Annotated in this window: 79 protein-coding genes and 1 tRNA gene (1 of these 80 running past the window's edge); 29 read left to right on the plus strand and 51 right to left on the minus strand. The window is 72.4% G+C overall.

The window, feature by feature from the left end:
• Positions 1–127 precede the first annotated feature (127 nt).
• On the minus strand, positions 128–538 hold the full coding sequence (locus ABT048_RS23465; RefSeq protein WP_350523418.1) for a Rieske 2Fe-2S domain-containing protein: 411 nt from the start codon (positions 536–538) through the stop codon (positions 128–130).
• Positions 535–1395, minus strand: coding sequence for an iron-containing redox enzyme family protein (locus ABT048_RS23470; RefSeq protein ID WP_350523419.1), 861 nt, complete (start codon positions 1393–1395; stop codon positions 535–537). The genes ABT048_RS23465 and ABT048_RS23470 overlap by 4 nt, the downstream gene beginning before the upstream one ends.
• A 140-nt stretch (positions 1396–1535) precedes the next feature.
• On the opposite strand from ABT048_RS23470, the gene ABT048_RS23475 reads away from it, so the two are divergent.
• Positions 1536–2321: a thioesterase II family protein gene (locus ABT048_RS23475; RefSeq protein ID WP_350523420.1), complete on the plus strand. Its 786-nt coding sequence runs from the start codon at positions 1536–1538 to the stop codon at positions 2319–2321.
• Between the two features lie 17 nt (positions 2322–2338).
• On the opposite strand, the gene ABT048_RS23480 is transcribed toward ABT048_RS23475, so the two are convergent.
• The 26 genes from ABT048_RS23480 to ABT048_RS23605 form a co-directional block, all read right to left on the minus strand.
• Entirely contained in the window at positions 2339–5503 is a 3165-nt protein-coding gene (locus tag ABT048_RS23480; RefSeq protein ID WP_350523421.1) for a non-ribosomal peptide synthetase, read from the minus strand.
• Positions 5500–6543, minus strand: a complete 1044-nt coding sequence (locus tag ABT048_RS23485; protein ID WP_350523422.1) for an alcohol dehydrogenase family protein — start codon at positions 6541–6543, stop codon at positions 5500–5502. Before ABT048_RS23485 ends, ABT048_RS23480 begins: the two co-directional genes overlap by 4 nt.
• Complete coding sequence (locus ABT048_RS23490) at positions 6540–7418, minus strand: amidohydrolase family protein (RefSeq protein WP_350523423.1); 879 nt, start codon at positions 7416–7418, stop codon at positions 6540–6542. Before ABT048_RS23490 ends, ABT048_RS23485 begins: the two co-directional genes overlap by 4 nt.
• Positions 7415–9301 (minus strand): beta-galactosidase trimerization domain-containing protein, encoded by a 1887-nt coding sequence (locus ABT048_RS23495; RefSeq protein ID WP_350523424.1) that lies wholly within the window; start codon positions 9299–9301, stop codon positions 7415–7417. Before ABT048_RS23495 ends, ABT048_RS23490 begins: the two co-directional genes overlap by 4 nt.
• The gene (locus ABT048_RS23500) at positions 9298–10461 is read right to left on the minus strand and encodes a DegT/DnrJ/EryC1/StrS family aminotransferase (RefSeq protein WP_350523425.1); all 1164 of its coding nucleotides are present in this window, start codon (positions 10459–10461) and stop codon (positions 9298–9300) included. Before ABT048_RS23500 ends, ABT048_RS23495 begins: the two co-directional genes overlap by 4 nt.
• Before the next feature lie 167 nt (positions 10462–10628).
• Positions 10629–11708, minus strand: a complete 1080-nt coding sequence (locus ABT048_RS23505; protein ID WP_350523426.1) for a glycosyltransferase family 4 protein — start codon at positions 11706–11708, stop codon at positions 10629–10631.
• The gene (locus ABT048_RS23510; protein WP_350523427.1) at positions 11705–12685 is read right to left on the minus strand and encodes an NAD-dependent epimerase/dehydratase family protein; all 981 of its coding nucleotides are present in this window, start codon (positions 12683–12685) and stop codon (positions 11705–11707) included. Before ABT048_RS23510 ends, ABT048_RS23505 begins: the two co-directional genes overlap by 4 nt.
• Positions 12678–13967 carry a nucleotide sugar dehydrogenase gene (locus ABT048_RS23515; protein WP_350523428.1) on the minus strand — a complete coding sequence of 430 codons (1290 nt, stop codon included), beginning with the start codon at positions 13965–13967 and terminating at the stop codon, positions 12678–12680. Before ABT048_RS23515 ends, ABT048_RS23510 begins: the two co-directional genes overlap by 8 nt.
• Positions 13968–14009: 42 nt before the next feature.
• Positions 14010–15170, minus strand: a complete 1161-nt coding sequence (locus tag ABT048_RS23520) for a hypothetical protein (RefSeq protein WP_350523429.1) — start codon at positions 15168–15170, stop codon at positions 14010–14012.
• A 140-nt stretch (positions 15171–15310) separates the two neighbouring features.
• Positions 15311–16852 (minus strand): amino acid adenylation domain-containing protein, encoded by a 1542-nt coding sequence (locus ABT048_RS23525; protein WP_350523430.1) that lies wholly within the window; start codon positions 16850–16852, stop codon positions 15311–15313.
• Entirely contained in the window at positions 16833–19631 is a 2799-nt protein-coding gene (gene uvrA, locus ABT048_RS23530; protein ID WP_350523431.1) for an excinuclease ABC subunit UvrA, read from the minus strand. The genes ABT048_RS23525 and uvrA overlap by 20 nt, the downstream gene beginning before the upstream one ends.
• Positions 19632–19659: 28 nt before the next feature.
• A complete protein-coding gene (locus ABT048_RS23535; protein WP_350523432.1) occupies positions 19660–22239 on the minus strand; it encodes a condensation domain-containing protein in 2580 nt (859 codons plus the stop codon).
• Positions 22240–22243: 4 nt separating this feature from the next.
• Positions 22244–25711, minus strand: coding sequence for a non-ribosomal peptide synthetase (locus ABT048_RS23540; RefSeq protein WP_350523433.1), 3468 nt, complete (start codon positions 25709–25711; stop codon positions 22244–22246).
• 15 nt (positions 25712–25726) lie between these two features.
• Complete coding sequence (locus ABT048_RS23545) at positions 25727–28228, minus strand: lantibiotic dehydratase (protein WP_350523434.1); 2502 nt, start codon at positions 28226–28228, stop codon at positions 25727–25729.
• Positions 28225–31977 carry a condensation domain-containing protein gene (locus ABT048_RS23550; protein WP_350523435.1) on the minus strand — a complete coding sequence of 1251 codons (3753 nt, stop codon included), beginning with the start codon at positions 31975–31977 and terminating at the stop codon, positions 28225–28227. The genes ABT048_RS23545 and ABT048_RS23550 overlap by 4 nt, the downstream gene beginning before the upstream one ends.
• Positions 31974–33524, minus strand: coding sequence for a class I adenylate-forming enzyme family protein (locus ABT048_RS23555; RefSeq protein ID WP_350523436.1), 1551 nt, complete (start codon positions 33522–33524; stop codon positions 31974–31976). The genes ABT048_RS23550 and ABT048_RS23555 overlap by 4 nt, the downstream gene beginning before the upstream one ends.
• Positions 33508–35331 carry an ABC transporter ATP-binding protein gene (locus ABT048_RS23560; protein ID WP_350523437.1) on the minus strand — a complete coding sequence of 608 codons (1824 nt, stop codon included), beginning with the start codon at positions 35329–35331 and terminating at the stop codon, positions 33508–33510. Before ABT048_RS23560 ends, ABT048_RS23555 begins: the two co-directional genes overlap by 17 nt.
• Positions 35331–37133 (minus strand): ABC transporter ATP-binding protein, encoded by a 1803-nt coding sequence (locus tag ABT048_RS23565; RefSeq protein ID WP_350523438.1) that lies wholly within the window; start codon positions 37131–37133, stop codon positions 35331–35333. The genes ABT048_RS23560 and ABT048_RS23565 overlap by 1 nt, the downstream gene beginning before the upstream one ends.
• Complete coding sequence (locus ABT048_RS23570; protein WP_350523439.1) at positions 37130–41659, minus strand: non-ribosomal peptide synthetase; 4530 nt, start codon at positions 41657–41659, stop codon at positions 37130–37132. The genes ABT048_RS23565 and ABT048_RS23570 overlap by 4 nt, the downstream gene beginning before the upstream one ends.
• Positions 41656–44178, minus strand: coding sequence for a condensation domain-containing protein (locus tag ABT048_RS23575; RefSeq protein ID WP_350523440.1), 2523 nt, complete (start codon positions 44176–44178; stop codon positions 41656–41658). The genes ABT048_RS23570 and ABT048_RS23575 overlap by 4 nt, the downstream gene beginning before the upstream one ends.
• A gap of 1 nt (position 44179) precedes the next feature.
• The gene (locus tag ABT048_RS23580) at positions 44180–46069 is read right to left on the minus strand and encodes a non-ribosomal peptide synthetase (protein ID WP_350523441.1); all 1890 of its coding nucleotides are present in this window, start codon (positions 46067–46069) and stop codon (positions 44180–44182) included.
• A gap of 43 nt (positions 46070–46112) precedes the next feature.
• Positions 46113–47972 carry an asparagine synthase (glutamine-hydrolyzing) gene (gene asnB / locus ABT048_RS23585; protein WP_350523442.1) on the minus strand — a complete coding sequence of 620 codons (1860 nt, stop codon included), beginning with the start codon at positions 47970–47972 and terminating at the stop codon, positions 46113–46115.
• A 1-nt stretch (position 47973) separates the two neighbouring features.
• A complete protein-coding gene (locus ABT048_RS23590; protein WP_350523443.1) occupies positions 47974–49446 on the minus strand; it encodes a condensation domain-containing protein in 1473 nt (490 codons plus the stop codon).
• The gene (locus ABT048_RS23595) at positions 49436–50860 is read right to left on the minus strand and encodes a condensation domain-containing protein (RefSeq protein WP_350523444.1); all 1425 of its coding nucleotides are present in this window, start codon (positions 50858–50860) and stop codon (positions 49436–49438) included. Before ABT048_RS23595 ends, ABT048_RS23590 begins: the two co-directional genes overlap by 11 nt.
• The gene (locus ABT048_RS23600; protein WP_350523445.1) at positions 50857–51810 is read right to left on the minus strand and encodes a fatty acid desaturase family protein; all 954 of its coding nucleotides are present in this window, start codon (positions 51808–51810) and stop codon (positions 50857–50859) included. The genes ABT048_RS23595 and ABT048_RS23600 overlap by 4 nt, the downstream gene beginning before the upstream one ends.
• Before the next feature lie 279 nt (positions 51811–52089).
• A complete protein-coding gene (locus tag ABT048_RS23605; protein WP_350523446.1) occupies positions 52090–52410 on the minus strand; it encodes a phosphopantetheine-binding protein in 321 nt (106 codons plus the stop codon).
• Between the two features lie 488 nt (positions 52411–52898).
• On the opposite strand from ABT048_RS23605, the gene ABT048_RS23610 reads away from it, so the two are divergent.
• A complete protein-coding gene (locus ABT048_RS23610) occupies positions 52899–53669 on the plus strand; it encodes an aspartate/glutamate racemase family protein (protein ID WP_350523447.1) in 771 nt (256 codons plus the stop codon).
• Between the two features lie 23 nt (positions 53670–53692).
• On the opposite strand, the gene ABT048_RS23615 is transcribed toward ABT048_RS23610, so the two are convergent.
• On the minus strand, positions 53693–54580 hold the full coding sequence (locus ABT048_RS23615) for a polysaccharide deacetylase family protein (protein WP_350523448.1): 888 nt from the start codon (positions 54578–54580) through the stop codon (positions 53693–53695).
• A gap of 95 nt (positions 54581–54675) precedes the next feature.
• On the opposite strand from ABT048_RS23615, the gene ABT048_RS23620 reads away from it, so the two are divergent.
• The 8 genes from ABT048_RS23620 (at position 54676) to ABT048_RS23655 (ending at position 65282) form a co-directional block, all read left to right on the plus strand.
• Positions 54676–54921, plus strand: coding sequence for an MbtH family protein (locus ABT048_RS23620; RefSeq protein ID WP_350523449.1), 246 nt, complete (start codon positions 54676–54678; stop codon positions 54919–54921).
• Positions 54918–56321 (plus strand): aldehyde dehydrogenase family protein, encoded by a 1404-nt coding sequence (locus ABT048_RS23625; RefSeq protein ID WP_350523450.1) that lies wholly within the window; start codon positions 54918–54920, stop codon positions 56319–56321. The genes ABT048_RS23620 and ABT048_RS23625 overlap by 4 nt, the downstream gene beginning before the upstream one ends.
• Before the next feature lie 28 nt (positions 56322–56349).
• Positions 56350–59046: a penicillin acylase family protein gene (locus tag ABT048_RS23630; protein WP_350523451.1), complete on the plus strand. Its 2697-nt coding sequence runs from the start codon at positions 56350–56352 to the stop codon at positions 59044–59046.
• Positions 59047–59051: 5 nt separating this feature from the next.
• Entirely contained in the window at positions 59052–59633 is a 582-nt protein-coding gene (locus ABT048_RS23635; protein WP_350523452.1) for a hypothetical protein, read from the plus strand.
• Positions 59634–59762: 129 nt separating this feature from the next.
• Complete coding sequence (locus ABT048_RS23640; protein ID WP_350523453.1) at positions 59763–61013, plus strand: valine--pyruvate transaminase; 1251 nt, start codon at positions 59763–59765, stop codon at positions 61011–61013.
• A 366-nt stretch (positions 61014–61379) separates the two neighbouring features.
• Entirely contained in the window at positions 61380–62546 is a 1167-nt protein-coding gene (locus tag ABT048_RS23645; RefSeq protein ID WP_502894068.1) for a serine hydrolase domain-containing protein, read from the plus strand.
• Between the two features lie 114 nt (positions 62547–62660).
• On the plus strand, positions 62661–63836 hold the full coding sequence (locus tag ABT048_RS23650; RefSeq protein WP_502894069.1) for a serine hydrolase domain-containing protein: 1176 nt from the start codon (positions 62661–62663) through the stop codon (positions 63834–63836).
• A gap of 750 nt (positions 63837–64586) precedes the next feature.
• Positions 64587–65282, plus strand: coding sequence for a ricin-type beta-trefoil lectin domain protein (locus ABT048_RS23655; protein WP_350523454.1), 696 nt, complete (start codon positions 64587–64589; stop codon positions 65280–65282).
• A 204-nt stretch (positions 65283–65486) separates the two neighbouring features.
• Here ABT048_RS23655 and ABT048_RS23660 read toward each other — a convergent pair whose 3' ends face one another.
• From ABT048_RS23660 to ABT048_RS23675, 4 genes are all read right to left on the minus strand, one after another.
• A complete protein-coding gene (locus tag ABT048_RS23660; protein WP_350523455.1) occupies positions 65487–67061 on the minus strand; it encodes a PIN-like domain-containing protein in 1575 nt (524 codons plus the stop codon).
• A 190-nt stretch (positions 67062–67251) separates the two neighbouring features.
• Entirely contained in the window at positions 67252–67878 is a 627-nt protein-coding gene (locus ABT048_RS23665) for a hypothetical protein (protein WP_350523456.1), read from the minus strand.
• 4 nt (positions 67879–67882) lie between these two features.
• Complete coding sequence (locus ABT048_RS23670) at positions 67883–69544, minus strand: DEAD/DEAH box helicase (protein ID WP_350523457.1); 1662 nt, start codon at positions 69542–69544, stop codon at positions 67883–67885.
• A 12-nt stretch (positions 69545–69556) separates the two neighbouring features.
• Positions 69557–71875: an ATP-binding protein gene (locus ABT048_RS23675; protein WP_350523458.1), complete on the minus strand. Its 2319-nt coding sequence runs from the start codon at positions 71873–71875 to the stop codon at positions 69557–69559.
• A 433-nt stretch (positions 71876–72308) separates the two neighbouring features.
• Between ABT048_RS23675 and ABT048_RS23680 the strand changes: the two genes are divergently transcribed.
• The 4 genes from ABT048_RS23680 to ABT048_RS23695 all read left to right on the plus strand — a co-directional run bounded on the left by ABT048_RS23680 (position 72309) and on the right by ABT048_RS23695 (position 76855).
• Positions 72309–73610: a DNA cytosine methyltransferase gene (locus ABT048_RS23680; RefSeq protein ID WP_350523459.1), complete on the plus strand. Its 1302-nt coding sequence runs from the start codon at positions 72309–72311 to the stop codon at positions 73608–73610.
• Entirely contained in the window at positions 73607–74389 is a 783-nt protein-coding gene (locus ABT048_RS23685; RefSeq protein WP_350523460.1) for a very short patch repair endonuclease, read from the plus strand. Before ABT048_RS23680 ends, ABT048_RS23685 begins: the two co-directional genes overlap by 4 nt.
• 385 nt (positions 74390–74774) lie before the next feature.
• Positions 74775–75380 (plus strand): hypothetical protein, encoded by a 606-nt coding sequence (locus ABT048_RS23690; RefSeq protein WP_350523461.1) that lies wholly within the window; start codon positions 74775–74777, stop codon positions 75378–75380.
• 224 nt (positions 75381–75604) lie between these two features.
• Positions 75605–76855, plus strand: a complete 1251-nt coding sequence (locus ABT048_RS23695) for a site-specific integrase (protein WP_350523462.1) — start codon at positions 75605–75607, stop codon at positions 76853–76855.
• Positions 76856–77301: 446 nt separating this feature from the next.
• On the opposite strand, the gene ABT048_RS23700 is transcribed toward ABT048_RS23695, so the two are convergent.
• On the minus strand, positions 77302–77565 hold the full coding sequence (locus tag ABT048_RS23700) for a hypothetical protein (protein WP_350523463.1): 264 nt from the start codon (positions 77563–77565) through the stop codon (positions 77302–77304).
• 133 nt (positions 77566–77698) lie between these two features.
• Between ABT048_RS23700 and ABT048_RS23705 the strand changes: the two genes are divergently transcribed.
• The gene (locus ABT048_RS23705) at positions 77699–80173 is read left to right on the plus strand and encodes a helix-turn-helix domain-containing protein (protein ID WP_350523464.1); all 2475 of its coding nucleotides are present in this window, start codon (positions 77699–77701) and stop codon (positions 80171–80173) included.
• 48 nt (positions 80174–80221) lie between these two features.
• Here the strand turns inward: ABT048_RS23705 and ABT048_RS23710 are convergent, their stop codons facing one another.
• Positions 80222–80842: a DUF4240 domain-containing protein gene (locus tag ABT048_RS23710; protein WP_350523465.1), complete on the minus strand. Its 621-nt coding sequence runs from the start codon at positions 80840–80842 to the stop codon at positions 80222–80224.
• A gap of 145 nt (positions 80843–80987) precedes the next feature.
• On the opposite strand from ABT048_RS23710, the gene ABT048_RS23715 reads away from it, so the two are divergent.
• The gene (locus tag ABT048_RS23715) at positions 80988–81497 is read left to right on the plus strand and encodes an HD domain-containing protein (RefSeq protein ID WP_350523466.1); all 510 of its coding nucleotides are present in this window, start codon (positions 80988–80990) and stop codon (positions 81495–81497) included.
• Between the two features lie 80 nt (positions 81498–81577).
• Here ABT048_RS23715 and ABT048_RS23720 read toward each other — a convergent pair whose 3' ends face one another.
• Both ABT048_RS23720 and ABT048_RS23725 read right to left on the minus strand, forming a co-directional pair.
• Positions 81578–82741, minus strand: a complete 1164-nt coding sequence (locus ABT048_RS23720; protein ID WP_350523467.1) for a HEAT repeat domain-containing protein — start codon at positions 82739–82741, stop codon at positions 81578–81580.
• 117 nt (positions 82742–82858) lie between these two features.
• On the minus strand, positions 82859–83290 hold the full coding sequence (locus ABT048_RS23725) for a hypothetical protein (RefSeq protein ID WP_350523468.1): 432 nt from the start codon (positions 83288–83290) through the stop codon (positions 82859–82861).
• Between the two features lie 304 nt (positions 83291–83594).
• On the opposite strand from ABT048_RS23725, the gene ABT048_RS23730 reads away from it, so the two are divergent.
• The 7 genes from ABT048_RS23730 (at position 83595) to ABT048_RS23760 (ending at position 91662) form a co-directional block, all read left to right on the plus strand.
• Positions 83595–84260 (plus strand): DUF1963 domain-containing protein, encoded by a 666-nt coding sequence (locus tag ABT048_RS23730; protein ID WP_350523469.1) that lies wholly within the window; start codon positions 83595–83597, stop codon positions 84258–84260.
• A complete protein-coding gene (locus ABT048_RS23735; RefSeq protein ID WP_350523470.1) occupies positions 84254–84826 on the plus strand; it encodes an SMI1/KNR4 family protein in 573 nt (190 codons plus the stop codon). The genes ABT048_RS23730 and ABT048_RS23735 overlap by 7 nt, the downstream gene beginning before the upstream one ends.
• 464 nt (positions 84827–85290) lie before the next feature.
• Complete coding sequence (locus ABT048_RS23740) at positions 85291–86184, plus strand: hypothetical protein (protein ID WP_350523471.1); 894 nt, start codon at positions 85291–85293, stop codon at positions 86182–86184.
• Positions 86169–89711, plus strand: coding sequence for a DEAD/DEAH box helicase (locus tag ABT048_RS23745; protein WP_350523472.1), 3543 nt, complete (start codon positions 86169–86171; stop codon positions 89709–89711). Before ABT048_RS23740 ends, ABT048_RS23745 begins: the two co-directional genes overlap by 16 nt.
• Before the next feature lie 558 nt (positions 89712–90269).
• Complete coding sequence (locus ABT048_RS23750; protein WP_350523473.1) at positions 90270–90548, plus strand: hypothetical protein; 279 nt, start codon at positions 90270–90272, stop codon at positions 90546–90548.
• Positions 90549–90632: 84 nt separating this feature from the next.
• On the plus strand, positions 90633–91268 hold the full coding sequence (locus tag ABT048_RS23755) for a hypothetical protein (RefSeq protein WP_350523474.1): 636 nt from the start codon (positions 90633–90635) through the stop codon (positions 91266–91268).
• 37 nt (positions 91269–91305) lie between these two features.
• Positions 91306–91662 carry a hypothetical protein gene (locus ABT048_RS23760; protein ID WP_350523475.1) on the plus strand — a complete coding sequence of 119 codons (357 nt, stop codon included), beginning with the start codon at positions 91306–91308 and terminating at the stop codon, positions 91660–91662.
• 182 nt (positions 91663–91844) lie between these two features.
• Here the strand turns inward: ABT048_RS23760 and ABT048_RS23765 are convergent, their stop codons facing one another.
• From ABT048_RS23765 to ABT048_RS23775, 3 genes are all read right to left on the minus strand, one after another.
• Positions 91845–92735 carry a hypothetical protein gene (locus ABT048_RS23765; RefSeq protein WP_350523476.1) on the minus strand — a complete coding sequence of 297 codons (891 nt, stop codon included), beginning with the start codon at positions 92733–92735 and terminating at the stop codon, positions 91845–91847.
• A gap of 82 nt (positions 92736–92817) precedes the next feature.
• Entirely contained in the window at positions 92818–93849 is a 1032-nt protein-coding gene (locus tag ABT048_RS23770; RefSeq protein ID WP_350523477.1) for a hypothetical protein, read from the minus strand.
• Positions 93850–93958: 109 nt separating this feature from the next.
• The gene (locus ABT048_RS23775) at positions 93959–95302 is read right to left on the minus strand and encodes a protein kinase domain-containing protein (RefSeq protein WP_350523478.1); all 1344 of its coding nucleotides are present in this window, start codon (positions 95300–95302) and stop codon (positions 93959–93961) included.
• A 268-nt stretch (positions 95303–95570) separates the two neighbouring features.
• On the opposite strand from ABT048_RS23775, the gene ABT048_RS23780 reads away from it, so the two are divergent.
• A complete protein-coding gene (locus tag ABT048_RS23780) occupies positions 95571–96860 on the plus strand; it encodes a tyrosine-type recombinase/integrase (RefSeq protein ID WP_350523479.1) in 1290 nt (429 codons plus the stop codon).
• A gap of 131 nt (positions 96861–96991) precedes the next feature.
• Here ABT048_RS23780 and ABT048_RS23785 read toward each other — a convergent pair.
• The 7 genes from ABT048_RS23785 to ABT048_RS23815 all read right to left on the minus strand — a co-directional run bounded on the left by ABT048_RS23785 (position 96992) and on the right by ABT048_RS23815 (position 103029).
• Positions 96992–97065 (minus strand) — tRNA-Pro (locus ABT048_RS23785).
• 136 nt (positions 97066–97201) lie between these two features.
• The gene (locus ABT048_RS23790; protein ID WP_350523480.1) at positions 97202–98659 is read right to left on the minus strand and encodes an MFS transporter; all 1458 of its coding nucleotides are present in this window, start codon (positions 98657–98659) and stop codon (positions 97202–97204) included.
• 71 nt (positions 98660–98730) lie between these two features.
• Positions 98731–99519: a DUF1684 domain-containing protein gene (locus tag ABT048_RS23795; protein WP_350523481.1), complete on the minus strand. Its 789-nt coding sequence runs from the start codon at positions 99517–99519 to the stop codon at positions 98731–98733.
• A gap of 148 nt (positions 99520–99667) precedes the next feature.
• Entirely contained in the window at positions 99668–100528 is an 861-nt protein-coding gene (locus tag ABT048_RS23800) for an acyl-CoA thioesterase (RefSeq protein WP_350523482.1), read from the minus strand.
• Positions 100529–100726: 198 nt separating this feature from the next.
• Positions 100727–101341: an alpha-ketoglutarate-dependent dioxygenase AlkB gene (locus ABT048_RS23805; protein WP_350523483.1), complete on the minus strand. Its 615-nt coding sequence runs from the start codon at positions 101339–101341 to the stop codon at positions 100727–100729.
• A gap of 269 nt (positions 101342–101610) precedes the next feature.
• Positions 101611–101940, minus strand: a complete 330-nt coding sequence (locus ABT048_RS23810; protein ID WP_350523484.1) for a transglycosylase family protein — start codon at positions 101938–101940, stop codon at positions 101611–101613.
• Positions 101941–102249: 309 nt separating this feature from the next.
• The gene (locus ABT048_RS23815) at positions 102250–103029 is read right to left on the minus strand and encodes a transglycosylase family protein (RefSeq protein ID WP_350523485.1); all 780 of its coding nucleotides are present in this window, start codon (positions 103027–103029) and stop codon (positions 102250–102252) included.
• Between the two features lie 591 nt (positions 103030–103620).
• On the opposite strand from ABT048_RS23815, the gene ABT048_RS23820 reads away from it, so the two are divergent.
• Together ABT048_RS23820 and ABT048_RS23825 are read left to right on the plus strand one after the other, a co-directional pair.
• Complete coding sequence (locus ABT048_RS23820) at positions 103621–104487, plus strand: DUF8842 C-terminal domain-containing protein (RefSeq protein WP_350523486.1); 867 nt, start codon at positions 103621–103623, stop codon at positions 104485–104487.
• Between the two features lie 422 nt (positions 104488–104909).
• Entirely contained in the window at positions 104910–105776 is an 867-nt protein-coding gene (locus tag ABT048_RS23825) for a hypothetical protein (RefSeq protein ID WP_350523487.1), read from the plus strand.
• Between the two features lie 220 nt (positions 105777–105996).
• Here the strand turns inward: ABT048_RS23825 and der are convergent, their stop codons facing one another.
• The 3 genes from der to ABT048_RS23840 all read right to left on the minus strand — a co-directional run bounded on the left by der (position 105997) and on the right by ABT048_RS23840 (position 109767).
• A complete protein-coding gene (gene der, locus ABT048_RS23830) occupies positions 105997–107451 on the minus strand; it encodes a ribosome biogenesis GTPase Der (protein ID WP_350523488.1) in 1455 nt (484 codons plus the stop codon).
• Between the two features lie 241 nt (positions 107452–107692).
• Positions 107693–108406: a (d)CMP kinase gene (gene cmk / locus ABT048_RS23835; protein ID WP_350523489.1), complete on the minus strand. Its 714-nt coding sequence runs from the start codon at positions 108404–108406 to the stop codon at positions 107693–107695.
• A 275-nt stretch (positions 108407–108681) separates the two neighbouring features.
• The gene (locus ABT048_RS23840; RefSeq protein ID WP_350523490.1) at positions 108682–109767 is read right to left on the minus strand and encodes a prephenate dehydrogenase; all 1086 of its coding nucleotides are present in this window, start codon (positions 109765–109767) and stop codon (positions 108682–108684) included.
• A gap of 395 nt (positions 109768–110162) precedes the next feature.
• Here ABT048_RS23840 and ABT048_RS23845 point away from each other — a divergent pair, with 395 nt between their 5' ends.
• The 3 genes from ABT048_RS23845 (at position 110163) to ABT048_RS23855 (ending at position 114435) form a co-directional block, all read left to right on the plus strand.
• The gene (locus ABT048_RS23845; RefSeq protein ID WP_350523491.1) at positions 110163–112424 is read left to right on the plus strand and encodes a DUF4139 domain-containing protein; all 2262 of its coding nucleotides are present in this window, start codon (positions 110163–110165) and stop codon (positions 112422–112424) included.
• 2 nt (positions 112425–112426) lie between these two features.
• Positions 112427–113986 carry a DUF4139 domain-containing protein gene (locus tag ABT048_RS23850; RefSeq protein ID WP_350523492.1) on the plus strand — a complete coding sequence of 520 codons (1560 nt, stop codon included), beginning with the start codon at positions 112427–112429 and terminating at the stop codon, positions 113984–113986.
• Between the two features lie 86 nt (positions 113987–114072).
• Positions 114073–114435: a DUF952 domain-containing protein gene (locus ABT048_RS23855; RefSeq protein WP_350523493.1), complete on the plus strand. Its 363-nt coding sequence runs from the start codon at positions 114073–114075 to the stop codon at positions 114433–114435.
• 117 nt (positions 114436–114552) lie between these two features.
• Here ABT048_RS23855 and ABT048_RS23860 read toward each other — a convergent pair whose 3' ends face one another.
• A protein-coding gene (locus tag ABT048_RS23860) for a helix-turn-helix domain-containing protein (protein ID WP_350523494.1) crosses the window boundary here: on the minus strand, positions 114553–115343 show its 3' portion. It continues 217 nt past the right edge of the window; 791 of the gene's 1008 nt are visible here — the last part of the coding sequence; its start codon lies beyond the right edge, outside the window; its stop codon occupies positions 114553–114555.

Raw genomic sequence — 115343 nt, forward strand, 5'->3', positions numbered from 1 at the left:
GGGCGGGGCCGCGGGCGGCCTCGGCCTCCCACGCCGGGCCGCCCCCCGCCGGGGTGGGCGGGGGGCGGGGGGGGCCCCCCCCCGGGGCGCCCCCCCCCCCCCCCCCCCCGCCGCCGCGCGGCCGGGGTCAGTCCGCCGCATCGAGCCGGCCCTCCAGGCGGCGCAGCTCGGACTCCGGGGGCACCGGTGCGCCCTCGGGCAGCTCCGCGAGGATCCGCAGCGCGGCGCAGGCCGGGCCGGCGACCCGGCGCCCGCCGTCCCGGAGGTCGAAGGCGGAGTGGTGGAGCGGGCAGCGGATCAGCATCCGGTCGGCGTCCAGGTGGCCGTAGCGCATCAGGCCCTTGCGGTGCGGGCAGGCGGCGTCGGTGATCAGCCGCCGGCCGCCCGCCTCGACGAGGATCAGCCGCTCGCTGACCTGCTGGACCCGGGGGTCCTGCGCGGCCTCCTGCTCCGGCCGGTCCGCCACCGCGTCCGCGGTGATCGGGGTTCCCGGGGTGTCCGGGGTGTCCGGGGTGTCGTCGGTGACGGTCACGGTCATGCGCGTCCCGCCTCCCGGGCCAGGGCGATCGCCGTCTCGGTCGCGTCGCCGACGACGGCGCTGGTCAGCTCGACGCCGGCCCACACCTTGGCGAGGTCCAGGCCCTGCGCCGTCTGCGTCTCCCGGATCGCCACCCGCATCTGCTTGCTGTGGTAGGTGTCGATGTAGAGGTGCTCGGTGTAGTACTTCCCCGACTTCAGGCCGAGCCGCCGGGCGGCCTGCGCGAAGCTGCGGAAGCCGTAGAGCACGCTGGCCTCGAAGTAGGCGTAGCCGCCGAGGAAGTACTCCGGGGTGTCCGCCCGCGAGGCCAGCCAGTGGAACATGTTGACGTAGGCATGGCTCTGCGGGCTGGAGCCGGCCCGGTACGCCTCCACCTCGGTGGGCAGGTCCAGTTCGCGCAGCAGCTCGCGGTACAGCTCCGAGTGCGCCTGGTCGTCGTTGCCGCAGCCGAGTTCGTCCACCATCACGCGGAAGACGGCCATGCCGGCCTTGTAGGGCAGCCGCGGGACCACCGGCAGCAGGTTGAGCGACTCGGTGAGCCCGTCCATCGCGAACTCCGATACCACCACCCGGAACTGGTCGATCGTCGCCTCCTCGGCGAGGAAACGGTGGCTGTCGGAGGCCACCGCGCCCTCCCGGGCCAGGAAGCCGGACAGCTCCCGCAGGAGTTCGGTGTGCGAGGCGAACCCGGGGGCGGTACGGCGGTGGCCCTCGGCGATCGCCCCGATCCAGCGCTCCTCCATCCCGACCATCTCCTGGTACTCGGCCGCCGTCGGGACGCTCGTGTAGAGGTCGTACAGGCGCTTCTGGTCGATCACCGTGCAGGGTGTCGGGTTGTCGGTCGGGGCCGTGGTCATGCGGTGCTCCAGGTCGGCTCGGGGCGAAGGTCACCGGTCGGCGGGACGTCGCCGGTTGGTAGGGTGACGCCGTTGATCAAGTGGCCGGCTGTCCTCCCGCCCACCGGGGGCTGCGGGGCGCGGGCCGGAACGGGGCGGTCATGGTCGAGGCACGGCGTCCGAAGGTGGACAACTCCGATCCCTGGCTGCGGCGCTATCCGGTCGACGGCGCCCGGGTGCGGCTGGTGTGCTTCCCGCACGCGGGCGGCTCCGCGACCAGCTACCTGGACTGGCCGCGGCAACTGCCGGACGGCGTCGAGGTGCTGGCCGTGCAGTACCCGGGACGGCAGAACCGGATAGCCGAGCCCTGCTTCGAGTCGCTGCCGGAGCTGGCCGACGCCGCGACGCGGGCCCTCAAGGCCCACACCGGCCTGCCGCTGGTGCTGTTCGGGCACAGCATGGGCTCGGCGGTCGCCTACGAGGTCGCCCGCAACCTGCAGCGGGACGGCGGCCAGCGGGTGGCGCGGCTGCTGGTGTCGGGCCGCGGCGCACCGCACGTGGGCTACGGCGGCCGGCGCCGGCCCGGCCTGGACGACGCCTCGCTGATCGCCGTGGTCCGGGCGCTGTCCGGCAGCGACGCCGACGTCTACGAGCACCCGGACATGCGGGACCTGCTGATGCCGTCGCTGCGCGCCGACTACACGATGCTGGACCGCTACCAGCCGGCCGCGCCCACCGAGCTGCTGGACGTGCCGGTCACCGTGTTCGGCGGGCAGCAGGACCCGGCCTGCCCGGTGGCCGAGCTGGACAGCTGGGCCGAGGTCACGAACGCCGGGCACGAGGTGCTGACGTACCCCGGCGGCCACTTCTACCTGCGCGAGCACGAGCGGGCGCTGCTGGCCGAGGTGGCCCGCCGGCTGCCCGGCGCGGACGGCGCGCAGGCCTGACGGCGGCGCGGTGCGGGTCATCCGGCACCCACCCGGTGGCCGGGGTCGGCCACGACCCGCTCCAGCAGGGCGAGGTAGCCGTCCGCGAAGTCCCGGGCGGCGTCCGGGCCGAGCCGGTGGAGGTCGTGCTCCAGCCGGCCGGTGAGGCCGCCCGCGCCGTCCTCGTCCAGCGCGAGGCTGAGGTCGAACTTCGCGGTGCCGGTGTCGCAGGGCACCACCGTGGTGACCGTCCCCGGCAGTTCGGGCCCCCGGGCGGGGGTGCTGCCGAAGGTGAACATCAGCTGGAAGAACAGGCTGTGCCCGCGGCCGCGGGCGGGCCGCAGCTCCTCCACGACCCGCTCGAAGGGCACGTCCTGGTGGGCCAGCGCCTCGCCCACGGTCCGGCGCACCCGGGCGAGCAGATCGCGGAAGGAGCGCTGCGGCTCCAGCTCGGTCCGCAGGCACAGGGTGTTGACGAACATCCCGACGACGCCGTCCAGTTCGGGCCGGTCCCGGCCCGAGGTGAGGGTGCCGACGACCAGGTCGCGGGCGCCCGAGGCACGGTGGACCTGCTCCTGGAAGGCGCTCAGCAGGACCATGAACAGGGTGGCCCGCTCGGCGCCGGCGAGCTCCCGCAGCCGGGCGGTGAGCGGTGCGGGCACCGCGAAGGTGTGCACGGCGCCGCGGCCGGGGGCGGGCGCCGAAGCGTCCGCGGCCACCGGCAGCCGGGTGGTCTCCGGGGCGCCGGCGAGCTGCTTGCGCCAGTACGCCAGCTGCGCGTCCCAGCCCTGCTCGGCGGCCTGCCGGCGCTGCTCGCGGGCCCAGTCCCGGTACTCCGGGGCGGGGGCCGGCAGGTCGGCGTCGGTGCCGGCCACCGCGGCCGCGTGCAGCGGGCCGAGCTCGTCGAACAGGACCTCCATCGAGCGGCCGTCGAAGACGATGTGGTGCAGGACCAGGACCAGCAGGTGGTCCTCGGCCGCGCGGCGGACCAGCGTGGCCCGCAGCAGCGGGCCCCGGGTCAGGTCGAACGGCTCGCGGACCAGCCCGGCCACCGCCCCGGCCACCGCCTCCTCGCCGCGGCCGGTCAGGTCCAGCAGCGGGAGGTCCGGCCGGTACGGCTCCCGCAGGACCTGCACGGGCAGGCCGTCCTCGGTGGCGAACACGGTGCGCAGGGCGCCGTGCCGGGCGACCAGGCCGCCGAGCGCCGTGTGCAGCGCCGCCCGGTCCAGCGGTCCGGCGATCCGCAGCACCACCGGCTCGTTGAACCGGGGTGAGCCGGGGGCGAGCTTGTGCAGCAGCCACATCTGCTGCTGGGCGTAGGAGGTCGGGGCGGGCCCGGCCGGTTCCGCGCCGGCCGCACCGGGTGCGGCGGCCGTCCCGGCCGGCGGGACGGCGCGTTCGAGTTCCGCCGCGAGCGCGGCCACCGTGGGCGCCTGGAACAGGGTGCGCTGGCGGACGTCCGCGCCGAGCCGGGCGCGGCAGGCCGCGGCCAGCCGCACGGCGGTCAGCGAGTCGCCGCCGAGTTCGAAGAAGTCGTCGTCCACGGCGATCGGTGCCGTGCCGAGGACCTCCTCCCAGACCTCGGTGAGCTCGGCCTCCAGCGGGGTCCGCGGCGCGGTCGCGCCGGTGTCCGACCGGCCGGAGGCGAGGTCGAGCTGCAGGGTGCGCAGCGCGCGCCGGTCCACCTTGCCGTTGGCGTTCAGCGGCAGTCCGTCCAGGGCGGCGAACCGGGCCGGCACCAGGGCCGGCGGCAGCACCTCGCGCAGCCGGGCGCGCAGGGCCCGGACCTGCGGGGCCCCCGCCCACACCACGCAGGCGACGAGCTGCTCGGCGCCGGTGTCGTCGGGCCGGGCGAGCACGGCGCTCTCCAGGACGCCGGGGAACTGGCCGATGGCGTTCTCGACCTCGCCGGGCTCGATCCGGATGCCGCGGATGTTGAGCTGGTAGTCGATCCGGCCGAGGAACTCCAGGGCGCCGCCGGGCAGTCGGCGGGCCAGGTCGCGGGTGCGGTACATCCGGCCGCCGGGCCGGTCGGTGAAGGGGTCGGGCAGGAACCGGTCGGCGGTCAGGGCGGGCAGGCCGAGGTAGCCCCGGGACACCCCGGGGCCGCCGAGGTACAGCTCCCCCGGGTCGCCGTCGGGCACCGGCCGCATCCGCTCGTCGAGGACGTGGGCGTGGACCCCGGGCAGCGGGGTGCCGATGGGCAGCCGGTCCCAGCCGCGGATCTCCTGCGGGCCGGCCGCGGTCTCGTGCAGCAGCTGGGAGACGGTGGCCTCGGTGGCGCCGTACTCCTGGACCAGGCGGACCCCGGTGGCGCACCAGTCGGCGACCCGGTCGACGGCGACGGGTTCGCTGCCGACGACGAGCAGCCGCAGCGAGGGCGGGGCGACCGGCCCCTGCCCGCGGTCGAGCTCGCGCAGCCACTCGTACCAGTAGGACGGCGTCAGCTGGAGCACCGAGACGCGTTCGCGCTCGATCAGGGCGAGCAGCCGGGCGCTGTCGGCGAGTTCCTCGGCCGGGTCCATGACCAGGCAGGCGCCGGCGGCCCAGGTGGACAGGACCTCCTCGGCCGCCACCGAGAAGCCGATGGAGGCGAACTGCAGGACCCGGTCGGCCGGGGTCAGCTCCAGCCGGTCGGCGATGCCGAGGGCCAGCGCGGCCAGCGCGGCCTGGCCCAGCGGGACGCCCTTGGGGCGGCCGGTGGAGCCGGAGGTGTACGCGATCCAGCCCAGGTGCTCGGGGTGGAGTCCGGGCTCGGCCGGGCCCTCGCCGGCCTCCTCGGCCGGGCCCTCGGCGGGCCCGTCGACCAGCAGGACGCGGGCGGTGTGCCCGGGGAGCCGGTCGGCGAGGCCCGCGGTGGTGAGCAGGACCGGGGCGCCGACGTCGCCGAGGACGAAGGCGAGCCGCTCGGCCGGGTACCCCGGGTCCAGCGGCACGCACGCGCCGCCGGCCTTCAGGACGGCGAGCAGGGCGACGGCGAGCTCCACCGAGCGGTGCAGGTGGATGCCGACCGGGACGTCCGGGCCGACGCCCGCGCCGCGCAGCCGGCGGGCCAGCAGCCCGGCGCGCCGGTCCAGTTCGCGGTAGCTGAGCCGGGCGCCGCCGCAGTCGAGGGCGGGGGCGTCGGGCGTGCGGCGGACCCGTTCCGCCAGCAGGGCGGGGAGGGTGGCCGGCCCGTCCGCGGGGAGGTGGAGGGCGTTCACGGGACGAGGACCACCTTCGTGGCGTGGCCGGCGTCGAACAGCTTGAAGCCCTCCACGGCCTCGGCGAGCGGGAGCCGGTGGGAGATCAGGAACGTCGGGTCGATGCGTCCGGTGCGGATCAGCCGCATCAGCCCGTCGCGGGAGCTGATCGGATCCCCGACGGCGAACCGGAGGGTGAGTTCCTTGCCGAAGGCGAGGCCGGTGGGCATCGGCATGGCCTCCGAGGCGTGCGCGCCCACGGCGCACACGGTGCCCAGCGGCCGGACGATCTCCAGCGCGCTGCGCAGGGAGGCGTCCACGCCGACGGCCTCCAGGGCGACGTCGGCTCCGCGCCCCTCGGTCAGCGCGCGGACCCGCTCGGCGAGGTCGTCGCCGGTGTCCAGCGGCACCGCGCCCTGGGCCGCGGCGGCCGCCCGCCGGCTCTCGGCCGGGTCGATCGCCAGAACCTGTGCCGCGCCCATCAGTTGGGCGGCCTTGAGGGCCATCAGGCCGACCGGGCCGCAGCCGACCACGGCGACCACGTCGCCGGGCCGGATCCCGGCGCGGTCGGCGGCGGCGTAGCCGGTGGCGAGGATGTCCCCGACGAACAGGGCCTGTTCGTCGGAGACCTCGTCGGGGATCGCGGACAGCACGGTGTCGGCGAACGGGACCCGGACGTACTCGGCGTGGCCGCCGGCCACCGCGGTGCTGCCGACCACGGTGTCGTAGCCGAACAGGCCGACCTCGGCGCACTGGTAGTGCCAGCCGCGCAGGCAGTACCAGCAGCCGCCGCAGGCGATCACGTCGGAGGCCACCACGCGGTCGCCCGGGCGGAAGCCGCGCACCGCGGGGCCGGTCTCCTCGACCACGCCGGTGAACTCGTGGCCGGTGACGGTTCCGGGGGTGAAGCCGGGGATCTCACCGCGGTAGGGGTGCAGGTCGGTGCCGCAGACGGCGGACCGGACCACCCGGACGAGGGCGTCGCCCGGGGCGGTCAGGGTGGGGACGGGGGCGTCGACGACCCGTACGTCGTAGGGGGCGTGCCATTGCAGGGTCTTCACAGGAGCCCCCTCTTGGTCTCGGCGAGGAGCCCGGCCGCCGCGCCGCCCATCAGGGAGGCGTGTTCGGCCGGGGTGAGTGCGGTGCCGTCGGGCCACAGCGAGTCGTCGGTGGCGAGTTCGCGCATCCGGGACACCGAGTCGGTCATGGTGCAGAAGGGGTGGTCGGTCCCCCACAGCAGGCGGTCCAGGACGCCGAGGGCGCGGGCCTTGGCCAGGGCGGCGGCGACCGTGGCGGCGGGCCGGTACCAGCTGAAGATGGACAGGTCCGCGTACACCCGGGGGTGGCGGGACATCAGGTCCAGCGCGGTGTCGGTCCAGGGGGTGCCGAGGTGGGCGAGGATCAGCCGCAGGCCCGGGAAGTCGGTGGCGACCCGGTCGAGCAGCCGCGGGGAGAAGTACCGCGGGTCGGCCTTCTTCGCCGGGGTGTAGCCGGTGTGCACGAGGACCGGGACGTCCAGTTCCTGGGCGACCTCGTAGACGTCGTTCCAGAGCGGGTCCGCGGGTGACATCCGCAGGTAGCAGGGGGCCGTCTTGAGCCCGGACAGCCCCAGCTCGGTGACGGCGTGCCGGAGTTCGGCCGCGGCGCCGGGCGTGCCGGCGTCGACCGAGGCGAAGCCGGTGAACCGGTCGGGGTGGCGGGCGCAGATGTCGGCGACGAACTCGTTGGGGACCTTGAACCCCTCGATCCGACGGACGTCGAAGGCGAGGAGGAAGGCCCGGTCCACACCGGCCTCGTCCATGTGGGCGAGCAGCGCGGTCTCGGGCGCGGTCAGGGCCTCCGGCGGCATGCCGGTGGTGGCCATCATCTCCTCGGCGAAGGAGGCGGTGTAGTGCCGGTAGTACTCGCCGGCGTGGACATGGGCGTCGATGATCACGCGCCGGCCCTCCGTCCTTCCGTCCAGGTGGCCAGGTGCACGGCCTTGGGTCCGAGGTCCAGCAGTTCGGCCCGGCCGTCGTGGTGCAGGGTGGTGCGGACCGGGCGGGGGGCGTGGTTGATCACCAGCGCGCACCGCTCGTCCCCGCGGCCCAGGACGCCGACCTCGACCTCGGGGCTGTCGACGGTGGGCCCGGTGACGAGCTCGTCGGTGAGGCCCTCGGCCGCGGCGACGTCGGCGTAGAGCCGGTGCCAGGGCGCCTCGTCCAGCCGGTGCGGGGCGTTGAGCTGCTGCTCGAACGGGGCGTTGAGGTGGTACGCGACGCCCCGGCCGTAGCGGTGGCGGGTGAGCGCGGGCGAGCCGTCGGGGAAGGCGGCGAGCACGGTGGCGGTCGTCGCGGCGAGCACCGGGAGCTGGCCGGCCTCCCGCACCAGCGGGTAGCGGGTGCCCTGCCAGGTGAAGGAGTCGGCGTCCTCGGCCCGCAGGGTGAAGTCGGTGATGCGGATGCCGAACAGCTCCTCCCCGCCGAAGCCGTGCAGCAGGTCGCCGCCGGTGTACAGCAGGACGCCGCCCGCCTCGACGTAGTCGGCCAGCGCCCGCTGGCCGTCGAGGGTGATGTGCCGGACGGAGGGGCAGACCACCAGCCGGTGGCCACCGGGGGTGCCGGGCGCGACCGGCGGGCCTGCGGTGAACTCGTAGGGCAGGTGGGCGCGTTGCAGCAGCTGGGCGGCGTAGAAGCCGGCCGCCGCGTCGGAGCCGCCGGAGGCGAGGTAGCCGGCGTCGCCCTCCTCCCGGTGCTCGGGCAGGTGGACGCCGACGGGCGCCGGCAGCGGCCGGAACCCGGCCAGTTCGCCGGTCGCCCGGCCGGCGAACTCCCGGAAGGCCGCCATGGCCGGCTTGGGCGTGCCGTCGGCGCGCAGCAGGCCGACGAACCGCTCGTTGGGGCGCAGCGCGTACGGCTTGGCCTCGGTGGTGAAGTCCTGCCAGCACCAGACGATGACCCCGCAGGCCCCGGCGGCCAGCGCGGCGTGCGCGGCGACCCGCAGGTAGTCCCGGGCGGTCTCCTCGTCGCAGCCGTAGCTGCCGAGTTCGTCGACCAGCACCGGCCGGTGCTCCCGGCCGCGGCGGACCAGGTAGGGCACCAGGGCGCCGGCCTTGGGGGCGGCGACGGACTCCACGTGGAACGGGCTCCACACCGGGAAGCCGTGCAGGCCCACCAGGTCGAGCGGCTCGGCGTGTTCGGGCCGGAAGGCGTGCGTGCCGGTGACCGCGGACGCCTCGTTGGCCTGCAGCACCAGCGCGCCGGGGTGGGCCTCGCGGACGGCGTCGGCGAGCAGGCCCCACCAGCGGCGGACCCCCTCGGGGCCGAGCGCGCCGGAGGCGGCCTGGTCGACGTGGATGACCTCGTCGCCGAGGTCGTACGCGAGGACGTCGGCGGACCCGCCCAGGGCGGTGACGACGTGCCGGACGAAGCCGAGCTGACGCTCGGTCATCTCGGGGTCGTGCCAGAGGTCCCGGCCGGCCCGCCAGGGCGGGTCGAAGCGCTGCCCGTTCATCCAGATGGTGAGCAGCGAGGGCAGGCACTGCAGGCCGTGCCGGGCGGCGAGGGAGCCGAAGGTGCGCAGCCGCTCGGTGGCCACCGGGTCGTAGACGCCGGGCTCCGGTTCGAAGTCGGCCCAGAACACGAAGAAGCGGACGGTGTTGAAGCCGAGTTCGGCCATCCGGGCGAAGTCGGCGTCGAGGCGCTCCGGGTCCCAGTCCCGCCAGTAGTCGCAACCGGCGGCCGAGGGGTGGTAGTTGAAGCCGACGCTGAAGTACGGCGCGCCGTCCCGCCGGAACCCCCCGTCGACGAGGGTGTAGCGGTGGGCGGGGTTCGGGGTCACGCGCCGGCCCCGGGGGCGTCGGCGAGGGCGTCCCGGAGGGCCTGGACCACCAGGTCGGTGTCGTCGTCGGTCATGTCGACGTGCAGCGGCAGCGACAGTTGACGGTCCATCACCTCCTCGGTGACCGGGAGGTCGCCCTCGCGGTGGCCGAAGCGCTCCCGGTAGGCGGTGAAGAGGTGGGTGGGCGGGTAGTGCACCCCGCTCTGGACGCCGGCTCCGCGCAGCGCGTCCTGGATCGCGCCGCGGGCGTCGCCGTCCGGCAGCAGCACCGCGAAGAGGTGGTGCGCGGCCAGCTCGGCGGGCCGGTCGTGGAAGGGCAGGCCGAGGCCCTCGGTGCCGGCGAGGCCCTTGAGGTAGCGGGTGACGATCTCCTGACGGCGGACCTGGCGCTGCGGCAGGTCGGCCAGCTGGACGAGTCCGATCGCGCTGCCGAGCTCGGTGGGGCGGTAGTTGAGGCCGAAGGAGTCGACGTCGTACAGCGAGGGGCCGCCGCGGTGGCGGTCCTGGGCGCTGACGGTGAGCGCGTGCGAGCGCAGCCGGCGGATCCGTTCGCGCACCTCGGGGTCGCGGGCGACCACCATGCCGCCCTCACCGGTGGCGAGGTTCTTGGTGGCGAAGAAGCTGTAGCAGCCGATGTCGCCGACGGTGCCCAGCACGCCGTGCGCGGAGCGGGTCGCGGGGGCGTGCGCGGAGTCCTCGACGAGGGCCACGCCGTGCTTGCGGGCCAGGGCGGCGAGCGCGGGCAGGTCGGCCGCGTGTCCGCCGTAGTGCATGGCGACGATCGCCTTGGTCCGGGGGGTGATGCGGGCGGCGACGTCGGCGGGGTCGACGCACAGGTCGTCCGGGCCGGTGATGTCGGCGAAGACCGGGGTGGCACCGCACAGGGTGACCACGGCGGCCGCGGAGACGAAGCTCAGCGACGGGAGGACGACCTCGTCGCCGGGGCCCAGGCCCAGGGCGAGGAAGGCCAGGTGCAGGGCGGCCGTGCCGTTGCTGACCGCGACCGCGTCCTCGATGCCCGCCGTCCGGGCGAAGGCCTCCTCGAACTCACGGGTCACGGGCCCGTTGGACAGCCAGCCGGAGCGCATCACCGCGGCCACGGCGTCGAACTCGGCGTCGCCGAGCCGGGGCCGGTACAGGTTTACCTTCCAGTCGGACATCTCTATCCACCATCCCCCCGCGCGCCGGTGGTGCGCGGTGTTCGTTCGGGTGCCGCGTGCGTGTGCATCGGGCACGGTGCGGTGGTGCCGGCGGTGGGCCGCTCGGCAGCACGCGCGGGTCGTCCCCCGGGGCCCCCGCCGTTCGGGCGGGATCCGGAGGGGACGGCCTAAGGGGTGCCGGCCGGGCCGGCGGTGCGTGCGGTGAGCCGGTCGTAGACGGCCTGGTACCGGTCGGTCACCGCGTCCCAGCTGAGTTCGCGCTCGGTGCGGGTCCGGCCGGCCGCCCCGAGGGCCGCCGCCTCGGCGGGGTCGGCGAGCAGTCGGACCACGGCCGCCGCGACGGCGTCCGGGTCGGGCTCGCACAGCAGTCCGTCCACGCCGTGCCGGACGACCTCCTCGCCGCCGTCGAAGGTGACGGAGACGACCGGCTTCCCGTTGACCCAGGCCTCGACGAAGACCAGCGGGAAGACGTCCACGGTGGACGGCAGGCAGAACACGTCGCAGGCGGCGAGGGCGTCGGCCTTCTCGTCCTCCTCGACCATGCCGAGGTCGAGGATCCGCGGGTCGCGGTGGGCGGCGAAGACCTCCGCGCAGTCCTCGTCCCAGTCGGGGCCGGCGAACACGAACCGGGCCCCGGGGTGGTCCGCCCACACCTTGCTGGCGGCCTGGAGCAGCAGGTGGTAGCCCTTGCTGCGCATCTTGCGGCCGAGGAAGAGGACCATCGGCCCGTCGATGCCGTGGCGGGCCCGGAAGGCCGCGCCGTCGGGCTCGGCGGCGCTCAACTGCGGTCCCTGGCCGTTGAGGTGCAGGGCCGTCGGGTCGACGCCGGCCTCGACGAACAGCCGGCGCTCCGCCTCGGTGAGCACGAAGACGGCGTCCGCCTGCCGGGCGACGTCCAGGACGGCCTCCCGGTCCTGCCACACGCCGGCGGCCGAGGCCGGGGTGAACACGAACGGGACGTCCCAGTCGCGGGCGAGGCGCAGCGCGGCCTGCGGGTAGTCCGGCCAGACGCTGTCGAAGGCGTGCACCACGTCGGGCCGCTCGGCGGGCGGGGCCGAGGCCGGCAGCACACCGACCTCGACTCCGGCGCCGGTCATCCACCGGGCCGACTCCTCGTCCATGCTGCTGCAGTACAGCCCGACCCGGTGGCCGCGCCGGGCCAGCGACTCGGCGAGGTTCTGGGCCATCGCCTCGGCGCCGGCGCGGGCCGGGAAGTAGCCGCGGTGGACGATGCGCACGTGGGTCATGACTGCTGCTTCCGAGCGGCCCGGTCGCGGGCGTACCACTCGTAGGTGCGGCGGACGCCCTCGCGCAGGTCGGTCTTCGGCTCGTAGCCGGTGAGCGAGCGCAGCAGCGAGATGTCCGGGACGCGGCGCTCCGGCGAGAGCGGCGGGGCGGGGTGGACGTCGAGGGCCGGGTGCCGGTCGACGACGTCGAAGACCACCTTGGCGAGGTCGTCGATGCGGATCTCCTCGCGGTCGTTGCCGACGTTGACCAGGAGGGTGTCCCCGGTGGGCAGGGCGGTCAGCGCGGCGATGGCCTCGACGGCGTCCTCGACGTAGCAGAACGCCCGGAACTGGTCGGCGCCGTAGATCTCGAACGGGTCGGCGCCGCCGAGCAGCCGCTCGATGAACTGCGGGATGACGTGCTCGTACCCCATGCGCGGCCCGTACACGTTGTGGAAGCGCACCATGCGCAGCGGGAAGCCGTACGCCTGGGCGTAGTTGCGGCAGAGCAGCTCGCCGGCGATCTTGCTGAAGCCGTACGAGGAGCGGGCCACCGTCGGGTCCGAGACGACGAGCTGCACGTCCTCGGGGGTCGGCACCGGTGCCACGCCGGCGGTGACGCTGCCCGCGTACGCCTCGCTGGAGGAGGCGAAGCAGAGGGTGGCACCGTCCAGCTCCTTGAACCAGTCCAGCACGTGGATGGTGGAGAGCAGGTTGGTGCGCAGCACGCGCTGCGGCTCCTGGTTGGAGTAGACGACGCCGACGACGGCGGCGAGGTGGTACACCTCGTCGAAGTCGCGGGGCAGGTCCGCGGGCAGCGGGAGGGTCAGGTCGTGGGTGAACACCGTGACCTTGGAGCGGAGTTCGTCGAGCTCGTCGTCCTGGCGGCCGCGGCTGAAGTCGTCGACGACGGTGACGTCGTGCTCGTCGGCCAGCCGGCGGGCCAGGTGCATGCCGATGAATCCGGCACCGCCCGTGATCAGGATCTTCTTACGCATGGCCGAGCCTCATAACGTTGGACGTGGCGGGGAGGATGCGCCAGGTGTCGTAGACCACCGCGGGCGGCGCCATGGTGGCCACCAGCGCGTCGATGTCCTGGTCGCGGTAGGAGAGGTGGTTGTTCAGGATGACGACGGCGTGGGTGCCCTCGAAGCCCTCGGCCAGGTCCACCGGACGCACGCCGAGTGCGGCGATGCGCTCGGCCGGGACGGCGAAGTCGTGGCCGACGATCTCGCCGACGCGGCCGCGCAGCACGTCGAGCAGGCCCTCGTAGGCGGAGCCCCGCAGGTCGTCGGTCTCGGGCTGGCCCTTGTAGGCGAAGCCGGAGACCAGCACCCGGGCGGTGGCCGGGTCGCAGCCCTGCTCCCACAGGGCGGCCAGCACGCGCTCGCCGATCCGGCGCGGCAGGGACTCGTTGAGCTGCCGGGCCGCGGCGATCATGCCGGGGGTGTGGCCGTGCGGCTTGAGCGCGTGCATCAGCAGGTACGGGTCCTTGGTGAGGCAGCTGCCGCCGACGAAGCCGGGCAGGCTCAGGTCGGGCCGCGGGTAGCCGAAGTTGGCGCTCTTGATCAGCTCCACCGCGTCGAGGCCGAGCTTCTCGGCCATCAGCGCCACCTCGTTGCCGTACCCGTAGATCAGGTCGGTGTGGCAGTTGCAGATCAGCTTGATCATCTCGGCGGCCTCGACCGAGGAGACCGGCACCACGGTGGGCGTCTGCGAGGCGAACAGCTCGGTGGCGCGGCGCACGGCCTCGTCGTCGATGCCGCCGACGATCTGCGGCAGCGACAGCAGCTCGTCCAACGCCTTGCCCTGGATGGTCCGTTCGGGGCAGAAGGCGACCAGCGGCTGCGCCACCTTGCGCTGCAGCACGGGCAGCACCAGGTTGCGGGTGGTGCCGACCGGCACGGTGCTGCGGACGATCACCAGGGTGTTCTCGTCGATCCCGTCGGCGATGGTCTCCACCGCCGCCTGCAGGTGGCGCAGGTTGGGCTCGGTGCCGTCGACCTCGATCGGGGTGCCCACGCAGATGATGACCACCGGCGGGAGGGCGCCGGCCCCCAGCTCGGAGGTGACCTTCAGCCGGGTGCCGACGGCGTCCCGGAAGACCTCCTCGACGCCGGGCTCCGCGAGCTGGAGCACGCCCGCGTCGAGGTCCTCGGCGACCTTCTTGTTGTACTCGTAGCCCAGGACGCTCTTGCCGGTCTTCAGCAGGGCCGCGGTGAGCGTGACACCGACGTATCCCAGACCGACGACGCAGACGTCGTAGTCGGCGTTGGACATGGTTGACTCCATCACTTCCCCTTCGAGTTGGAACGGGTCACATCACGCGGCCGACGGGTCGCCGGCGGCGGCCCCGACGACCCAGAAGGTCTTCTCCGGCTTTCCGCCCAGCTGGCGCTTCTGGTCGTCGAGGCCCTTGACCTCGGAACCGCCGGCGTCCACCTCGCGGATGCCCTGCGCCCACATGAGCCGGAACACGGTCAGCCAGACGTACTGGGGAATGGCGGTGAATCCGGTGCTGTCCTTGAAGAGCCCGGTCAGCCGCTCCCGGAAACGCATGGTCATGGTGCAGTAGAGGGCGGCCCGCTGCTCGCCGATCCGCTCCCCCGCGAAGAACATGGCGGGGAATTTCTCGCCGTCCTCGGTGACGATGTTGCCGAGGTACGAGAAGTAGTCCCGCTCGTTGTCGCCGCCCGGCTTCACGCGGACGATGGCGAGGTAGTCCTCGGGGGTGGAACCGACGACGGTGCCCTGTTCGCGGCGCGCCTGGAAATAGCTCTCGACGACGCCGCGGGCGCTCTCCTTCTCGGGCCCGGAGTAGTGGTAGGGCTCGATCTGGAAGGAGAGGTGCGGGTTGCGCTCCAGGAAGTTCTCGAAGCGCCGGTAGGCCATCTTGTTCTTGTTCTTGTACTTCCGCCGCTCCTCGCCGGCCAGCTTGGCGACCTGGAGCGTCCCGTCCTCGGCCTGGTCGAAGACCTCGTCCAGGTAGTAGACCCGGTTCGGGTAGGTCTCGTCCTCCTCCGGGGCACCGAGGTGCCAGGGATCGGTGTCGATCCCGGTGAACCCGGCGCCCAGGAAGGCGTCGCGGTCCTCGGCCGACAGGTGCCGGACGTACACCGACTCCCGGGCCAGGCCGGCCGCGCGGACGGTGGCGATGAACTCCCGGACCGCCTCGATCCGGGTCGGACCCTTCGGGGCGACGATGTGGAGGTGCTTGGCGACGTGCCCCTCCTTGCTGAAGTACCCGACCCCGAAGATGTTGGTCCCGTCGTGGTAGACGAGCCCGTTCGGGTACTTGCTGCTGGCGCCGCGGAGATTGTATCCGTTCGCGTAGAGCATGAGGCCGATGTGGCCCATGGCGAACGATCCGTCCTTGTACTTCTGGATGATGTCGAAGGATTCCTCGACCGGGGTGATCCGCGGCCCGAAAATCTCCCTCAGACGGTCCTCGAATTGGTCCCGTTCGATCGCGAGAAGGCGCACAGGTATTCAACCTCCAACAGGCTCTGGAATGAATTCCCAGAAGCCCTGGTCAGTATGCGGCGAGCTTATCGTGTCCGGCTCGTGCAAGAAAGATGGGAATTGGAATTCCGGATGTTCCGCGGAATTTCTGCTCCGCGCGGTCACCGGCCGGGCAGCACCTCGGCCCGGGAGCGGCGCAGGGCCGGCGCGGGAAGCGCCTTGCGGTCGAGCTTGCCGATGGGGGTGAGCGGCAGTGCGTCCAGGGTGACGAACTGACCGGGCACCATGTGCTCCGGCAGGCTGTGCCTGAGGTGGTCCCGCAGCTGCTCCCCGGTCGGCGCGGAGGCGTCCGCCGGGGCCGTGTACGCCACCAGGCGGGGGCCGCCGGGAAGATCGTCACGGAGTACTACCGCAGCCTGTACGACACCGGGGCACGATGTCAACGCCTCTTCGATCTCACCGAGTTCGACCCGGAAGCCACGCACCTTGACCTGCGCGTCGAGCCGCCCGAAGTAGTCCAGCAGGCCGCTCTCCGGACGCCGGCGCACGCTGTCCCCGGTCCGGTACATCCGGGCGCCGGGCTCGCCGGAGAACGGGTCCGGAAGGAACCGTTCGGCCGTCAGCCCGGGACGGCCCTGGTAGCCGCGGGTGACCTGGGCGCCGCCGACGAACAGCTCGCCGGAGGTCCCGTCGGGCACCGGCCGCAGGTCCTCGTCCAGCACGTAGGCGTGCACGGCGGGCAACGGCGTGCCGATGGAGACCAGTTCGTCGTCCCAGTCCAGCAGGGTGGCGGCGGCCGACACGGTGGCCTCGGTGGGCCCGTAGATGTTGAACACCTGGGTCACCCCCCGCGCCCGGAGCTCGGCGAGCAGGGCCCTGGGCATCGCCTCGCCGCCGGTGAGGACGGCCTTGACGCGCGGTGGCGGGCCGCCCAGGGCGACCATCTGGGCCAGCGCGGACGGCACCGCGCAGACCGCGTCCCCGGTCACCCAGCCGTCCGGCTCGACCAGCGAGAACACGTCCTGGGCCAGCATCACGTGGCCGCCCGCGTGGAGCGGGGCGAAGATGTCGCACACCGAGAAGTCGAAGGACGTGGGGCAGGTCGCCACCATGGTGACCTCGGCGACCGGCCCCAGCAGGGCCACCGCGGCGGCGACGAACTCGCTCATCGCCGCCCGGGGCACCAGCACGCCCTTGGGGCGGCCGGTGGAGCCCGAGGTGTAGATCACGTAGGCGAGTTGGTCGCCGATCAGCGGCGGGGCGTCGGCCGGCGGGGTCTCCGGCCCGTCCGGGCCGCCCCGCACCAGCTCCTCCAGGACGAGTTCGGGGCCGCCGTACGCCAGCGTGCCGGCGTGCCGCCGCTCGGCCAGCACCGCCGCGGCGCCCGAGTCGTCGAGCATGTAGCCGATCCGGTCCTGCGGGTAGGCCGGGTCCAGCGGGACGTAGGCGGCGCCCGCCTTGAGCACGCCCACCAGGCCGGCGAGCATCTCGGGCGTGCGGCCGGCGAGCACGGCGACCCGGCTCTCCGCCCCGATGCCGAGGGCCCGCAGCTGCCCGGCGACCCGGTCGGCCGCGGCTCCCAGTTCGCCGTACGTCCAGGTCCGCCCCTCGCCGGTGACGGCGGGCCGCCCCGGCTCGCGGACCACCCACCGCTCGAACGCGGCGACGACGTCGATGACCGGTTCAGCGCTCGGTGCCGGCACTGTGTCCTCCTCTGCTCGACATGACGTGAAGCTGGCGGGCCAGATAGGGCGCCAGCGCGCTCTTCGGGTGGGCGGCCACCTGCTCCGGCGGCCCGGCGGCGACCAGTTCGCCGCCGTTCTCGCCGCCGCCCGGGCCCAGGTCGACGATCCAGTCGCAGGCCGCCGCGAACTCGACGCTGTGCTCGATGACCACCGCGGTGTTGCCCAGGTCCACCAGGTCGTGGACGACCCCGAGCAGCACCTCCACGTCGGAGAAGTGCAGTCCGGTGGTCGGCTCGTCGATCAGGTAGAGCGTCCGGCCGTCGTCGCGGCGCATCAACTCGCGCGACAGCTTCAGGCGTTGGGCCTCGCCGCCGCTGAGGGTGGTGGTGTCCTGGCCGAGCCTGAGGTAGCCGAGCCCCACCTGGCAGAGCATCCGCAGCGGGTGGGCGACGGCCGGAATGTCCCCGAACGCCTCCAGCGCCTCGGCGACCTCCAGGTCCAGGGTCTGCGCGATGTCCCGCCCCCGGTAGGCGACTTCGAGCACCCGCGGGTGGTAGCGGCGCCCGTCGCAGGAGGGGCAGCGCACCGAGAAGTCCGCCAGGAAGAGCATCTCGATCCGGATGGTGCCCTTGCCCGCGCAGCGGTCGCAGCGCCCGCCCTTCTCGGTGTTGAAGCTGAACATCGCCGTGGACCAGCGGCGGCGGACCGCCTCCTCGGTCTTCGCGAAGAGCTTGCGGATCTCGTCGAAGATGCCCACGTAGGTGGCCGGCGTGGACCGGGAGGAGGCACCGATGGACTCCTGGGTGACGGTGACCACCCGGCTGAACCGCTCCCAGCCGGCCAGCTCGGTGAACGGCCCGGTGGGGGCCCGCCGGTGGGTCAGGGCCTGTTCCAGGGCGGGCTGCAGGGTTCGGGTGATCAGCGAGCTCTTGCCGCTGCCGCTCACCCCGGTCACGCAGGTCAGCAGGCCCACCGGGATGGCGGCGTCCACCCCGCGCAGGTTGTGCAGCCGGGCGCCGCGGACGGTCAGCCAGTCGTCCCCGGGGCGGCGGCGGCCGGCCCGGGGCGAACCGACGACCAGCTCGCCGCGCAGGTAGGCGGCGGTCCGCGAGTCCGGGTGGGCGACGACCTCCGCCGTGGGGCCGGCCGCGATCACCAGGCCGCCCCTGGTGCCCGCGCCCGGGCCCAGGTCGACCAGGTGGTCGGCGGTCTCCATGGTCTCCTGGTCGTGCTCGACGACCAGCACGGTGTTGCCCGCGTCGGCCAGCTGCCGCAGCAGCGCGATCAGCCGGGAGTTGTCCTTGGCGTGCAGGCCGATGGACGGCTCGTCGAGCACGTAGGTGACGCCGACCAGCCCGCAGCCGAGCTGCCGGGCCAGCCGGAGCCGCTGGCCCTCCCCCGCCGACAGGGTGGGCGCGGAGCGGTCCAGCGAGAGGTAGCCCAGGCCGACGTCGAGCATGAACGTCAGCCGGGTGCCGATCTGGACCAGCAGCTCCTCGGCGAGCTCGGCGAGGAAGGTCGTGGCGAGCTCGGCGCGGACGGCCTCCAGCCACTCGGCCAGCCGGGCCACCGGCAGCGCGTTCACCTCGGCGATGTTGAGGTCGGCCAGGCGCACCGCGAGCGCCTCGGCGTGGTGGCGGGTGCCGCCGCAGTCGGTGCAGCCGCGGGCCGCCATGAACACCTGGTAGAAGGACTTGCGCTCGGGCGAGTCCGCCTCGCGGAACAGCCGCTCCAGGTGCTGGGCCAGCCCGTCGAAGGGCTTGCGCTCCAGCTCCCGGGCGAGCGCCTCCGGCAGCGGCCGCGCGGTGGCGCCGGTGAGGACCAGCTCCCGCACCCCCTCGGGGAGCAGGCGCCAGGGCGTGTCCAGTCCGGCACCGGCGAGTTCGAGCACCGCGGGCAGTTCGCGCAGCGGCCACCAGGTCTTCTTGCTGCGGGTGCGGTCCCCGAAGAAGGTCAGCGCGCCGGAGCGGACCGAGGCCTCCGGGTCGCCGACGAGCAGCGCCGGGTCCACCTGGTAGGTGAAGCCGAGGCCCTGGCACTCCTCGCACATCCCGGCCGGGGAGTTGGGCGTGAACCAGTGCGAGGAGGTGGCGCGGGCCTCGGTGCCGCAGTCGGGGCAGATCCAGCCGGCCGTCAGGTGGCGGACGGTGCTGCCGTCGCGGCGGGCGACCAGCGGGCTGCCGTCGCGGTGCGCCGCCTCGACGGCCTGCCGGGCCCGGGCCAGGTCGTCCTCGCCGGGGGCGGCGGGCAGCAGCAGGACGCGCCCGCCGGGCTCGTCCTCGACGGCGGGCCGGTAGAGCTCCAGCGGCCCGGTGGCGGCGGCCTGCGCGAGCGCCCCGAGGTGCTCGCCGACGTCGCGCGGGTGGATGTGCTGCCCGCAGCCGCGGCACTCGTGCCGGCCGGCCCGCGCGAACAGCAGCCGCAGGCGGTCCGAGATCTCGGTGATGGTGCCGACGTTGGAGCGGGGGTTGCGGCTGATGGTCCGCTGCTCGATGGCGACGGTGGGGCTGAGGCCGCTGATCCACTCCACCGCCGGCTTGGGGACCTTGGGCAGCTTGCGGCGGACGTAGGCGGACAGGCTGTCCAGGTACTGCCGGTAGCCCTCGGCGTAGATCGTGTCGAAGGCCAGCGAGGACTTGCCGCTGCCCGAGACGCCGGTGAAAACCGTCACCCCGTGCCGCGGCACCGCCAGCTCCTCGATCCGCAGATTGTGCTCCCGGACTCCCCGGAGCACGATCCAGTCGCGCGGATCGGGTGCGGCGGGGGTCGTCCCGCCGCTGTGGTCGGCCTTGCTCAATGCGTTCTCCGGTTCTTCCTTGACTCGTTCAGTGGTGCGGGTGCGGCCCGTCGGCCGGCGGGTCGACGACCAGCCGGGCGGGGCGCAGGTATCCGGGCAGGAGGGTGCGCAGGCGCTTGGTGAGCGCCGCCGCGTCGGGGGCCGGGCCGGGGCCGTCCGCCGCCCGCAGGGCGATCCGGGCGGTCAGCACCCCGTCGGCGTCGAACTCGACGAGGGCGTCGGCGACTTCGGGCAGCGAGGTGAGCGCCCAGGCGCTCTCGGCGGGCCGGACGGTGTAGCCGGTCGGGTCGACCCGCCGGTCGGCGGCGGCGCCGAGGAGTTCCAGGCCGCCGTCCGCGGCCTCGCGGGCCAGCAGTCCGGTGGCGAGCTCACCGCCGGGCACCGCCGGTCCGCCGAGCCGCAGTTCGCCGACGGCACCGGGCAGCACCCGGCGCCCGGCGGTGTCCGCGGGCCACCGGTGCAGCGGGTCCGCCGTGTCGGCCGCCGGGGCGGCCAGGGCGGGTCCGCGGCCGCGGTCGGCTCCGGCCGGGACCGGCCACAGTTCCAGGCCCGCCGGGCCGACCGCGCGCAGCACCGCCGGCCCCGCGGCGCCGGCCGGGGCCTCCGGGAGCCGGCCGTGCCGGCCGGTGAGGACCAGGGTGCGCAGCCCGGCCGCGGCCCCGGGGGCCACCCGGTGCAGGGCTTCGGCCGGCAGGACGGCGATGTCCACGCCGCCCTGCGCCGGGAGGCCGTCCGGGGTGTCCGAGGGGACCACCGTCGCCCCGGCGCAGAGCGGCACCAGCAGCTCCAGCAGGGCGGTCGCGGTGCCTGCGGGGGCGGCGGCCAGCCAGCGGGCGCCCGGCCCGGCCTGGCACCGGTCGGCCCACAGCCGGGCCAGCGCGGCCAGCACGGCGGGCTCCAGCAGCACGCCGGCGCCGATGTCGACGCCCCGGCCGTCGCGGAGCGCGGCGAGCAGCCGGGCGGCGGACTCCGGGGTGGGCGCGACGTCGGCGAGCGGCAGCGGGCCGTCCGCCGGGGAGCCCTGGGGCACCTCGGCGACGAGCTGCCACAGCTCCCGGTAGCCGACCGGGCCGCCGGGGGTCTCCAGCGCCGGTTCCTGCGGCCGCAGTTCGGCGGTGCGGCGGACCGCCTCGGCCACGCCCTCGGCCGCGCCGCCGTCGGCGGCCGGGGCCGCGGGAAGGACGGGGGCGGGCGCGGCCGGCGCGTCGGTCGCGGCCTGCGGGTCGTCCAGGACGGCGGCGAGCAGGTCCTCGTACTGGGCCACCAGCCGGGCGGCGCCGGCCGCGGTGAACAGGTCCTCGGCGAGCACGAACTGCACGGTGAGGGTGTCCGGCTTCTCCACCAGCCGGACCTCGACGTCGAAGGCGCTGGACGCGGTGGGCTCGCCGATCCGGGCGAAGCCCACCCGGAGGTCCCCGAGGTCCGCGCCGGCGACGGAGTTCATCGCGTGCACGCTCAGGAACATCGCCTGGGTGAGGGGGTTGTGGCTGTCCTCGCGCCGGGGCCGCAGCCGGCCGGTGATCCGGTGCGCGGGCATGTCCGCGTGCTCCTGGGCCTCCAGGACCGCGCCGCGGGTGGCCGCCAGCAGGTCGGCGAAGGTGGTGCCCGGCCCGTCCGGTGCGGCGACGACGGCGATCATGTTGCCGAAGTCGCCGATCACGTGCTCCACCTCCGGACGGGTCCGGTAGGCGGTGAGCGTGCTGGTGGCGAACGCGGACTGCCCGGTGGCCCGGCGCAGCAGCAGGTGGAAGACGGCGGTGAGGGCCATGTACGTGGTCGCGCCGGCCGCGCGGCACAGCGCGCGCAGCCGTTCGGTGACGGCCTCGTCCAGGGGGAGGTCCAGGACCCGCCCGCGGAAGGACCGGACGGCGGGCCGGGGCAGGTCGGCCGGGAGGTCCAGCAGGGCGGGCAGGCCGCCCAGCCGGGACTCCCAGTAGCCGAACTCGGCCTCCATCCGGGCCTCGTCCATCCACTGCCGCTGCCACAGCGAGAAGTCGGAGTACTGCACCGGCAGCGGCGCGAGCGGGGAGGGCTTCTCGTCCCGGAAGGCCGCGTACAGCTCCCCCACCTCGCGCACCAGGACGCCGATCGACCAGTCGTCGAAAGCGATCTGATGGGTCGTCAGGGCGAGCAGCGCGGTGTCGTCGGAGGTGCGCAGCAGCAGCGCCCGCAGCAGCCGGCCCTCGGCGAGGACGAACGGCCGGGCCCGCTCCTGCCCGACCAGCGCGAGGGTCTCGGCCTCCCGCCGCTCCTGCGGCACCCCGCGCAGGTCGTGCTCGGTGATCAGCGGGCCGGCCGGGGGCTCCTCGGCGGCCTGGACGGCGGTGCGGCCGAGGACGTGGAAGCCGGTGCGCAGGATCTCGTGCCGGGTGACGATCTCGCGCAGCACCCGGTCCAGCAGGGCGCTGTCGAGCGGGCCGTCGAGCCGGAGCGTGGCGGCGACGTTGTACATCGGCGAGGCGGGCTGCAGCCGGCTGTTCCACCACACCCATTCCTGGGTGTAGGAGAGCGGGAAGAGGTTCATGACGCTCCCCTCCTGCTCCACCAGCCGGCCCAGCCGGTTGCGGTCCGCCGGGGCGAGGGCGGCGAGCTTCTCGGTCCAGCGCATCCGGTCAGCCCTCCCCGTCCGTCAGGGCACCCAGCCGGGCCAGCAGGTCGTCCAGGCCGGCGTCGGTGCGGGCCACCGACCGGATCGGGCCGGGGGCCCCGGCGCTCTCCGCGTCGCCCTGCTGCTCGACGAGCTTGGCCAGCCCGGCGACGGTGCGGTCCTCGAACAGGGCCCGGACGGCGATCTCCGCGCCGAGCGCCTCGCGCACCCGGTGGGTGACCACGGTGGCCAGCAGCGAGTGGCCGCCGAGCGCGAAGAAGTCGTCGTTCAGGCCGACCCGCTCCACCCCGAGGACGTCCTCCCAGATGGCGGCGAGGGCCTTCTCCACCTCGGTGACGGGGGCGGCGTACGGCTCGTCCGCGTCCCGCTCGGCGGCGGGCGCCGCGGGCAGCGCCGACACGTCGACCTTGCCGGTGGGCAGCAGCGGGAGGGCGTCGAGCCGCACGAAGGCGGCGGGCACCAGGTGGTCGGGCAGGACGGCGCCCATGTGCTCGCGCAGTTCCCGGACGGTCGGCGCCGAGGCGCCGGCCGGGGTCCAGTGGGCGACCAGGCGCGGGTCCGCGCCGTCGGCGTCCTCCGCCCGCGGCACGCCGACCACGCAGTCCGCGACGCCGGGGTGCTCGCGCAGCCGGGCCTCCACCTCGGCGGGCTCCACCCGGAAGCCGCGGATCTGGATCTGGCGGTCGGCGCGGCCGCAGAACCGGACGGTGCCGTCGGGCAGGTAGCGGCCGAGGTCGCCGGTGCGGAACCAGCGGTCCGCCGGGTCGCCGGTGACCGGGCTGGTGAGGAACCGGGCCGCGGTCAGCTCCGGGTCCGCCGGGTAGCCCGCGGACAGGTGGGGCGAGCGGACGTGGATCTCGGCGAGCTCGCCCACGCCGGCCGGGACGCCGGCCGCGTTGAGCAGGACCAGCTGGGAGCCGGGGGTGCCGGGGCCGAGCGGGATCTCGGCCGCGGGCTCGCCGGCCGGCACCCGGTGGGCGCTCATCGCCTGCGGCGTCTCGGTCGCGCCGTAGAAGTTGACGCACACCACGTCCGGGTTGAGGGACCGGGCCAGGGTGACGTGGTGTCCGCGCAGCCGGTCGCCGCCGAAGAACAGGTGGCGCAGGGCCGGGGCGGTGCGCTCGGCGGCCCGGCCGCCGAGCAGGTACTCCAGGGTCGCCGGGGTCAGGTTGGCCACGGTGATCCGCTGCGCGTCGGCCCAGTCGGCGAACCGGCCGGGCAGCGCGGCGTGGTCGGGGACGCAGACGGTGGCGCCGAGCGCGAGCGGGACGAGGACGTCCCGCAGCATCGGGTCGTGGCCGGGGGCCGACAGCAGGGCGAAGCGGTCCTCGGCGGTGAGCGCGTACTCGTCCCGGTACCAGGCGGTGAAGTGCGCCAGCGGCCCGTGGGTGCCGAGCACCGCCTTGGGGCGGCCGGTGGAGCCGGAGGTGAAGGCCAGGTAGGCGGGCGAGCCGGGGCCGAGGTCGAGCACCGGCGGGTCGGCGGGCAGCTCGGCGAGCTCGTCCCAGCAGGGCAGCACCGGCGTGGAGACGGCGGTCTCCCGGACCCGGTCGAGGAGTTCGGCCGGGGCCTCGGCGCCGTCCGTGCGCACGAAGCCGCGCGGGGCGGCGAGGGCCGTCTGCTCGGCGAGCCGGGCGGCGGGCTCGGCGGTGTCCAGGACCAGGAAGGCGGCCCCGGCGGCGAGGGTGCCGAGCATGGCGCAGGCCAGTGCGGCTCCGCGCGGCCCGTACAGGGCGACGACGTCGCCGGGGGCGACCCCGTCGGCGCGCAGCCGGTGGGCCAGCCGGTGGGCGCGCTCGGCCAGCTGTCCGTACGTCCAGGTTCCGGCCGGCTCCTCGACGGCGACCCGGTCCGGCGCGGTGCGCGCCTGCTCGGCGAACGCCTCGGCGATGCCGCCCGACCAGCCGGCCGCCAGCGGCCGGGCCGGGTCCGGCAGCACCTCGCGGGACCGGTCGGTGACCAGGCTGTACGACGGGACGGGACGGTCCGGGTCGGCCGCGATCTGCTCGACGAGGGTGACGTACTGGTCCAGCAGCTGCCCGGCCCGCTCCTCGGTGAAGAGGTCGGCGTTGTGGACGAGCGTGAGGTCGCGGCCGTCGAGGCCCGCGTACAGCGTCAGGTCGAACTTGGCGCCGGCGTCCGGGACGTGCAGGAAGCTCGCGCTCAGGCCGGGCAGCTCCAGGCGCTGCTCGGCGAACGGGACCATGTTGAAGAAGACCTGGAAGACCGGGGTGCGGTCGAGCCGCCGCTTGGGCTGCAGGTCGATCAGGATCCGCTCGAACGGCAGGTCGCGGTCGGCGTAGGCGTCGTAGGCGGTGTCCCGCACCTGGGCGAGCAGGTCGCGGAAGGTGGGGGCGCCGGAGAGGTCGGTGCGCAGCGCCAGGGTGTTGACGAAGAAGCCGACCAGGGGCTCGATCTCGGAGCGGGTGCGGCCGGCCTCGGGGATGCCCACGATCAGGTCGTCCTGGCCGCTGAGGCGGTGCAGCAGCACCTTGAAGGCGGCCAGCATGACGGTGAAGCGGGTGGCCCCGCACTGCTGGGCGACGCGGTTCAGCGCGTCGGCCGTCGCGGCCGGGACGGTGCGCTCGGCGCGGCCGGCCCGGAAGGTCCGCACGGCGGGCCGGGGCACGTCCAACGGCAGGTTGAGGTCGGGCAGTTCGCCGCCGAGGCGGGTGCGCCAGCGGTCCAGCTGGGCGGCGCAGGCGTCGCTCTCCAGCCACTCGGCGTGCCAGGCGGCGTAGTCGCCGTACTGGACCGGCAGGGCCGGCAGGTCCGCGGGGTGGCCCTCGGTCAGCGCCCGGTAGTGGGCGGCGAGTTCGTCGGCGAGGACGGACACCGACCAGCCGTCGGCGACGATGTGGTGCAGGGTGAGCAGCAGGACGTGCTCGTCGTCGCCGGTCCGCAGCAGGGTGGTGCGCATCAGCGGGTCCGCGGCGAGGTCGAACGGGGCGGCCGCCTCGGCCTCCGAGCGGCGGGCGACCTCGGCGGTGCGCTCCGGCTCGGGCAGGTCGCGCAGGTCGTGCCGGACCAGCGGGACGTGCCGCTCGGCGTCGACGCGCTGGCGGGGACGGCCGCCGTGGTCCTCGAAGGAGGTGCGCAGCACCTCGTGCCGGGCCACGATCCGGTTGACGGCCTGCTCCAGCAGCCCGGCGTCGAGCGTGCCGGTCAGCCGGACCGCCGCCGGCATGTGGTACGAGGGGTTGCCGGGCTCCATCCGGTCGAGCAGCCACAGCCGCTCCTGGACCGGCGAGGCCGGGTGGGTGCCGTCGGCGCGGCGCGGCACCGGCCGCGGCCCGTCGGTGGCGGTTCCCGCGGCCAGGAAGGCGATCAGCTCACCCTTGTGCGCGGTGATCTCGGCGCGCAGCCCGTCGGGGAGTCCCTCGGCGGGGGCGCTGTACCGCAGTTTTCCGTCCTCCACCCGCAGGTGGATGTCCTGCTCGCGCAGGCGGGCCAGCAGATCGATCAGCGACATGGCGCGTCGCACTCCTTACTTGTCCACCGCGATGACGCGGAACTCGCTGGTGTAGCTGCTTCCCTGACGATCCTTCAGCCACGTCTGCTCGCTGGTCGGGAGCATCTCGCCGACCGAGATGGTCAGCCGGCCGTCCGGCTGCTCGGGGGCGCCGCGGACGACGTGCGCGAAGGCGTTGACGAACAGCGGGCTGTCCAGGTCGACGTAGAACGGCTTGCTCTCGTGGGCGGCCTTGACGAAGACGAACCGGGGGATGCCGTGCTCGCGGGCCCAGGCGCGGGCGGCGGTGAACCGGGCCGCCTCGTCCTTCTCCCGGGCGAAGGCGAGTTCGGCGGGGTTGAAGCGCCAGGACTCGCGGCTGACCACCAGCCGGTCGACGGTCACCCGGGGGGTGTGCCGGCGGGCGGGCATCGGCTGGAACCGGCTGGTCACCTTGAACCCGATGGCCTCGGCGAGGAGTTCGACCAGGTCGAGCTCCGTGCCGTCCGCGCCGGTCCGGGCCACCACCCGGCCGTCGCGCAGTCCGATCCGGACCTCGGAGGCGTTCAGCGCGCGCGGGTGGCCGGTCAGCCAGGAGCCCTCGTCGCCCAGCAGCAGGCGGTAGTCCCGGTCGGTGAACAGGCGGGTGGTGGTGCGGGTGGAGTAGAACCACTCCTTGGGCAGGACCGGCTGGACCCTGGGCACCGTCATGTCGGCGAGGGTGGCCCGTTCCAGCGCCTCCGGGTCGGGGTGCTGGTCGACGAAGAGCAGGTTGCGCAGGGTGTTCACGCCGACGTGCAGCTCGCCCATGACCAGCTGGTAGTCGCCGGCGGCGACCGCCTCCGGGCCGGTGGCCGCGATCATCACGTCGGGCGCCTGGTAGCGGGCGCCGGGCCAGCCGGGGGCCTCGGCCGCGAAGGCCCGGTCCACGCGCGGGCGCAGCTGCTCCGTGGTGAACTCGACGCGGCGCCCTTCCAGCGGGCCGAGCACGTCGTTCCAGCGTTCCTGCAGCTCGGTGACGGCCTGGTCGATGATCCGCTGGTCCGGCCCCAGGAGGGCGGTCTGGACGCGGGTCCAGATGTCGGTCAGCCGGGGTTCGGCGTCCGGGCGCTCGGCGACCAGCCGGTCGTAGGACCGCCGGAACTCCTCCCGGTAGGACTGTGCCACCCGGGTGGTCAGCCAGCGGGCGGAGTCCAGCATCAGGGAGAGCGGGCCGCCCAGTTCGGCGAGCAGTTCGGGGCCGACCTCGACCCGGCCGTCGCGCCGGCAGTCCTCGTAGACGAGGGTGCGGGCGCCGTACGTCTCCCCGTGCGCCCGGGTGGCGGCGGTGCCGGTCAGCTCGGTGAAGACGGTCTCCAGGTCGGCCAGGGCCCGGTCGAGCTCGTCGGGCTTGCCGGCCGCGGCCGCCACCCGGTCGCGGGCCGCGGTGAGCCGGCCGAGCCGGTCCAGGGCGTCCGCGCGCAGCACGGGGTCGCCGATCCGCTCCAGCTGCTCGCGCAGCACCAGCTCCGGGCGCGGCTGCACCGGGAGTTCGAGGTCCCAGGCGATGAGCCCGGTGGCGCGCAGCGACTCCAGCAGGGCGAGGCCCTCCGCCTCGCCGAGGCCCAGGGCGGCGGCCACCTCGACGCCGGTGCGGGCGCCGTCGCACAGTGCGAGGACGGAGCGCAGCACGGCGGCCTTGCCCTGCGGCAGGTCGACGGTGCGGCCGGGCAGCCGCAGGGTGGCGCCCTCCAGGGCGGCGGAGGGCAGCCGGCGGGGCGGGAACCAGCGGCGCAGCTCGGGGCCGGTGCCCAGGGAGCGCACCAGGGCGTCCAGGCACCACTGCTCGAAGTACACCTCTCGGCGGGCGACCAGGCCCTCGCCGGGGGTGACGGCCAGCGCCGGCCCGGCGGGGACGGCCTCGGCCCAGCCGACCGGGCCGAAGAACCCGATGGAGTCGTTCTTGACGGTGTAGCGCTGGAGGTAGCCCGCGACCAGTGCCTCGTGCTCGCGGCGGCGGGAGTTGCGCCGGCCGTCGCCGCCGACCTTGCGCACGCCGTCGGCGTAGGCCTTGCGGTTCTGCCAGATCACGGCCTCGCGGAAGCGCGGGTCGGCGGCGGTCCGGTCGAGGACGGCGGAGAGCTGGGCGAGGTCCTCGGCGAAGACCTTGTCCAGGTCGCGCTCCGCGCCGGCGACCAGTTCCTCGGCCTCGACGAGCGCGGACACCTCGGGCAGTGCGGCGAACTCGGGCCCCGGCAGGCCGCCCTTGTTGAGGCGGCTGATCGCCTTCAGCAGCGGGCGGCGCAGGGCGGTGTCGTCCCACTGGCCGGCGGCGCGCAGGTCGTCGAGCGCGGCGCGGAGCGCGTCGAGCGCCCCGGCCCGGGCGTCCGCGGCCCGGTCGCGGACCTGCAGCAGCCGGTCGGCGGCGTCCGCCGCGCCGGGCGCGGCCAGGTCGAGCACCTGGCCGGCCGGGAAGCCGGTGCCGCGCAGGCCCATGGTCCGCCACACCCGCCAGTCGCCGGACGGCAGGGGCAGCAGGTGGCCGCCGGGGTCGGTCACAGCTCGCCGTCCTCTCGGGAACCGTCGGCGGAGGCGCCCTCCTTGGCCCACAGCAGCGCGTCGATGATCGCCGCGCCCTGCGCGACGGTGCGGGTCTGCATGACGCTGCGCACGGGGACGTCGACGCCGAGGGCGTCCCGGACGCCGGAGATGAGCTGGACCGCGAGCAGCGAGTGCCCGCCCAGGTCGTAGAAGTCGTCCTCCACGCCGATGGGTTCGACCCCGAGCACGTCGGACCAGATCTTCGCCAGGGCGCGCTCGGTGTCGGTGCGGGGTGCCACGTAGCCGGTCAGGGCTTCCTCCTCGGTTGCGGCGTCGCGGGCCGCGCGCCGGGTCAGCAGGTCGGCCGGGCAGAGCTCGGCGACGGGGGTGTCGGGGCGGTCCAGGAGGTCGTCCAGGACGGTCCGGTAGTGCGCCGCCAGCTGCTCCGCGGTGGCTGCGGTGAAGATGTCGGTGCTGTACTCCAGGGCCGCGTGCAGCTCCGGCCCGGCGTCCACGACGGTGAGCATCAGCTCGTACTGGGCGGTGCGGTGCGGCAGCGGGTACGGGGTGAGGCGCAGCTGCCCCCAGGTGGCGGCGGCCCCGTCGGCGGTGCCGAGGACGAACCCGGCGGTCTCGGCGTGGGCGTGCGGCCGCTGCAGGACGAAGACCGCCTGGAAGAGCGGGTTGCGGCCGGGCTCGCGGCGCGGCTGCACCGTCTCCAGGACGAGGGACATCGGGTACGCCTGGTGGTCCAGGGCGGACAGCACCGTGCGGTGCAGCCGCTCGGTGAAGGCCCGGGGCGTCACCCCGTCCTCGAACCTGCCGCGGACGGCGACCATGTTGGTGAAGTAGCCGACGACGTCCTCGGCGTCCCGGGCGCCCCGGTTCGCGGCGGCGGTGCCGATCACCAGCTCCGGCCGGCCGCTCGCGTGGTGCAGGGCGATCTGGAAGGCGGACAGCAGCACCGTGTAGAGCGTGGTGCCGGTCTGCTGGGCGAGCGCGCGGACGCGGGCGGTGCGGTCCGCGTCGAGCCGGAACGGGATCCGGGCGCCGCGGTAGCTGGGCGCCGCCGGGTGCGGTGCGTCCAGCGGGAGGTCGAGCAGCGGCAGCGGTCCGGCGAGCTCCTCGCGCCAGTACGCCTTGAGGGCCTCGCCCGCGGGCCCGGCCAGCAGCCGGCGCTCGCGGCGGACCTGGTCGGCGTAGCGGCCGGCCGGGGCGGTCTGCTCCGGCGCGGTGCCGGCGGCCAGGGCCGTGTAGCGGCGGCCGAGTTCGGCGGTCAGGTTCACCATCGACCACAGGTCGGCGGCGATGTGGTGGACGGTCAGCAGCAGGACGTGGGAGTCCTCGGCGCGGACCAGCAGGTCGGCCCGGAGCACCGGGTCGTGTGCCAGGTCGAACGGGCGGTGGGCGAGGGCGGAGAGCCGCTCGGCGAGCCGGTCCGGGTCGTCCCCGGCGGCGTCCGTCACCCGCAGCTCGATCTCGTTCCCGGTCGGGACGGGGACGGTCTCGCCGCCGGTCACCCGGTAGCGGGTGCGCAGCATCTCGTGCCGGTCGGCGACCTGCCGCAGGGCGGTGCGCAGCGCGTCGGTGTCCAGCGGGCCGGCCAGGTCGAGGGCGACCGGGATGTTGTAGGCGGTGGAGCCCGGGTCCTGCTGCTGCACGTGCCAGATCGAGCGCTGGCCGAGGGTCATGCCGGGCTCGTCGGCCGGGGCGCCGCCGCCGGCCGGTGCGTCGTCGGCGGGGCCGTGCCGCGGGTCGGCGACGAGGGTGGCGGCCGCGGCGAGGGCGTCGAGGTCGGCGCCGCCGAGCATCAGGCTGAGCGGCAGCTCGACGCCGAGGTCCTCGCGGATCCGGTTGGCGAGCAGGACGGCGGCCAGCGAGTCGATGCCCAGGCTGGTCAGCGGCACGCCGGTGGTGGCGACCTGGTCGGCGGCGCCGCCCAGCGCGTCGGCGATCCGCTGCCGCAGCACCCGGTGGACCAGCGCCGTGCGCTCGGCCGGGGCCAGGGCGGCCACCTCGGCCGGGCCGGGCACGGTCTCCGCGGCCGCCTCGGCCGGGCCGTCGCCGAGCGCCTCGAACTCCCCGGCGGCGTACCGCAGGCGGCTCAGCGAGCGCTGGATCTTGCCGCTGGTGGTCTTGGGCACGGTGCCGGGCCTGAGCAGCAGCACCTCGTGGACGGCGACGTCGCACCGGTCCATCACCGCCGCGCGCACGGCCGCGGTGGCCTCGGCGACGTCGATCGTGGCCAGCGCGCGACCCTCGACCTCCTGGAGGACGACGAGCACCTGCTCGCCGTCGTGCTCGGCGGCGACGGCGGCGCCGCAGCCGGAGCGGAAGGCGGGGTGGGCGCCCTCGGCGGCGAGTTCGACGTCGGTGGGGTAGAAGTTGCGGCCGCGGACGATGATCAGGTCCTTGTGGCGGCCCGTCACGTACAGCTCGCCGTCGGCGAGGAAGCCGAGGTCGCCGGTGCGCAGCCAGGTGCGCGGGTCGGCGTCGTCCTGGCCGGCGGGGCGGGCGGCGAAGACCTCGGCGGTGGTGTCCGGGTTGTCCCAGTAGCCGCGGGCGACGCTCGGCCCGTGCACCCAGATCTCGCCGACCCGGCGCTCGGGCAGCGGTTCCCGGGAGGCGGGGTCGACGACGAGCAGCTGCTGGTCGGCGGCGGGCCGGCCGGTGCCGACCAGGGCGCGGGCCGGGCCGTCCGGGCCGGGCGCGTCGGCCCGGCCGGCCTCCAGGCCGGCGGCGTCCACCTCCAGCACGGTCGGCTCGGCGGCCGCCGCGGTTCCGGTGACGAACAGGGTCGCCTCGGCCATGCCGTAGCAGGGCAGGAAGGCGCTGCGGCGGAAGCCGCAGTCCCCGAAGGCCGCCTCGAAGGCGTCCAGGGTGGAGGCGCGGATCGGCTCGGCGCCGTTGAAGGCGACCCGCCAGTTGCTGAGGTCGAGCTCGGCGCGGTCCGCGTCGGTGGCCAGCCGGGCGCACATCTCGTACGCGAAGTTGGGGCCGCCGCTGAGTTCGGCGCCTTCGGCGGAGATGGCCCGCAGCCACTGCATCGGGCGGCGCAGGAAGCTCATGGGGGACATCAGGGTGACCGGGAAGCCGGCGTACAGCGGGGTGAGGATGCCGCCGATCAGGCCCATGTCGTGGTACGGCGGGAGCCAGACGACGGCGCTGGTGTCCTGGTGGCAGTCGAACGCCTCGCTGATCATGCCGAGGTTGTGCAGCAGGTTGCCGTGGCTGAGCATCACGCCCTTGGGCGCCGCCGTCGATCCCGAGGTGTACTGCAGGAAGGCGGGGCTGTCGGCGTCGGGGAGGTGCCCGCTCCACTGCCCGGCGAGGGCGGTGTCGAGCCCGTCGGTGGCCGCCGTGCGCAGTCCGTCCAGGCCGAGCCCGGCGCCGTCCCGGCCGAGCAGGTCGAGCACCGGGGAGACGGTGAGGGCGAAGCCGGCCCGGGCGTCGGCGGCGATGGAGCCGAGCCGGGAGGCGTTGCGCAGGGAGCGCGGCGGGTAGACGGGGACGGGCACGACCCCGGCGTAGAGGGCGCCGAAGAAGGCCCTGATGTAGTCCAGGCCGGGCGGGTAGAGCAGCAGGGCGCGGTCGGTGGCGGCGGCGCCCTGCTCGCGCAGGAGGCCGGCCACCGTGCGGGCGTCCCGGTCCAGTTCGGCGTAGCTGATGGTCTCGGCGGCGTCGCCGTCGCCGAGGAAGCGGTAGGCGGTGCGCTCCGGGGCCGCTTCGGCCCGGCCGCGCAGCAGCCCGACGAGGGTCGAGGTCATGAGCGGGTTCCCCCCTGGTCGGTGGTCCGGCCCGGGTCGCCGGCGGCCGCGGCCACCTCGGCGCGCCGGATCTTGCCGGACGAGGTCTTCGGGAGCGCGGCGGCGAACTCGACGCTGCCGGGCACCTGGTGCGGCTGGAGCCGTTCCCGGCACCAGGCGCTGAGCTCGGCCGCGGTGAGCGGTCCGGTCGCCACGACGGTGGCGCGGACCCGCTGGCCGCCGTCCGCCAGGGTCTCGCCCCACACGGCGGCCTCGGCGAGCAGCGGGTGGCCGAGCAGGACCCGTTCGACCTCGACCGGGTTGACCTTCTTGCCGCCCACGTTGACGAAGGTGTCCTTGCGGCCGATCAGGTGCAGTCGGCCGGCGGCGTCGAGCCGGGCCAGGTCGCCGGTGCGGTACCAGCCGTCCCGCAGGACCTCGGCGGTGGTCTCCGGCCGGTCCAGGTAGCCCAGGAACATGGCGGGGGTGCGGACCAGCAGCAGTCCTTCCGCGCCGGGGGCGACGTCCCGGTCGGCGTCGTCGACCAGCCGCAGTTCCACGCCGGTGACCGGCCGGCCGACCCCGTCGGCGCCGGCCGGCGCCGCGTCCGGGCCCGCGTCGGGCTCGGGCCGTCGGCAGGCGATGATCCCGGCCTCCGTGCAGCCGTAGACCTCGCTGACCCGGACGCCGAACCGCTCGGCGAAGCGGTCCGCGGTGTCCGGGTGCAGGGCCGCCCCGGAGGACAGGCACAGCCGCAGCGGCAGCGGGCCGCCGGGGGCGCTCGCGCCGGCCGAGCGGGCCAGCAGGTCGCAGGCCAGCGGGGTGGCGACGAGCACGGTGGCGCCGGTGCGCTGCAGTTCGCCGAGGAGCCGGCCGGGGGTGAAACGGCCGAGCAGCACCAGCCGGGCGCCGGTCAGCAGCGAGGTGACCAGGCCGGCGACCATCCCGAAGGAGTGCAGCAGCGGGACGGCCGTCAGCACGGTGTCCTCGGGGCCGTAGCCGAAGGAGGCCCGGTAGATCAGGCCGCCCTGCACCAGGTTGTGCTGGGTGTGCACGGCCGCCTTGGGCTCGCCGGTGGAGCCGGAGCTGAACTGGTGCAGGAACGGGGCGTCCCCGTCCGGCTCGGCCGGGGCCGGCCGGTCCGTCGCGTCGGCGTGCGGCAGCCCGTCGGTCTCCACGACCGGGCCCGCCCAGCCGTCGGCGGCGGCCACCGCGGCGAGCCGCTCGGCCCGGCCGATCAGCAGCGCGTCGGCGGCGCCGGCCGCCAGGGCGGCGAGCTGGGCCGGCGCGGCGCCGGGCTCGGCGGGCACCAGCCGGACACCGGTGCGCGCGGCGGCCAGGAAGGCGATCACGCAGTCCGGGGTGTTGTCGAACAGCAGGACGGCGGTGCGGCCGGGGCCCGCCCCGGCCGCGGCGAGCCGGGCGGCGGCCCGCTCCGTCTGCCGGTGCAGGGTGGCGAAGTCGAGCGCGGTGCCCTGCAGTTCGACGGCGGTGCGGCCGGGCCACCGGTCCGCGGCGGCGGCCAGCAGGCCGCCCAGGGTGCGCGGGGTGTCAGCGGCGGACAGCATCGGCGTCCTCCTCGGCGGCCTGGAAGTCGAGCGCCTGGTGGCGGAAGTAGTGGTCGTACAGCTCCGCGTACCGGCCGCCGGCCGCCAGCAGGGCGTCGTGGGTGCCCTGTTCGACGATCCGGCCGCCGTCGACGACGAGGATGCGGTCGGCCTTGCGGACGGTGGGCAGGCGGTGCGCGACCACGACGGTGGTCCGGCCCGCGGAGACCGCGTCCAGCCCCTCCTGCACCTGGGCCTCGGTCAGCGGGTCCACGCTCGCCGTGGCCTCGTCGAGGATCAGCATCGACGGGTTGCCGAGCATCACCCGGGCCAGCACGATCAGTTGCCGCTGGCCCGCGGACAGGGTGCCGCCGCCTTCGTTGACCGGGGTGTCGATGCCCTCGGGGAGGACGTCGAGCCAGTCGCCGCCGGCCACCGAGCGGGCGGCGGCCAGGATCTCCTCCGGGGTCGCGCCGGCCCGGCCGAAGCCGATGTTCTCCCCGACGGTGCCGGTGAAGAGGAACGGCGCCTGCGGGACGATGCCGAGGTGGCCCTTGTAGGCGTCCAGGTCCAGGGTGCGGATGTCCTGGCCGTCGACGAGGAGTTCACCGCCGCCGAACTCGTAGGCCCGGGTGATCAGCCGGATGATGCTGGACTTGCCGGCGCCGGTGTGCCCGACCAGGGCGACCGTCTCACCGCTGTCGATCTTCAGGTCGAGCCCGGTCAGGACCGGCTTGTCGGCGCGGTAGCCGAAGTCGACCCCGCGGAACTCGACGGTGCCGTCCAGCCGGGGCACCGGGCGCGCGTCGCTCTGCTGCACGGCGGGCTCCAGGTCCACCAGGGCGAAGATCCGCTCGGAGGCGGCCAGGCCCTGCTGGAACTGGTTCCAGAAGGAGGCGATGCTGGTCAGCGGGAACCAGAACAGCATCAGGGCTTCCAGGAACAGCGACCACTCGCCCGCCGTGACGGAGCCGTCGGTCAGCAGGTTCCCGCCGAGCACCACCACGCCGACGGTGCCGAGGCCGGTGAGCGTCAGCAGCAGCGGGAAGATCCCGCTGAACAGCCGGTTCAGCTTGACGGTGGCCCGGAACCAGCGCTGGTTGACCTCGACCAGCCCGGCGTGGGTGGACTCCTCCCGCTGGAAGTTGCGGGCCACCGCGATGCCGCGCAGGGTCTCCTGCACGTAGGCGTTGATCTGCGCCAGGGAGCGCTGCTGCTGCTGGGACGCGCGCCGCGACACCCACCGGAAGCCCAGGCTGACCAGCACGATCAGGGCGGCGGTCACCGCGGTGACCAGGGCCAGCGGGACGTTGATGACGAACATGGCGACCAGCAGCAGCCCGATCATCAGGACCTGGCCGACCAGCCCGAGGGTGAGCGTGGCGAGGGTGGCGAACGCCTGCGTGTCGGCGGTGATCCGGCTGGCCACCGACCCGGACGCCTGGTCGTCGTGGAAGGCCATGTCCTGGCGGAGCACCGCCTCGAACGCGCGGCGGCGCATCTCCAGGACGACGTCGCCGACCAGCACGCCGACGGCCCGCTGCTGGAAGAAGGTCAGCAGCCAGGCGACCAGACCGGTGCCGAGCGCGGCCCCGGTCAGCGGCAGCACCGCGTCGCCGACGCTCTCGCGGGCGGCGTTGTCCACGATGTCGGCCACCAGCAGGGGGAACGCGGCCCCGGCCACCGCCGCGCCGACCACGGCCAGCGCGATCAGCACCACCGTGGCGCCCTTGGCGGCGAACAGCGGCCGGATCCGGCGCAGCAGTTCGCGGTCGCCGTAGGACCGGTCGTAGCTGTCGGCGGTGATCCCGTCGAGAATGTCTGCCATCAGTGGACTCCCTCTCCGGACCGGCCGGCCGTCTCCTGCAGGTGCGGCGCGAAGATCCGGTGGTACAGCTCGCAGCTCTCCAGCAGTTCCTCGTGGCGTCCGCGGCCGACGATGCGGCCCTTGTCCAGCACCAGGACCAGGTCGGCGCTGCGGATCCGGGACAGCCGGGGGGTGACCATGAACGTGGTGCGGCCCGCCGCGGCCCGCCGGACGGCCTGCTGGATCCGCTCCTCGGTGGCGCTGTCCACCGCGCTGGTGGAGTCGTCCAGGACCAGGATCCGCGGGTCGGCCAGCAGGGCGCGGGCGATGGCGATGCGCTGGCGCTGGCCGCCGGACAGGGTGGCCCCGCGCTCGCCGACCATCGTGTCGTAGCCGTGCTCGGTGCCCGCGATGAACTCGTGGGCGTGCGCGGCCCGCGCGGCCTCCTCCAGTTCGGCCCGGGTGAGCTCCCGGTCCGCGCCGAAGGCCAGGTTGTCCGCGATGGAGCGGGAGAACAGCACCACGTCCTGCTCGATCACCGAGATCTGCGAGCGCAGTGTCTGGGCGTGCCAGCCGGTGGTGGCCACGCCGTCGACCAGCACCTCGCCGGAGTCCGGCGCGTACGTCCGGTTCAGCAGCTGCAGCAGCGTGGACTTGCCGCTGCCGGTCGGCCCGACCAGGGCCACCGTCATGCCCGGCTCCACCGTGAAGGAGACGTCCTCCAGGACCGGCTTGTCGCCGTGCCCGAAGGAGACCTTGTCGAAGACCACCGTGCCCTCGATCTGCCCGCGGTGGCCGGCGTCGGTGTCCTCGGAGCCGGCGCGGTCGGTGATGACCTCCAGGATCCGCCGGGCGCCGGCGATCCCGAGGAAGATCAGGCCGATGCTGAACGAGGCCAGCTGGGTGGGCGCCCGCAGGGAGCCCATCAGCCCGAGGAAACCGACGAACTGACCGACCGTCAGCGAACCGTCGGAGACCAGGTGGGCGCCGTGCAGCAGGCCGGCCGCCAGCGCGGCCACCAGCAGCAGGGTGGGCAGGTACAGGGCCTGCTCCTTGGCCTGGCGCACCGAGGCGTCCCGGTAGGCCGTCGCCTTCTCCATGAACCGGTGCTGCTCGGCGGCCCGGCGGCCGGTGGCGTCGACGGTCTCGATCCCGGCGATGGTCTGCGAGACCTGGGCGCTGAGCTCGCCGAAGCGGGCCCGGGTGGCCCCGGCCGCCGGGTCGAGCCGGCGGCCGTACTCGGCCAGCGCCACGGCGAACAGCACCAGGAACACCAGCGGCACCAGCAGCAGCCTGGCGTCGATCACGCCGATGAACACGATCGGCACGATCAGGCCGAGCAGCATGTCCAGGGTGAGGTCCAGGCCGGGCGACAGCATCAGGTTGACGGTCTGCGCGTCACCGGTGACCCGAGCCGAGAGGTCGCCCACCCGGCGCCGGTTGAAGAACTGCTGGCCCTTCTGGAGCAGCGCGGAGAACAGCGTGGACCGCACGTCGCGCTCCAGGCCGCAGGCGTACGCCTCCAGCGAGTAGGTGGCGACGAAGCCGGCGACGCCGCGCACCGCGACCAGGGCCAGCAGCACCAGCACCATGGTGTCGAACCGCCCCTGGTCCGGGGTGGTGCCGAGCAGGGCGTCGAAGGCGGTGCCGATCACGACCGGGACCGCCGCGGCCAGCAGGTGCCACACCACCGAGCCGGCCAGGTGGGCCGTGATCCAGCCCTTGGACCGGGCGAGGTGGGACCGCAGGAACGGGCCGACCCGCTCGCCGGCTGCCGGGGGCGGGGCCGCGCGCCGCTGCTTCGCGGTGGTCGCGCTGGTCATGCGTTCTCCAGGGGGGTGTCGTCCGGGGCCGGGCGCGGGTCCTGCAGGTAGCCGCTGCGGACCAGCTCGGTGAGGTACGTGTGCAGCAACTGCTCGTCGATCGGCGGGCAGTCGGTGCCGGACTCCCGGTACGCCGACCGGGCGGAGCCGGGTACGGCCGCCCCCAGGCCGCCGGGGGCGGAAGCGGGGGCCGCGCCGTCGCCGGGGGCGGCGAACAGCGGCAGGAACGGGAAGAGGGCGTTGTCCCAGGAGGTCTCGGCGGACTCCCGGAGGACGGTCAGCCAGTCGCCGTAGGAGACCTTGCGCAGCGGGTAGCCGTAGCCGGTGACCCATGCGAAGACCGTGCCGAGCCCGACGGGCTCGGGGTGGGCCAGGTCGTACGAGCCGGGCTCGGCTCCCGTGCGGGAGGCGAGCGCCAGCAGGGCCCCGGCGACCCGGTCCACCGGCACGAGCTGCACCGGGAGGTCGAGGTCGGGGTAACACCCCAGCTGAACACTGCCCTTGATGATCGCCCAGATCAAGTCCTTGGGGTTGCCGATTCCGGTGGCGCTGTGCCCGCCGATGTAGTCGGGACGGTGCACGTCGACCGGGACGCCCCGCTCGCGGGCGGCCACCGCCAGGTGCTCGGCGGCCCACTTGCTCTGGTTGTAGCCGCCGGTGACGGGCGCCGCGGCGGTGCCCGGCTCGGGCACCGAGGCCGTGGAGACGTGGTGCACGGGGATGCCGCCGCCGCGCGCGGCCAGTCGCAGCACCTCCTGGGTGCCGTCGACGTTGGCGGCCCGCAGCGTGGCGTACGGCAGGGTGAAGCTCACCCAGGCCCCGCTGTGGTGCACGGCGTCGACGGTCCGGGCGAGTTCGTCGAAGCGTTCGGCGGTGAGACCCAGCAGCGGCTGCGCCAGGTCACCGGGCTCCACCACGACCCGGCCCGGCGCGGGCTCGGGCAGTCCCAGGTCGGCGAGGGCCTTCACCAGCCGCCGCATGCCGTCCTCGGGGTCGTCGGCCCGCAGCAGGCAGTGGACGGTGGCCCGGGTGCCGCGCAGCAGCCCGTCCAGCAGGTGGGCGCCCAGGAAGCCGGTGGCGCCGGTCAGCAGGACGGCCGCGGGCTCCCCGGTGCGGGGGCGGTGCGCACCGGGCGCCACCCTGATCTCCGGGTCCAGCACCGGCGGTGCGCTCGGCCCCGCCGCCGGGTCGTCCGTTTCGGCGCAGGTGTCCGGCGCCGTGCGTGCGGCGTCCACCCGCTGGGCCAGCTCGGGCACCGTGGTCGCCTCGAACAGGGCGATCAGCGGCAGGTCCACCGCGCAGGCGCGGCGCAGTTCGAACTGCACCCGGGGCACCAGCAGGCTGTGCCCGCCGAGTTGGAAGAAGTCGTCCTCGGCGGTGACGTCCCGCTGCCCGAGGACCTTCTCCCAGATCCCGGCGACCAGTTCCTCGGTGGCCGTGGCGAACACCGCCGCGGGCCGCTCGACCGGCTCCTCGGCGGGCGCCGGCAGGGCCTTGCGGTCGTGCTTGCCGTTGGCGTTCAGCGGCATCCGGTCGAGCAGCGTGATGGTGGACGGGACCATGTAGTACGGCAGTTGGGTGCGCAGGTGGTCCTGGAGGTCCACCGGCTCGGGCGTGCGGCCCGCGCGGGGCTCCACGTACCCGGCGAGCCGGCGGTCGCCCTTGGCGTCCACGTGGACGACGACCGCCGCGGCCTGCACGTCGGGGTGCTTGCCGAGGACCGACTCGACCTCCTCCAGCTCGATCCGGAAGCCGCGGATCTTCACCTGGCGGTCCACCCGGCCCAGGACCTCCACGTCACCGGTGGGCAGCAGCCGGGCGAGGTCGCCGGTGTTGTAGAGGCGGTCGCCGGGCCGCTCGCTGTACGGGTGCGGCAGGAACCGCTCGGCGGTCAGCGCGGGGCGGCCGACGTAGCCGCGGGCCAGCGCCAGCCCGCCGATGTACAGCGTCCCGTTGACCCCGACCGGCACCGGCCGGAGCCGGTCGTCGAGGACGTAGAACTGGGTGTTGGGCAGCGGCCGGCCGATCGGGACCGGCTCCTCCTCGGAGCGCTCCGGCATCGGGGTCTCGAACAGGCCGCTGTCCACGGTGGACTCGGTGATGCCGTACGAGTTGACCAGCCGGGTGCCGGGCGGGCAGAGCTTCTTGAGGTTCCAGTAGTCGCTCATGAACCAGATGTCCGCGCCGACCGCCAGCACCTTGAAGTTGTCCAGCAGCCTGCCCTGTTCGGTGACGTGGGCGCTGAGCAGCCGGATCACCACGGGGACGAGGTCGGCGAAGTCGACGCGCTCGCGCTGGAGCAGGTCGTACAGCTTGGCCGGGTCCAGCAGCGTCTCGCGGTGGCAGAGCACCAGGGTGCCGCCGGAGCACAGGGCGCGGACCATGTCGCCGGTGAACACGTCGAAGGCGATGTTGGCCGCCTGGAGGTGGCGGTGCACCACGGTGCCCAGCTCGTAGACCCGCTCCCAGGAGCGGTAGGCGCTCATCAGCGCGCCGTGGGTGAGCATCGCGCCCTTGGCCCGGCCGGTGGAGCCGGAGGTGTACACCAGGAAGGCCAGGTTGCCGGAGACCGGCTGCGGGGCGTCCGCGGGCTCGGCCCCAGGCTCGGCGGCGTCGGGTCCGGCCGCCTCGGCCAGCCAGTCGTCGAACCAGCCGACGGTCATCCCGTCGGTGAGGCCGGGCACCGTGCCGGCGATGTCGTGCCGGGTGAGCAGCAGCCGGACCGAGGCGTCCGTCAGGATGAAGCGCAGGCGGTCCACCGGGTTGGCCGGGTCGAGCGGCACGTACGCGCCGCCGGCCTTCAGGACGCCGAGCACCGCGGCCACCGAGTCGGCGCAGCGCGGCGCGCACAGGCCGACCCGGACCTCCGGGCCGACGCCGAGGGCGCGCAGCCGGGCGGCCACGATGCCGGCCCGGCGGTCGAGTTCGCGGTAGCTGACCCGGTCCTCGCCGTCCACCACGGCGACGGCGTCGGGGGTGGCGCGGACGTGCTCCTCGAACAGCCGGTGGACGCACTCGTCGGGGCCGACCTCGACGGAGATCCGGTTGTCCCGGGTCAGCACCTCGGTGCGCTCGTCCTGCGACAGCAGCGGCAGCTCGGACAGGCGCAGCCCCGGATCGGCCACCGCTGCCCGGAGCAGTCGCTCGAAGTGGCCGGCCATCCGCTCGATCGTCGCGTCGGCGTACAGGTCGGTGTTGTACTCCCAGTCGCAGCGCAGCCGTTCGCCCTCGTCGACGACGTCGAGGCTGAGGTCGTACATGGCGGTGCGCCGGCCCTCCCCGGTGAACGGGGAGATGCGCAGGTCGGCCAGGTCGAGGGCGGCGCGCGGCACGTTGTGCAGCGAGAGCATGGTCTGGAACAGCGGGGCGCGGCTGAGGTCGCGGTCCGGCTGGATCTCCTCGACGACCTGCTCGAACGGCACGTCGTGGTGGGCGAAGTCGGCCAGGCAGGCCTGCTTGGTGCGGGCCAGCAGCTCGCCGAAGGCCGGGTCGCCGGACAGGTCGCCGCGCAGCGCCAGGGTGTTCACCAGGAACCCGATGAGCGGCTCGGTCTCGGGCCGGTTGCGGCCCGCCACCGAGGTGCCGACCACGATGTCGTCCTGCCCGGAGTAGCGGTGGAGCAGGGCCGTGTAGCCGGCCAGCAGGGTCATGAACAGCGTGGCGCCGGTCCCGGCGGCGACGGCGCGCAGGCCGGCGGTCGCCTCGGCGGACAGGTGGAAGGAGCGGGTGCGGCCGGCGTAGGTCTGCACCGGCGGGCGGGCCCGGTCGGTCGGCACCGCGAGGCTGGGCAGTTCGCCGCGGAAGCGCTCGCGCCAGTGGGCCAGGCCCTCGGCCCGGCTCTCCGCGCTGCGGCCGCGCTGCCAGTGGGCGTAGTCGGCGTACTGGACGTCCAGCGGCGGCAGCGGGTCCGTGCCGCCGTCCCGCAGGGCCGCGTAGACGGTGGCGAACTCCCGGGTGAGCACGCCCATCGACCAGTCGTCGGTGATGATGTGGTGCAGGTTGATCAGGGCGACGGTCTCGTCGTCGGTGAGCCGGACGAGGGTCACCCGGAACAGCGGGCCGCGGCTCAGGTCGAACGGGGCGGCCGCGTGCGCGGCGGCGAGCCGGCGCACCTCGTCCTCGGCGTCGGCGGTGCCGCGCAGGTCGACGGTCGCGGGCTGCCAGTCGACGTCCTCGGCCGGGGTGACGAGCTGCACCGGTTCGCCGTCGACCGAGCCGAAGGCGGTGCGCAGGGTCTCGTGCCGGCGCACCAGGGCCCGGAAGGCGGCGGTGGCCACGTCGAGGTCCACCGGGCCCTGCAGGCGCAGCGCGTACGGCATGTTGTACGCGGTGTCGCCCGGGTTGAGCTGGGCGAGGAACCACAGCCGCTGCTGGGCGTAGGAGAGCGGTGCCCCGCCGTCCGAGGGACGGCGGGTGATCCCGGTGGGGGCCGCGGCGGCGCGTTCGCGCAGGCGGCTCATCAGGAGGGCGTACTTGGCGGGCGACTGCTCCTTGAGCCGCTGCAGCTTCTCCGAGGTGTCGGTCATGCCGTGCCCTTCCCGGCCGTCTCGGCGAGCTGGACGAGGGCCGCGGCGGCGGCGTCGGCCGCGGCGGCGGGGGCCGCGGTGCCGGTCCAGGTGAGGTGGAGCCGGCCGTCGCGCAGGTGGCCGACGACGTACGGCGTCCGGGCGCGCGGGCCGAACGGGGCGACCAGGTCGTGGTCGGCGGAGCCGGCGTGCCGCAGCGGGCCGCCGGCCGCGGGCAGCGCGTCGAGGTCGCCGAGGTGGGCGATGCCGACCGGGACGGCTCCGGCGGGGGCGGCGACGGGCGTGGCGAGGGCCGTGCGGACCCGCTCCAGGGTCTGCTCGGGCCCGGTGCCGGGCTCGGCGGCCGCAGCGGTCACCGCGAACAGGCCGGCCGGGTGCGGGAGCGCGCCCGTCTGGTCGTCGACGGCGAGCAGCAGGCCGCTCGCCCCGCAGGCCTCGGTGAGCCCGTGGGTCACGGCGGCCGCCACCAGGGCGGCGAGCGGGGTGCCGCCGGCGGTGAGCGCGGCGGTGGCCGCGGCGTCGAGCACGGTGCGGCGGACCGGGTCCGGTGCGCCGTCGGCCGGCGTCGCGGGCGGGGTCCAGAGGTCACCGGTGACCGGGGCCGGGGCGGCGGGCTCCGGCACGGCCCGCGGGGCGGGCGCGGCGGGCAGTCCGGCCGGCTCGCCGGCCGCGATCCGGCCGAGCGCGGCGCCGAGGTCGTCGAGCATCCGGCGCCAGCCGTCGACGTCCGCGGCCAGCTCGTGGGCGATCAGCAGCAACTGGGGTGCGCGGTCGCGCTGTTCGGCCAGCGCGGCGGTGAACAGCGGTCCCTGCTCCGGGTTCAGCCGGGCGCGCAGCCGCTGGGCCGCCACCCGCAGGGCGGCGGGGACGCGGCCGGGGTCCTTCCCGGTGAGGTCGAGGACGGCCACCGGCACGCCGCCGGCGAGCCCGGCCACCTGGCGCCGCCAGCCGCCGTCCTGCTGCCGGAACCGGGCGCGCAGGCCGTCGTGGCGCTGGACCAGGGCGAGCACGGCCTTGCGGACGGTGTCCGCGGTGGTGCCCTCCGGCAGGTCGAGCAGCAGGGCGCGGGCCCGGCCGGCGAGGCCGTCGCCGGCCTGCTCCAGCAGCAGCTGCTGGGCGGGGGTGGGCCGGTCGTCGGCCGTCCGCGCGTCCTCGGTGTCCGGGGCGAGCCGCTTGCCGGTGTCGGGGGCCGGGTCGGGCAGGGCCCGCCGGTCGACGGCGCCGTCGGCCTGCCGCGGGATCTCGGCCAGCTCCACCCAGTGCTCGGGCAGCAGGATCTCGGGCAGCCGGGCGCCGACGGCGGCCCGGGCGGCGTCCGGGGTCAGCCCGGTGCGGGGCACGTAGTACGCGGCCATCCGCCGGCCGAGCCGGCTGCGGTCGCCCGGGTCGGTGTAGCCGATGGTGGCGAGCATGGAGCGGACGCGTCCGGTGTTGACCGGGGTGCGCAGCTCGGCGTCGGCCTCGTCCCGGGCGAGGTGGCCGAGCCGGACCTCCCAGCGGGTCGGCGACTCGTAGTTGTGGTAGCCGCGCTCCAGCCGGTGCACGTACACGCCGACGTCGTTGATCATGCAGTTGGAGCTGCAGAAGCCGGTGTCCTTCGGCGCCGCCCAGAGCGTCTCGGCGCTCGCCAGGAAGGCCCGGATGTCGTCCTTGGTGACGTCGGAGTAGCGGTAGTAGTCGACCACCTCGACGCGGTCCAGCACCCCGTCGGAGAGGTCGGAGCCGACCTGGTGGTAGACCTTGCGGCCGACCTCCAGCTGCTGCTCGATGCGGGCCGGGTCGAACTCGCCGTTGCGGTAGAACCACAGCAGGCGCTCGTCGATGATCTGGCCCCGGGACAGTCCGGTGACGATGCTCGGGATGCCGCGCTCGTGGGCCAGCTGGTGGCTGAGGTCGAGCAGCGACCGGAAGCAGCCGTTGCAGACGCTCTTGTGCTGCTCCAGGCTGCGCAGGAAGATCCGGTTCTGGTCGGCCCGGGTCATCGTGAGGTGCTCGATGCCCAGCGCCTTGGTGATCGTCTCGACGTTCTCCAGCGCCGTCCGGGAGATGAAGCCGTTGTCGAAGGTGAAGGTCATCACCCGCAGGCCCATCCGGACGAGCTGGTGCAGCACGTAGGTGCTGTCCTTGCCGCCGCTGAACAGCAGCAGGGCGTCGTACTCGGAGCCGGCCGCCTCCGCGCGCTCGCGCAGGATCCGGGTGAACTCGTCGATCTCGCCGAAGTAGGAGAGGATCTCGGACCCGTGCTCGGCCTGCATCAGGCACAGGTCGCAGACGCCGTCCCGGTCCAGCCGGGTGCCGGGGTAGGCGGCGTCCATGCCGCAGCGCACGCAGTGCTCGGCCGGGACGGAGTCGACGGACACGCCCTGGAAGACGACGGCGCAGTCGGCGATCCGGTCGTCGGCGAGCAGGGCGTCCTCGATCTGCCGCTCCAGGACGCGGATGCCCGCGCGGTCCAGGGAGTCCGCCGGCTCGGGGGCGGCCGTGGTGTCGGTGGCCGTGGTGTCGGGGGTGGTGGTCACGTCAGTTACCGCCGTTCTGGGCCAGCAGGCGCTCGGCCTCGTCCTCGTCCAGGTCGTCGAGGTCCGCGAGCAGGTCGTCCAGGTCGGAGCCGGACGTCAGCAGGGTCTGCTCGATCTCGGCCGCCAGGCCCTCGATGGTCGGGGCGGCCAGGAACTTCTGGAGGTGGACGTCCACGCCGAACTCGGCGCTGATCGCGGCGATGAGCCGCATGACGAGCAGCGAGTGGCCGCCGATGCGGAAGAAGTCGTGCTGCACGCCCGGCCGGTCCACCGGCAGCAGCTTCGCCCAGATCCCGGCGAGGGTCTCCTCGGTGGCGGTGCGCGGCGCCACGTAGTCCTGCTCCACCTGCTGCTGCGGCGGCAGCGGCACGGGCAGCGCCCGGCGGTCCACCTTGCCGCTGATGGTGCGCGGCAGCTGCTCCAGCGGGACGAACACCCGGGGCAGGTGGGAGTCGGGCACCCGGGGCGCCAGGTGGTCGCGCAGGACGGCCGCCTCGACGGGCTGGACCGGCTCCACGAAGGCGCACAGGTAGGCGGGGTTGCCCTCGTCGTCGGGGACGACGGTGACGGCGGCGTCCTTCACCGCGTGGTGGGCGCGGAGCAGGTGCTCGATCTCGCCGAGCTCGACGCGGACGCCGCCCAGCTTGATCTGCTGGTCGCGCCGGCCGACGTACTCCAGGCTGCCGTCCGGCAGGGCGCGGGCGAAGTCGCCGGTCCGGTAGACGAAGTCCTCCGGGTCGGTGCCGAGCGGGTTGGGCACGAAGGCGGCGCGGGTGGCGTCCGGCTGGTGGAAGTAGCCCAGCGACATGTACGGCGTGCGGATGTGGATCTCGCCGACGGCGCCCTCGGCGCACGGCTTGTTGCGGCCGTCGAGCAGCACCACCCGGGCGCCGGGCATGGCCTTGCCGATCGGGATGCTCGACCGCTCGGTGTCCGCCGGGGTGACGAAGTGGAAGGTCTTGGTCATGGTGGTCTCGCTCGGCCCGTACAGGTTGAGCAGGCTGATCCGCTCGCCGAACCGGGCGAACCACTGGGCGGCGTCGCTCGGCGCCACCGGCTCGCCGGCCAGCGCCACGCAGCGCAGCGCGGACAGCTCGGGGCCGCCGTTGGCGAGGGACGGCAGCATGCCGCGCCAGACGGTGGGGACGGTGTGGACCAGCTCGATCCGCTCCTCGTCGATCCAGCGGGCCAGGGCCGGCCCGTCCAGGGCGAGGCCGGCCGGCGGGACGCACACGGTGCCGCCGGTGGTCAGCGGCACGAACAGGTCGCGCAGGATCGCGTCGAAGGCGGGCGAGGCCAGCTGGCTGACCCTGGTGCCCGGCTGCACGCCCAGCAGTTCGGTCTCCCAGCGGACGAAGTGGTCGATGCCCTGCATCCGGCCGACGATCGCCTTGGGCTGCCCGGTCGAGCCGGAGGTGAAGAAGATGTACGCCGCGTCGTCCGGGTCCGGCACGTGGAGCCGCTCCGGGGCCGCGCCGGTGGGCTCGGCGGCGAGGTCCAGGGGGACGCGCCGGGCCAGCGGCAGGGACGGCTCCAGGATCTCGTCCGCGCGGTCGGCGGCCGAGGCGCCGACGATCACCCACTCGGGGGCGGTGGCGGTCAGCATGGTGCGCAGCCGCAGCGGCGGGGCCGCCAGGTCCACCGGCACGAAGACGCCGCCCGCCTTCAGCACCGCCAGGATCGCGACGACCAGCTCGCGCCGGTCCTCGGCCAGGATCGGCACCACGCAGCCGGCACCCGCGCCGGACTCGCGGATGGCGACGGCGAGTTCGTCCGAACGGGATGCCAGCTCGGCGTAGCTGAGCCGGCCTTGCGGGCACTCGACCGCGGTGTGGTCGGCGAAGCGCTGGGCGGCCTGCTGTACGAGACCGTGGACTGCGTGGAAGGCCATCGAGCTTCCTCCAGGGACGGGGGGCCTGTGGCCACCCAAGTGATCAGGCGTCAGGAAGGGAAAAGGTGTCGAGCAGCACGCCGAAGGTGAGGACCACCAGCAGCAGGTCGTCGCCGAGGTGCGGATGGACCTCGTAACCCGGCTGCCGGTACTGCTCCTTGAGGTGCTCGACCACGTCGGGGTCGAAGTAGCCCTGCCGCTTGATCCGGTCGTAGGAGAGCAGGTCCTCGACCCACTCGATCCGCTCGCGCAGCAGGGCGGGGCTGCCCTGGGCCCGGAACCCGAACTTCTCCCGGTGGATGATCTCGTCGGGCACCAGGCCGCGGGCGGCCTCCTTGAGCACGTACTTCTCGGTGCTCGCGGTCACCTTCAGGCGGGGCGGGACGGTCGTGGCGAACCGCACCAGGTCGGGGTCGAGGAACGGGTACCGGGCCTCCACCGAGTTGGCCAGCGCCATCCGGTCCCCGTGGTCGGAGAGCAGGTGGTCGGAGAGCCGGAGCTTGAAGTCGAGGTAGGAGCGCTGGTGCACCGGGTGGCGCCCGCGCAGCATCCCGGGGTCGACGACGGGCCCGGCCAGGCAGTCGAACTCGGCGTGGGCGTCCCGCAGGGCGGGGGCGTACAGGTCGAGCTTGGACTCCCGCCAGGCGTGGTAGTCGCGCTCGTAGAAGACGTGCGGGTCGCCCCAGATGGTGCGGCGCAGCTCCTCCTCGAAGGGGTCGCCGCCGGCCGTCCGCCGCCCGCCCAGGTCGAAGCGGTAGCCGAGGTAGCCGGCGAACAGCTCGTCGGCGCCCTCACCGGTGAGGATCACCCGGGTGCCGGTCTCCCGGACGGCGGCCGACAGCGCCATGGAGCAGGTGTTGTACGTCTCCTTCACCGGGCACTCGGCGTGCCCGATCATCCGGCGCAGTCCGGCCGCGATGTCGCCCGGGTGGAACTCCGTCTCGGTGTGCTCGGAGCCGAGGTGGCGGGCCATCAGCCGCTGGTGGCGGGACTCGTCGATGCCCCGGTCGGGGAAGGTGATGGAGAACGACCGCGGCACCGTCCCGCTGGTGTTGCGGTGCACGAGCGCGCCGATCAGGGAGGAGTCGAGGCCGCCGCTGAGGTAGTAGCCGACCGGGACGTCGGCCTGGAGCCGGCGGCGCACCGACTGCTCCAGCAGCTCGCGGACGGTGTCCACGTAGTACCGGTCGGGGTGTTCGGCCGGCTCCCCCGGCACGTCCACCGGGTAGTCCAGGTCCCAGTACTTCTCGACCCGGACGGCCCCGTCCTCGACCAGCAGGAAGTGGCCGTTCTCCAGGCTGCTGACCCCCTCGAACAGGGTGCGCGAGCCGACCGTCCCGGGGAAGGTGAGCACCTGGTCGAGGCCGGTCAGGTCGGCCCGGCGGGGCACCGACGGGTGCGCCAGGACGGCCTTGATCTCCGAGCCGAAGACGAGCCGGCCGCCCGCCACCGCGTAGTACATCGGCAGGATGCCCATGTGGTCGCGGGCCAGGAAGAGCCGGCCGCGCCGGGTGTCGTGGACGGCGAAGGCGAACTGGCCGTTCAGCCGCTCCAGCAGCCCGGTGCCGTACTCCTCGTAGAGGTGGACGATCACCTCGACGTCGGTGCGGGTGCGGAACCGGTGCCCCTTGGCCTCCAGTTCGGCGCGCAGCTCCCGGTGGTTGAAGATCTCGCCGTTGCAGACCATGGCGACCGAGCCGTCCTCGTTGAGGATCGGCTGGTCGCCGTCCTCCAGGCCGACGATGCTCAGCCGGCGGAAGCCCAGGGCCACTCCCCCGCGCACCAGCCGGCCCGCGGAGTCGGGGCCGCGGTGCAGCAGGGTGGCGGTCATCCGGTCGAGCACGTCCTCGCCCTCGGTGAGGCCGGTGCCGGCCAGGTCCGCGTATCCGGTGACGCCGCACATGTCAGAACCCCCCGAGGTCGTCGTTGAAGCCCGCGGCGGCGTCCGCGCCGGACCGGTCCGCGTCGGTGGCGCCCAGGTCGAGCGCGGAGACCGGGCGGTCCGGGTCGGCGCACGCGTCGGCGAGCAGCGCCAGGTACTGCCGGGCCGTCCGCTCGATCGTGGAGTGGTCGAACAGCCGCGTGCTGTACTCCAGTTGGCCGCGCATCTCGTCCTCGAACTCGAACAGGTCGAACCGCAGGTCGAAGATCGAGGTGGTGCGGACGTCGTCCAGCCGGGTCATCACCACGCCCGGCAGCTCGGCCCGGCGGCGGCGCGGCGGGATGTTCTGCAGGATGAACATCACCTGGAACAGCGGATTGCGGCCCACCTCGCGCTCCGGCTGCACCGCCTCGACCAGGGAGCGGAACGGCAGGTCGCGGTGGACGAAGCCCTGCAGGGCGGCCGTCCGGGTGCGGCCCAGCAGCTCGCGGAAGGTCGGGTCGCCGGCGAGGTCGCCGCGCATCACCAGGGTGTCGGCGAAGTAGCCGACCAGCGGCCCCCACTGGGGCTTGTCCCGGTTGCCGACCGGCGTGCCCACCAGCAGGTCCTCCTGGCCGGTGAGCCGGTGCAGCAGGGCCGTGAAGGCCGCCAGGGTGACCATGAACGTGCTGGCCCGGGAGGCGCGGGCGAGCCCGCCGAGGGCGGTGCGCAGCTCGGCGGGCACCTGGAAGACGTACCGGTCGCCGCTGAAGTCGGCGTGGCCGGCCCGGGGCCGGTCGGTGGGCAGGTCCAGGGTGACCGGGGCGCCGGCCAGCTGCCGGGTCCAGTAGTCCACCAGCTTGTCGCCGCGCGGTCCGGCGAGCCGTTCGCGCTGCTCCCGGGCGTAGTCGGTGAACTGGACGGGCAGTTCGGGCAGCGGCACCTCGGTACCGGTGACCTCGCCCGCGTACAGGTCCGCGACCTCCTGGATCAGGACCTGCACGGACCAGCCGTCGGAGACGATGTGGTGGATGACCAGCGCCATCACGTGCCGCTCGGCGCCGGTGCGGACCAGCTCCACCCGGAACAGCGGCGGTCGGCCCAGGTCGAAGGGGCGGTGGGCCGCGTCGGCGACGGTCCGCTCGGCGGCCGCCGGGCGCTCGACCTCGGGCAGGGCGGTCAGGTCGGTGACGGTGAGCGGCACCGGGACGTCCTCGGCCACCCGCTGGTACGGGACGCCGTCGACGGCGACGACGGCCGCCCGCAGCATCTGCTGCCGGCGGACGACGGCGGCCAGGGCCCGGCGCAGCGCCTCGGTGTCCAGCGGCCCGTCCAACTGCCAGAGCACGGTGGAGTTGTAGGCGGCGTTGCCCGGGTCGAGGCGGTCGAGCAGCCACAGCTGCTCCTGGGTGACGGACACCGGGGCGAGGCCCTCCGGGGCGACGGCGGCGGTGCCGGCGGTGGCGCCCGGGGCGGTGTCCGCGGCCGGCTGCGCGGGTGTGGAGCTATTCGGCACGGTGCACCCCTGTGGTCGCCATGAGTGTGTCCAGCGGGATCGCCGGGTCCTGCGCGACCTCGGCGAGGACCCGGGTGAGCTCCGCGAGCAGCGCCACCGCGTCCTGGTCGGAGCAGTGGGCCCGGCGGTGGCTGAGCAGGGCGCGCAGGTCGCCGTCCTCCTCGTAGAAGACCAGGTCGAGGTCGTAGAGGGTGCCGGGGTCGTGGTTGACCAGCCGGGCGGTCAGCCCGGGGAAGGCCGGCGGCACCTCGGGGGTGCTCTGGTGCGAGAAGAGCACGTTCACCGGGGAGCGGAAGCCTCCGCCGCGGCGCGGCCGCAGCCCCTCGACGACCCGCTCGAACGGCAACTCCCGGTGCGCGTAGGCCCCGAGGGCCGCGCGCCGGACGTCCCGGAGCAGGTCACGGAAGGTCGCGCCGGGGTCCACCTCGGTGCGGATGACCAGGAGGTTGACGAAGAACCCGACCGCGGACTCGAACTCCGGGCGGCTGCGGACGGCGGCGCGGGTGCCCACCGCGATGTCGGTGGCCCCGCTGCCGCGGTGCAGCACCACGGCGAAGGCGGCCAGCAGCAGCATGAACGGGGTGACCCGCTCGTCCCGGTACACGGTCCGCAGGGAGTCGTGGACGGCGCCGGGCACAGTGGTCCACTGGGTCGCGACGGCGGCGCCCCCGTCCGGTGCGGCAGCGGTGGCCCGCGCGGCAGCGGCGGTCGGCACGGCGGTGACGGTCCCGGCCGGCGCGTCGGCCGCGCGGACCGGCGGCACCGGGGCGAGGCCGGTCAGCCGCTCCGTCCAGTACGCCAGCTGGCGCTGGTGGCCGGCGCCCTCGCTCCACTCGCGCTGCCAGCGCACGAAGTCCGGGAACTGGGCCCCCGGGGTTTCCAACTCGGCTTCCATGCCGTCGAGTTCGGCGCCGTAGAGGGCGGCGAGCTCCGGCAGCAGGACGTTCCACCAGGACCACGCGTCCGAGACCAGGTGGTGCAGCGCGAGCCGCAGCACGTACTCGTCGGGTCCGAGCACGACCACGAGGGCGCGCAGCACGGGCCCGCGGGCGAGGTCGAAGGGGGTGGCCTGGTCGGCCGCCAGCACCGCGGCCAGCTCGGACTCGCGCTCGGCCTCGGGCAGTCGGGAGAGGTCCAGGACGGGCAGCTCGATGCCGCACTCGCCGGAGACCTGCTGCACCGGACTGCCGTCGACCAGCGGGAACGTGGTGCGCAGCGCCGCGTGCCGGCCGCGCAGCAGCTCCAGCGCGCGCCGCAGCGCGGCGGTGTCGAGCGGGCCGGTCAGCCGGAAGGTCATCGGGTCGACGTAGACCGCCGAGCCCGACATGCGCTCCAGGAACCACATGCCCAACTGCCCTGGCGTGAGCGGGAACCGGTCGACCGCCGGGGCGGCCGGGGCGGGGGCGGTCGTCACGCCGTCCCCCCGGCGCGGCCGGCCCGCGCGTTGCGCCGGGCCTCGGCCACGATGGCCTTGAAGAACTGCGGGTAGCTGGGCGAGGTGTGCGTCCCGTGCGCCAGCACGACGTCGTGGCGCTCGCGCAGCTGGTTGATCGGCACCACCATGGCGGCGTGGTGCTCGATGTGCAGGTTGTTCCCGTTGGTGTACCAGGTGCTGAACCAACTCCCGGTGATGGACCGGGTGTTGCGCAGCACGTCGGTGGAGGAGTTGTCGCACATGATGTGCTCGGGCAGCTCGACCAGGAAGTGCAGCGGCACCGCGACCAGCAGCGGCAGCAGCCAGATCCACAGCACCGGCTCGCCGTACCCGAGCAGGGTCAGCGCCACGGCGCCCACGATCGGCAGGGCGAACATCCGGTACTCGGCGACGACTTCGCGCTCACGCTGCTCGGAGATCTGGCCCATGTCGTAGGACCAACGACCGCCCCAGCAGCGGACGATGTCGGCCACCGCACTGCCCAGCCGGCCGAAGGCCAGCGCCTCGCGGACCAGGGCCGACCAGGTGACCGGCTGCCGCGAGTCGAAGCCGAAGAACTCCGAGTCCTGGTCCGTGCCGAGGTAGCGGTGGTGCTGGAGGTGGCGCACCCGGTAGTGGCTGTACGACACCAGCATGGGAACGCCCAGCGGCACGCCGACGATCCGGTGCCAGCGGGAGCGGCGGAACGCCGAGTGGTGCAGGCACTGGTGCTGGAGCTCCAGCCAGTGGGAGTACATGGCGCCCATCAGGACGACACCGAGCACTCGGGGCAGCCACGCGTCCGGGGCGAGCGCCAGAACCGCGCCTGCGGCCCAAATGCCGTACGCGACAAGGATCTTGACAATGAAGACGCGTTCGTCGGCGGCGGTGACCTTGGCTCGCCGGAACAGGTCCTTCGGCGACGCGGGGGTCACGTCGGGCGTCGTCATGAACGGAAACCTTCCTTGCGTCAGCCTCCTGAGGGAACGCCGCAGCAGCCTGTCGGCACGGTGGCCGGACAGGAATCGGCGTCGACCCGACGAGGCACGGAGATCGAAGAGCGCGGCCCCTCGGCCCGGGCAGGGCAGGGCGATTGGGCACACTGGGACACGCCGGCGGCAGCGTCGGGGAACCGCGGGCGTTGACCGGGCCGGTGAACGACCGGCCGGCAGGTGGTGATCAGCAAGAAAGCACAGCGACGAGGACTCCCGGACGCGCCGGGAGGCCTGTCACTGGGGGAAGTTGGCGACGAAACAGGCCGCCTGCGCGGCCGCGGTCGGCTGCTCGAAGAGCTCGTTGAGGAGCAGGCCCTCAAGCTCCAGGGCCGCGTCCTGCTCGATGCCGTGGGTCGCCAGCAGGCGTCCGATGGCCTGAAGCGCGAGCAGAGAGTAACCACCGAGCTCGAAGAAATCCGAGGTCTCGGCGTCGATCGTGTCGGGCGTCACTTCGAGCACGTCCGACCAGATGTCGATGACGGCAAGGGTCACCGTCGACAATGCGGGCGCCTCACCGGTGGAGGCGCCAATGGTGCTGCTGTCGTCCTGAATCACTACGGTTCCCCCCAAGGAGCCATATAGGTCCAGCGTCAACTTGCTTCATTGATCGGCGGGTTAGCGAGGTCCGCAGACCCCGGTCCGGCGCCGAGTCGAGCTCATGGTCCGTCGAGCAGTTGTTTGCATCCAAGCATGTCCATGATTGCCTCCGCAAGAGATCAACTTCCGGTGGCCGTCAGGCCCCTGGCGTGCACCGATTCCCGAACCGGAACCCCCCGTTCGGCGGGGGTGCCCTCCTGATCTCCTGTGGTACCGTACGCCGCAGCGACGGGTCCACCCGGCTTTCCTGCCGGGCATTTTCTCCACCTTCTCGGGCGTGTCCCGCAGCGGCTCCCAATGGCGACCGCACGGCTATCGCGGACCGCCCCGTCACTTCCGGACCGGGGAGCGCCACCGGCTTTCTCCCCCGGCTAATCCATTCCGTCGGACACCGCGATTCCCGCGCCCATGCCGGGATCCGCCGGGATCCGCAGGGGGGCAGAACCGTGATACCAGTCGACGACCGAACGGCCGCCGGAACGACAACCGGAGCGCCCGCGCGGACACTTGGAGTACTCGGCGGCATGGGGCCGGCGGCCACCGCGGAGTTCCTCCGGCTGCTCTCGCTCGCCGTGCCCGCGCAGTCGGACCAGGAGCACCCCCGCATCGTCATGCTGTCCGAACCCGGCATTCCGGAGCGCACCGGGGCGATCCTCGCCGGTTCGGACGAACCGCTGCTGCCGATCCGCAACGCCCTGGAGCAACTCGTCGCCTGGGGTGCCGATCTGCTCGTCGTGCCCTGCAACACCGCGCACGCCTTCATCGACCGGCTGCAGGGCCTCCTGCCGGTGCCCCTCGTGCACATCGCCGACGCCACGCTCCGGGCCGCCATGCGCACCAGCCCGGCGGGCGGCTGGCTGGCCGCGACCACCGGCACCGTGCACAGCGGCATCTACCAGCGGCGCGCGGCCGAACTCGGCTACCGGCTGCTGATCCCCGAGGAGCCGCTGCGGTCCGAGATCCACCGCGCCGGGGTCCTGGTGAAGGCCAACCGGCTGGCCGAGGGCGGCACCGTGCTCGCCTCCGCGGTGCACGGCCTGTGGCAGCAGCACGACCTCCCCGTGCTCACCGCCTGCACCGAACTCCCGCTCGCGTACGAGGCCGCCGGCCTGCCCGAGGAGCGTTCGGTCTCCAGCCTGGCCGCCCTCGTGACGGCCTGCGTGACCGAACTCCGCACCCCGCAGGCCGTCACGAGCGCTGCGGGGTGGCGGAGTTGATCGGCCGGCGGCGGCCGGTACGGCTACGGCTGCGGCTGCGGCTCCGACGGCCCGGCGAGCACCAGCTCGGCCACCTCGTCCGCACGGGCGAAGCGCACGTCACCCCGGGAGAGCACGAACCGGATGAACTGCTCCAGGGCGGCCAGCCGCGAGGGGCGTCCGGTGAGGAACGGGTGCACGGTCAGCATGCACAGCGAGCCGAAGCCGCGCATCGCCTCCAGCTCGGCGGTCCACAGGTCCACCACCTTCGACGGCGCCTCGATCAGCTGGCCGATGTTCGGCTCGGGCAGGAAGGCGTACTGCTCCCAGTCGTCGAGCAGCCACTGCACCGGCAGCTCGGCGATCGTGTGCTCCCCGCTGCGCACCGCGTACGGCCGGTCGTCATCCATCAGCGAGGAGTCGTAGCGCAGGCCGTACTCACCGAGCAGGTCGAGCGTGTGGCGGGTCATCTCCCAGTTCGGCGCGCGGTACCCGGTCGGCTGCACGCCGAATCGGGAGAACGTCTTCAGGCTGCGCTCGATCTCCTCCCGCTGCTCGCTTTCGGAAAGGTGCACCGGGTGCCGGTGGGTAAATCCGTGGAGCGCTATCTCGTGCCCCTTTTCGGCCACCGAATCCATCACCGAAGGCCACCGCTCGGCAGAAACTCCGGGCACGAAGAACGTGGCCGGAAGGTCGTAGCGGTCCAGCAGGTCGAGGATCCGCGGCACCCCGACGCGGGGGCCGTACGCCTGGTGGGACATCGTCGTCAGGTGGTCGATGTAGTGCTCCCCGCGGGCCAGCACGGGCGACTCGGCGTCCACGTCGACACCCAGGACCACCACGGCGGACGAGCCCTGCAGCCAGTCCCCGGCCGGCACCCGCTCGGGCCAGCGGACGGTGGGAATCTCGATCTGATCCTTCTGCGTCGTCACTGAATTACCTTTTCGAGAAGTTATCGGAGAAGCCGCCGGTGCGGCCTCCGGCGACACTCTAGCAATTCCGTCAGGAAAAGAAAGAGGGAATCCAAGTGGGTAGTCGAACGAATGACATTCCGGCGGACGCCGAGCTGTTCCGGGTCGTGGTGAACCACGAGGAGCAGTATTCGGTGTGGCCGCTCGACCGGGAGGTGCCGAACGGCTGGCGGGACGCGGGGATGCAGGGCGACAAGGAGGCCTGCCTCGCCCACGTCGAGGAGGTCTGGACCGACATGCGCCCGCTGAGCCTGCGCGACCGGCTCGCCGGCGGCGGCGCGGAAGCGGAGGCCTCGGCGTGACACCCGCCCTGACCATCGACGGCGCGGCGGTGCCCGGCGCCTCCGTCCTGCCCGTGGAGGACCCGGCCACCGGGGAGCCCTTCGCGCACGCGCCCGCGTGCTCCCCCGAGCAGCTCGATGCCGCCGTCACCGCCGCCGCCGCGGCCGCGGCCGGCTGGGCGGCAGTACCGGTCGCCGAGCGCCGCGCCGCCCTGCGCGCCTGCGGCGACGTCCTCGGGGCGCACCTGGAGGAGGTGGCCGGGCTGCTCAGCCGGGAGCAGGGCAAGCCGCTGGCCGCCGCCCGCGGCGAAGTGCGGCTGTCCGCCGACTGGTTCGGGCACACCGCCGAACTGAAGTCGGACGCCGAGGAGTTGCCGGCCGAGGACGGCGCCCGGATCACGCTGGAGCGGGTCCCGCACGGCGTGGTCGCGGCCATCGCCCCGTCCAACTTCCCGATCATCCTGTCGGTCTGCAAGTTCGCCCCGGCCCTGCTGGCCGGCAACACGGTGGTCGTCAAGCCCTCCCCGGAGACGCCGCTGTCGACGCTCCGGATGGGCGAACTGCTCCGCGACTGCCTGCCGCCGGGCGTGCTCAACGTCGTCTCCGGCGACCACTCGCTGGGCCGGTCGCTCACCGAGCACCCCGCGGTGGACATGATCTCCTTCACCGGCTCGGTGGAGACCGGCAAGGCGATCGCACGCCAGGCGGCGGACCGGCTGCTGCCGGTGGTCCTCGAACTCGGCGGCAACGACGCGGCGATCGTGCTCCCGGGCGCCGACCTCACCACCGTCGCACCCGCGCTGTTCCACGCCGCCCTCGCCAACAGCGGCCAGTTCTGCGCCGCCGTCAAGCGGGTCTACGCACCGCGCGAGCTGGCCGGCGACCTCGTCTCGGCGCTGGCCGCCCTGGCCGGGTCCGCGGTCGTCGGCCCCGGCAGCGAGCCGGAGTCCGCTTTCGGCCCGCTGGTCAGCCGGGCCCAGCGGGACCGGGTCCACGCCCTGGTCGAGGACGCCGTCGCAGGTGGCGCCCGGATCGTGGCCGGCGGTGCCCCGCTGCCCGGCCCGGGCCACTTCTACCCCCCGACCGTGGTGACCGACCTGCCGGAGGGCTGCGAGCTGGAGGTGGAGGAGCAGTTCGGCCCGGTCATCCCGGTGATCGCGTACGACGACCCGGCCGACGCCGTCCGCCGGGCCAACGCCACCCGCTACGGCCTCGGCGCCTCGCTCTGGGGGCCGCAGGAGGCGGCGGAGGAGCTCGCCCCGCTCCTCGACAGCGGCACCGTGTGGATCAACACCCACGGGGACCTGCGCCCGAACGTGCCGTTCGGCGGCGTCCGCTCCTCCGGGCTGGGCGTCGAGTACGGCTACTGGGGACTGCTCGAATACACGCGGATCAAGGTCCGCAACAGTGCACGGCGCTGACCGGCCGGCCATGGGTGACAGGAGAGTGATGAAAGCCAGGATCCGCCGCACGGCGGGAGTACTGGGCGCCGTGTGCACCGCCGGCGTGACGATGTTCGTGTTCGGCGTCGGCTTCGGACCGGTACCGGCGCTCGGCCGGGCCCTGATGCCCGGCGGGGGTGTCTGGCCGTCGGCCGAGGACGCCCGTCCGGCGAAGAACGAGCAGATCCGCATACCCGGGCTCGACCACCCGGTGGACGTCTCGTTCACCGCGGACGGCGTGGCCTCGGTCCACGCCACCTCGGACGAGGACCTGTTCACCGCCCAGGGCTACCTCGCCGCCCGGTACCGCCTGTTCCAGATGGACGCCCAACGGCGCCTGGGCGAGGGCCGGCTCGCCGAACTGAACGGCCCCTCCGGCATCGACTCGGACGTCTTCGAGCTGACCCTCGGCATCCACCGCACCGCGGAGGCCACCTGGGCGGCGACCCCGCACGACAGCAAGGCCGCCAAGGCGCTCACCGCCTACGCGGCCGGGGTCAACGCGCGGCTGGACGAGCTGGACGAGAACGGCCAGTGGCCCACCGTCTACGGGCTGACCGGCGTCCGGCCGGAACGCTGGACCCCGGTGGACAGCCTGGTCGTCCAGGGCGTGCTCACCCAGACGCTGAGCTTCGACACCCGGCCGCTGACCTACGCGCTGCTGAGCAACTCGCTCGGCGCGGAGCGGGCGTCGGAGTGGTTCCCGGTCGTGCCCGCCAACGAGCAGCACCCGTACGCCCCGGGCCCGTACCAGAACCTCGGCCTCGCGCCCCTGCACAGCCCGAACGCCAACGCGGCCTCGGCGGCCGGCCACACCGGCGTCACCGGCGACGGCACCGCGGCGCCGGCCGCCGCGGACCCGGCCGCCCCGGCGACTCCGACCGCCCCCGCGACCCCGGGCTCCGCTCAGCCGACGGCCACGGCCACCGCCACCGCCACCGCGACGGCGACGGCGACCGCCGCAGCGCCGTCCACGGCCACGACGGCCGTCGACACCAGCGGGTCCACCGCCGAAGCCGCCACCGCCGTCCTGCGCGGCATGGCCAAGCTCCCGGAGACCACCCGCCACCTCTACCCCAACAGCAACGCCTGGCTGGCGAACGGCCCGGCGACCGGTGGCGGCGCGATCCTCGCCGGTGACCCCCACCTCAAGCTGTCGCTCCCCTCGTACTGGTACGAGATCTCGCTCAAGTCCCCCGGGTACGACGTCACCGGCGCCAGCCTGCCCGGCATGCCGGCCGTGCTCATCGGGCGCAACGCCGACGTCTCCTGGTCGCTGACGGCGGTCCAGAACCAGTCCACCTTCTTCTACCGCGAGAAGACCGACCCGCAGCACCCGGACGCCTACTTCTGGAAGGGCGCCTGGTACCCCGTGGAGAAGGTGAAGTACACGGTGCCGGTCCGCGGCGGCGCCCCCGTCCCGGTCGAGGTCGGGCTGACCGTGCACGGCCCGCTGCTGACCGAGAAGGGCGAGACCACGTCGGTCGAGTGGATGGGCAACCGCCCGTCGCAGAACCTCGCCGCGCTGCTCGACCTCAACGCCGCCACCGACTGGAACAGCTTCCGCACCGCGCTGCACAGTTGGCAGGCCCCGGCGCAGAACTTCGCCTACGCCGACAAGAAGGGCAACATCGGGGTGATCGCCCCGGGCTCGTACCCGCAGATCGCCTCGGGCGACGCCCGCGGACCGCTGCCGGGCACCGGCGAGTCGGACGTGGTCGGCGCCATCCCCTTCGACGCCGTGCCCCAGGTCTACAACCCGCCGTCCGGACTCCTGGTCACCGCCAACCAGCGGCCGGTCGGCCCGGACTACCCGTACTACATCGGCCCCGCCGCGAACTTCGACACCGGCTACCGCACCAACCGCATCTTCGCCGAACTGTCCAAGCCCGGCCGGCAGCTCACCGCGGACTCGTTCGCGGCCCTGCAGAACGACGTCACCGACGAGCTCGCCCAGCGCATGGTGCCCAAGCTGCTCCAGGCCCTGGAGGGCGCGCAGCTGACGCCGCAGCAGGAGGCGGCCCGCAAGCTGCTCTCCGAGTGGAACTGCTCCATGGACGCCGACTCCCCGGCCGCCGCGATCTGGTTCGCCTTCTACGGCGGGTACGTCGAGCAGGTCTTCAAGCCCTGGTGGGACTCGGCCAAGGTGCCGGTGGACGTGGACCCGGCCGGTCTCGACCTGCTGCGGACCCCGGTCGGGCTGATGCAGGACCTGGAGAAGTGGACCTTCACCGACCCGGAGAACCCCGCCTTCACCGCCCCCGGCGGCCCCCGGCGCACCGCGCCCGACGCGATGCGCGCGTCCTTCACCGAAGCGGTCGACTACCTGAACGGCCGGCTCGGCGGGCAGCCCGGCGAGTGGAAGTGGGGGCGCATCCACGAGCGGGTGGTGCCCTCGCTGACCGGAGCCCCCGCGCTCGGCGACGGGCCGCGCCCGGCGGGCGGCAGCCCGTGGACCGTCAACGTGGCCGAGAACGGCCTGAGTTCGAACTACGGCCCCAGCCTGCGGATGGTCGTCGGCTGGAGCCCCGCCGGCACCGCGGACGCCCGCGCGATCTACCCCGGCGGCCAGAGCGACAACCCGGCCTCCCCCTGGTACAAGAACCTGGCCCCGGACTGGTGGAGCGGCTCGCTCCGTCCCCTGCGCACCGCCGACGAACAGGGCGCGGGCGACATCCGCTGGACCTTGCGAGGCGAAGGATGACCGACATGACGAAGCCGACCGGAACCACCACGACGCCCCCGGACCCGGCCGGGGAACCGGCGGCCACGGAAGCGCCCGCGGAACCGACCACGGGTCCGACCGCGGCCGCCCCCGCAGCGGCCCCGTCCGAGGGCACCGCCCCCGGGCCGCGCCGTGCGACGGCCGCGATCGTCACGCTCGTCGGCGGGACGGCGGCCACCGCCCTCGGCACCCTGGTCGGGCTCTGGTTCGTGCCCTTCCTGGTCGGCGCCGCCGCCGGCGCCACCAGCCGGTTCGCCCGCACGCCCCGCCCCTCCCGCGGCTACCTCACCGCTCCGCTGGCGGCCGCCCTCGGCTGGGCGATCCCGCTGGGCGTGCAGGCCCTGGGCGGTGCGCCGGTGGGCGAGGTCGCACGGACCACCGCCGCGCTGGCCGGCCTCCCCCCGCTCGCCACCGCCATCGTGGCCGTCGCCCTCCTGATCGCGATGGTCCAGGCGCTGCTCGGGGCCTGGGTCGGCCGGACCCTCGCACCCCGGGGACGCACCGCCGCGCACCGCCCGGCACCCGCGGCAGCCGCAGCAGCCGTGGAGGCCGCAGAGGCTGCCTGACCGCAGGCGCCCGCGCGACCCGGCCGGGGACCGGCGCACACCGCCGGTCCCCGGCCGCCCTCCTCTCCCGTCCCGTTCCGTCCCCTCCCCCACGCCCTCCCCCTCCCGCCCCCAGAAGGGAACCTCCCCATGGCGCTGTCCCTCATCGGCAGCAAGATGGCCACGCTCTCGGGCCTCCGCAGCATCATGGAGGACATCGCCGTCAGCACGGCCTCGGGCCCGGCCGACTGGCTGAACCTCGGCATCGGCAACCCGGCCTCGATCCCGGACGCGATCGCCGAGTGGCGGAGCCTGACCGAGGAGGCACTGACCGAGGACTTCGCCTCGGCCAGCTGCCAGTACGGACCGTCCCGGGGTTCGGCCGCCCTGGTGGACGCGATCACCGACTACTTCAACACCCGGTACGGCTGGTCCCTCACCCCGCGCAACGTCGCCGTCGGCCCCGGCAGCCAGATGCTCTGCTTCACCGCCGCCGCCCTGTTCGCCGGCCCCGGCCCGGCCGGCACCGGCGGGACCAAGGTCGTCCTGCCGATGTCCCCGGACTACACCGGCTACCAGGGCCTCTGCCTCCACCCGGGCGGCGTGGTCGGCGTCCCCGCCACGCCCGTCCCCGAAGGCCCCCACCGCTTCCGCTACGCCTTCGACTTCGAGGCGCTGGAGGCGCAGCCCGACACCGGGATGCTGCTGCTGTCCAGCCCCGGCAACCCGACCGGCCGCGCGGTCGACGCCGCCGAACTCGACGCCCTCGTCGACCTCGCGCGCCGACGGGACGTGCCGCTCCTGCTCGACCACGCCTACGGCGAGCCGTTCCCGCGGATCGCGCCGACCCTGACGCCCCCGCCCTTCGACGACCACGTGATCAACTGCTTCACCCTCTCCAAGGCGGGCCTGCCCGGCGAGCGCATCGCCTTCGCCATCGGCGCCGAGCGCTGGATCACCCCGATGGTCTCCTTCCTGGCCAACTCGGCCCTGCACGCCCCCCAGTTGCAGCAGTCGGTGGTGGCCCGCGCGCTGGCCTCGGGCCGCCTGGACCGCCTGATCTCCCACACCGTCTCGCCCTTCTACCAGGAGCGCCGCCGCCTGGCCGAGAAGCTCTTCGAGGAGGTCATGCCGGAGTCCGTGCCCTGGCGCCTGCACGCCGGCGACGGCGGGATGTTCTGCTGGTTCTGGATCGACGACGACCGCTTCGACGACATGGCCCTCTACGAACGCCTCAAGCAGGACAAGGTCTTCATCGTCCCCGGCCGCCACTTCTTCCCCGACGGCCCCGCCGACCCGCACCGCACCCGCTGCTTCCGCGTCAGCCTCAGCCCCGCCCAGGACACCCTCACCGAGGGCATCACCCGCATCGCCAAGGCCGTCCGAGCCCTCTGCCCCTGACCCACCCGGGCCGTGGGCGGTGTCGAGCACCCGCCCCACCGCCGCCACCGCCTCCACCGCCGCCACCGCCTCCACCGGCGCTGCCGTGGAGCGGGGCGGCGGGCACCCCCGGCTCGCCAGGGCCTCGCACCGGGACCGGCCCCAGCCGTGCCACGCACCAACGGCCCGTGCCGATCGGCGCCGTTCGGTGCCGAACGGTGCCGAACGGTGCCGAACGGCCAGGAGCACGGTCCTGGCCGGCTGCGACCCCCGGAGCCTGCTCCCGGGCACGTTTCGTCCCGGGTGCGGACGAACTCCCCCTCCCCCGAATGGTCCTCTTGATCAAGGCCGGGAATCACCGGCGCCATTCATCGGAGGGGTCCTTTCGTGTACGAGCATGCACCGCACAGCCGCTTCCCGCTCTCCCGCCGGGGCAGCCGACACCGGGCGGTGGCGGTCGTGACCGCCGTGGCCGCCGGGGTCATGGCGGCCACGGCCCTGGCACCGACCGCGGCGTTCGCGGGCGGCAGGCCGGACACCGTCCAGTCGGGCCTGAACGCCCTGGTGAAGGACGACGGCATGCCCGCCGCACTGGCCTCCGTCAAGGGCCGCGACGGCCGCACCCGCACCTACACCGCCGGCGTCGGCGACCTCACCACCGGGGCCAAGGTCCCCATGGACGGGCAGGTACGCGCCGGCAGCAACACCAAGACCTTCACCGCCGTCGTCGTCCTCCAGCTCGTCGCCGAAGGAAAGCTGGGCCTCGACGCGTCCGTCGACACCTACCTCCCCGGCCTGCTCCGCGGCGACGGCATCGACGGACGCAACATCACCGTCCGTCAGCTGCTCCAGCACACCAGCGGCCTGCCCGAGTACGTGAACAAGGACGCGATCCTCACCAGTCCGAAGCGGTACTACGAACCGCGTGAACTGCTCGACGCGGCCCTCGCCCAGAAGGCGCACTTCGCCCCGGGCACGCGCTGGGAGTACTGCAACACCAACTACCTGATGGCGGGCCTGATCATCCAGAAGGTCACCGGGCGGCCGCTCGGTGAGGAGATCAACCGGCGCATCGTCGACCGCATCGGGCTGCGCCACACCTACTTCCCCACCCCGGGGGACACGAGCATCCACGAAGCCCACCCCAAGGGCTACAACCAGGACGCCGACGGCTCGTTCCGCGACTACACCGAACTGGACCCGTCCTGGGGCTGGGCGGCCGGCGCCGTCGTCTCCACCAACAGCGATCTCGACGCGTTCTTCGCCGCACTCCTCGGCGGCCGGCTCCTGCCCGCGGCGCAGCTCGCCGAGATGCGCACCACCGTCCCCGCCGACGAGGTGGGCCCGGGCACCCGCTACGGGCTGGGCCTGATGAGCCGGCCGCTGTCGTGCGGTGGCGTGTACTGGGGCCACGGTGGGACCATCCCGGGCTACGAGACCGCCGGGGGCGCCACCGATGACGGCCGCGCCGTCAGCATCGCGGTGACCACCATCCCGGGTGACGCACCCAAGCAGCACGTGGCGGCCATGGTGGACTCCGCCCTGTGCCGCTGACCCTCGCCGATCCGGCCTGAGCGTCCGCACCGGTACGACCGGCGGGTTCTGCACGCACCTGCGCGCAGAACCCGCCCGTCCCACCGATTCCCCCTCCAGCACAGGAGTTACTCCGTGAACGAGTACGTACAGCACAACCGGGCCGACCGACGCCGCCGTGCCCGGCGCGGGTTGGCGGCGGCCGTGGCCACCGTGGCCGCCGGCGTCGTGGCGGCCACGGCCCTGGCACCGACCGCGGCGTTCGCGGGCGGCAGGCCGGACACCGTCCAGTCGGGCCTGAACGCCCTGGTGAAGGACGACGGCATGCCCGCCACACTGGCCTCCGTCAAGGGCCGCGACGGCCGCACCCGCACCTACACCGCCGGCGTCGGCGACCTCACCACCGGGGCCAAGGTCCCCGCGGACGGGCAGATACGCGCCGGCAGCAACACCAAGACCTTCACCGCCGTCGTCGTCCTCCAACTCGTCGCCGAAGGAAAGGTGGGCCTGGACTCCCCCGTCGACACCTACCTCCCCGGCCTGCTCCGCGGCGACGGCATCGACGGACGCACCATCACCGTCCGTCAGCTGCTCCAGCACACCAGCGGCCTGCCCGACTACATGGACGCCCCCGCGCTCTCGGACTACGCAGCGATCCAGTACCGCTACTTCGAGCCCCGCGACCTCCTCGACGGCACCCTCGCCCAGAGGGCCAGGTTCCCCGCGGGTACCAGCTGGGAGTACAGCAACACCAACTACATCGTCGCCGGGCTCCTCATCCAGAAGGTCACCGGACGGCCCGTCGGCGAGGAGATCACCAAGCGCGTCATCGACCGCATCGGCCTGCACCACACCTACTTCCCCACCCCAGGGGACACCGGCATCCACGAGGCCCACCCCCAGGGCTACTACCGCAGCTCGCCGGACGCGCCCCCGATCGACTACACCGGGATGGACTCCTCGATGGCCTGGGCGACGGGGGCGATCGTCTCCACCAACACCGATCTCCTCTCGTTCTTCGCCGCACTCCTCGGCGGCCGGCTCCTGCCCGCGGCACAGCTCGCCGAGATGCGCACCACCGTCCCCGCCGAACTCCTCGGCCCGGGAGTCCGCTACGGGCTGGGCCTGCAGAGCAGGCCGCTCTCCTGCGGCGGCCTCTCCTGGGGCCACGGCGGAACCTCCCCCGGCTACCGCTCCCGCAACGGCGTCACCGACGACGGCCGCGCCGCCGCCATCACCGTCACCACCATCCCCGACGCGGTCGGCGCACAGCACATGGCCGACACCCTGGACGCAGCCCTCTGCCGCTGACTCCCCCACCCCCGCCGCCGCACCCGACCCTCCCGAAGCACACCGCATCGATCGCCTTCCCCGACGACCCCGCCTCCGAACAGCTCGGCCCCTCCGGCGGGCTTTTCCATCAGGCGCCGGCCCAGCATTCGTTGGGACCCCCGAACAGCTTGCTGCCCATGAAGACGCTCGCTGAGGCATTCCAGGAGTTCCAATACCCGACTCCACCATCACAACCAGATCAGCACTCGATCGAGCTGGCCAGCAAGGCGCTGAGCGGGCGCCTGAGCGGGCCCCCCGCGAGGCCCCTGGTCCCGAAGTGGTCCCGCCGGAGTCCCCCGGCCGCCACCTGCGGCTCGTGCGCTGACCCACCCTCGGAAACGGCAAAAGCCCCGCTGGCCTGGACCTCCGTCCAGTCAGCGGGGCTCCGACATCACTGTCGGGACGACAGGATTTGAACCTGCGACCCCTTGACCCCCAGTCGCCTGGGCGTAGCCACCGCTGCACGTCAGACGGTAGACAGCCCGCGCTGTTCGTTCACCGAAGTGCGCCTCAGAGGCGATAGTGAGCACCGCGTGGTCCCCGGCAAGTCCCCCCCGGTTGTCGCGGTCTCAGCTACTCCAATGAGCTATCGCCACTCGCGCATCAGGGTCCAGCTTGGCACCGCACCAGAATTGCGCCCCTCGGCAACCCCGGAAGGCGACCGCCACCGCATCGTCGACCGTCGCGCGCCCCAGAAGTTGCGATCCCCTTTCCCGAGGGGCGACCGCCATGGACACCGGCCCTCGTCGCGAAGGGCAGGGTGTGCGCGTTGCGATGCTCGCCCCCCTGGAAGGAGGAGGGATTCGCTGCGGCCGGAATCGCGCTCCACTGTTGAGCTTTCAAGAGCGGACAGGAGTCAAGGGCAAGGCCGACGGCTTCGACCACTCAGCATCCGCCAGCTACTCCCACTCCAGCGTCACCGCCCAGATCCAGCTTGTCGGCTGGCAGTGCATAGACTCCACCTGCGGTCCCAAAGAAGGCACCAACGCCGCAGTCCACGCTTGCTGGCGGATCGTCAACCAGATGCTCAGCTGTCCCATCGACGGCATCATCCGCTCCGGCGGCTGGTACGTGTCAGCCGAAGGCAACGCCCTCGCCAACGGCATCGGCCTGATGTTCTCCCACCGCGTCGGCAACGCCGGCCAGAAATGGGCCGTTCGCCCCGATGACCGGATCCACCTGCCCGCCACGATCACCACGGACGCCCACCCCCAAACAGCCCCAGGTCTGCTCGGGCAGTCCCAGATGCCGAGGCGGGGCCCGCTCGGCATCTGGGACTGCCCGAGCATGTATGCCAACCAGCAATGGAACCTGACCTACGAGGAGCGCGCAGCGCGATCCCTCCCCTGGCGGGCAACTCAGCGCGGTCTGGCTAGCACCGTGAGCGGGGCCCGGCGAACCAGCCGGGTCCCGTCTTACGTGTAAGGGTTCAAAGCCCAGACAGAGATGATCTGCACCGAAGACCGCAGCGGGCCGGAACCGTTGGACGCCTCCGGGCGAGCTCCAGCCGTGAGGGCGAGCGCCGCAGCCCATGTGGGGGCACGGGACACATCGGCTTGATCGACGGACCTCCGGTTGGCCAACGGAGCGGTCCACGCTGACCTGGACCACCCCTGGCGTTCGGCTCTCCTATCCCGCGTAGTCAGGATTCTCGATCATGCTGCGGTGAAGGTACTTCAGGTCTACCCCCGAACGCTCGGCCAGCTGCTCCTGCTCCTGACGGTCGGCGGTCGCCAGTACGTTGTCTCCATCCCGGGTAGTGACGACCACGGCCGGCCGCTCCTTCGAATCGCCCGCGCCGTTGATGGCCGCCCACATGAGGTCCTTAAAGGATCCCGTCGGCCCCCAGCAGACGTACCGGGTCGAGATCCCATTAGTGGCGTAGCAGTGCATGGGCTTCTCTCCGACTGAGTCCGGAACCACGTCCCACCCGGCGCCGCAGGCCGATTGAACGATCTCCTCTGGTCCTCGGAAACGCATCACCGCGTATCTGGCGTACTGGCCGAATCCTTCTTGGGAGCGAAGGTATTCCTTCATTGGAATGTCCTTGAGCCAGACGCGGGCACTCTGCGCCGGCACGAAGGGGAGGAGAACTCCACCCACGCGGGGGTCGTCTACCCACTGGCGGTATTGCCCGGATTTCTCTGAAGCCGTCAGAAAGTCCCAGTCCAATTCATGGGCCTGGCGATACACCTCCGCCAGCACGCGCTCGCGGACGGAGGCGGGAATCTCCGGTCCGGTCGCGGTGTCCGAACGATTCGACGCCTCGCTGGGGAGTCGGTCGACCCGGGCGACTTCTTCGACGGATTCGGGGCTGACCTGCACGCCCACCAGCGCGTCGGCCTGCCGCATCAGCTCCGTGGGCTGCAGCATGAACAGCTGGTGCCGTGTGCGAGAGCGGAGCTCAGCCATGAGTTCAAGTCGCGGCCCGCGCAGCTCACCTCGCCACCTTCTCCACCAGTCATCCTTGACGTCGCTGGTGACGAAAAGCACGTCGCACTGCCGCTGTTCGGCCTCGCGCAGCAGTTGTTCCCACACGAGGTAGTCGCCAGCCCCGAGATCGTCGTCTTTCCCCTGGTCGAGGTAGCCCGGTGGCTCTTGGGCCTGGGCGCGGCGCTTGGCCTCCTTCAGGGCCGCGGCGTGGTCCTCGGAGGACAGGGGAGCCCCCACCCGGCCCGCGAGCACCGTTGAGAGTCTGGACAGGAGCAAGTCCTGGTTGGTGTCCCGGGCGCGTGGAACGGTGTCGTTGGCGGCCTGTTCCTTGATGACGCGTTGGACGTTCTCGAAGGCGTCGGCCAGTTGGCTGGAGAGTTCCGCATGCCGTTCCTCCGGCAGCGCGACACTCTTGACCCATACCGAGATCGCGTCGGCCGCCGAGCGCCCGGATTTCTCGAGCGATGCCACCGCGTCCCTCGCGTTGTCGGCCGGCGTGTTCAGCGTGGACTCACGGTTGCGCCAGAATTCGTCCAGGGCCTGGTGGGGAACCCAGAGCCGTTCTCCCAGGGCTCCCATGACGGCGAAGAGGGAGTCCCGGGTCTCCTCGGTGTATCGGTAGAGATTGAGCAGCACGTTGGCGTCGAAAACGACGATTCCCTCGGACAGGACCGTTCGATAGTTGTCCCGCGAGGGCGTCCGATAGCCTTCGAATCCGTCGAAAAGACCGTACCCGCCACTGGCCGGGGCTTGGTCGCCTTTCGCCGTCACTGGCCTCCCCCATCTTCCCGGGCCGCCATGACGAGTCGAGAGTCGTGGAGGCCGCTTTGATCTTTTGTCGTCCTGGCCCGCCCCTGCGGGGCGTGACTATCGGGACCGATCGAGGATCGGGCGTTCTGTAGGACGCCCGATCCGGCTTCACTCACAGCGGGGGCGCCGCGTCGGGCACGGCGCCCGGAGGTCAGTCCTCCAGCGACGCCCCCACGTAGTCGGGGTTCGGGATCATCGTTCGGTGCAGGTGGGTGAGGCTGACGCCGCAGTGCTCGGCGACCTTGATCTGGCGCGCGCGATCAGCCGTCGAGACGGTCTCACCGTCACGGGTGGTGATGACTATGGCCGGATGCCGCTTGGCCTCGATCGCCTCGTTGACGGCAGCCCAGATGAGGTCCCGGAAGGTGCCGGGGCGTCCCCAGCAGACGTACCGGGATTCCTCGCCATCGGTGGCAATGCAGTGGTTCGGTTTCTCGCCGAGCGATCCAGGCAACGGGCTCCAGCCCTCGCCACAGGCGGCCTGGACGATCTCCTCAGGGCCTCGGAAGCGGTTCACGGCGTAGCGGACGTAGTGGCCGATGCCTTCCTGGGCCCGGGCGTACTCCTTCATGGGAACGTCCTTGATCCAGACACGGGCATCCTTCTCTGGCCCGTGGGAGAGAAGGACTCCGCCCACCTTGGGGTCTTCGATCCATTTCCGGTACTGGGCGGTCTTCTCTCCGTTGCTCAGGAATTCCCAGTCCAGGTCGTTGGCCTGTTGGTAAATCTCGCGCAGGAGGATATCGCGGAGGGCGGTGGGCAGTTGCATGGAGGGCACGGCGTCACTCCTGGGGCGCAAGGGCGGCGGGAAACTGGAGGCGATGTTCGTCGTAGGCGGTCTCGAGGCTGGCCGCGTCTTTGATCCACTCGTCCATGAGCGTGGCCACGTGTTGGTCGCTGAAGCCGATCCTGGACGGGGTGACCTTCGTCAAGGTCTCGATCTGGCCGTGCTCAGCCAGCGCCCGCTTGAGCTTGAGGGCGGCCGCGATGCGGCGGAGATCGCTGACGAAGTCGAGTACGACGACGTGTTCCTTTCCGTCGCGTATGCGAAGGCCCCGCCCCAGTTGCTGGACGAAGATGCGGCGGGAGTGGGTCACCCGCGCGAAGCAGAGGATGTTGACGTCCGGGACGTCGACGCCCTCGTTGAGGATGTCGACCGACGTGAGGATGGGCACCTCGCCGGCGCGGAAAGCCAGGAGGCGGTTCTGCCGTTCGCGCTTGGCGAGGCCCGCGTGGATGGCCAGGGCGCCGGACCACAGGGGGGTGCGCCGCAGCAGCTCCGCGAGGCGTTCGGCGTGTTCGATCGTGCGGCAGAAGACGATGGCGCGGGGATTGGCCGTCGTCGTCCACGCGGCGGCGAGTTCGTCGCGGACCGCTTCGTCCCGCTGGGGCAGGAAGAGCTTGGCGTTGAGTTCGGCGAGGCCGTATTCGTGTTCGCTGGCGTCGCGCACCACATCCCAGTCGATGTTGTCGACGAACAGGCGGTAGTCGACCTGCGCCAGGTAGCCGCGTCGCATGCCCTCCTCGATGCCCAGGCTGAAACTGGCGGGTCCGAGCTGCTGGGTGATGTCGTGCTTGTCCCCGCGCCACGGGGTCGCGGTGACGCCCAGGTGCCGGGCTTCGCGCAACACGGCGAGGAGTTCGTCGTACTGCCCCTCCTCGCCGAGGTGATGGGCTTCGTCGATCATCACGAAACCGGGGCGGTACCCGAAGCGCGCGGCGTTCAGCGCCGACCCGACGGTCGCACAGGTTAGGCCTGAAAGGTCGTCAGGCCGACTGTCCCCGGTGAGAACGCGAGTGGGTACCTCCTTGGGGAGGTGGCGCCATAGCGCGCGTTCGAGTTGGTGAACGAGGTCCTTGGCGTGCGCGACGACCAAGACCTTGTCCCCAGGGTTGTGCTTCAGGTGACTGGCGATCGTCTCGCCGCCGACAACGGTCTTGCCCAGTCCGGTGGCGAGGACGAGAAGCGCCCGACCGGTGGCGTCGAGGTCCGAGTCGAGGGCCGCCAGGGCTTCGACTTGGTACGGCCGGGGAGTGACCCGCGTGATCCGCTCGGGTACGCGGTCGAAGCTCATGGCCAGGTCCGCGCCACCCCAAAGCACGATCGCGGGCCCTATGCGGGCGAGGTCGGCCACGCGTCGGCGGGCGTCCGGGCTGAACCGGGCGTTGGTGACGACGATGGCGTGGTGGGCCCGGTAGTTGTCCCGCGCCCGGGCTACCTCGTCCACGGCGGCCGCCCCAACCACTCCGCTCCGTTTCCACTTGCACTGGAGCACCCAGGTCTCGCCCCTGCGTCGCGCGAGGATGTCTCCCCCCTCGTCGCCCGAGCCGTCGATGTTGGACACGTCGGAGAAGCCCAGGTGCCACAGGAGTCGCTCGACCTGGCGTGGAAACTGCAGGGGGCCGACGTCCAGAAGAGACGTCGCGTCCAGAAATCCTGACATGTGCGGTTGCCTCTAGCTGTTGTCGATCACGAGATCGCGGGCGACCAGGCGGCAGCTGACACGGATCCGCGCCATCTCGTCCGCATCGAGACGCGGGCGGTGCTGCTCGAGCAAGGCCAGGTCGCTCAACGGGTTGATCAGCCGCTCCACCACGAGAGCCCTGGCTTCGGGGTCGCTCAGGGAGACGTACCCACGCTTGAAAACCCGGCCGTCGAGGAAGCTGTCCGGGGACTGCTGGATCACGCGGATGACGGCACTGGCCGGCGCGTAGCGGATGAAGTCCCCGTTGGTGAGCGCGTCGTTCCACGAGAAATCCCCACCGGACTGGACCGCGAACTTTCGCTCGGACCTCGCGCGTTCGTCCTGCGTCAACAGCAGCCAGTGGATGGCAGGGTTCTCCGACACGGGCGCGACCATGGCACCGCGCACCTGGTCCAACAGGCGCTCCGACTCCTCCGCCATCGCGGCGGCGGTCAGCCGCGGGCTGGAGGTCTGGGTCTTCAGCTGAGCGACGATCTCCGTCAGCGGCGTCGAGAGACTGTTCGCGCGTACCCTCATGAACTCCGCGACCTCGACCAGGGCCAGGTCACGCAGGTCGGCACCGTTCTCGCTGAAGAGCGGGTGCCCGGTGTCGATGAACACCTCGAGTCGCGGTGCCCGGATCATCGACACGACCACCGGCGCGGTGCGGCCGTCACCGGTGACGAGCGTCTGGCCACGAACCGCCCAAGCCGCGAGCTCGACCCGGCCGAGCTCGTCGAGGAAGTACCTGCCGTCCAGATCCACCAAGGCCTCGGCGTGGTCGCGGTAGCGCTGCAGTCGCTGATCTATCGTCTCCGCCGAAGCGGCTTCGGTCGTGGGTTCCCGCTCCGCCGCGTCCGCGCCCTCGCCGGAGGCTTCCGGTTCGAGGAGATCGGCGCCGAATCCGGGCAGGATCTCACCACGCTCGGGGGCCGGCTCGGCCGATACCGGATTGTCGTGCTGGTAGGCGGCCCGGTACCAGACCTCGTCGCTCTGGTACTCGTGGTCGCCCAGCCTCATGAGGTCGGCCCAGCGCAGGGCCTTGTCGTGGAGCGCGGTGCGGCCGTCTCCCGGGATCAGGTAGTTGAGCCCTGGGTCCTGACGGCGGAAGCCCGAGTACAGGAGGGCGAGCGAGCTGCGGTTCTCCGGCAGGCCGAGCCGCTTGGCGATCGTCGGCCGTAGCGGGCTGCTTCCGCGCACCTCCCGAATGACCTGTCGCCACTCGGCGGTCTCGAACTCGAAGGCGGTCTTCTGGTAGTTGGGCGCGACGTGATCGCAGTGGATCTCACCGACGATGCGACCCATCGGGGTCTTCGAGTCGATGGGGTACTCGAGCTCCTGCTCTCCGAGGCCGTCCTCGTCCTGCCAGTAGAAGACCCGCTTGTCCTTGAGCAAGATCTTGCGCCCGTTGCGGAGGAAGTCCAGTCCGTAGTCACTGCGGTGAACATAGCGCTGGACGCCGATCCAGCCCCAGATCTTGCGATCCCGCAGCTCGAGGCTGCCCTGCCCGCATTCCTCGCATCGATCCGCGTCAGCGGAGCTCCAGTAGCCGCACACCATGCACGCCTTCTTGGGGCTCAGGACGCGCTCGATGCGCTGAACGGCGTTGATCTCGACTCCCTGACGGGTGACGGTCCGCTTCTCGTCCCAGACACAGGCGAGTCGCGGCTTGACCTTCTTGCCGTTGAGAGTGAGAAGGAAGCTCTTGGTGTGCAGGAGGTAGCTGTAGACGTCGCCGAGCTTCTCCCTGATCACGTTCTGGGTTTGCGGGCGGCACAGCGTCGTGTACTGCTCCTGCTTGAGGTCGCTGATGGTGATCGTGGTGCCGTGCTCGTCGGGGCTGCTCTTGGGCACCAGGCGGTACGGGGCCTGGTACTCGGCGGAATCGGCGATCTTGACCAGGTCCAGGGTCACCTCGATCCAGTCGGGGTCACCGGCCGTGCCGGTGCGCACCGTGGTCTTCCGCCCGAGACGGGCCGTGCTGATGTTGAAGCCCATGCCGAACAGGCCAAGCGAACCGTGCCGACTGTTGCTCGTCCATCCCGCGCTGATCGCGTTCGTCACGGCGTCCAGACTCATACCGCGTCCGTTGTCTCGCACCGTGATCTCGGCGGTGGAGCGTTGGGAGTTGGCGGTCGGCAGGGAGATCGAGACCGAGGGCCGATCCTTGGGCTCGCCCGCCGCCTGGAACTCGTCGAAGGAGTTGTCCACGAGCTCGGCGAGGCACTGCCAGTGCGAGAACTCGATGTCGCCCAGCACACCCAGGATTCGTGGGTGGGGCATAACATTGATGTACTGGCCGTCGGTCATTCCTTGCGTCCGCCCTCGTCTCGATCCCACCCCGGGGAAGACCGGCTGAGCCCACCGCCCGGCGAGCGCGCGGTGCTCGCGGCAGGACCGGACCGGGCCGCCACGAGGTCTTCCATCGTCGTGCGGCCAACAGTAGTGGGCACCGTCGATCCTTGGGGTACAAAGATCCCAGATGCGCGGCCTACTCCCGCCTCACTCCCCCGCCTTCGCGACCTGTCCCGGTCGGGACGAACCGCGCGAATTCGGCCGCGCGGCGCCGCACCGGCGCTCCCTCGGGAGTGGCGGCGCCGTCTCGGTGGGTGAGACGGCCTGGTCGTGACCGCCACACCCCGACTCGTCGTCTCCCGAGTCGCCCCCGGGGCCCATGGAGGACGGGTGCGGGCTCTTCGGACCGGCAGCTCGAAGGACGACAACTCCGCGGTATGCTTTGACAATGGGTGAGCTGCGCGAGGAATCTATGAGGGATCGCACCGGCGTCGAGTTGTTTGCTGGCGCTGGCGGCCTGGCCATGGCCGTGCACCGCGCGGGGTTCCGACCGTTGCTGTTCAACGAGTTCGCGAAGCGCGCCTGCGAGACGCTGGAGGCCAACGGGGCGGAGTGGGTCCCGGAGGGCGAGAAGCTGACGAAGGCCCCCGAGCCCGGCGAGAAGGTCCCCCTCGTGGCGGGCGACGTCCAGAAGCTGGACATGGGCTACCTGAGCGACCAGGTCGACATCCTCGCCGGCGGCCCCCCCTGCCAGCCCTTCAGTCTCGGCGGTGTCGCCAAGGGCGACGAGGACAAGCGGAACATGTTTCCGCAGATGTTCAGGGCCGTTCGCGAGATCCAGCCGAAGGCGGTGATCTGCGAGAACGTCCGAGGGCTGCTCAGGCCCTCGTTCAATGACTACTTCCAGTACATCCTGCGCGAGTTGGAGCTTCCGTTCGAGCAGCGCGCCGAGGGTGTGGACTGGCGGGAGCACGACAGGACCTTGATCTCTCGGCTCGCGCAAGAGCCGGACGACCTCAAGAAGCGGTACGAGGTTGTCATGACACCCGTGAACGCAGCCGACTACGGGGTACCGCAGATTCGCAACCGCGTGATCATCGTGGCTTTCCGGCGCGATCTGGACGTCGACATCGAGCTGTTCAAGAACCTCGTCAAGAAGACCCACTCCGAGGACGCGCTCACCCGGTCCCTGATGGAACGGACCTATTGGGAACGACACCTGGAGGTCCCCCAGCACGTCCGTGACCGCGTGGAGAGGCGCCTGCCAGAGGTGAAGCCCGAGGATGACGGGCTTCTCCCCTGGTACACGCTGCGCGACGCGATCAAGGGCATCGGCGACCACAAGCCCCTGCCCGAGATCACCGAGGACATGCTGGACCGCACGGAGCGCTACGTCGGGGGTTTCGCGGACCACATCGGCTGGCCAGGGGCGCGCATCTACGAGGGCCACACCCCCAACGAGCTGGACCGACCGGCCAAGACCGTGAAGGCCGGCGTCCACGGGGTGCCGGGCGGCGAGTCGGTGATGCTCACCGATGAGCTGATGGCCGATGGTGTGACCTACAAGCACCGCTACATGACGGTCCGCGAGACTGCCCGGGTGATGACATTTCCGGACACCTGGGAGCTCAAGGGCCCGCGCGGGGAGAAGATGCGTCAGCTCGGCAACGCCGTGCCCGTCATCCTCGGAGAGGTCTTCGCGAAGGCCGTCGCCACCGTCCTGGACGAGGCGGAGGCGCGTCGGAAGTGACCGGGGCGACCAGCGTGGCGCAGGGGCCCTGGAAGCACGACCCGCCACCCGACCGCGCGTGGAAGGGACGTCCGCGTCGCGGCCGCGACGCTCTGGCGGCCGAGCAGGACCGGGCCGCGGGCGGACGGCATCGGCGGTCGGTCGACCTGGGCGACGGCCGATTCGCCCGCGCTTCGGTGGAGCTGAAAGTGCTGCCGGACACCCGGCGCATCCGCGCCTACCTGCGCTGGTCGGATTCGGGAAAGTCCCCCACCCGCTACCTGGGGGAGGTCGAGCACGGCACCCGCGCGGCGAACCTCGCCGAGGGCTGGAAGCTGGCCTGGCAGAAAGGACTACTGACGGAAGAGCCGCTGGCGGAGGGCTCCTGGGCTTCCTCGCCCGCCGTCCGAGCCTCGATGCGGGGCAACAGGAGCAGGGACACGAAGCCGGAGCTCCGGCTCCGGTCGCTTCTTCACCGACAGGGTTTCCGGTACCGGGTGGCCACCAGGCCACTCCCTACTCTGCGGCGCACGGCCGATGTCGTGTTCCCTCGTCTGCAGGTGGCAGTGTTCGTCGACGGCTGCTACTGGCACGGCTGCCCGGAGCATCTACGGGCCTCCAGCAAGAACGCCGAGTTCTGGCGCGCGAAGATCGAGGGCAATAGGGCCCGGGACGCGGAGACCGATCGGCTTCTCCGCGAGGCCGGTTGGACCGTTGTCCGGGTATGGGAACACGAGGACCCGGTCGAGGCGGCGGCCCGCGTGGCGGGAGTTATCCGGGCCACCGCCTCGCGCGAGTAAGCGACGTGGTAGCCCGGGCCCAGTCCTCCTCCTCAACAACGATGTACCTCAGTTCGCCATCGGCATCGCACTGGAAGCTGCCCAGCACGTAGAACAGCAACAGCGGTTTGTGCGGCGCCCCAACATGAGCCCGCCATGGAGGCCGGAACATCCTTCTGGGCATCCGCGCCGTACAGTCCACGCGCCCCTGCGCCAGCCGGCGTCGTACACAAGATGCTGTCCCGAACCAGCCGCGCAGATCCACCGCCCCATTCCCAGCCTCACCAGATAGCACTCCCTGCTCCGTGCACCCTGAGACCCCCAATGCGCCCTTGATCCACCGTGCCGATCAGCGGACTGTCAGACCCTGAGGTTGGGTCATAGGACGATCGATCGGGGGATTCTCATGTCGGACGCAAACTCCGCCAGTCCGTGGGCGCGCACGGTCTTCGGCCCCCTCGCCGCCGAGGTCACGGCCATCGTGCCCGCATGCCTTGTCCGAGCCCACGAGCGCGCCCAAGGCGGCCACGAAGGCGTTCACACGCAGACGCTCGAAGCGTACGGACACGGGCTGTATGCCGCACAGTACGAGGAACTATCGGCCAGCCTCTCTCAGTTTCCCGACGTTGAGCTGGTGCGCCTCCAGGCGCGTACCGTCGCAGTGGTCGCCGGCCATGTTATCTACCCCTACCGGTACGCGAAGAAGGACGTACCCGTCACCGTCGCCAGGCTCCGCAGCGCGTCAGGGCTTCGCGCCGACCTCCTCCGCAGGCACGGCCCCGACCCACGCCAGGGAGAGCTGGACCTCGGCATCGACCTGCCGGACGAGGACGAGCCCCACGCGGATCTCGCGCGCCTCCCACCGGACACCAAGCTCGTCCTCGTCGCCTACGCCTGCTCACTGGCCGATGGCGTGGTCCGCCTTGAATGGGGATCCGCGGAACTCCACCGCGAAGATCGATCACTGATCTGGCACCACCACGAGCCCCTGCCCATCCCGCGACAGCGCTGACGTACGGCCTCCCAGCAGGTGACTGCTGGGAGTTCGGCCTCATCGCAAGTCGATCTGGTGACGCTCACTTGCCGCACCGCCAAGGGGAACGCCCTGTTCACGGCAGTGCACGGTGGCGGGTGATGGCGGAGTGATGGCAGCTCAAACGCCATGCTTCACCAGCTGCCTTCTCCGAACGCCAGCAGTCATCGTGGGGTCAGGCTCTCCTGGATGGAGGTAACCATATGGCTGTCCACCCTGACCGTGGTCGGATCTTCCGGCGCTGCGGCTGCCGCGACGCCGTCGGAAAGCAGTTCGGTGCGCGGTGCCCGAGCCTCGACCACTCAACGCGCCATGGCTCCTGGGCCTACGCCTTCGACGTGCCTTCGACCGGTGGGCGCCGTCGGCAGCGGTGCCGCAGCGGCTTCCGTACCCGCAGGGCCGCGCGCGAGGCGTTGGAGCGCGCTCTCGAGTGCGAGCGCACCGGGTTGGATCTCGACGACGACCTGACGGTGGCCGGGTATCTGACCGATTGGCTGCGGACCAAGGAGGACGTGCTCAAGCCCACCACCTACGCCCGCTACCGCGACCACGTGCACAACGACCTCATCCCGGCTTTCGGCCGACTCAAGCTGTCCGACCTCCGCGAACGGCACATCACCGCCTGGACCGAAGCCGAACTGGCCCGCGGCCGGGGACGCACCAGCGTCTACCGGGCCGGCGCCACCCTCTCCAGCGCCCTGAACACCGCGGTCCGCACTCGGAGACTGGCCGACAATCCGGCGCGCTACGCCGTCATGCTCCGCCCCGCCGCTCCCGAGCGGATCTGCTGGATGCCATCGCAGGCTGCGGCTTTCCTGCGGCACAACCACGACGCTTACGGCGACCAGCTGGCGGATGCCTTCGAGGCGCTTCTGGGCACGGGGATGCGCCGCGGGGAGCTCCTGGGGCTGCACTGGCCCGAGGTGCACCTGGCCGAGCAGGTGCTGCTGGTGCGGTGGAACCTCACCGCCGTCGACAACAACCACCTCCACCTCGGGTACCCCAAGACCAAGGCGAGCCGGAACTGGGTCAGCCTGTCCGCTCGGGTCGTCGCCGCACTGGAACGGCGCGCGACAGCCGCGCGGGCGGCCCTGCCGGAAGGTGCCCCGCTCGAAGGGCTCGTGTTCTGCCAGCCGGACGGCGCACCGCTACGCCCGCAACAGCTCCTGGTCACGCTTCGCCGCAGGTCGGCCGAGATCGGCCTCCCCCGGATCGGCGTGCACGATCTGCGGCACACGGCCGCCAGCATCATGATCAGCTCGAAGGTTCCGCTAGCCGTGGTGTCGAAGACGCTGCGGCACTCGACGCTGTCGACCACAGTCAACATCTACGGGCACCTGCTCCCGCACGCCGCCCGCGATGCGGTCACCGCGCTGTGCCAGGCGCTGGACGACGCCTCGCCGCCATCAGCCATCCCCGGCAATGGAGCATTAGCCATTTCGGACGCCGCATAGCCGGCCCGGCGTCGCCGTAACCGCGGCCCCTGCCATCACGTCGCCATCACCGTTAACCCGAACGAGAACAGCGGGCCTGTCATTTCTGACAGACCCGCTGCTCACATACGTCGGGACGACAGGATTTGAACCTGCGACCCCTTGACCCCCAGCGAAAGGGCGTCCGATTGGTGTTCACCAGTCCGAATCCCGCTGGTCAGGGCCTACCTCGTCCACCACGCATGACGCCTGATGACACCTCATGAAGCCCAGTCCGTGAGGGGCGCGTGAGAGGCCGTGCACAAGCTGAAGTTCGTGAGTGATTTGCCTCACTCTCCAACTGTGGGCGGCTCCGCGCTCTCCGGAGCCTCCGACGGCGTCCTCCCCACAGCGCGGTTGCGCGGTCATGGCCGGCCACTTGGCGGTAGCCGTTCCCGGCAAGCCCGGCCCGCACCCGGGAGACGGCGTCACCGATCCCGGCGCCCGGCGGGCTGACCGTCGCCGCGCCGGAACGCCGGAGCAGTGTCGACGGGCAGCCGCCACGTCCGGTGAGCGCGCAGGAGCGGCCCGCGCTCCTGCGGGTCGGTGTTGCGCAGGACCAGCCACAGGGTGATCAGGTCACGCAGCGCCCGGACGAGGGCGGGGGCGTTCTGCGGGCGACGGGCCAGGCGGACGAGCGCGCCCAGGAGGAGTGGTGCGGCGGCGGCGAGGGCGAGCGGGTGAAGGTCCATCGGGTTGTCTCCTGCGGTCGGTGGAGCCGGTTCGGGGAGGGCCCGGCAGCCGGAGCCCAGGAGTTGATGAAATCCTCCATGGGCGTTCAATGCAGTGATGTGAACGAGGTTGTACGGACGGATCGGGAGACAGGTGCCGAAGCCCAGGGACGGGGAAGCGCAGCACGAGCTGGTCAGGCGGCTGCAGCAGGCGATGACCAGCCTCGGCTGGAGCCGGGCCACGCTCGCCGAGAAGGCGGAGGTCTCCAAGGCCACGATCAGTAACGTGTTCACCTTCAAGACGGTGCCGACCAGAACCACCCTGGATCAGCTCCTGGACGCGCTCCGGATCGCCGGAAGCCAGTGGAAGGAGTTGCACGCACTTCGGGAGCAGGCGGACTCACGTGCGCAGCGGCTGGACCACTACCTCGCTGCCGCCGAGGGCGCCGTCCGCGACCATCCCTACGCGGGGGCGTTGCCCGGCATCGTGCCGCCCCTCGCCACCGTGTACGTCCGGCAGCTGGCCCGACAGGAAGATCCCGCCGGCGGGGACGGAGCCTCGGAGACGCACGTCGGAACCGTGGCCGGACCGAGGCCGGCCGACCAACTGCTCTCGCGCGCCGAGACCTGTGTGGTGGCCGGCCCGGGCGGAGGCAAGTCCAGCCTGTTGCGGACCTACCTCGCCGATGTCGTCAGGGGCTGGAGGGCCGGAAGCGCCGGCCCCGTTCTGGCGGTGCTCGCCCCCGCGTCCGCCCTCCTCGGCATGCCCCTCGCGGAGGCCCTGGCCCGGCACGCCAACGCCGACCTCGCCGGGCTCGTCGAGCGGTTGCCGGTCGAGCTGTTCGCCAAGCGCCCGTACCCTCGCGCCCGCTGGCTCGTGCTCGTCGACGGCCTCGACGAGATCACCGACCCTCAGGCCCGCCACCGCGTCCTACGCACGATCTCCGCCGTCACAAACGGCCTCCAGGCCGACCAGTACCGGTTCGTCGTCGCCACCCGGCCCCTGCCCCGCGCGGAACTCGACCTTCTCGGCCGCGACACACCGCACTTCCAACTCGAACCGTTGAGCCGGGACGACCTGCGCCATGTCGCCCGTGCCTGGTTCCAGGCCATGGACCTGCCCGCCCCCGCCGCAATGGCCAGTCGCTTCCTCACTGCGGTCGACAACGCCAACCTGGCCGAACTAGCGTGCGTGCCGCTCATGGCCACCATGCTCTGCCAACTCCAGGCCCACGCCCCTCAGCAGGCAGTTCCCACCACCCGCGGCGCCGTCTACAACAAATTCACCGCCCTGCTCCACAAACGGCAGTACGCCCCGGGTGCACGGGACATACTTCGCGCCGACCTGGACGGCTACGGCCCTGGCGTCACTGCCCGGGCCGAGGACACCCTGGAACACCTGCCCGAGCTGATCGGCCACCTCGCCACCGTACGCCTCACAGGCGACACCCGCCCAACCCTGGACATCCTGCGCAACCACCCCCACGCCCACCGGCCCGCACGAGTCCCCGACGACGAGTGGGACGACTTCCTCACAGCCGCGTTGTGCCGCAGCGGCCTGATCACCCGCAGCGCTTCCGACTTCGCTTTCCTCCACCAGACCCTGCTCGAACACCAAGCGGCCCGCCACGCCACCCGCGACGCGCAAGCACGAGCCCAGACGCTCGGTGAACTGTTCCGTCCGACCGCCGGCCGCTGGGGAGAGCCCAGGTCGCTGAGGCGCGAGAACTCCTCCTACGCCGGTTTCGTCCTGCACGGCCTCCTCACCCCCCAGGACCACATCGCCGAACAAACCGCCAAGGCCCTGACCGAACTCGGCTCGCAAAGAGACTGGATGGTGTGCGAGTTCCTGACGAGGCAGGTGCACCTTCGAACCGCGTTTCCCTCTGGCGTCGCCGACCGCCTCACCCAGTTCGCCAACGATTCCGGCCTTGCCGACCATTCCCGCGTGAACGCGGCCCACGCATTGACCGAAATGGAAGGGCACCGGGAAGCAGGCCCGAACCAGCTGGCTGCCCTCGCCGACAACCCCAACCTCCACACCAGCGCCCGCGTGAACGCGGCCAAGGCCCTGAGCGGAGTGGAGGGGCACCGAACGGCAGGCGCGGACCGGCTGATCGACTTCGCCGACGACCCCGACTTCGACGACAACGGCGCCCGTGTGAACGCAGCCCGGGCCCTGGCCGAAGTAGAGGGATACCGGGAGGCAGGCGTGGAGCGACTGATCGACCTCATCGACAACCCCAACCTCCACGCCAGCACCCGCGTGAACGCGGCCAGGATCCTGGCCGGAGTGGAGGGACATCGGACGGCAGGTGCAGACCGGCTGACCGCCCTCGCCGACAACCCCGATCTCTACCCCAGCACCCGTGTGGACGCAGCCAAGGCCCTGAGCGGAGTGGAGGGGCATCGGACGGCAGGTGCAGACCGGCTGATCGACTTCGCCGACAGCCCCGACTTCGACGACAACGGCGCCCGTGTGAACGCAGCCCGGGCCCTGGCCGAAGTAGAGGGATACCGGGAGGCAGGCGTGGAGCGACTGATCGACCTCATCGACAACCCCAACCTCCACGCCAGCACCCGCGTGAACGCGGCCAGGACGCTCCCCCTGGCCGAGGCGGATGCCTAGGGGAAGTGGCCGCAGGCCAGCTCGCCGCCCTCACCGACATCGCCAACCTCAAGAGCAGCGACCGCGCAGAGAACCTGAGGATGGGGCGTCTCGGCCGGCGGCTGCGCCGAGGTAGAGGGCAGCCAGGCGGGGAAGGCGACGGTGCATCTCGTCAGCGTCGTCGAGGTCGAAGTCCTCGCCCATGTCGGACTCCAGCGCCGTATCCAGATCCTGCCCGGCCCGATGGCGCTTCCACGCCTCGTGGAAGGCATCGGCGTCACCCGTGAGGCGTTCGAACGCGCGGCTGGCCGCGTAGTTCACGTCCTCATCGAAGATCACGTAGTCGTCGCCCTGGGCGGCGGCTTCGATCACTGCAGGGTGGTTCGCCAGATCGTCCGGGTGAGCGGCTGCCAGCTCGTACCAGTCCCGCCCGAGGGCGATCAGGCCGACCCGGAAGTCCATGAAGCTGTCGCCCGAGCAGCCTCCCCCGATGAGATAGGCGGCGGCCCACACGTCCCAGCGGTGCACGGCGCCGTGCACCTCGTCGAAACGCTCCTGATAGGCGAGGATCTCCTCCTGCGAGAGCCGCGCCAACTGGTCCACCAGCGCCTCAGCGAACGCCTTGCCGTGCGGACCGCTGCTTTCGGCCCGCGCTGCCCCGATCACATTCCAGAACCCGTCGATGTCCATGACCAGCCACCCTTGCAGCAGCTTCCGACATCTGAGGCCTACCGTGTCCCGGATGCCCCGCAATGCGCTGCAGCTAGCCCTCCCCCTGCCCGGCGACCCCGTACTGCGACCGCTCCCGCGCCAGGTCGCTGTCATCCTCGCAGAGTTGTATGACCCACCCAGACTCGCGGCCCATCTTCGGGCCGTCCACGATGTCGCCCACCAACTGGTCGACTGGGTCGAACGGTACTACCCGCAGCCGGACTGTGACCGGGACGCCGTCCTTTTCGGCGCCGCCACCCACGACATCGGGAAGATCCTGCACCCCGAGGAGCTCTCCCGGCCCGGCTCCGCGCACGAGATGGCCGGCCACGACCTGCTGATCGCCCGGGGCGTCACCGAGGGACTCGCCCGCTTCGCCCGCAGCCACGCATCGTGGAACGCCCCCGGCATCAGCACCGACGACCTGCTGGTGAGCCTCGCCGACAAGATCTGGAAGGGCAAGCGCGTCACTGATCTCGAACAACTACTGATCGAGCGCTTCTCCGAAACCGGCCGCCAACAGCTGTGGGAAGCGTTCGCAGTACTCGACGATGTTCTCGACCACATCGCGCAGGACGCCGAACGCAGGCTGGCCTTCCAAGCTGAGCACCCGGTCGCTCCGGGCATCGGATGATCCTTGTGAGGGTTCCGGAACTCGGCCCAGGCCTCCGACGAGCAGCAGGGGCCGCAAGGATCCGAGCTCTCCGCGAGCCGTCAGAAGCCGGGGGCCCGGTCGCGGCTTGTCAGGAGCGCGCGGAAGGAGTCTCGTTCTGTCGGTAGTCCGGCTCGGCGCAGCCACGTGATCTTGTTGCCGATGTTGCCCCAGCAGTCGTCCTTGGCCGCGATGACGCTGAGGAGTCGGTACTGAGCGTCGGTGAGGGCCGCCTCGCCGGCGTTGCCATCGGGGAAGGCGCGCAGCAGGAGCGGTCCCCAGTCGCGTTCGACGGTGAAGTCGTTGGCCATGGGCATCAAGGCCAAGGCGGCGTCGAGGACTTCTTCCAGGGTGGTGGTGCGGGAGAGCAGGGCGTGGAGGAGGGTGAAGCGGAACCATCCGTCGAGTTGGGGCAGGGGTTCGGCGGCGAACCAGTGGTCGGCGGTGTGCGGGTCCGACAAGGCCTCCAGAAGGATGGCGGTGGGGCGCGGGTCCTCGGCGGGGAGCGGAGCGAGGGCGGCGCAGGCGCGGATCGCCGGGTCCGGGTCGGTGAGCAGATCGCTGGTGTCCTGCGCCCAGGCGACGAGGGTCAGAACGGCCGCAGCACGCTCCCGCCGGTCCCCGGTTGTGGTGAGGATGGTGCGAAGCCGCTCGACGGCGTCGGGTATCCGGTCGCGAAGCTCGGGGGCCCCGAGCAGGTGGCCGGCGGCACCGACGGCGGCCTCGCGAACCACGGAGTCGGGATCAGCCAGGTAGGGGGCCACCGCCTGGTGGATCGCGGAGCGGGTTGCGCGGCAGGCCGCGATGTCGGCCGGGTCGTCGTACTCGGGCTCCTGCTCGCGGTCGTCGTAGTAGCCGACCGACTCGGCGATCTCGCCCAGCCACTCCAGTAGCGCGGCACGAAGTGGGCGGACCCGGTCGTCCCACGGGTACTCGCTCTCGTGCGCGGCCGAGGTCCGCGGATGGTCCAGAATGCCGGCCACGAACAGTGCGACCGGCGCGGTGCTGCTGTAGAGCGAGCCCTGGTGGAGGACCGACATCTGCAGCTGGCCCAGGGCATGGGCCTGGGCCTTGGGGTCGTCGTCCAGCAGGCCTACCAGCAGGGTGGGTGTGTCCTCGGCCGACCCGTACGCGTGGCTGAGCTCCGCCCAGGGCGTGTCGAGCAGGACGGCCTTGTGGTGCGGGACCGATTCGATGCCGGCAGGCGGCTCACCAGGAGTGATCACGGGCAGCAGTGTGGCGGATCGGGCTGACAACGGGACGAACGTTGGTGACGGAAGCCGAACGCTCGACCATCCCGGCAGTCGACGGCGCGCCAGCCGAGCAGCCCGACTTCGGCCCGCTTACAGGGAGATAGCGCAGTACAGGCCGCACTGACCGGCGTCACGGGCGAGGCGGGCCAGCCGCTCCAGGAAGTCGGCTATCAGCTCCGCGTCCTGGCCCGCGCCGTCCTCGGTGAGCGTCCACACGGACGCGGCTTCCTCCAGCCGGCCGCCGCCAGCCATCGCGAGCGCGTCACGCAGGCTGTCGGTAAGCGAGACGAGCCAGTGGCCCTCGTGCTGCGGATCGCTCAGCAGCTCGCAGAAGCGCAGGTCGGCTTCCACCTGCTCCTCGGGAACTCCCCTCAGGGCCGCCTCGACCACACCGAGGAGGGCGTAGGGGTCAACGCCCTTGAGGCCGACCGTGCCGAACCGGTCGTCGGCCCGGCCGTCCTCGAAGATGCCCAAGGCCTGTGCGTCGTCAGCGGCCGCATAGTAGTCGTAGAGGTTTCCCATGGCTTGATCGTCCCAGCCACCCCCGACAGCCGGTACGGGCGCCCAGGCTCAGCTGGCCCGGACCTTCACCCCGTGTCGGCTGGCACGGACGCCTCCGTAGGCTCCCGGTGTAAGAGCCGGATGCCTGCCCTGGGCGCAGCATGTCTGGCGTTCCGTTCGCCGAAAGACGTAGCCGCGATGACCGGGTGCCCCTGCCAACTGACGTGCCCGATCCACCTCGTCCCAGTCCGGGTCTGGGCGGAGTCGTGACCACGGGCCACGGTGGGCCGAGAGGTGTCAGCGGCTTGTCGTACAGTCGCCAGCTGTGACGACGACCCTGATGACGTACGCGGGTACCACCGAGCCCACCGCATTTGTCACCCGCACCGGCGGGGTGCCGCTGGCCCCGGCCGGGGCTTCGTGGCCTCAGTGCTCCACGTGCGACGGACCGATGCAGTTCCTGGCGCAGGTGCTCCTCGACGATCTCGGCCGCCACACCGGCCAGGGCGCCGTCGAGGGGCGGGACGTGCTCGCCCTGTTCATGTGCCAGAACGACCCGGGCATGTGCGAGGAGTGGGATCCGCAGGCGGGCGGCAACCGCGCACTGCTGTTCCCTACGGCCGCACTCCAGCCGATCCCGGTGCCCGTGCTGGACGAGGACGACGACCAGGAGCCGGTCCTGCTTGGCGCGGTGAGCGCCGTCGCGTACAAGCCGTCCAAGACGGCCGATTACGGCCAGGCCTACACGGAGTGGGCGAGGCAGCCGGACCGGACTCCTCTTGACGTCCTCGGTCAGCTCGGCGGGCAGCCCGCGTGGCTGCAGAACGACGAGACCCCTGCCTGCCCGACCTGCGCAAGGGAGATGAGGCTCGTCGTTCAACTCGAAGAAGGACGGGACCACGCCACCGCGATGAACTTCGGCGGTCGCGGTGAGGCCTACGCCTTCGCGTGCGAGCCCTGCACCCAGGCCGTGTTCCTGTGGCAGTGCTGACCGCAGCAGTCTTCCGCCCTCATCCGGAGAGCCAGACCGCGCTCGAGCAACTACGCGCGCACCTCGGAGAGCCGGAGTCCTGGGGTTGGGCCAGGCCCGCGATCTGGGATGCAAGTGAGCGGTACCTCGGTTTCCGGCTGCCGACCGACTTCAAGGCGTTCCTCGATCTGTACGGCCCTGGCTCGGTGGACGGCTATCTGACGATCGACCGGCCGATGGAAACCACGCCGGCCGAGCTGGAGCGCTGCTGGGGACCGCCACCTGAGCGTCCAGCCTGGTACGGCGAGATCGCCGAGGGCTGGTGGGAGGTCGACGAGTCGGACGTCCAATCGGGCGTTCTGCTGCTGTGGGGAAGCGATGAGCACGGCAGCCGGTATTTCTTCCGCGCGGTCGAGAACGATCCCGCCGAGTGGCGGATCATTATCAGCAGCGACGAGGGCGAGTGGTTCGAGACCGCTGGGACGTTCACCGAGTTCCTGGTTCGGTGCTTCCACCGCATCGATCGCCCCGACTTCATGGACGCAAGCTGGCCGGGACCCAACGCCCGCTATGTGCCCCACCCATGACCCCGCGCTCAGCCGCCCGGACCGCTACCCCGCGCGCCGACCTGAGCAACCGCCGCCGTACTCTGCCCGCGTGAGCACGAACCACTCCCCCGTCGCCTGCGTCTGCTGCGGCGCACCCACCCACGACGGGAAGCGGATCGATGTCCGGTTCGTCCTTCCCGATGCCGCACTTGCGCTCCCCGACAACTGGGACGGCGGCGGCAACGAGCGCGACCTCGCCGCGCCGTTCCCGCTCACCAAGCGCCGGATCTGGGAAGGCGGCCGCCATGTCTGCTTCCTGCATCCCCACGACCGGCCCCCAACCCCACTGAGCTCTACGCCGACGGAGCCTCGAGAGAAACGGTTGAGCAGCGAACCGGTCAGCTCCGCGTCGTCGATGAGAAGACCGCCCGCTTCCACGGTGGGACCGCCGCCGAGTCCTGATCGCACAACGGATGTGCTTCCTAGACGCGTGAGGAGTTGGAGTGGCCTCTATACCGGCCCACGACGCACAGCGGCGGGCTGATGCTGTTGGTGGGCGGCTGACTGCGTTGTTCGACCGCTCGCGCAAGGGTATCGAGCAGGTTTGTCCGTGGGAGCTGGTGGTCTTCAACGACCTGAGCGAGGCGGCACGGGCTGCGGCAGCCTGGATCGTGGCCGATTCGGTCATGAAGGATCGCACTGGGAATCAGCCGGCGGCCTACGGCCTGTGGCGCAATGCTGTGCTCTCGGGGACGAAGCTGGCCGGCGATGACCGCGCGGAGGTGCTCGCCTTCGCCATACCGGTGTTCAAGGCAGCGGGCGAGGAGGCGACCAACGCTCTCATCGGGTACGTCGGCGAGTGGCTGTGGTACCTGACAACGCGCGAACTACCTCCAGAGGCCGACCGGACGATCGAGATCATCAACTCGCCGAGTGGCACGGTTACGGACAGCGGTGGTGATGGGATAGTCGTCCACCGTCTGACAGGTACGGAGGGCGAATTCTCCTTCAGGCTGTGGGAGATGAAGAAGTTCACGGCCGACCCTGCGAAATCGAGCGATGTGGGGGCAACGATCCGGAACGCGTGGCGTCAGCTCGGCACGAGCGGAGCCGAGTACCTGGCGATGATGTCGTTCGCCGACAAGCACCTTTCCAAGGACTCGCACGCGTTCGTCAGCACCCTCGTGCGACAGTGGGTGCAGGCGGCTCCTTCCAGCAACGCGGGGGTGAGCGTGGCGCTCGACGAGACCGCAGTTCCGCAGCAGGCGTTCCACCTGTCTCACACGCACTTCCCTTCACACACGCATGACGGCGCGTTGGCAGGGCTGATCATCGGCATTGATGAACTCGGTGAGTTCGCCAAGGACGTGAGGAGCTATGTGTGGAGCGCACTCTAGACCTGCAGGTCCTCACCCATGCCCTTGGTGATCACAGCGGTGCGATCCTCCCCACCCCGGCAGAGCTTCTCAACCTCCTGACGCAGCTGGAAATAGACGCGTTGCGGGCCGACTCCGGTGTTCCGGAGGACGTCCTGAACACTGCGTGGCTCCTCCACGGCCTGGCCGCGGTCAGCCCCGGCGCGGCGGACTACAACCCAGCCCAAGTCCGTCACGCGTTCGCCGTCAGTGCGCACGTCCTGGACCTCGCCCTCGGTGGCGCGCACGATGACACCGAGCGTCTGAAGATGGCCTTCGCCGCGCAGGCCGGCTACCGGCGATGTGAGCAGGACCCCAACGCCACCGCCGTCTACCGCGCCGTCGAACGGCTCGTAAGAACCGATGTGGAGCTCCCCGACCACGTCGAAACCCTCGCTCTCGAAGCGGGCGTGGCCTTCCTTGGCATGGACCGTCCGGCACTCACCACGGCGCTGCGAGCCTGGCGCCGCCAGCTAGCTCAGCTCCGCACGCTTCTCGGCCGCCACTTCGATCGGCCGGACACCCTGGCTGGCACCATGTACGGGCCGGCCGAGGCCGTCGTCAACGCGGTCCACCACCTCCACCAGCACCTCGCCTTCGGCGGCCCAGAGGACCTGGACATCGCCGTGCAACTCCTCGGTCGCGTCGTGGGTCAGCAGGTGGGTTCGGGCGATTTGCTGGCGCGTTGGGTGGCCTCGCATCTGCTGGAGTTGAGTGAAGACCTGTCCGCCAGCAGCCTCTACAACCTGCTGCCACCGGGGACCCCACCAGCCGTGGCACGCACATTCGCGCTCTCCAGCCCGCCGGTGCTCACGCTGTGGCCGCCGCAGCGCAAGCTGCTCGAACTCGAACGGGGGAACCCGGTCGACCCCGCGACCCCGCGCAGCCTGATCAGCGTGCCCACGAGCGCGGGCAAGACGCTCATGGCGCAACTGGTGATTTGCGCGCATCTGGCGCAGGCCTCTGGACGGGTGCTGTACGTGTCACCGATGCGCAGTCTCGGGCGGGAGATGCGGCAGGCGCTGCGTGGGCGGTTGCGGCTGCTGGGTCGGCGGCTGGCCGCCGAGCTGCCGGACTTCCCCATCGGCGAACGGGGGCTGGGCAATCTCAACGACGACGTGGAGATCCTCACCCCGGAGCGGCTGATGCACATGCTGCGCCACGATCCGGTGGAGGCGCTCGACGGCGTCGGGCTGATCGTGGTGGACGAGGCCCATCACATGGCGCGGGCTCAGCGGGGCTTCGTGTTGGAGGGGCTGCTGGCGTTCTGCCAGGTTCACCCGGGTGCACCGCGGCTGGTGCTGCTGTCCGCGGCGGTGGGGAACCGGGCGTCGTTGGCATCCTGGTTGGACCCGTCCCGTCCGCCCGAGGAGGTGTACTTCAGCGACACCTGGCGTGGGCCGCGGCGTCTGCACGGGCTGCTGTCCCCGCACTACATGCGAGATCGGGTTGAGCGGACTGCGCGCAAGCCCACCAAGAAGGCGCGAGGGCGCGTCAAGGCTGTGGTGCCGATGGCCTTGCGGATGGCACTGCGCCCCACTACAGCATCCAAGCCGACGGTGTTGCTCACCCGGGAGCTCGGGCGGCGGTCGTACGCCGAGACGTATCCCGGGGACTGGAGCCGTGAGACCCTGCTCGCAGGCGGTACCGCGAGCTACCGGCTGTTCGCGGCGGGCGCTGCCTACCTGACGACCAAGGGCAGCGTCCTCGTGGTCGTTGCCACGAAGAAGGAGGCCCGCAACACCGCGCGCGCGATAACCGAGCACCTGGAGGAGCGGGCCGAGGCCGAGTCCCTGGTCACGTACCTATCCGAAACGCTGGGGTCGGAACACCCGCTGGTGTCGTGCGCCCGCAAGGGCGTTGCCTACCATCACGGTGCGCTGCCGGACGATGTCCTGGAGGCAGTCGAGGACGCGTTGCGGGCCGGGCAGCTCCTGGCGATCGCCAGCACTAGCACGTTGACCGACGGCGTCAACCTGCCTGTGCGCACGGTCATTGTCCATCACTCGATCAGCGGGGACTTTCTCAGCTACGAACGGCAACGGCAGATGAGCGATGCGGAGTTGCTCAACGCGGTCGGCCGGGCCGGGCGCGCCGGGCGTGAGAGCGAGGGATGGATCCTGCTTACCCGGCCGGTCACACCCGCCAATGCCGACTTCGATCGGCTCGCCCCGGGCGACGACCAGCTGCGCGTCACCTCGGCCCTGCTGGACGCCGAGGTCCTGGAGCAACTTGCTGAGGCCGAGAACAGGGTCCGGGACGATGCCGACGAGGTGCTCATGCTCGCGGGCACGCTGGTCGCGGACTTCGTCGCCTATGTGTGGTTCACCGTGGACGCTCTCGGCTCGATGCCCGCCTCGAACAGCACCCCGCTCAAAGCCGTCGAGAACCTGCCCGCGCTCCAGCTGGTGGAGGACCCGCAGGAGCGCGCGAGGTGGCTGTCACTGGCCGAGAAGGTCGCTGCAGTGCACGCCGTGACCAGCCCGACGACCCGCAGGCGCTGGGCCACCACCGGTACCAGCCTGTTCAGCGCCCGCAATCTCGACGAGGTCGCCCGCTGGCTCGCCGGCGAGGTCCGCGCCCTGACGGCACACCGCGACGAGGCACAGTGGGAAGGCGACTTCGAAGGGTGGCCGCTGGCCGTGGAGGAGTGGTCGCTTCGCCGCACACTCGACTTCCTCACCCAACACAACGTGCTCGACATGCTGCTCCGTCTGCCCGAGGTCGAGGGAAACTGGAAGTTCACCGACCAGGAGCACCGGGGCAAACCCCTACAGGTGCCAGTCAGCCAAGCGATCACCGACTGGATCTCCGGCATGCCCATCCCCCGCCTCGCGCAGCGCTGGCTGCCGGCCGTGGACCGAGTGTGGGCACTGGAGCAGACCGTCGACAACATCAGCGGCACCTTCGAGCACGCCCTGTCCTGGACGCTCGGGGCGCTGGTCCACCTGGTCAACACGCGGCTCGGCGACGCCGGCTCCAGCACTCGCCTCCACCCCGAGACCAGCTGGTACCTGCGGCACGGCGTCGACACGGCGCAAGCCCTGAAACTACTCACCTCCGGCATAACCTCGCGCCGTCTCGCCCATGCCATGGGATCCGTGGCGGCCGAGCAACGGATCCCATCCGCAGACATGAAGGAGTGGGTGACCGCCTGGCAGATGGAAGGCTGGATCTCGCTCTTTGGGCCCACGGCGCGGGAGATCGACGAACTGCTGGAGTACGTCCGCCAGCCACGGGACCTGATCGGCGAACTCATGGCCGACCGCACCCCCCTTGTGGAGGTCGCCCTCGACCCGTGGCAGGAACCAACGGCGGGCGAAGCCACTCTGGTGCGGCCGAGCCCCAACTCGCCGACGCTCAGCGTCTTCGTCGGGCAGCTCTGGGCGGGATACATCCAGGTCCAGCACCAGGTCGACGTTCTTGCCGTGCTTGACAGCGGACTGCCGTTAAGCCTCTATCTGATGAACGGGCAGCTGACCATCGGGAAGGCACCGTCGTCCGGCTGACAGGGGCTGTCCGAGCCGGGCGGCGTCGACCTGCTCCGGCTGCCTGAAGGTGTCTCTGAGATGCACAGCTGCTGAGCAGCGGCTTTGCCGGTGAACCCTCTCGGGGCGTGATCGCTGGTCGCGGGTTCCCGAAGCGCAACGATCCGACTTCGCTCCGTGTCAACGCCCTCCGAGCCGGGTCAAGGTCACGGCAAGCGCCACACCCACCCGCGGAATCACCTCACCTGCGCCTCCCGAGCACTTGTCGCAGGGTCAAGGCGGCTCGCGCAGCGATGGCAGAGGAGGCAAGGGCCTGGCTACAGGCGTGACGGTCTATATCAGCCGCCAGCACAGCCCCGGGCTGCGAGACCACCCCGCGACCACCACCCTCAACGCGGACACGCGGCGACAACCCCGCTACGCTCCTTCACGTAAGGAGTGCAGCAACCCTTGACGACGGCCAAGATCCTAGGTGAGACCAACTAGACGATTATCTCGTATCTTTGACCACAGCTCAGATAGCAGCGCAAACCTGAATAACTTGGAGCCCGACGCTGCGCACATCACTCGGAGGTCACAATGCAGTTCCCGGTGATCCCCGTGGCCGTGGCCGCTGGCACGTCGGCCGTCGGCGTGATTGGAAACAAGGTCATCGCGGATCGGGCAAGGAAGAAGATCGTCGACCTTCTGGCTCACCACGATACTGAGCACGCGAAGCACCGAGGCATCGCCGACTCCACCATCGCGCAGTTGAGAGGTCTGGGAGTTCGGCAACAGTCCGCTCTCGATACCGTGACGCCTCGAATGCGGGCCTTTGCTGAACGCAACGAGCGGCAGCTACGGATGCGTGGACGCTAAGTCATCGAGGGCGGAGAGGCGCCGGCGAATCGTGAACTCGATACGGCGCCAGAGGTCTGCGGCCCCAGCGGGACCACGACCGGGATGAGGGGCATCGAGTCGGCGGCCGCCGGAATCGGACTGAGCGGTGCCGCCTATGCAACTGTCGCGAAGGTCGCCACCGCGTCGACCGGTACTGCGATCAACACGCTGAGCGGCGCAGCAAAGAGAAATGCCACCCTGGCGGTCATCGGAGGCGGCACGAAGGCTACTGGAGGCGGGGGCGTCGCAGCAGGCGTTCGTCGGCTCAACATCATCACGGCGGTACCGGCAGTCGCGTTGACCGTCGGGTTGCTGATCAAGCAAAAGTCCGACGAGGACAAGGCTGTCGCGAAGTTCGACGCAGACGTCACGAAGGCAGTCGCCATTTACCACCGGAGTTCGGTGCTTCTTCAAGGCGTGGACAGCCGAATCGGCGAGTTGCTCGCCGTGCTGGCTGGAATGGTCCGGCGGGCAGGTCACGCGCTCGACCGCCTGGAAGAAACTGAGCGCGCGCCCGGAGGGTTCGATCTCGACAGCGATGACCATGCACATCGGCCCCATACGGCGCTTCAGCTGGTGAAGGGCGTCGTCGAACTCGCCGAAGCACCTGTGATGAATCCAGATCTGACGCTCGACCCGAGCGGCGAATTCCTCGTGGTCAAGTACCGCGACTACAACCCGGAGTCCACGAATGCCTGACGCCCGTGTGAGTACCGTCGTCGAGACGGTCGGCCGTGTGGCCACCACCGCGGATGCTGCCCAGTACCTCATGGCGATCATCGACGTCGCCAAAGGCATTGACGCCAGCCTGACGGAGCGCGCCCGAATTGCCGCCGATCGGGACAAGGAGGTCGCCAGAATCAACGCCGCGAGCCAAGGCCTACGGGACTACCTGGACCGCGTTTTCAGCGAGCGGCGCGAACTCCACCGAAGCTTCTTCGCTCGACTCGACAGGGCGATCGAGGAGCGCGACCCGGAGACCGTGCAGGCTTGCGTCGCCGGGATCGTCGAGGTCACGAAGCACTCTCCGGTGAACGACATCGCCGAACTTCGCTCAATCTGGGCAGACCCGAGAGCAGTGATCGAAATCTAGGCTCTGAACCCGCGCGTTCCGCGAGGTGATCGGCGTCCTGCCACTCGAGAACTGGGTGGCAACTGAAGGTCCAGCCGGACCTGCGCATCGGATTGCTGCCCGAACATCTCGTAGCGGTGAAGCGCTGGCCCGCATCGGCCGGGGCTCCGTGGTCCGGCGCGGCCTACTGTAACGCCGCGCCGTTACCGCTCTGCCTCCGCCAGCGCTAACAGTCGCTCAACGGACACGGACGTCGCGTCGAACGTCTCCTTGTAGCCGCCGATCGGCATCTGCGCGTCGCCGAGGAACACCCCGTGCCCCTCAACCCTGAGTTGGCGGATCACGCTCTGCTCAACCCGATAGGCATCCGCGCCCGTGGCGCAGTCGATCTGGGTGAACAGCACCCAGCCGTGGCCCTGGAATCGGGCAACACGGTCCTCGCGGGTCCGTAGTCCAGTGATCCCGATCTTCACGGCGCCGTACCCGGCGTGGGAGAGGACGTACAGGCGGGCCGGGGCGCCCGGGTCCAGTCCGTAGCGCGCGCAGTGCTGGCAGCACTCGCCCCTGGTCCGGACGTTGTTCAACCGGGGCGTGGAGGTCTTCGTGCACCGCTCGCATAGCGAGAGCCAGGGCGAGGCGATGTTCTTGAACGGCTCCAGGGGGCGGAAGCCGGCGGCCCGCATGTCAGCGACCGCCTCGTGCGGGTCGCCAGGGCCATAGCGCTTGCAGAACCGGCAGCCGCTGTTGCGGCCGGTGACGTTGTCATACCGGGGCGCCACGATATGCCCGGCCGCGACGCACTGCGAGAGCCACGGTTTGCCGGTCCCGAGGAAGTCCACCAGCACGATGAAGCCGTGCTCGAGCATGGCCGCCTTGGCCTCTTCTGGGTTCTTCGGAGCGTTGGGAGCGCACCAGATGCAGGCCCCCTGGCCGTTCATCACGTTGTTGCGGTTCGGAAAGATGACCTGCTGGCACGGGATGTGACGGCACATCCAGGGTTCGCGGGCACGGCCTGAGTAGGGCTCCAGGGGCTCGGCGTTGCCCAACCGGCGCATGTCAGCAGCCGCGATGTTGGCGGGGATCGAAGGGGGCACAGCCGTCTTCCTTCTGGAGGCTGACGTGGTCTTGATCGACGGCGGGCGGGGCTCGCCGCCAAGGAGCGCGGTCTGGCCTGGTTTACTGCTCTGGGTAGGTGGTGAGGTACTGCAGCGCGGCAGAGAACGCGGTCACCATGTCGTTCAAGTCGACTGTGCTCGAGAGCACCACGGAGCTTCCCTGCCCGCCGCCGTTGTATCCGTAGTACCGGGGGTGGCCCTTCCCTCTCGACTTCTCCATCTTGAATCCGTCGTCTTCCGGTGCCACCACCATCGCCCGGACGGTCGAGCCCGCGTGCTGCACGAAGCTCCGGCGGGCGAGCCAGCCTCGGTGTTGGTCCGCGAGTATTCCGTCGGCCTCGGGCGTTGCCCCTGGGATCCCAACCATGATGCGGATTTCGAAGGGAGTGCCCGTGCCCCCTCTCGGGCTCCTCGGGTTCAGGCGCTGGATCTCGGCGACAACGTAGCCGTCCGCCGTCTTTCGCCAGGCGCAAATGTTCGCGGCTCCGGCCTCAGAGCGCTGCTTCGGCTGGAAGATCGTGCCGCGTGGGGCGGTAGCCTGCGTCATGCTCGCCAATCGCCGCAGACGCAATGCGTCGCTCAGTGCGATGGAGGCCTGGTTCGCCGGACCTGTTGCCTCGGCCTCCAGTTGCGTGAACTGCTGGAGCGCTCGGAGGGACAGCAGTCGGGCGAGGTCATCCGGCGAGCGGTTCCAACTGGCGAGGAGACCGGCGACGGTGAGCTGACGGGACCAATGGCTCGGCTCGTTGGGGATGGGATCAGCATTCGGGCCCACCAGATAGCGGGCTGATGTCGGTATGCCCTTCGCGTCCGCCCAGGCGTCGTACGCTGCGAACTGATCGCCGTGAGCACCAGCACCGAGCTTCACCTCCATTACCGTGCGCTCGATGTCGTCCAGTAGGACGATGAAGTCAGCCCGGCCTGCAGGGGCCCCTCTGCCTGCCTTGACCGAGACCTCCCGACAGACGGTGATCGTGCCCGGTGCCAGGAGCAAGGCGGACCGGAGCGGCTCAGGATCCAGTTCGGCGAGGAGGCACAGCAAGTCCGACCAGTCGTCCTCGGTGCGCAGCAGGCGCGTCAGTCCGTACGTCACGGCCGGACGCTACACGCTGACTCTGACAACCGGTGCCGGGACAGGGGCCGTTGTCAGAGACGGATGCCACGATGAGGTCGTGGACAGGTCGTCGCGCCCGTTCCGCGCCTCAGTAGCCGTTCTGTGCAAGCTGGTCTTTCACCTGCTCCATCAGATCGGCCAACTCCTGCTGGACCGACGGCAGGCGCATCTGATGCCACGGAGTTCTATCGGTCTGATACAGGAGCTCCCAGCCATCCGAATCGAACTCCTGAAGCTCGACGGCGAAAGAGGCATAGCGGCTCTCAACCCTTGCCGCCAGCACAATCCGGATCGCCGTCGCTGGGTCATCGACGATGGAGACGAACAGCAGGCTGTCCACTCCCACAGCCCCTGACGGCCTCTCTGGCCAAGCGTGTTCACCTCGCAGCGGGGTCTGCTCAAGGATCCGATACTCCTCTGTTTTGGCATCCTCTCCCTTGGCGAAGTATTCGTCGGCGAGTTCGTTGAGGGCGTTCTCCATCATCTGTTCAGTCGCTCGTTGGTCCCTCTGATGCTCCCGAAGCATGTCCTCCAGGAAGGAGAGCCGCACAGACTTCGATTCAGTGGGCGTGATCGGTGACGTCTGCTCGAGTTCTTGCCAGATGCGTAGCTGCCTTGCGAATTCGGCCATAGTCAGCCGGTCGGCCGCCCTGACGCGCGTCGCCGCTTCGAGCACGTGCCGCAGACCGTTGATTCGGCTTGTGTCCTGCCACTGCTGGAAGGAGTAGATCTCCTCATCAGCGCGCAGTGGGCCACCCGGCGGATACGGACCCTCGCGGCGGGCAACCACATAGAGGGTTTGCGCCAGCCCGTACACATCAGCGCCGGCGCCAGCCTCGCCCGCGTCTACGCCAGCGGTGTACATCTCTGGCGCGAGGAATCCCATCGGACCGACCTTCTCGACAGGCTGGGTCGGGCCGGGTTCTCCCCAGTAGGCGATGCCGAAGTCGGCGAGCACCGGGCCGCCGTCGTACCAGAACAGGTTGTCCGGCTTGATGTCGCGGTGGTAGATGCCTCGGCTCTCCATGGCGGCCAGGGTGTCAGCCAGGACCACGAAGGGTGCCACGACCTCCTGCAACGACTCCAACTCGTCGAGGACACCCTTGAGAGTGTCCGCGAGAGGCATGACGTACCACTGCGGCTTATCACCGTGCTCCTGGTCAATGTCCAGGACCGGAAGTACGCCAGCCGTCGGGCTCATCTCGTGCATGCGCAGCGCTTCGACGTAGAAGCGCTGCTGCCGCGCGCCTCCGGTGGCGCTGAGGAATTTCAGAACAGCTTCGGCCTCAGTACTCTCATGTCTCACACGGCGGACGAAGGGCTTGTTCCCCAGAAGCAGCGGTCCAAGGTTCTCCCATCCGGGCACCGAGGAGCTGAACTTGCCAGCACCGCGTCGCTGGTCCTGGGTGCGCTTTCCCTGCTTCTGTCCCATTGCCCCACCCTAGAGAATCCGCAGCCTCAGGCACAGGAGTCGAACCTCCGACCGACCTGAGCAGGTCTCCGGCGGTGCCCGAGAGCTGTCGGGATATAGCTGGAGCGGCCCCACATACTTGTCGCCACGACAAGGGATCGTCCCAGGTCAGAGGCGCTTTTCATGTGCATGTGGGTACGGCGTGAGGGCGGGGGTTCACCGTCTGCTGACGGCCGCCAGGAGACCATGAGCATGGCTGTTCTTACGACCCGCATTGGAAGTGATCACCATGCGCTCCGCAGCCCACACCGGGCACGTCTACCGCCGGTGCGGCTGCCGCGACCAGGGTGGCAAGCAGCTCGGAGCCCGCTGCCCCGAGCTCGCCACCGACCCCGATCACGGCACCTGGACCTTCTCCCTCGACCTCCCCTCACCCGACCACCGGCGCAACAACATCCGCCGCGGCGGCTACCCCACCGCCGAAGCAGCCCGAGCAGGACTGCGCCGGATGATCGAGGGCCAGGCCGCCAGCTTCAGCGCCGACCCCAACCAGACCCTCGCCGACTACCTCTCGACCTGGCTCAAGGACAAACAGCTCGTCCTCAAGCCCACCACCTACGTCCGCTACCGCGACTACGTCACCAACGACCTCATCCCCGCCCTCGGCACGATCAGGCTCGACGACCTCGGCCACTCCCATATCGCCTCCTTCACCCACGCCCAACTCGCCGCCGAACGCGGCAAGGTCACCATCCACCGCTGCCTCGCCACGCTCTCCAGCGCCCTCGGCGACGCCGTACGCCACCGCCGACTCCCCTACAACCCGGCCCGCCCCACGGTCATCCCGAGGCCCGCGGCGGCTGAACGGCAGATCTGGACCGTGCAGGACGCGATCCGCTTCCCGCACTCCTGCCGCGCTGACGACCCGGCCTTCGCCGACCTCATCGAGGTCCTCATCGGCACCGGCATCCGCAAGGGCGAAGCCCTCGCCCTGCACTGGAACGACGTCCACCTGCCCGAGCGCGCCCTCTACATCCGCTACACGCTCTCCGCCATCGACAACAACCGCCTGATCATCACCTCACCGAAAACCCGCTCCAGCAAGGACTGGGTCGCCCTCTCCCCACGCGTCGCCATCGCGCTGCGTCACCGCGCCGAGGACAAGGACCCGTCGCTCTCCCACGCGGACCACGGCGGCTTCGTCTTCCACCACCCCGACGGACGCCCCCTCCACCCCGCCTACGTCCTCAACCACTTCCACCAGCTCTGCCGCGAGTTCGGCGTTCCCCGCACCACCGTCCACGACCTTCGCCACCTCGCGGCCACCATCTCCATCACCGCCGGCGTCCCCCTCACCGTCGTCTCCAAGACCCTGCGGCACGCCACCCTGTCCACCACCGCCAACATCTACGGCCACCTCACCACCCAGGCCGCCCGCGACGCCGTCGACACCATCGACCGCGCCCTCACCTCACCCGACCCCATCGCACTCCCAGGCCCGCGCACACCCGGGGATCACGCCGTCAGGGTCCGCAACCAGAGGGTCATCACCAGAACACAGCTACGGAAGGCAAGTTGAGATACCGCACCCTTGACGTGATCAGCCCGGGCGAGATCTCGCCCTCACAATGCACTCACAAGGCCCTAAAAACCCGTCAAGGCCGCTCCCACCTCACGGTGGAAACGGCCTACGACCTGCGGTTATGCAAGTCGGGACGACAGGATTTGAACCTGCGACCCCTTGACCCCCAGTCAAGTGCGCTACCAAGCTGCGCCACGTCCCGTGGTCTCGGCGCCTGCAGCGAGGGCCTGGGGGGCTCTGCTGTGGGCTTCTCGACCTTGTCCCCGGTGTCCCGGCGACGTGGAAAACAATACAGCACGTCGGGGGGTGCTCGCTGCCAGGTTTGGGGGTGGGGTGGGTCAGGGGGTCGGGTGGCGGGCGTCGTAGGCGAGGAAGGCGGGGCGGCGGGCGGCGAGGAGGAGGACGGCGGCGACGCAGGCGAGGCCGCCGCTGATCACGGAGGTGGTGGGGTTGGTGAGGGCGGCGACGGTGCCGGACTCGAAGTCGCCGAGGCGGGGGCCGCCGGCCACGACGACGATGAAGATCCCCTGGAGGCGGCCGCGCATCTCGTCGGGGGCGGCGACCTGCATCATCGTGTTGCGGAAGATCATGCTGACGGTGTCGGCGCAGCCCGCGACCGCGAGGAGCAGGAGGCCGAGCCAGAGGTTGTGGAGGACGCCGAAGGCGGCGATGGCCAGACCCCAGGCGGCGACGGCGGCGAGGACGGCGATGCCCTGGCGGTGGACGCGGCCGACCCAGCCGGAGAAGAGCGCGCCGGTCAGGGCACCGACGGCCGGGGCGGAGACCAGCAGGCCGACGGTGCCGGCGTCGCCGCCGTAGAAGGTGATCGCGATGGCGGGGAAGAGGGCGCGGGGCATGCCGAAGACCATCGCGGCCAGGTCGGCCAGGAAGCTGGTGCGCAGGTTGGGCTGCTCGCGCAGGAAGCGGAGGCCGTCGAGGACGGAGGCGCGGCCCTTGCGCTCGCCGAGCGGGCGCATGGCGGGCAGGCGCCACATCGCGTAGAGGGTGCCGGTGAAGGCGACGGTGTCGACCAGGTAGGCGGCTTGGGCTCCGTACGCGCCGATCAGGACGCCGCCGAGCATCGGGCCGATGGTGAGGCCGAGGTTCATGCTGACGGTGTTCAGGGCGTTCGCGGCCGGGAGCTGGTGGCTGGGTACCAGCCGGGGGATCATCGCGGAGCGGGCGGGCGAGCTGAGGGCGAAGAATCCGGCCTGGACGGCGACGGCCGCGTAGAGGACGGCGACCAGTCCGAGGCCGGCCAGGGCCTGCGCGGCCAGGACCGCGGAGACGACGGCGAGGCCGCCCGAGCCGATCAGGCCGAGCCTGCGCCGGTCGACGGTGTCGGCGATCGCGCCGCCGTAGAGGCCGAAGACGACCAGCGGGACGAGGGAGAAGATGCCGACGAGGCCGGTCGCGAAGGCGGAACCGGTCAGGTCGTAGACCTGGACGGAGACGGCGACGGCCGTCATCTGCTGGCCGATGGAGGAGACGGCCTGACCGGACCAGACCCTGCGGTAGTCGGCGTTCTCGCGTAGCGGGCTGAGGTCGGCGAACGCACGCCGGTACCACGGCGCGCCGGTGGCCACCGGGTCCGCCGGCAGGTCACCGGCAGCCTCGGTGCCGGGCGATGCGGGGCCGGACGGCGCGGCACCGGCCTGGGGAACGACACCCGAAGCGGCACCGGCGTCGGGGGCGAGACCGGTGGCTGCGGCACCGTCCGCCGGATCGGCCCCGGGTCCGGCCGCGGGCGGGGCGTCCGCCGACGCGGCGGAGGTGGAATGTTGATCGTTCGACATGTTCCCATGCTCCGCCCCGCCCCCGGCCGCCCCCGCGCCGGGGGCACCCTTGGCCCGGAACCCCGTGACGGCTACCTGCTCAGCACCTGCTTCTCCCCCGCCTCGACCGCGAAGTCCAGCCGGTTGCCGGGCGGCGGGAAGGGGCAGATGAAGTGGTCGGAGAAGGCGCAGGGCGGCAGGTAGGCCCGGTTGAGGTCGAGGACCGTACGGCCGTCGGCATCCGGTGCCGGCAGGGTGATGAAGCGGAAGCGGTAGGTGTCGATGCCGCTGCCGGCGTCGGCGAACACGCCGCTGAGGAGGTCGCCCGACCGGCTGACGGTCAGCGTGCGGTGCTCGCCGGCCACGGTGAAGGCGATCTGCCCGGTGACGGCCAGCGGGCGCTCCTTGCCGTCCGCGTTCGGGACCACGACCGACCGGGCTTCGTCCTCGAACGGGGTGAAGACCGCGGGCACGGCCCACTCGGGTGCGTAGGGATGGGCCGAGATGCCCGCGAAGGCGACCCGGCTCGGCGCGGCCGGGTCGAAGACCCGCAGGGCGAGTTCGCCCTCGCGCTCGATCGGGACGAGCAGCAGGTCGCCCAAGGTGGCGGTGTCGGCTGCCGGGTCGCTGTCCGGGCGCAGCAGCACCTCGCCGTCCACCGGCGTGTCCGCGCCGGTCACGGTGATGCCGTCGCCTGCCACCGCCCGGCTCCGGACGCCCTCGGCGTCGGCCCACCAGCGACCGGGCAGGCCGGGGATCTCGGTGGGCTCGGGCTCCAGCCAGTACGTGCCGGTGAGTGCCAGCTGGCCGTGCGGTGCGCTCACGGACGCGGCCCGCCCGTCGCTCCAGTGCTTCCAGTCCTCCGCGGCCGTCGCCGTCATCGGTCCACCCTCCCGGTCGGTCCGGGGACGGCCCGCTGTTCGGGCCGCCCGTCTCGATCATCCACAACACCGTCCGCCCGGACGGATCATTCCCACCGGTCCGCGGCCGCCGAAACCGCAACGCGGCCACTCGCCACGCCTTCCCGTCTCACCGCTTCAACGGTCGGAACAGCCCCTCCTGCACCACGGACACCACCAGCTGTCCGTTCCGGTCGAAGATCTGCCCGCGGGCCAGGCCCCGGGCGCCGTGCGCGATCGGGGCCTCCTGCTGGTAGAGCAGCCAGTCGTCCGTCCGGAACGGCCGGTGGAACCACATCGCGTGGTCCAGGGAGGCCATGTCGAAGTGACGCTCGCCCCACAGCGGCTCGACGGGGGCCCGGACGGCGTCCAGCAGCGTCATGTCGCTGGCGTAGGTGAGGGCGCAGACGTGGATCAGCGGGTCGTCCGGCAGCCGGCCGTTGGTGCGCAGCCAGACACCGCTGCGCGCCTCGACGCCGGCCAGCTCCTCCTTGGTCCAGCGCAGCCGGTCGACGTAGCGGATGTCGAAGGGCTGGCGGCGGCTGATGAACGGAGGCAGTTCGCCGAGCCGGGAGCCGACCTCCTCCAGTGCGCTGGGCAGCTCTTCGGGCGGGGTGACGTCCGGCATCGGGTACTGGTGCTCGATGCCGCCCTCCTCGGGTCTGTGGAAGTCGGCGGTGAGCGCGAAGATCGACCGGCCGCCCTGAATGGCGAGCACCCGGCGGGTGGTGAAGGATCGGCCGTCCCGGATCCGGTCGACCTGGTAGACGATCGGCACGCCGGGCACACCGGGGCGCAGGAAGTAGGCGTGCAGCGAGTGGACGGGGCGCTTGTCCTCGACCGTGCGGCCCGCGGCCACCAGCGCCTGCCCGGCGACCTGGCCGCCGAAGGTCCGCTGCAGTGCCTCCTCGGGGCTGCGGCCGCGGAAGATGTTCAGTTCGATCTGCTCCAGGTCGAGCAGATCGACGAGGTCGTCGACGGGGGTACCCATGAGCGTGCTTCCTCTCCGGACCCCGATCCCCTCGGATGCGGACTCCGATCGAATTCTCCAGCTCACTCGAATTCTCCGGCGACCCGGGTCATTCCCGCTCACCGTGTCCGAGCCACCGTTTCACTCGAACGAGTAGACGAGTCGACGAACGGATGACGGAAGCGGAGGGCCCGGCCGGGCCCTCCCGGGCAGCCGCCGCTACACCCCCAGCCCCGACTCCCGCACCGTGATGTTGAGTCGACCCACCAGTCCCAGCTCCGGGTCCGCCGTTCCCGGCAGCGTGCGCACCACCCCGTGGTAGGCGAACCGGGACGGGCCGCCGAACACCAGCAGGTCCCCGCTGCGCAGCTCCAGGTCGGTCCACGGCCGGGTCCTGGTCTCGGTGTTCCCGAGCCGGAAGACGCAGCGGTCACCGAGCGAGAGCGAGACCACGGGCGCGTCCGTCCGCTCGTCGCGGTCCTGGTGCAGGCCCATCTTCGCGCCGTGCGGGTAGTGGTTGACGATCGCGATGTCCGGCTCGTACGACGCGGTGCCCGCGACCTCCGGCAGCGCCTGCCCGTACGCCTCGGCGACGGCCCGGCGGGCGAGGCGGCCCAGCTCGGACGGGAACGGCTTGACGGGCGCGCCGTCCTCGGCGACCCGCCGGTACCCGTACGGGTACCAGTGCCATCCCAGGCTCACCATCCGTACGGACATCATCCCGCCGGTGGGCATCCGCACCGTGTGCAGACCGGCCGGCGGACGGGCCCACTCCCGGCAGGCGGCGATCAGGCGCAGCTGCGCGTCCAGGTCCAGCCAGCCGGGGAGCAGCACGGCGCCGGGAGCGGGCTCGACGCGCGCCCGTCCGTCGGGCCCGGGTCCACCGGAAGCCTCAGAAGACCCGGAAGACCCGGAAGACCTGGAAAACCCAGAAGTCCCGGAAGCTCGTGCGGCTGCGGCTGCGGCTGCGGCCCCGGCAGCGCGCGCGGCGCCGTCAGCCCCTGGCAGATCACCGAACAACTCGCCCTGGATCACCCCACCATCCTCCCGCACCGACCCCACCGGGGACCGCCCCAGGCCCGCTCCGGTCCCAACCAGCCCCGTCAGGTCAGCCCCAACTCCCTCGCGCAGGACGGCCAGGCCCCCCACCCCTGCCGCCGGACGATCTCCTCGCCGACGGTCGTCTGCTCCCGCCGACCGGCGTGGTCCGGCCGGTCGGCGAAGCGCAGGCCGTCGGACTCCTCCCAGGTGGAGGGCCGGATCTGCAGTCCGCCGTAGAAGCCGTTGCCGGTGTTCGCCTGCCAGTCGCCGCCGCTCTCGCAGTCGGCCAGCGCGTCCCACACCAGATCCGCGACCCGGACGGCCGCACCCGCCCGCGCACCGCCCGTGGGCAGGGCCAGCACCAGCGCCAGCGCGGCACCGACCCGAAGCACAACCCGACGTCGGCCAACACGTTCATCACACGATTGCGACATGGCAGCCGACCCTAGACATGCCACGGGCCGCCCGCCACGGAACGCCGACGGCCGCTCCCCCACTCGGCGGAGTATCCGTGCGAGGGGGGAGCGGCCGTGGAAGCCGGGACCGGTGAACTCCTGGACAAGCGGTGTCAGCCGCTCACGAAGCCTCAGGACCGCGAAGCCCCGACAGCTTCAGCAGCCTCGACGGTTTCAGCAGCTCTGCAGCTCAAACGTTGGGCAGCTCAGCAGCTCAGCAGCTCAGACGTTCGGCAGCTCAGCAGCTCAGATGCTCAGGGTCTGACCCGGGAAGATCAGGTCCGGGTTGCCACCGATGACCTTGGCGTTGTTCTTGTACAGGTCGTGCCAGTCCAGGCCCTGCGCGGCGGCGATGGAGCTCAGGGTGTCACCGGACTTGACGGTGTAGTTACCCTTGGCCGGCTTGGCGTCGTTCGAGCCGGTCCAGGCCTTGGCGCCCTGGTCGGCCTTCGGGGCAGCCTTCGGGGCGGCGGCCTTCGGCGCGACGTCAGCCTTGGGGGCGGCGGCCTTGGGCGCAGCGGCCTTCGGGGCCTGCGCCGGCTTGGCAGCCGGGGTGGCGGGCTTGGCAGCCGGGGCGGCCGGCTTGGCGGCGGTGGCGCCCGCCGAGGTGTCGACGGCGGCCGGGGCGCCGCCCTTGGTCAGGCCGGCCTTGACGGAGCAGACGGGCCAGGCGCCCGGACCCTGCGAGGCGAGGACCTTCTCGGCGACGGCGATCTGCTGCGCCTTGGTGGCCAGGTTGGCCTGCGAGGCGTAGGCGGTGCCGCCGTAGGCGGCCCAGGTGCTGGAGGTGAACTGCAGACCGCCGTAGAAACCGTTGCCGGTGTTGATGGCCCAGTTGCCGCCGCTCTCGCACTGGGCGACGGCGTCCCAGGTGGAGACGGAGGCGGCGGAGGCCGAGGTGGCCGTGACGAGGCCGGCCACCGGCAGGGCCGCGACAGCGGCGCCCGCCACGACAGCCATCCGAACGCGGTTGCGCTTGGTGGCGGCGGAGGTGGTGGCAGCGGCGTTCTCGTTACGGAAGGTCATGGGGTTCCTCTCGACAGCCCCGGGCGGGCATGCGGAACCAGGCCCTTTGAGGGGCCGCGTTCGCTTGCCGCGTCCGTCGGGCGGCCGTGCACGTGTCGGACGTGCCGCTGCCGCCCCGGCCACCCAGCCGCTCGCCGACGACCTGTTCGAGCGGTCGTGTCGGCGGGCACCTGCCGCGCCCGGCGGACCGGGGGGCTGTGCGTCGGGGGTGATCCCGGGTGGCGCTCGTTGCGCCGACCAAGAAGCTACGAGCCAGTCGGCGGAGATTTCAAAACTTGAACGGTCTGCCCAGCTCAGCCAAGGGTTACCGGCGGTAAGACCTGCACAATCATGCCCGAAATGTCTGCTTTGACCATTGATTCCCAGCTGAAACATCCCCGGCGGGTGACTCACCTCACGGTTCTGTTCCGGCAGTCCCGACACCGACATCGACAGATTGCGACCACGAGAACACGCCACGCGGTCGGATCCGGGGCAATTCCCGTCAGCCTCGACGGGCACCCGTGACGCCTGACACAAGGGCCCGTTGGTCATGTCGACCTCCCCGTGTCCGCCCCCGAAGCCCCATCCGCATCCATCCGAGGAGACCCTGTGCCGCGCATGCTCGACGTCAGCGACGAGGTCCGGTCCGAGATCGGCGACGACGAGGCCGACCGCCTACTGGGCGGCGACCGCGCCCCCGACAGCTACGAGTGCACCTCCTGCCGGACCCCCGGCGACACCCACGTGGAACCCACCAGCACCGTGCTCTTCGTCGGCGACGAGACCGCCGTGCTCGCCTTCGCGCACGCCCGCTGCATCCCCTCCCAGGTGGTGCCGGTCGCGGAGGAGCAGCTGGTCGGCGCCGTCCGCAGCATCAACCAGGCCCAGACCGGCGCCCCGGACCTCGCCGTCCCCGCCCCCGCGCCGGCCGGCCACGTACCGGCCGCGCCGCAGCCGGGCCCGGCCGCCCCCGGCGGGGCAGCGGCCCAGTCGCCCGCCCCCGGCCAGGCCGCCATCCTCGGCATCACCTGCGGGCTCGTCCTGCACGGCAAGGTCGGCCACGCCTCGCTGGTCGTCGAGCCCACCGGTCCGGTCGGCCGCCCGGGCAGCACCTCGGGCGAGGACGAGTTCCTCGACCTCCTCCAGGACGCCGGCTTCCAGCCCGTCACCGACCTGGACGAGACCCCGGAGCAGCTTCCCGGCTGGTCGGTCCTGGTCGCGATGGGCAAGCTGCACGCGATCCTGCAGCCCGCCGCGGCCGGCGGCAGCACCGGCTGGTGGCAGGCGCACCAACCGCTGCAGGTCACCGACGCCTGGCGGATGGCGGCGAGCCAGCTCTCCGAGGTGACCATGTACGCCGTCCCGGCCGGCATGGTCGGCCGCCAGCCCCGCGAGGACCTGCTGCGCCAGGCGCTGGAGCGGGCCGTGGCGCTGGGCCAGGTGGTCGCCGCCTCCCTCCCGCTCGCCGGTACCTGATCCGTCCTCCTGCCCTGCGCGCCGGACGGCGGCTCCCCCTCCGCCCCGGGCCGCCTCCGGCGCGGGCTCGCTCCTCCCGGCACGTCCCGATGGTCCGCGCGTCCGGTGTGCCTCGCGGTTCCCGCTCCCCGCTCCCCCGGATGAACGCCTCGCACGGGGACGTAGAGCGCATGAGCGTGATTCATGGGGCCTGCCCATGAGCCCGGCTCATGGGCCCTACTCATGGGCCCTACTCATGGGCTCGGCATGAGAGTCCCTCATGGGACGCCGCATGAGAGTCCCTCATGATCCCGGCATGAGCGCCGCTCATGCCATCCACGCAGCATGCGCACCGCTCATGACCGCCGTACATGACCTCCTCTCATGGCCGCCCCGCATGAGCGCCCCGCATCCCCCGCCCCCTCTCGCTCGTTGGCCCCTACGTGTACAGCTACGACGTCTCCGCGTCCCCCGGCCGCTCCACCACCGCCCCCCGCTCGATCCCGGGCATGCGCCCGTCGTACGACGCCGAGCACCCGCACTCCACCACGCCGATCTACGACGAGCTGTACTCCGAGTACCGGCGCCTCTTCCGCGCGCTGCCCGGCGACCGCTCGGGCGAGGAAGACCTGGCGTTCACCGGCTTCGCGGTCCGCGACGGCTACCCCCTGCGCAGTGAGCAGCGCTCGTACCCGCACCAGCACCAGGCCTTCCACACCCTCGCGGGCCAGGCGCCGGGCCTCCCCCAGTTCATGGCCTCCCAGCCCCACGGCACGGGCTCGGGCTCCGGCCACGTCGGCGGACACGCCGGCAACCACCAGCACGGTCACCACGGGCACACCGGCGGCCACCACCACGCTGCGCCCGCCGCCGCACCGCACGCCGCACCGCACGGCGCACCCCACACCGCACCCCGCGCTGCGGCCCACACCGGCCACCATCCCGGAAGCCACGCAGCCCACGGCCTCCAGGCCCACCACCATCCGGACCCCACCGCAACCGCCGCCACCGGCACCCCCACCGGCGACGGCCTCGACCACACCGCCCCGACCGCCACCGCCACTGCCCCCACCTCGGCCCAATCCGCAAGCGTCGCAGGGCAGTTCACCAACGGCCAGGGCTGGGTCGCCGCCGGGTACCTCGGCCCGGTCCCGCACGCGATGTCCGTACCGGCGCCCGCGCCGCCCGCACCGCCCGCACCCTCCCCGGTGATGGGTACGGCCACGGGGCTCGCCACCGCCCCGGCCACCGGCGGCCGTCACCGACAGATGCTCTCCCTCCCCCCGGGCCGCAACGGCGATCACCACTGAGGCACCGCACATCGCCCCACCGCCCCACCACCGGCACCGCCAGCACCGACCCCACCGCCCCCCTGCCCCACCGGTATCCACCGCATCCACGGCATCCACGGCATCCACGGCATCCACCGACGCACAGAAACGCCGATGGGCCCCGCCACCACCGTGACGAGGCCCATCGGCCGTGAGCCGGGTTGCCCCGACTCACGCTCCTGCTACTTCTCTACCACTGCTACTTCTTCTTGCGCTTCTCCCGAACCCGCACGGAGATCGAGATCGGCGTCCCCACGAACCCGAACTCCTCACGCAGACGGCGCTCGATGAAGCGCCGGTAGCCGGCCTCCAGGAAGCCCGAGGCGAAGAGCACGAAGCGCGGCGGACGGATGCCCGCCTGGGTGCCGAACAGGATGCGCGGCTGCTTGCCGCCCCGGATCGGGTGCGGGTGGGCGGCCACCAGCTCGCCGAGGAAGGCGTTGAGGCGCGCGGTCGAGATGCGGGTCTCCCAGCCCTCCAGCGCGGTCTCGATCGCCGGAACGAGCTTCTCCATGTGCCGGCCGGTCTTGGCCGAGACGTTGACCCGCGGGGCCCACTGCACCTGGACGAGGTCGCGCTCGATCTCGCGCTCCAGGTAGTAGCGGCGCTCCTCGTCCAGCTGGTCCCACTTGTTGTAGGCGACGACGACGGCGCGCCCGGCCTCGACGGCCATCGAGATGATGCGGGTGTCCTGCTCGGCGAGGGTCTCGCTGGCGTCGATCAGGACGACCGCGACCTCGGCCTTCTCCAGCGCGGCGGAGGTGCGCAGCGAGGCGTAGAAGTCGGCGCCGGCGGTGAGGTGGACCCGGCGGCGGATACCGGCGGTGTCCACGAACTTCCAGGTCTTGCCGCCGAGGTCGATCATCTCGTCGACCGGGTCGCGGGTGGTGCCGGCCAGCTCGTTGACGACCACCCGCTCCTCGCCGGCGACCTTGTTCAGCAGGCTGGACTTGCCGACGTTCGGGCGGCCGATCAGCGCGATCCGGCGCGGGCCGCCGGGGGCGGCGTCGCCGAAGGTCTGCGGCGGGGCCTCGGGCAGCGCGTCCATGACGGCGTCCAGCATGTCACCCGAGCCGCGGCCGTGCAGGGCGGAGACCGGGAACGGCTCGCCCAGGCCCAGCGACCACAGGTAGGCGGCCTCGGCCTCGGTGGAGGGGCCGTCGACCTTGTTCGCGCACAGGACGGTCGGCTTGCCCGCCCGGCGGATGATCTTGATCAGGGCCTCGTCGGTGTCGGTGGCGCCGACCGTGGCGTCCACGACGAACAGCACCGCGTCGGCCTGCTCGATGCCCAGCTCGGCCTGGGCGGCCACCATGGCGTCGATGCCGAGGACGTCGATCTCCCAGCCGCCGGTGTCGACGACCTTGAAGCGGCGGCCGTTCCAGGTGGCCTCGTAGGTGACCCGGTCGCGGGTCACGCCCGGCTTGTCCTCGACGACCGCCTCGCGGCGGCCGATGATGCGGTTCACCAGGGTCGACTTGCCGACGTTCGGGCGGCCGACCACGGCCAGCACCGGCAGCCGGACGTGCTCGGCGCCGTCCAGGACGTCGACGCCGTCGATGTCGAAGCCCTCCTCGGCGGCGAGGGCCATGAACTCGGCGTAGTCGGCGGCGTCCAGTCCGCCGTGATCGGCGGTGGTGTGCTCTGCGGTCATGTTCGTCTGTTCCGTTTCCCGGCCCGGCCCTTCCCAGGGGCGTGCCGTGCGTACCTGCCCCGCTCGGGGCAGCGCGATGGTTGTCTCCGCGGCGCCTCACCGGCCCGCGGCTCACTCGGTAGGGGGTCGAACCCGGCAGCGGCCGGCCCGGCAAGGGCCCGGCCGTACCATCATCCGGTCCGACGGTCAGTCGGTCCGACGACGGTCGGCCCGACCATCGGCCAGTCCGACGAGCGCCGGGTCAGACCGAGGACAGCCCGGCCCGTTCCTCCACCAGCCCGGCGATCCGGTCGATCACCTGCTCCAGCGTGAGGTCGCTGGTGTCCACCAGGACCGCGTCCGCGGCCTGGGCCAGCGGGGCCGTCTCCCGGGAGGAGTCGGCGGCGTCCCGGCGGGCGAGATCGGCGGCCATCGCGGTGATGGTCGCCTCGTCGACGCCCTTGGCACGCAGCTCGGCGGCCCGGCGCGCGCCCCGGGCCTCCTCGGAGGCGGTCAGGAAGACCTTGACGGTGGCGTCCGGGAACACCACGGTCCCCATGTCCCGGCCCTCGGCGACGATGCCGCGCTCCGCGACCTCGGCGCAGCCGCGCTGCAGCTCCACCAGTCGGGCCCGCACCGCCGGCACCGCGGCCACGGCGCTGACCTGCGCCGTCACCTCGGGGCCGCGGATCGGGCCGGAGACGTCCTGGCCGTCCACCGTGATGGTGGGGCCGTCGGCGTCCGTGCCCGACACGATCACCGGCTTGCCGCACGCGACGGCGACGGCCTCCGGGTCGTTCACGTCGACCTCGTTGGCCAGCATCCACCAGGTCATCGCCCGGTACATGGCGCCGGTGTCCAGGAAGCTCAGGCCCAGCCGGGCGGCCACCGCCCGCGAGACGGTCGACTTGCCGGAGCCGGAGGGTCCGTCGATGGCGACGACGACCGGGGCGTGCGCTCGGTCGGCAGTGTCCACGGGGGCGAACCTCTCTCTGAGCATGGGAGCCGAAGCCTGCGCAGGCGGACGGCCGGGGATTGTCTCCCTCAAGGTTAATGGACTGCCGCCGTCACGGACTCCGCCGCCCGCCCCACTCCCGCTCAGCCTCCGGAAGCGCCCGGGCGAACCCCGGCCCCGAAGCCCCCCGAAGCCCCCGAAGCCCGCCAATCCCCCGAAACCCCGAAGCCCCCGGCACCCCCCGGAGCCCCGGAAGCCTCCGAAGCCCCCGGCAGCCCCCGGCAGCCCCCGGCGCCTCAGTCCCGCACGCTCCACCCGCTCGCCCGCAGGGCCTTCACCAGCCGCTTGACCGCCGTCGGCGCCACCGACAGCTGGACGAAGCCGACCTGCTGCCCGGTCGAGTGCTCGATGACGACGTCCTCGATGTTGACCCCGACGTCGCCGACCTCCCCGAACAGCCGGCCCAGCTCGCCCGGCTGGTCGCCGAGCACGACCGCCACCGTCTCGTACCGGGTGGGCGGCGCGCCGTGCTTGCCGGGGATCCGGGCCTGGCCGGTGTTGCCGCGCCGCATGACCGCCTCGATCCCGGCCGCGCCGGCCCGGCGCTCGCCCTCCTCGGCCGCCTCCATCGCGCGCAGCGCGGTGACGGTCCGGCCGAGGTCGAGGGCGACCTCGTCCAGGATGTCGGCGACCGCGCCCGCGTTGGCGGAGAGGATGTCGACCCACATGCCGGGGTTGGACGCGGCGATCCTGGTGACGTCGCGCACACCCTGGCCGGAGAGCCTTATGGCGGTGTCGTCGGCGTTCTCCAGCCGGGCCGCGACCAGCGAGGACACCAGCTGCGGGGCGTGCGAGACGAGGGCGACGGCCCGGTCGTGCTCGGCGGCGTCCATCACGATCGGCATCGCGCCGCAGAGCGCGACCAGCTCCAGCGCGGCGTTGAGCGTCTCGGTGTCGGTGTCGGCGGTCGGGGTGAGCACCCAGGGGCGGCCCTCGAAGATGTCGGCGCGGGCGGCCAGCGGGCCGGAGCGCTCGCGGCCGGCCATCGGGTGGCTGCCGATGTAGTGGACGGTGTCGCAGCCGAGTGCGGCGATCTCGCTGCCGGGGCCGGCCTTCACGCTGGCGACGTCGGTGTACCAGTGCGCCAGGTTGCGGCGCTGGCAGTCGGCGAGCACCTTGCCGACCAGCGCGGGCGGGACGGCGATGATCGCCAGGTCCACCGGGCCGTCGGCCGGATCGGTGGTGCCCGCGCCGAGCGACTCCGCGGTGCGGGCGGCGTCCGGGTCGGCGTCCTCCAGATGGACGGTCAGGCCGCGAGCGGTCAGGGCGAGCGCGGCGGAGGTGCCGATCAGTCCGGTGCCGACGACGACGGCAGTGCGCATGGCGGGTCGCTCTCCTCGATCACGATTCTCGACAGGTGCCGGGACCGTCCGGGAGCACCCGCGCCCCATCCTCTCTCATCCGCTGCGCCGAAGTCCCCACCTGCCACCCGGCAACCACGGGGGCAGTTCCCGGCAGCTCCCGGCACCGGCAACCGCGGCGGCCCCGCCCCCGTCCCATCCAGTGCACACGCCGCACCCGGAAATCCGGCGACGCCCGCACCGAAGCCGGGCAGACTGGCCGCCCGGGCGAAGGAGCGGACGAGCAGGAGCGCAGGAGCGCAGGAGCGCAAGAGAGCGATAGAGCAGCAGCAGTCGGCCGCGACGAGCGACACCCGGCACGGCGACTCACGACAACGCGGCACACGGCAGGCAACACGCGAACGAAGGGGTTGCGCATGGACGATCAGCACAGCAGCCGAACGGGTCGGACGAAACCGCCGGCCGTACCGGCCCACCCGTCGGTCCTCGACTCCGTGGTGGTGTACGCGGAGGGCGCGGTGTGCCGCCGCCGGGCCACCGTGCCCGTTCCGCGCGGCGGGCGGCTGCGGCTGACCGGCCTGCCCCTGTCCCTGGACGGCCGCTCACTGCGTGCCCGGGTGCTTTCCGGACCGGCCGGCGCGGCGGTCACCGAGGCCCGGCTGGAGCAGGTCGCCGAACTGCGCGAGCCGACGGAACTCTCGGATCTGCAGAGGGAGTTGGACGAGGCCACCGAGCGCCGCAGCATGCTCGGCGAGCGCCGCAGGCTGGTCCTCTCCGCGATCGCGGACACCGCCGCCCTGCGCGCGGTGCCGCCCCGTACCCGGCGCGAGGAGCCGCTGCGCCGTACTCCCGCGGACGCCTGGCTGGAACTCGCCGACTTCGTCGACGAGCGGCTGGCCCAGCTCCAGCAGCGCGCCGAGGAGCTCAACCGGGAGATCGAACTCGCCGACCACGAGCGCGACTCGGCGGCCGACCGGCTGGAGCGGGCGTCCACCGCCGACCGGGCCGCACCGGTCTCGACCACCGCCACCGTCCTGCTCACCATCGCCACGCACGGCACCGCCCCTACAGACCGCACCGCCCCCACAGACGGCACCGCCCTCACCGACAGCACTGCCGCCACCGCCGAGGACGACACCACCACCCTCCACCTCGAACTGGAGTACGGCGTCCCCGCCGCCCGCTGGGTGCCCACCTACCGCCTGTCCCACCGGACCGGCTCCGACGCCGGCCACCTCCTCCTGCGCGCCGCCGTCGCCCAGCGCACCGGCGAGGACTGGACCGACGTCCGCCTCGCCCTCTCCACCGCCGACCTCGACCGCCGCACCGACCTGCCCCGGCTCGCCTCGCTGCGGATCGGCCGCAGCCAGCCCGCCCCTCCGCCCTCCGGCTGGCGCGAGCCCCCGGCCGGCCTGTCCGACCTCTTCACCGGCTACGACGCGGCCGCAGTCCCGCCCCCGCCCCGGGCCGCCCACCTCGCCGGGCCCGTACCGGCCGGCCCCCGGCTCGGCGGAGCCCGACCCGCCGGCCCCCGCGCCGAGGCCTTCGCCGCACTGCCGGACGCCCCGCCCGCGCCCTCCGGCCGGTACGGCGGCGGCACCCTCAGCGTCAACGAGCCGATGGCCACGCCGACCACCGCACCGACGCCCCCGCCCGCTCCCGGCGGCTTCGCCGGCTACGGCGGCCCCCCGCCACCCGTACTCGCCGCTCCCGCCGCCGTCCCCGCCGCCGCCCCGCTCCCGCAGGCACCGGGCGGCCGCCCACCGGCGGAGGCCCGCCGCTCCCGCGGGCTCCGCCGCGGCGGCCTCGCCGTCCCGCCCCGGGCCACCGGCTTCGCCCCGGACGCCACCCTGCTCGACTACCCCGACCTCGTCCTGGCCGGCCCCGACGAACCCACCGCCCGGCGCGGCGCCCTGCACCCGCGCCCCGAGCGGGTCGAGCACGAGGAGCTGGACCGGGCCCTGCCCGGCGGCAACCCGGGCGAGCAGATCCGCCGCCTGGTCCTGCCCCGGCACGCCGTCCCGCCCCGCGAGTCGGCCGGCTCCTTCGACCACCGCTTCGACGCCGCGGCCCCCGCCGACATCCCGTCCGACGGCACCTGGCACACCGTCACCGTGGACGAGATCCCGCTCACCGTCCGCCCCGAGTACGTCACCGTCCCCGCCGTCGAGGAGAAGGTGTACGCGACGCTGGTGCTCGCCAACCGCACCGACCGCGCCGTCCTGGCCGGCCCGGTCGAGGTCACGGTGGACGACGAGTTCCTGCTCACCGCCGCCCTGCCCACCCTGGCGCCCGGCGGTGTGCGGCGCCTGGGCATCGGCGTCACCGAGAGCATCGAGGTGGCGCGCCGCACCGAGCTGCGCGAGTCCACCACGGGCATGCTGAAGGGCAACAGCACCGTGCTCGACCACCGGGTGCACGTCCGGCTCGCGAACCGGCTCGGCCGCGCCGTCACGGTGGAGGTCCGCGAGCGGGTGCCGGTCACCTCCGACGCCGAGGTCCGGATCGAGGAGCGGGCCGAGTGGCACGCCCCGGCCGTCTCCACACCGGAGTGCCCGCCCAGCACCCGGCTCTGGCGGGTCGACCTGCCACCCGGCGGCAGCACGGAGCTGGACGGCGGCTACCTGATCAAGATCCCGGCCGGAAAGGCCATCGTCGGCGGAAACCGGAGGAACTGACCATGAGCGGAGACACCACCCGGGAAACGAACGCCCTCCCCGTCACCGCCGTCACCTGCCTGGAGGACCGCAGCCAGGTCGAGCGCACGACGACGGTCGACCTCACCGCGGGCGTCCAGCGGCTGCGCCTCGGCCCGCTCACCGCCCTCGCCGTCGACCGCACCCTGCGCGCCGAGTCCGCCACCCCCGGCGTCCGCGTCCTGGACGCCCGGCTGGTCCGCGCCTGGACCCCGCGCGCCCCGCTGCCGCCCGGCCCGGACGACTCGGAACTGCGCCACCGGCTCCACCGGCTGGACACCGAGAGCCGCCTGGCCGACCAGACCCGCGCGCGGCTGGAGGCCCGGCTGGCCCTGCTCGCCCAGCTCTCCGCCGACCTGCTGCGCGAGATCGGCGAAGGCGCCGGCATCGGCGAGCTCGAACGCAGCCGGTGGTCCCGCGAGCTGGACCGGGTGGACGCCGAGCGCGAGCGCTACGGCGAGGAGCTGCGCACCACCCACTCCCTGCTGCGCCGCCTGGAGCAGGAGCGCTCACAGGCCCTGATCGCGCTGGACGAGGCCGAGGAGGACCCGGCCGAGCTGACCGCCCACCTGGACCTGACCGTCGAGGCGGCGCAGGCCGGCCCGGCCGGGCTGACCGTCTCCCACCTGGTGCCCTGCGCGCTCTGGCGCCCGTCCTACCGCGCGACCCTGGGCGACGGCGGCCTGCGGCTGGAGTCGGAGGCGGTGGTCTGGCAGCGCACCGGCGAGGACTGGACGAACGCCCGGCTCACCTTCTCCACTGCCCGCTCCGCGCTCGCCACCGACCCGCCGGCCGTCGCCGAGGACGTCCTGGTGCTGCGCGAGCGCACCGACGAGGAGCGCCGCACGGTCGAGGTCGAGCTGCGCGAGGAGGCGATCAGCGAGCTCGGGCCGAGCGGTGGGGTCCCCGGCGTGAACGACGGCGGCGAGGTCCGGGTGCTGCCCGCCCCCGCCCCCGCGACCGTGCCCTCCGACGGCCGGGCGCACCGGGTGCCGCTCGGTGCCTTCACCGGCCCGGCGGGCAGCGAGTACGCCTGCGCCCCGGAGCTGTCCCCGCTGGTCACCCAGGTGGTCCGGTTCCGCAACGCGGCGGGGCACCCGCTGCTGGCCGGGCCGGTCGAGCTGGTCCGCGGCAGCGGCTTCACCGGCCGGGGCGAGCTGCGCTTCACCGCCACCGGCGCCGACGCCGAGCTCTCCTTCGGCAGTTCGGACGGCTACCGGGTGGTCCGCGAGACCGAGGAGCGCCAGGCCACCGCCGGCCTCACCGGCCGCCAGACCACCACCCGCACGGTGCGGCTGCACCTGTCCCGCTTCTCCGGCCCGGAGGAGCACGACGAACGGATCGTCACGGTGCGCGAACGGGTGCCGGTCTCCGAGGTGTCGGCGGTCGAGGTCCGGCTGCGCAAGGAGGAGTGCGCCCCGGCGCCGGACGCCTTCGACGCCGAGGGCATCGTCCGCTGGGACGTCCCGCTCGGCCCGGGCGCCCGCCGCACGCTCACCCTGGTGTACGAGATCTCCGCCTCCGCCAAGGTGGCCGGACTCTGACGCCCGCCGTCGGGCAGGGCGACCACCGCCCGGCGGGTGACGACCGCTCAGGAACAAACCCGGAGACAACGGGTAGAAAAGGAAACATGATCCTCCACCTCGCCCCCCTGGACGACTGGCTGGCCGACCCCGGCCGCCCGTACGCCACCGCCTCGCTGCTGACCGACGGGTTCATCCACTGCTCGGCGGACGAGCAGACGGCGCTCGCGGTCGCCAACGCCTTCTTCGCCGACTCCCCCGACCCGCTGATGGTGCTGCTGATCGAGGAGTCGCTGGTGGAGCCGATGGTCAAGTGGGAGGCCCCGCACGGCGCCCCGCCGCCCGGGGCCACCCCCGACGTGCTCTTCCCGCACATCTACGGGCGGCTGAACCGCTCCGCCGTGGTCGGCCTGGAGAAGGTCGAACGGGGGCCGGACGGCCGCTGGTCCTCGCTCACCCCCTGGAGCTGAACCCCGGAGCCCGGCCCCGATCCCGGCCCAGCCCCCGACCATGCCCCGCCCCAGCCCCCGCCCCCGGTGCGGGGCTCGGGTCCGGGTCCGGGGCCGGGGCCGGGTCCGGGGCCGGGATCAGAGCCACCCCCGCTCCCGGGCCGCCATGCCGGCCTGGAAGCGGGTGGTGGCGCCCAGCGAGCGCATCAGGCTCTGCAGTCGGCGCTGGGTGGTCCGGGCGCTCCAGCCGAGCGACCGGGCGATCGACTCGTCGGTGAGCCCGGCCGCCAGCAGGCCCAGCAGCTTGCGGTGGTCGGCCTCCGGCTCCGGCGACGCGTCCCCGGTGCCGACCGCGGCCTGCAGCCGGACGGCCCGCTCCCATTCCGCCTCGAACAGCGTGTCCAGCGCCTGGAGCAGCGCCGAGGGGTGGATCACGTAGGCGGCGTCCAGCACGCTGTCACCGACGCTGATCGGGATGATCGCCATCCGGTCGTCCGAGATGATCATCTTCATGGGCAGCGTCGGCCGGACCCGCGCCTCCTCACCGTCCGCGACCCCGACCAGGATGTTCTTCTCCAGCCGCCCGGGCCAGGCCACCGCCTCCCGGTCGTAGACGGTCCGGAACTTCACGCCCTCGCGCAGCCGGCGGCGCTGCAGCGGCATCGGTGCCACCGGGTCCTGGATGTACGGCGGGCGGTCGAAGCCGCGCACCTGGTACTGGCTGGTCTCGGTGATGTGCTCCAGCCGCTGGGCGATCGCCTCGCCGCCGGTCAGCACCTCCACCGAGTGCGCCGGGTCGGTGTAGCGCGAGGCCTCCCGGAAGGCGTCCATCAGCCGGTGCATCTCGGCCCTGGCCTGCCGCAGCTCGGACTCCCGGTGGCCGATCAGGGTGCCGATCGCGACGTCCGGGGCGACCGCCAGGAAGCGCT

It is taken from the genome of Kitasatospora sp. NPDC096140, assembly GCF_040303045.1.
Lineage (GTDB): Bacteria > Actinomycetota > Actinomycetes > Streptomycetales > Streptomycetaceae > Kitasatospora.

Excerpts from the sequence above, each read along its gene's own strand:
- ABT048_RS23680 (WP_350523459.1), top strand. The coding sequence starts at position 72,309 with ATGGGTGAGCTGCGCGAGGAATCTATGAGGGATCGCACCGGCGTCGAG.
- ABT048_RS23630 (WP_350523451.1), top strand. The coding sequence starts at position 56,350 with ATGAAAGCCAGGATCCGCCGCACGGCGGGAGTACTGGGCGCCGTGTGC.
- ABT048_RS23550 (WP_350523435.1), bottom strand. The coding sequence starts at position 31,977 with ATGACCTCGACCCTCGTCGGGCTGCTGCGCGGCCGGGCCGAAGCGGCC.
- ABT048_RS23555 (WP_350523436.1), bottom strand. The coding sequence starts at position 33,524 with ATGCTGTCCGCCGCTGACACCCCGCGCACCCTGGGCGGCCTGCTGGCC.
- ABT048_RS23750 (WP_350523473.1), top strand. The coding sequence starts at position 90,270 with ATGCAGTTCCCGGTGATCCCCGTGGCCGTGGCCGCTGGCACGTCGGCC.
- ABT048_RS23775 (WP_350523478.1), bottom strand. The coding sequence starts at position 95,302 with ATGGGACAGAAGCAGGGAAAGCGCACCCAGGACCAGCGACGCGGTGCT.
- ABT048_RS23505 (WP_350523426.1), bottom strand. The coding sequence starts at position 11,708 with ATGACCCACGTGCGCATCGTCCACCGCGGCTACTTCCCGGCCCGCGCC.
- ABT048_RS23755 (WP_350523474.1), top strand. The coding sequence starts at position 90,633 with ATGAGGGGCATCGAGTCGGCGGCCGCCGGAATCGGACTGAGCGGTGCC.
- der (WP_350523488.1), bottom strand. The coding sequence starts at position 107,451 with ATGACCGCAGAGCACACCACCGCCGATCACGGCGGACTGGACGCCGCC.
- ABT048_RS23850 (WP_350523492.1), top strand. The coding sequence starts at position 112,427 with ATGAGCGGAGACACCACCCGGGAAACGAACGCCCTCCCCGTCACCGCC.
- ABT048_RS23790 (WP_350523480.1), bottom strand. The coding sequence starts at position 98,659 with ATGTCGAACGATCAACATTCCACCTCCGCCGCGTCGGCGGACGCCCCG.
- ABT048_RS23795 (WP_350523481.1), bottom strand. The coding sequence starts at position 99,519 with ATGACGGCGACGGCCGCGGAGGACTGGAAGCACTGGAGCGACGGGCGG.
- ABT048_RS23560 (WP_350523437.1), bottom strand. The coding sequence starts at position 35,331 with ATGGCAGACATTCTCGACGGGATCACCGCCGACAGCTACGACCGGTCC.
- ABT048_RS23565 (WP_350523438.1), bottom strand. The coding sequence starts at position 37,133 with ATGACCAGCGCGACCACCGCGAAGCAGCGGCGCGCGGCCCCGCCCCCG.
- ABT048_RS23670 (WP_350523457.1), bottom strand. The coding sequence starts at position 69,544 with ATGTCAGGATTTCTGGACGCGACGTCTCTTCTGGACGTCGGCCCCCTG.
- ABT048_RS23855 (WP_350523493.1), top strand. The coding sequence starts at position 114,073 with ATGATCCTCCACCTCGCCCCCCTGGACGACTGGCTGGCCGACCCCGGC.
- ABT048_RS23840 (WP_350523490.1), bottom strand. The coding sequence starts at position 109,767 with ATGCGCACTGCCGTCGTCGTCGGCACCGGACTGATCGGCACCTCCGCC.
- ABT048_RS23690 (WP_350523461.1), top strand. The coding sequence starts at position 74,775 with ATGTCGGACGCAAACTCCGCCAGTCCGTGGGCGCGCACGGTCTTCGGC.
- ABT048_RS23500 (WP_350523425.1), bottom strand. The coding sequence starts at position 10,461 with ATGTCCGACTGGAAGGTAAACCTGTACCGGCCCCGGCTCGGCGACGCC.
- ABT048_RS23700 (WP_350523463.1), bottom strand. The coding sequence starts at position 77,565 with ATGGACCTTCACCCGCTCGCCCTCGCCGCCGCCGCACCACTCCTCCTG.
- ABT048_RS23580 (WP_350523441.1), bottom strand. The coding sequence starts at position 46,069 with ATGGCCTTCCACGCAGTCCACGGTCTCGTACAGCAGGCCGCCCAGCGC.
- ABT048_RS23845 (WP_350523491.1), top strand. The coding sequence starts at position 110,163 with ATGGACGATCAGCACAGCAGCCGAACGGGTCGGACGAAACCGCCGGCC.
- ABT048_RS23655 (WP_350523454.1), top strand. The coding sequence starts at position 64,587 with ATGGACACCGGCCCTCGTCGCGAAGGGCAGGGTGTGCGCGTTGCGATG.
- ABT048_RS23695 (WP_350523462.1), top strand. The coding sequence starts at position 75,605 with ATGGCTGTCCACCCTGACCGTGGTCGGATCTTCCGGCGCTGCGGCTGC.
- ABT048_RS23570 (WP_350523439.1), bottom strand. The coding sequence starts at position 41,659 with ATGACCGACACCTCGGAGAAGCTGCAGCGGCTCAAGGAGCAGTCGCCC.
- ABT048_RS23470 (WP_350523419.1), bottom strand. The coding sequence starts at position 1,395 with ATGACCACGGCCCCGACCGACAACCCGACACCCTGCACGGTGATCGAC.
- asnB (WP_350523442.1), bottom strand. The coding sequence starts at position 47,972 with ATGTGCGGCGTCACCGGATACGCGGACCTGGCCGGCACCGGCCTCACC.
- ABT048_RS23510 (WP_350523427.1), bottom strand. The coding sequence starts at position 12,685 with ATGCGTAAGAAGATCCTGATCACGGGCGGTGCCGGATTCATCGGCATG.
- ABT048_RS23640 (WP_350523453.1), top strand. The coding sequence starts at position 59,763 with ATGGCGCTGTCCCTCATCGGCAGCAAGATGGCCACGCTCTCGGGCCTC.
- ABT048_RS23710 (WP_350523465.1), bottom strand. The coding sequence starts at position 80,842 with ATGGACATCGACGGGTTCTGGAATGTGATCGGGGCAGCGCGGGCCGAA.
- ABT048_RS23475 (WP_350523420.1), top strand. The coding sequence starts at position 1,536 with ATGGTCGAGGCACGGCGTCCGAAGGTGGACAACTCCGATCCCTGGCTG.
- ABT048_RS23515 (WP_350523428.1), bottom strand. The coding sequence starts at position 13,967 with ATGTCCAACGCCGACTACGACGTCTGCGTCGTCGGTCTGGGATACGTC.
- ABT048_RS23540 (WP_350523433.1), bottom strand. The coding sequence starts at position 25,711 with ATGTCGCTGATCGATCTGCTGGCCCGCCTGCGCGAGCAGGACATCCAC.
- ABT048_RS23780 (WP_350523479.1), top strand. The coding sequence starts at position 95,571 with ATGCGCTCCGCAGCCCACACCGGGCACGTCTACCGCCGGTGCGGCTGC.
- ABT048_RS23600 (WP_350523445.1), bottom strand. The coding sequence starts at position 51,810 with ATGACGACGCCCGACGTGACCCCCGCGTCGCCGAAGGACCTGTTCCGG.
- ABT048_RS23635 (WP_350523452.1), top strand. The coding sequence starts at position 59,052 with ATGACGAAGCCGACCGGAACCACCACGACGCCCCCGGACCCGGCCGGG.
- ABT048_RS23725 (WP_350523468.1), bottom strand. The coding sequence starts at position 83,290 with ATGGGAAACCTCTACGACTACTATGCGGCCGCTGACGACGCACAGGCC.
- ABT048_RS23535 (WP_350523432.1), bottom strand. The coding sequence starts at position 22,239 with ATGCGCTGGACCGAGAAGCTCGCCGCCCTCGCCCCGGCGGACCGCAAC.
- ABT048_RS23800 (WP_350523482.1), bottom strand. The coding sequence starts at position 100,528 with ATGGGTACCCCCGTCGACGACCTCGTCGATCTGCTCGACCTGGAGCAG.
- ABT048_RS23815 (WP_350523485.1), bottom strand. The coding sequence starts at position 103,029 with ATGACCTTCCGTAACGAGAACGCCGCTGCCACCACCTCCGCCGCCACC.
- ABT048_RS23465 (WP_350523418.1), bottom strand. The coding sequence starts at position 538 with ATGACCGTGACCGTCACCGACGACACCCCGGACACCCCGGACACCCCG.
- ABT048_RS23675 (WP_350523458.1), bottom strand. The coding sequence starts at position 71,875 with ATGACCGACGGCCAGTACATCAATGTTATGCCCCACCCACGAATCCTG.